The sequence below is a fragment of the Bradyrhizobium sp. 170 genome (assembly GCF_023101085.1).
GTDB lineage: Bacteria > Pseudomonadota > Alphaproteobacteria > Rhizobiales > Xanthobacteraceae > Bradyrhizobium.
The window spans coordinates 8,787,633-8,901,219 of record NZ_CP064703.1 but is presented as its reverse complement, the minus strand read 5'-3'; the positions used below and the strand labels follow the sequence as shown (position 1 = coordinate 8,901,219).

Here is a 113,587-nt window from a genome sequence, read left to right as displayed (position 1 = left end):
GCGCCACGGCAGCGGCCACCATGTCGATGAAGGCGCGGGTGATCTCGTCGACCTCGGGCCCGATGTCGGCGCCGAGGAACGACGTCGCCGCCAGATCGAGCGTGAGCTGCTTCATCGCCGGATACACCAGCATCTCGCCCGGCTGCGCCTTCCACTGCTTGACCCGCGCGGCAATGCCGCGGTCGAGATCGACGAGGTAGGACTTCATCGGCCCCGACTTGAACGCGACCGACAGCGCGCGGCGGTGCAGGCGGTGCTCTTCAAAATCCAGCAGCATCAGCCCGCGCGGAAACAACAGGCCGAGGATCGGTCCCCAGCCATGGGTGGAGGAGAACAGGCGCGCCTGGTCGAACAGCACGAGCTCGTTGGCCTCGGGCCCGAGCATCGTTATGCTGGTCTCGCCGAACAGATGGGTGCGGTAGATCAGACCGTATTTGGCAGCCGACTTCTCAATCTGTCCTTTGGGGTCGGCCAGCACCGCCAGCGTGTTGCCGATAAACGGCCAGCCCTCATTACCGGGAATGTGCCGTAACGCCTTGGGCTTCGGCGGCACCGGGATATTGGCAGGAGAAGCAACACTCTGCATCGACATGGCAATTGCTCCGGGCGATCTGCGAAAATCGCAAATATTATCCACCGTGCCGGCGGCTTTGTCGCGGCTTTAAATATCGGCACGGGCGGCTCGTGTTGGCTGCCCCCGGGGGGAGTAACTCCTTGTTTAGATGCGGCAAAGCGTGCGCTTGGCCGGCGCCATGCCTCGGATGCCCGGATCGCGTCACAAAGCCGCGAGCATGTGCTAGGATGCTCCGAAATCAAATGGGCAGGGGGGTAGACATGCCGCGGATGTTTGGATTGCTCGTGCTTGCGTTGGTCGCGCTGGGCGGAAATTCTTTGGCGCAGGCCCAGACCAAACCGTCGGTCAAAACGCTGGGGCCGGATTTTCCCAAAACCGAGATTTTCATCGGCAACAGCTTTTTCTATTACAACAACAGCATGCACAGCCACGTGCTGGCGATGCAGCGGGCCGCCGACGCCGCCAACAAGCAGGCCTACCGCGCCACCTCGGTGACCATCAGCGGCTCCGGCATCGACTGGCATGATGTCGAAAGCTATTTCCGCCCGAAGGCGGTCGGTTCCTATTCCTTCGACGAGCGGAACAACGTCGTCTTCAACAAGCTCGACAAATTGTTCGACGTCGCCATCATGATGGATTGCAGTCAGTGCCCGATCCATCCGACGCTCAAGTCGGTATTCACCGAGTTTGCCAAAAAGAGCAGCGAGATCGTGCGCGCCAAGGGCACGAGGCCGGTGTTCTTCATGTCGTGGGCCTATGCCGACAAGCCGGAAATGACGGCGCAGCTTGCCGAGGCCTATACGATCGCAGGCAATGCGAACAACGCGCTGGTGATCCCGGCGGGCCTTGCCTTCGCGAAAGCGCTCGACAGGCAGCCCGAGATCAATCTGTACGCCGCCGACAAGCGCCATCCGAGCCTGGCCGGCACTTATCTCGCCTCCTGCGTGGTCTTTGCGGCGCTCACCGGGCGCTCGCCGGTCGGCAACGCCCATCTCGCCGGCCTCGACGGACCAACCGTAGCGTTCCTGCAGAACGTCGCGTGGGACACCGTGCAGGAATATTACGGGAAGTAGGGGCGCTCCCGGTTCGACAATAGGGCAAGGCTGCCAATCCCGTCATTGCGAGGAGCTCGCGACAAAATTGCAAAGCAATTTTGCGCTGAAGCGACGAAGCAATCCATTCATCCGTTATGCCGCACGATGGATTGCTTCGCGGAGCCTGTCATCGGGCGCGCATTCGCGCGACCCGTTGGCTCGCAATGACGGGGAGAGATCTCCGCGCCCCTTGCAAAAGCATCACGCCTTGCGCTTGGCCGCTTCCTTCTGCAAATCCGGCGCGTTGATGGTCGGGATCGCCACGCGGCCCGGGCCGGTGTGCTGCAAAGCGGCAGCCGCCTTTTCGTTCTCCATGATTTTCGCCATCACGGCCTGACCCGCCCGCTCGAACACCGCGCGGTTCTCGATCAGGAATGTCTGCGACTCGCGCAATCCCTTGACGTAGCCGTTGATCTCCGGGATCACGTAGCGCGCGACCATGTCCCAGCTCCGGCGGGTATTTTCCGGGTTGGCCCAGTCGTGCACGAAGCCGATGATGGTGCCGACGCCGCCCGAGACCTGCATCAGGTTCTTGATGGTTTTGACCAGGTCATCCGGCGTGCCGATGGTGGACGCAGCGTTTTCGCCGCCGGCGGTTTTCTCAATCGCGTCCTCCGGCGAGGTGAACGGCTCCAGGCCCGGCCGCTGCAGCGTGCGGACATTATATTCGTTGTGCCAGCGCATCAGACCGGGGCCGGCCTCGCGCTGCGCCTGTTCGCGGGTCTCGGCGATGTGCCAGCTTAGCAGCACGCGCCAGTCGGAACGGCTCACGGTGGTGCCGGCCTTCCTGGCGGCGTCCTCGGCAAACCCCCATTGCGTCGGCAGCGCCATCAGGCCCTGCGTCGACATCGAGCCGAGCGAGATGATGCCGATGCCGTATTTGCCGGCGAGCGTCATGCCCGAGGGCGAGATCTGCGACGCCACCACGCAGGGCATCTCTTCCTGCAGCGGCAGCAATTGCAGCGCGGCGTCGTTCATCGTGAACCAGTCGCTCTTGGCGGTGACGCGTTCGCCTTTGAACAGCCGGCGGATGATCGCGAGCGCTTCGTCCTGTCGGTCGCGCTGCGTCATCGGGTCGATGCCGAGCGTATGCGCGTCGGAGGCAAGCGCCCCTGGACCGGAGCCGAAGATCGCGCGGCCGCCGGTCATCCAGTCGAGCTGCACCATGCGCTGCGCGACGTTATAGGGATGGTGATAGGGCAGCGAGATCACGCCGGTGCCGAGCTTGATCCGCTTGGTGCGTTCGCCGGCAGCCGCCAAAAACATTTCCGGCGAGGCGATCATCTCCCAGCCCGAGGAATGGTGCTCGCCGCACCAGAATTCGTCGAAGCCGAGCGTGTCGATCTGCTCGACGAAATCGAGGTCGCGGCGGAATTGCAGCAGCGGATGTTCGCCGATCGGATGATGCGGGGCGAGAAAGGCTCCGAACTTCAGGCGTGCCATGGGGTTTTCTCTCCGGACTTATTGTTTTTGGAATTGCTCAGCGCCAAACCTACGGGGTGGGGAAGGGCAAGGCAATCCTCGAACCCCGCCGCCAGCGCATGGTTGTCGCGCGGAGTTGGCTGTCTTACCGTCGGCCGGAATTAGTCGATCTCGCTGTCCGAAGGCCGCAATGAACCTCGCCAAACCCCGCATCGACATCGGCTTTGCCACCAACAACGCGTCGGCGGCGCTGGCGTTCTGGCAGAACCAGATCGGCCTGCCGTTCGACTACACGCAGCCGATCCGCCGCGGCTACAAGCAGCACCGCCACGATCTCCGCGGCTCGATCCTGAAGATCAACGAGGTCTACGAGCCGCTGCCCGATAATCCGCCGTCCGGCTATCGCGAGCTGTTGATTGCGCGCGATGATGTTGCTGTGCCGAAGCCGATGATCGATCCGGAAGGCAATCGTGTCGTGCTGGTGCCGAAGGGGATGTTCGGAATCGAACGCATCGGCATCCGTCTTGGCGTTCGCGACGTCGAGGCGCATTGCCGCTTCTACAGCGAGGCGCTTGGATTGCCGCAGGGCGAGCCGGCCGATGGCGCGATGAGCTTCCTTGCAGGCGACACGGTACTGATCGTCGAGCCGGCCGCGGACGCGCCTGACGATGCCGCGTTCGACGGCAAGGGCTGGCGCTACATCACGTTCCAGGTGTTCGAGGTCGACCGCGAGCACGCTTACGTGCTGGCACATGGCGGTCGCGAGGCGCGCGCGCCGGTCACGCTCGGGACCACGGCCAGAATCTCGATGGTGCGTGATCCCGACGGCAACTGGATCGAGCTGTCGCAGCGAGCCTCGCTGACGGGATCGTTGAAGCCGTCGACCGTGTGAGGCCCTCGGCTAAAGGCTGACGCTCCAGATCTCTTTCGTCGACGACAGCGTGATCAGTGTCTCCGTTCGCTCCACGCCGTCCACCGCCTTGACCGTCTCGCTGAGGAATCGTTCGAGGTCGCGCGTGGTGCCGACGCGAACCTTGAGGAGATAATTCCAGGCGCCGGTGATGTGGTGGCACTCCAGCACGTCGGGTGAAGCCTTCACCCTTTCCAGGAAACCCGCCTCGATCTTCGGGTTGCTCCAGCTCACCATGATGAAGGCGAGCAGATCGAGTCCCACGGCTTCCGGCGCGATGCGGGCGTGGAAGCCCGAAATGATGCCGGATCGAATCAGCCGTTTGATGCGGTCGTTGATGGTGGAAACGGCGACGCCGATTTTCTCGCTGAGAACAGCCAGCGGCTGGCGGTCGTCCTCCTGCAGCAGCATCAGGAGTTGGCGGTCAGTATCGTCCAGTTTCGCCATCGCGACCTCTTTAAAAATTTCGCAAGTCTTCCGGAATTTGATCGGCCAGCGCGCCTCTGCAAAGGCCCTTTGGGGCTTTCGTAGCCGAATTACCGATTATTTTGCGGACAGTATCGCAAAAGCCACAAGATCAACGGAAAATCTGGTAAATACCGTAATTTATACGATAGGGAACTTTTGACCAGCTATGATCCCGATTAGGGTGCACCCCAGCGCCCACGTTGCGCCGTCGTCCTTGGGTCATTGGACTTGGGTCATTGGAATTGTAATGAAAAAAAATAGCTTTTGCCGTTTCGGTGCTTGCCGCGAGTGCGGCCGGCGCTTCCGCCGCTGATATGCCCTTGAAAGCAAGCCCGATTGTTGCCGCAGGTCTCGACTGGAGCGGCGTTTATATCGGCGCCCACGCCGGTTACGGCGGTGGCATGAAGGACTGGGAGTCGAACGGGCCGGCGGACTTCGTTGCGCGCGGTCCGCTGGTCGGCGGCCAGGTCGGCATCAACAAGCAACTCGGCAGCGTCGTGTTCGGTCTGGAGCTCGACGGCTCCTGGGCCGACATCAAGGGAACCGGTGTCTCGACCATGGGCGGAGCCGCCTTCGGCACCGTCGAGACCCGCGCGACGTCGAAGATCGATAGTCTCGTGACATTCGCAGGGCGCGCCGGCATCGCGGCCGATCGCTGGTTTGTCTTTGCCAAGGGCGGCATCACGGCGGCGCACGAGAAGCACGATTACCTTGTCAATGTGAACGCGGTTCTCGGCGGCGTGCCCCTCATCCAAAGCGCCAGTCTAAGCGGTTCGGAAACCCGCTACGCACCGATGCTGGGCTTCGGCGCCGAATATGCGCTTGTTGGTCCGTGGTCGATCCTCGCCGAATACAACTACCATCATTTCGGCGCCGGCACCTCGCGGCTGACGGGGCAGGTCACCACAAACGGCGTCACCACGCCGTTTGCCGCCAACAATCGCATCGAGCAGTCCATCCATGTCGCCAGGCTCGGCGTCAATTATCGCTTCGGCGGTATTGCTCCCGATCCGTCCTTTGCCCCTGTGCCGGCGGCGCCGGGCACCAACTGGACCGGCGCCTATATCGGCGCGCAGGGCGGCTATGGCTGGGGCCAGACGCAATGGCCGGATGTTTTCGGCATCGCGCCGGGCACCAGCCTGCCGCGCTTTGACAATTCGAGCTGGCTCGCGGGCGGCACCATCGGCGTCAATGCGCAAGTAGGCCGCTTTGTCTTCGGTGTCGAAGGCGAAATCCTCGCCACCGATATCAAGGGCAACGCTGGCGGCTCCACTGTCGGCGGCTTCCTGGACACGACGTACACCAGCAAGATCGACTGGCTCGCGCTCGCCAGCGCGCGCGCCGGCTTTGTCGTCGGCGACAAATTGATGCTTTACGGCAAGGGCGGCCTCGCAATCGCCGAGGAGCAACACACCGCCGTGGCGACGCAGAGCCTCCTCGCCGTATCGATCAATTACGCCGGCAAGGCCGTTCACACCGGCGCGGTCATCGGCGCCGGTGGCGAATATGCCTTCGCGCCGAACTGGTCGGTCAAGGCCGAATACGATTACATCAAGATGTTCGCGCAACAGGTCCAGTTGCAGGGCACTGCGGTGGGCGGGCCCTTCGGCGCTGGTGTCCAGATCAGCGCAACGGCCACCAAGGTCACCCAGGACCTGCACCTCGTGAAGTTCGGCGTGAACTATCACTTCAACCCGTAGGCGGTCGTCGCCCGACTGTGAGAAACGCTGAACGTGCAGCCGGCCTCACGGCTGCACGTTCAGCGTCCGTACCACGCGAAAGCTGTGGCCGCCGCCGATGATCGCATTCTCGCGATAGCCCGCGCGCACCATGTTGGCTGACCAGTCCCAGGTGCCGCCGCGCAGCATGCGCTTCTGGCAATCGCCTTCCAGCCATGGCGAGCCGTCGACAGGCGTGTCTTCATTGTAGCGCTTGTTGAAGCAATCTTCCGTCCATTCGAACACGTTGCCATGAACTTGATACAGGCCGAACGGATTGGGCGCGTAGGAATCCACCACCGCAGGGCCCTTGCTGTCCAGGCCGCGCGGCCCATTGCCATACGGAATTGACGCCTTGTAGCTGGCGTTCTGCCCGCTGATCGTATTGCCGAACCAGAACGGCGTAATGGTGCCGGCGCGGGTGAAATATTCGCGCTCGGATTCGCTGGGCAGCCGATAGGTGCGGCCGACCTTCTTCGACAGCCAGGCCAGATATAGTTTCGCGGCCTCGAAATTGATGCCCTGCGCCGGCATGCGGCCGCGGCCGAATCCCTTGTCATCGCCCTTGATGCCGCCACAGCCGCCGTCGGCGAGACAGGCGTCCCATTCGTCGAACGAAATGGCGAAGCGGCCGACCGCGAACGGTTTTGCGAAACTGACGCGATGGATCGGGTCTTCGCCCTTGAAGCGGTCGGGTTCGTTGGCCGGCGTGCCCATCATGAACGCGCCTTTCGGCACCACCACCATTTCGGGGCAGACGTCGCACTCCCTGAAGCTGTCCTTGGCTATTAGCGCCTGTTCGAGCTCCGGCGTCAGCGGCTGCACTTTCATTTCGGGAAAGAACTGCCGTGGAGGCCGCGCGGGCGGGGCCTGTTCCTCCACCGCCACTGGCGCGGGGTCCGATGGCAATGGCAACCGCTTCGGTGTGGCCGATGCGCCATCGGCGAGGGAGACGACAAGCGTTCCGGCGAGAACGGCGGGCAGCAACTTCGAAATGGCAGACATGAAGCATCCTTGGGCGGCAGCGATGCCCGTTGGTCGCACCCCGATCAACTCGCGTTCATGCTGCAATTTGAAGCGCTTGACCGCGGCCCTTCCCCGCAAAAGGAGCGCGCGCAGCGAAGGATCGCTTACCTCCGGGGTAATCGCGGACATGATCGGAGCCTGAGATCATCCGGCGCATCGATTTCCGGACAAGGCCCGTGCCCATGCATCAGATCGTTTCAGCCCCCCTCGATACATCGCGCCGCTGGTGGGTGCTTGCGACGGTCGTTGCAGCGCAGTTCATGTTCGGGGTCGACGCCTTCATCGTCAACGTCGCGATCCCGACGATCGCGGCCGAACTGCACGCGAGCGCGGCGCAGATCGAGGCTGTGATCGCGATCTATCTGATCGCCTATGCCACGCTGGTCGTCACCGGCGGCCGGCTCGGCGATATCTACGGCGCGCGCAATGTCTTCATATCGGGCGTCGCGGGCTTCACCGTCACCTCGCTGTGGTGCGCCCTGGCGCAATCCGGCCCTGAACTGATCGCAGCGCGGCTGGCGCAGGGCGCGACCGCGGCGCTGATGGTGCCGCAGGTGCTTGCCACCCTTCATTTGCTGTTTGCGGATGCCTCGCGAGCCCGCGCCTTCGGCATTTACGGCATCGTGCTCGGCCTCGCCGGCGCGGCAGGCTTCCTGCTCGGCGGCATCCTGGTCACGCTTGATCTGGCGGGGCTCGGCTGGCGTGCGGTGTTCTTCGTCAATGTGCCCTTCGGAGCTGTCATCATCGCCGCGGCCTGGAAAATCATGCCGAGCTTTCAGCGCCGGGCCGGCACGCGGCTGGATATTCCGGGTGCGATCGTGCTGTTTTTCGGCCTGCTGTGCCTGATCGGCCCGTTGCTGTTCGGCCACGACCTGCACTGGTCGCCCCTGACGTGGCTGGTGATGGCCGCAGGCGTCGGCATTGTCGCCGCGTTCCTGGGGCTGGAGCGCACGGTTGCCCGCCGCGGCGGCATGCCGCTGATCGATCTCGCGCTGCTATCGGATGCGGCGTTCATGCGCGGGCTTGCGGCGGTGTTCTTTTTCTTCTTCGCCAATCTGTCGTTCTATCTGGTCATGACGATGTACATGCAGAAGGGGCTGCAGATTCCGCCGCTGCAGGCCGGGCTCGTCTTCCTGCCGCTGGCGCTGACCTTCGTGATCGCTTCGCGCCATAGTGGCGCACGCGCCAAACGTCGCGGCATGCGGGTGCTGGTCGAGGGCTGCGCAGTGCAGATTGCCGGCCTTGCGGCGTTGGTGATGGCGATCGAATGGATCGATACGCCGTCCGCGATGGCTCTTGCCCTGGTGCTGACGATCTTCGGCTACGGCCAGGGGCTCGTCATGGCGCCGTTGTCGAGCGGCGTGCTCTCTACTGTGAGGCCCGTCAGCGCCGGCGCAGCCTCCGGCATCTACGGCACGACGGCGCAGATTGCGAACGCCGCGGGCGTTGCGGCGATCGGCGCGGTGTTCTTTGCGGTGGAATCGAATCAACTGAGCCGGCTGGCGCTGCTTGCCGCGTGCACGCTGTTTGCGTTGTCGATTATCGCCTGCGCCGCATTCCTGACATGGATGCGTCGGGTCACGGGATGACAAATTAACGTCATCTGCAAAAATTTGATTGTGGGGAATGACAGTGCACGGCCTTTTTATTTTGCAGTGCAACAACTATCTGTTCTGGGTAACGTTGATCCAAGAACAATCGCCCCAGGAGCCATCTTGTCGCTTGCGAAGAACGTCGAATTCTTGCGCCATTTCCCGAAGCTGAACGGGTTCAATGGCTTGGGAATCTATGGCCGAACCGCTTCGGCGGCGGGGCAGAGTCCGCTCGTCGAAATCTCAGGATTCGGCACCAATCCCGGCGCGCTAAAGATGTTCGCCTATGTGCCGGAGCAGTTGCCGCGCGCGTCCGCGCTCGTCGTCGTCCTGCACGGCTGCGGCCAGACCGCAGCGGGCTATGACTTTGGCGCCGGCTGGTCGACGCTCGCCAAGCGCTATGGCTTTGCGTTGCTGATGCCCGAACAGCAGGGCTCCAATAACGCCAACACCTGTTTCAACTGGTTCAATCCGGGCGACATCGCGTGCGGCCGCGGCGAGGCCGCGTCGATCCGGCAGATGGTCGCGCGGATGGTCACCGATCACAAAATCGATTCCCACCGCATCTATGTGACCGGCCTTTCCGCCGGCGGCGCGATGACGTCGGTGATGCTGGCTGTCTATCCGGAAGTGTTCGCGGGCGGCGCCGTCATCGCCGGGCTCCCCTACGGCATCGCCGGCAATGTTCGGGAAGCGCTCGGCGGCATGATGCAGTCGACGTCGCGCCCCGCCGGCAAATTGGGCGATCTCGTCCGCAAGGCCTCCAAGCACAAGGGCCCGTGGCCGAAAGTGTCGGTGTGGCACGGCAGCGCCGATCGCACGGTGAACCCCGGCAACGCCAACGAAATCGTCAAGCAATGGCTCGACGTTCACGGCCTGCCGTCAGCGCCGATGTCGACCGGCGACGTCGACGGCCATCCGCGCGAGGTCTGGTGGAACGCCGACGGGCAGACCGTCGTCGAGTCCTACACCATCACCGACATGGCCCATGGCACGCCGCTCGGCCTTGCCGGCAATGACGAGCCCTATGGTGCGGAAGGTGCGTTCCTGATCGAGGCAGGAATTTCCTCATCCTATCACATCGCTGATTTCTTCGGCCTCACCGATCGCGTCAGCCCGGCCAGCGATGCGGCCAAGCCGGCGCCGGCATCGAAGGTCATTCCATCCGCTGCCACGGAATCCATGCAGTCGTCCGACGTTGCCGCCACGCTGTGGTCGAGGTCCCACAAGCCGGTTCGTCAACCCAAGCCAGCGCCGCGCGGACCGAAGCGCCGTGGCATCGATGTCGGCGCCGCCATCACCCGCGCGCTGACGGCTGTGGGACTGATGAAATAGCCGCGCCGGGCCTTCAGCCCCTGCGGAATTAAATTCCGATCTCGCCGGTGATGAACGGATTGGTCAGGCGCTCCTGACCGATGCTGGAGCCCGCGCCATGGCCGCAGATGAAGCCGACATCGTCGCCGAGCGGCAGCAGTTTTTCCTTGATCGAACTGATCAGCGTGGCGTGGTTGCCGCCGGGCAGGTCGGTGCGTCCGACCGAGCCGTTGAACAGCACGTCGCCGACATGGGCGAAGCGCAATTCCTTGTTGAAGAACACCACGCTGCCCGGTGAATGGCCGGGGCAGTGCAGGATGTCGAAGGTCAATTCGCCGATCGAGACAGAATCGCCTTCGTCGAGCCAGCGGTCGGGCCCGAAATTGCGCACGCCAGTCATGCCGAAGCGCTCGCCGCTGCTCACGACATTGTCGAGCAGGTATTTGTCGGCGATATGCGGGCCCTCGATCTTCACCTGCAGCGCGTCGCGCAAATCAGCGGCACCGCCGACATGGTCGATATGGCCGTGGGTGAGCCAGATCTTCTCGACCATCACACCGGTCTGCTTGATCGCCTCCATGATCTTGGGAACGTCCCCGCCGGGGTCGATCACCACGGCCTTCTTGGAAGGCTCGTGCCAGATGATGGTGCAGTTCTGCTCGAACAGCGTCACCGGCACGATCATCGCGCCGGCCTTGGCCTGGGTCTCGGTTTTGTCATCCATGGCGGGGCACCATATTCTACCTTGAAAAGGGGTCAACACGGACGGGAACCGGCATGGGGTCCGTTTCAGTCCGTGGTAGGATTTGCACGGAAGGAATATCTAGTGGCGAAAGACGGAAATCGCATCGGCGCGGACCGCGATTTCGGCCGGGATGCGCAGGTCATGAACGTCATGAACCAAGTCTCCAAATCGCCGCTCGGCGGGACCCGAACGACGGCGCGGGCGTTTTTTGTAGCGATCGCCTCAATACGTCGGGCCTCGAGCGCGGCGACGTGCTGGCGACGACACCGCTGGCGTTTCGCGTCAATGAAAACGGCGTCGCGGTTCTCTTTCGCTATGGCGTGGTGGTCCTGATCGGGCTGAATGCGCTGGAAGAGGAGGAATTCCTCCGCGGCCTGGACCACCGCATGACGGGGAAGTTTGCGCGGCGCGACGAGGAAATCGCAATCATCGAGCTGGCCCCGGAAAAGGAGGACCAGATTGCACCCGGCGGCCCGATCTGCCTGCAAAGCCTGTCGCCTGACCGGCTGATCCTGATTTGCGAGGCACTGGCGAAGAGCGTCGTCCTGGCCCGGCATGAACGCGAGGTTGCCAGCGTCTTTGATACGACCGAACCGGTCGCGCGGGAACTGGCGCAGAGCGGGCGTATGCGCGGCAGCCGTCGCTCGATCCTGAAAAACATCGGCGGCGCGCTGCTGGTGCGGCACCGTGTGTCGGGGCCGGTCGAAGTGGAAGAAAAGCCCGACGTGCTCTGGGACAAGCCGCATCTGGAACGACTGTATGCCCGGCTGGAGGACGAGTATGAGCTCAAGGAGCGTGCGGAATCGCTGAACGGCAAGCTCGCCGTGATCGCCGAGAGCGCGCAGGTGCTGACCGATATCATCGACACCCGGCGCTCGCTGCGGCTCGAAGTGATTATCGTGCTCCTGATCCTGTTCGAGGTGATTATTACGATCTATCAGCTCGCCATGGGCCGGCACGCCTGAGCGGATCGGGCGTTCCGGCAACAAACTCTCGTCGTCCCGGCCGAGCGAAGCGCGAGCCGGGACCCATAACCCCGGGCGTGTGTTAGGCGAAGGCTGTAGCTTCAGCCTGGCGTAACAACAAGCACCGGTGGTTATGGGTCCCCGCGTTCGCGGGGACGACTCGTTGAGGGAGTTCGTTACGTCAACAAACTCACCGCTTGATCTGCGCCTTCAGCGTATCCTCGACCACACGGTCGAACGATGACGCTTTCGGCGGCGCCTTGCTGCGCTGGTCGGCGACGTATTTGTCGCGCTTGGCCACCAGCGCCGACAGCTTTTCGTTGAGCGCCTTGCGCTGGCCCATCTGCTTGTTGACCTCGTCCATCCGCTGCTCAGGCTTCAACGCGCGCAGATTGTCGGGCAGCTCTTCCTCCTTGATGGTGGAAAATCTGCTGCGGCCAGCGGTTACGTCGGCGACGAGGTCACCATCGCCGGTGACGGCCTCCGAAGTCACTTTCGAGCGCTTGTTGAGGTAGCTCGCCATCTCCGAGGCCTGCGCCGGCGCGGCGGCGGCGACCTCGGACAATTGCTTGGTCTTGCCCTCGGTGCGCTTCTGCAGGTGTTTCGGTCCGTAAGGGATCACGGTGCCGTTGATCTCCCGCTGCAGGATGATGATCTCCTCGTCGTAAGGCGTTTCGATGATGACGACCTGGCCGCCGTCCTGCGGGATCGGGATGAAGCGGCCGTTGCCGTTCTGGGCGATGTCGCGCCACACCCGCTCGGTATCGCGGGCATCGCCGGCCAGCACCGCGTTGACGATGATGTCCCTCTGCCGCGCCACCGAAAGCGTGCGCGGATACTTGGTGTCCTGCGCGTAATCCATGTGCGGCGGCGCGTCGCCGACCAGGAACACGATCCGCCTGGTGTCGCCGCCGGAGGTCCATTGCAGCTTGTTGACGGCCACATCGAGCGCCTCGTTGACGCTCTCCGGCCAGTCGCCGCCGCCGCGGGCCTTCAGTTCGAGAAGGTTGGCATAGAGATCCTGGATGTCGGTGGTGAGTTCGACCTTTTTCGTGACGTAGTCGTCGCCGATGTCGCGATAGGCGACGAGGCCCATGCGGATGTCGGCGTCGGGGTTGGAATCGACGATCGCGGTCGCGATCGACCAGATCTTGCGCTTGGCGCCTTCGAGCAGGCCGCCCATCGAGCCGGTGGTGTCGAGCACAAAGGCGACTTCGACGGCGGGTTTTGCAAGGGCTGGCGACGGGCCGGCGGACAGCGATAGGGCCGTGAAGGCGAGGGCAAAAGCTGATGTAGCGATGCGCGGCATCGTTGAATCTCCTCCAGTGTTTTGTCCCTCAAAGCCAAGGTTCCCCGGCTTCACGGTGCGCTGAGGTCCAAAAGGGGCGGGCTACGGACAAATTTGTGGCCGGCTTTGCGCCGGACTTGGCATCGCTGCTGGGTGGTCGTCGTGAAATCGGATAGGGTTCACGACCATGGAATCATCAGCGCGCCAGATCAGCCTCGTGCCGCCGCTAGACCGCCGCCAGTCGGAGACGGCGCTCGCAATCGCACGCGGCACCGCGCGGCTGTTGCGATCGCTGGGGTTCTCCTGCATCAGCGAATTGCCGCTGCCGTCCGGGCGTCGCGCCGATCTGGTGGCGCTGAACGACAAGGGCGAAATCTGGATCGTCGAGATCAAGTCATCGGTGGAAGACCTGCGCGCCGATCAGAAATGGCAGGACTACCGGATGCATTGCGACCGACTGTTCTTCGCCTTCACGCAGGACCTGCCTTGCGAGATCTTTCCGCAAGATACCGGCCTGATCATCGCCGATGCCTACGGCGCGCACCTGCATTGCGAGGCCCCGGAGCATCGCCTGCCGGCGGCCACGCGCAAATCGATGACCGTGCGTTTTGCGATGGCGGCAGCGCAGCGGATCAACCGCCTGGTCGATCCGCAGGGGCACGCGGAGTTTTGAGAGACGGTGCCGTAGGGTGGGCAAAGCGAAGCGTGCCCACCATTCAAGACAACGGTCGCGGACAGGTGGTGGGCACGCTGCGCTTTGCCCACCCTACGAAACTACGACGGGATGCTATCGCGGCGCGCGCTTGGCGAGAATCCGCTGCAAGGTACGGCGGTGCATGTTGAGCCGCCGCGCCGTCTCCGAGACGTTGCGATTGCACATCTCGTAGATGCGCTGGATGTGTTCCCAGCGCACGCGATCCGCCGACATCGGATTTGACGGCAGCTCGGATTTCTCGGTGCCGCTGGCGAGCAACGCTGCGACGACGTCGTCGGCGTCGGCGGGCTTCGAGAGATAATCCACCGCGCCCATCTTCACCGCCGTGACGGCGGTTGCGATGTTGCCGTAGCCGGTCAGCACGATGGTGCGCGCGTCGGGGCGCTTGCGCTTCAGCGCCGACACCACATCGAGCCCGTTGCCGTCGCCGAGCCGCAGGTCCACCACCGCGAAGGCCGGCGCGGCCTTGTTGATCTGCGCCAGCCCGTCGGACACGGTGTCGCAGGATGTCACCGCGAAGCCGCGGGTTTCCATCGCGCGCGACAGGCGCTCGAGAAACGGCTTGTCGTCCTCGACGATCAGCAGCGAGCGGTCGGCGAGATCGTTCAGTTCGGCGATGGCGTTCAAAGTCGGGTTCCCCCGGGGTTGCGGATGCAGGGCATCATATAGAGCATATGGCGCGGCAGTTTTGCACTGCCAAGGCCCCACAAAAATCGATCGGCTCGCTTTCGCCTAATCCGCTGGGCCTACAGGACTTTCCTCGGCCTCGAAACGGGCGCGCGGCCAGGCGATCTGCACCACGGCGCCGTGATCGGGAAAGGTCCGGTTGGAGAACGAAACCTTGGCGCCGGTCCGTTCCAGCAGTGTGCGGGCGATGAACACGCCAAGGCCGAGGCCGGCGCGTTCGCCGTGGGCCTCATCGGCGCTGCGGCGCCTTGATAAATAGGGTTCCCCGATCCGTTTCAGCATATCGGGCGCGATGCCGGGGCCGTCGTCGGAAATGACGATTTCGACCGTATCGGCGTTCCACCAGGCGTTCACCTCCACGGTCGTCCGGGCGAAATCGACGGCATTTTCAAGGATGTTGCCGACGCCGTAGAGGATGGCCGGGTTCCGGGCGACGACCGGCTCGCGCGTGGCTGCGACAGCTAGCCGCACCTTGATCGCCACGTCGAAATCGCGATGCGGCGCCACCGCTTCCTCGATCAGCGTCGACAGCGGCATGAGGTCGAACGGCGCGCCGGAGGAGGAAAGCTGGGTGATCTTGGCCAGGATGTCCCGGCAGCGCTGTGCCTGCTCGCGCAGGGTTTTGAGATCCGACGCCAACGAGTCGTTGCCGTCGACCGTCTTTTCCAGCTCCCGCGAAATCAGGAAGATGGTCGAGAGCGGCGTGCCGAGTTCGTGCGCGGCGGCAGCCGCAAGGCCGTCGAGCTGGGTCAGATGCTGCTCGCGCGTCAGCACCAGCTCGGTCGCGGCCAGCGCATCGGAAAGCTTCCGCGCCTCCTCGGTCGCCTGGAACGCATAGAGGCTGGTGACGCCGATCGCGAGCACGATCGAGAGCCAGACCCCGAACAGATAGATCGGCGGCAGCACCAGCGGATCTTCGCTGTCCCACGGGAGTGGCAGGTGGAAGAACACCAGCGCCGAAGCGCAGGCGACCGCGAGCAGGCCGAGCCCGACCGTCATCCGGATCGGCAGCACCGTCGCCGAGATCAGGACCGGGCCGAGGAACAGAAACGAAAACGGATTCTGCAACCCTCCGGTCAGGAACAGCAACGCGGCCAATTCGACGATGTTGAGTGCGAGCAGCGCCGCCGCATAGCCAGGTTCCAGCCGCTGCATCGGATTGAAGGCAACCTGCAGCGCGAGATTGAGCAGCGCCGAGACGCCGACGATGGCGACGCAGGCAATGACGGGAAAGGCGAATTCCAGCCCATGCGCCACGATGAAGATCGCGGTGAGCTGGCCGAGTGCTGCCAGCCAGCGCAGCCGCAGGATCGTATCGAGACGGACATAGCGGTGCGGAAGGCGGAAATCGGAGGCGGCGACGTCGGACATTTCGGGAGTTTAGCCGCGCGGGCGTGCGATCACAAATTCGCGCGGTCAGGTTCGCTTTCTCCGTCATGGCCGGGCATAGCCGTCCGGAGCACAAGCCCGGGCATGACGGCTTCCCTTGCACTATCAGCCATGATGGCCCAATGAACGGGCAGTCATGGACAATAGTGAGACAGCGCCAGCGCAATCGCCCGCGGCCGGGCCGGAAAGCTCCGCCGCGATCGACGTCGCGCATCTCATAAAACTCTACAAGACCACCCGTGCGGTGGATGACGTGTCGTTCCGGATCGCGCGGGGCAGCATCACCGGCCTGCTCGGCGGCAACGGCGCCGGCAAGACCACGACGATCGCGATGATCATGGGGCTGGTGCTGCCGACCTCGGGGCGGGTCCAGGTGCTCGGTCATGCGATGCCGGAGCAAAGCGCCGAGGTGCTCGGCCGGATGAATTTCGAGAGCCCCTATGTCGACATGCCGATGCGGCTCACGGTGCGGCAGAACCTCACCATCTTCGGCCGGCTCTATGCGGTGAAGAATCTCGCCGAGCGCATCGAACAGCTCGCCTCCGACCTCGATCTCAAGGATTTCCTCGATCGCGCCAACGGTAAACTCTCGGCCGGGCAGAAGACCCGCGTCGCGCTGGCGAAGGCGCTGATCAACCAGCCGGAGCTGCTGTTGCTCGACGAGCCGACGGCCTCGCTCGACCCGGATACCGCCGACTGGGTGCGGCAGCATTTGCAGGATTTCCGCAAGACCCATGACGCCACCATCCTGCTGGCGTCGCACAACATGCTGGAAGTGGAGCGGCTGTGCGACCGCGTCATCATCATGAAGCGCGGCCGCATCGAGGATGACGACAGTCCCGACCAGATCATGGCGCGCTACAACCGCAACACGCTGGAAGAAGTGTTCCTCGATGTCGCGCGCGGGCGGGTGGCGGAGGGGACGCCATGAACGACGTCGTCACCCGTCATGGAATTTCCTGGCATCGCATCCAGGCGATGGTGCTGCGTTATTGGTATCTCCTGATGTCGTCGTGGCCGCGGCTCCTGGAACTGATCTACTGGCCGGCGCTGCAGATCATCACCTGGGGCTTTCTGCAGAACTACATTTCGCAGAACGACAATTTCTTTGCGCGTGCCGGCGGCACGCTGATCGGCGCGGTGATCCTGTGGGACATCCTGTTCCGCGGCCAGCTCGGCTTTTCGATCTCGTTCCTCGAGGAGATGTGGGCGCGCAACCTCGGCAACCTGATGATGAGCCCGCTGAAGCCGATCGAATTCCTGATCTCGCTGATGATCATGAGCCTGATCCGGCTTGCGATCGGCGTCATCCCGATGACGCTGCTGGCGCTGTTCTTCTTCGATTTCAATTTCTTCGCGATCGGCCTGCCGCTGATCGCATTCTTCTGCAACCTGATTTTCACGAGCTGGTCGGTCGGAATTTTCGTGTCCGGCCTGGTGCTGCGCAACGGGCTCGGCGCCGAGAGCATCGTCTGGACGCTGATGTTCGGCCTGATGCCGCTCGCCTGCATCTATTATCCGGCCGCGGTGCTACCCGGCTGGCTGCAATATATCGCCTGGACGCTGCCGCCGACCTATGTGTTCGAGGGCATGCGCGCGCTCCTGATCGATCATGTCTTCAGGGCCGACCTGATGGTCTGGTCGCTTGGTATCAACGCGGTGCTGTTCGTTGCCTCCTTTGCGATCTTCTTGGCCCTCTTGCGCAGTGCCAAACATCACGGATCTTTGCTCGGGGGTGGCGAATAAGTCACAGTTTCCCGTGTTTTTCCGGGGTCCCTACGCCTTTTGGCGCGTGGACATAACTAATCGGTCCATTGACGCAATATTACGCATTCTGCACTATGCTGCGGCGCAAACAGAGGTCAGAAATAAAATGCCGATTGGTGAGTTTGGCGGCGCACCGCCCCTGGTGGCCGAAGGCAGTCCGGCGCTTACGACGCCGATGTACTGGATGTACGAATTGGGCCACGCGTCGCTCAATCCGGCACGTGCCGTGACCGACGCCACCAAGATCCTGTTTCAAAACCCGCTTAATCCCTGGTCGCACACGCAGTTCGGCAAATCGATCGCCGCGGCCTGCGAATTGTTCGAACGCACCACCCGCCGTTACGGCAAGCCCGAATGGGGTCTCGACACCACCGAAGTCAACGGCGTCCGTACGCCGGTCGAAGTCCGCTCGATCTGGGAAAAGCCGTTCTGCCGTCTGCTGCATTTCGATCGCAAGCTGACCCGGCCGCTGCGCAGCCCGCATCCGCGCGTGCTGATCGTGGCGCCGATGTCCGGCCATTACGCGACGCTGTTGCGCGGGACGGTCGAGGCGTTCCTGCCGACGCATGAAGTCTACATCACCGACTGGTCCGACGCGCGGATGGTTCCTCTCACCGAGGGCCGCTTCGATCTCGATGACTACGTCGATTACATCATCGAGATGCTGCACGTGCTCGGCGGCAACATGCATGTGATCGCGGTGTGCCAGCCTTCGGTGCCCGTGGTGGCGGCGGTGTCCGTGATGGAAGCCGCGCGCGATCCCTTCGTGCCGCTGTCGATGACGCTGATGGGCGGCCCGATCGATACCCGCCGCAATCCGACCTCGGTGAACAACCTCGCGGCCGAGCGCGGCATCGAATGGTTCCGCAACCATGTCATTACCAAGGTGCCGTTCCCGCATCCCGGCGTGATGCGCGACGTCTATCCGGGCTTTCTGCAGCTCTCGGGCTTCATCACCATGAACCTCGATCGCCATACCGACGCGCACAAGTCGCTGTTCAACAATCTGGTGAAGGGCGACGGCGACATGGTCGACAAGCACCGCGAATTCTATGACGAGTATCTCGCGGTGATGGATCTGACGGCGGAGTATTACCTGCAGACCGTCGACCTCGTTTTCGTCAAGCACGCGCTGCCCAAGGGCGAGATGACCCATCGCGGCAAGCTGGTCGATCCGTCGCAAATCCGGCGCGTGGCGCTGATGACGGTGGAAGGCGAGAAAGACGACATCTCCGGGCTCGGCCAGACCGAAGCGACGCACGCATTGTGCCCGCATATTCCCGATCATCGCCGCGTGCATTACGTGCAAAAGGGCGTTGGACATTACGGTGTGTTCAACGGTTCGCGATTCCGTTCCGAAATCGTGCCGCGCATCTCCGATTTCATGATGTCGTCGGCCAATGCCAAGATTTCAGCGGCTATTACCAAGCCGACATTGGTCCGTGCAGCCGAATAGTGCCCGGCGGCATCGATTCCGAGCCGCCGATAAGTTGCTGAGATGATTCAAGCATTCCAGTTTTCGGCCGAATCAAGGGGTGAGTTCAGACTCACTTCTTGAGGCCGTTTTTGACCCCCGGTTCCAGCCAAAATTTTGGGTTCCAACCCCATCCCCTAGAGGCCATTTGCCGCCAAGCCCCTGTATATTGGGCAAATGATTTGTTTTTGCGCCGAGCAATTTAGATGCGATTTCCCTGGCGGCGGATATGGCAGAATCCGGGCGAACTCCTACTCCCCGGACTCCAAGATATGGCTACTCGCGCCCTCCTTTATCGGCGGCCCGCCGAACCCGCGACTCTTTTGGTCAAGCACGGCTCGCAAGTCTTTGCGATCCGGCTGCGGCGGCACCGCCGCGCGCGGCGTTACACCTTGCGCATTCATCCAACGGACCGCGAAGCCATCCTGACGATGCCGCCGCGCGGCACGATCATGGAAGCCAAGGATTTTGCGCAGCTTCATGGCGGCTGGATCGCCGCCCGTCTCGGCCGTTTGCCGAAGGCCGCGCCGTTTCAGGCCGGCACTGTCATACCGCTGCGCGGTGTGCCGCACCGGATCGTGCATCGCGCAGGCGAGCGCGGCACGGTGTGGACCGAAACCCGCGACAGCGGCGAGAAGGTTTTGTGCGTGGCCGGCGACGTCGACCACATGGACCGGCGCGTCCACGACTTTCTCAAGCGCGAAGCGCGCAAGGATCTGCACAAGGCATCGCTCGCCTACGCGGCGGATCTCGGTGTGCGGGTCAGGCGGGTGTCGATCCGCGACCAGTCGAGCCGCTGGGGATCGTGCACCTCGGCCGGTTCATTGTCGTATTCCTGGCGATTGATCCTCGCGCCTCCCTATGTGCTGGACTATCTCGCCGCCCATGAGGTGGCTCATCTGGTCGAGATGAATCACTCACCCAGATTCTGGCGCGTCGTCGGCCGCATCTGCGACCATGTCGAACGCGCCAAGCGCTGGCTCGACACCTACGGCAACGACCTGCATCGTTACGGGGTCGAGGATTAGGCCTCAATCGTAGCCCGGGTGGAGCGAAGCGAAACCCGGGGACGGTCTCGAATGCAGCTAACCCTGTTCCCGGATTGCGCTTCGCTCCATCCGGGCTACTGGCGCCGCCCTACCTTCCAAACAGCCGATCTACCAGCCAGCCATCGAGCCCTGCTGCGGCTTCCGGCCGCGCCGATGGATTCGGCGGCGGCGCCGAAGTTCTTGCCGGCGGTGGCCGGTATCCGCCGCTCTGTGGGACCGGCGCCGACGGCTGCGGCTCGGCGCTGGTCTGCGACGCGGTCTGGAACAGGTTCGACATGAAGCCGCCGCGCTGCGCGTTCGGCAAACCGGCCACCGGAACGCCCTGATGCGCTGACCGCATGAAGCGGGTCCAGACTTCCACCGGCAGGCCGCCGCCGGTCGCCTTCCTGGTCGGCGAATTGTCGTCATTGCCGAGCCAGACGCCGGTGACGAGGTTGGCCGTATAGCCGATGAACCAGGCGTCGCGGAAATCCTGGCTGGTGCCGGTCTTGCCGGCCGCCATCCAGCCCGGAATCTCCGCCTTGCGCGCGGTGCCGCTTAAGAGCGTTTCCTGCATCATCGTGTTCATCATCGCGACATGGCGCGGCTCGATCACCTGGCCGAGCTGATCGGGCTGCCGCGCATACAGCAGCTTGCCCTCACTGGTGCGGATCTTGGTCACGACATGCGGGGAGACGCCGAGACCGCCATTGGCAAACGGCGCATAGGCCCCAACAAGCTCGATGACGGACACTTCCGAGGTGCCTAGCGCGATCGAGGGATTGGCCTCGAGTTTTGATGAAATGCCGAGCCGGTGCGCGGTCCGCACCACGTTCTTCGGTCCGACTTCGAGGCCGACCCGCACCGCGACCGTGTTGAGCGACATCGCCAGCGCCTGTGTCAGCGTCACCGCGCCGAAATATTCATGGGTGTAGTTCTCCGGCCGCCAGCCCTTGAGGTCGAGCGGCGCGTCCTGGCGGATCGATTCCGGCGTCAGGCCGCCTTCGATCGCCGTCAGATAGATGAACGGCTTGAACGCCGAGCCGGGCTGGCGTTTGGCCGTCACGGCGCGGTTGTACTGGCTGTCGGCATAGTTCCGCCCGCCCACCATCGCGCGCACCGCGCCCTCGGGCGTCATCGCCACCAGCGCGCCCTGCGTGACGTTGAACTTCACGCTCTTGGCGGCGAGCTCGTCGATGATGGCGGCTTCCGCGACACTCTGCAGCTTCGGATCGATCGTGGTTTCGACCACGATGCTCTGGTCGATCTGGCCGACGAGATCGTCGAGCACCTCGCCAATCCAGTCGGCGACGTAATTGACCGTGCCGGCGCCGGCCGGCTTCACTTTGTACGAGGGATGTCCGATCGAGGCCTTGGCCTGCGCGGCGCTGATGAATTTGGACTCCGCCATCGCCGCGAGCACGATCTGAGCGCGCGCTTCCGCGCCTTCGGGGTTGCGGTTCGGCGCCAGCCGCGACGGCGACTTGACGAGGCCCGCCAGCATCGCGGCCTCCGCGACCGTGACGTTCTTGGCGGATTTGCCGAAATAGCGCTGCGAAGCCGCCTCGACGCCATAAGCGCCGGAACCGAAATAGACGCGGTTGAGATAGAGCTCGAGAATTTCGTTCTTGGAGTGCTTGCGCTCCAGCCACAGCGCCAGCTCCACTTCCTGCAGCTTGCGCGCCATCGTGCGTTCCTGGGTCAGGAACAGGTTTTTGGCGAGCTGCTGCGTCAGCGTCGAGCCACCCTGCGACACGCCCCGATGCACGACGTTGGCAACCGCGGCGCGCGCAATGCCGACGGGGTCGATGCCGTAATGCGAATAGAAGCGACGGTCTTCGATGGCGATGAAGGCCTTCGGTAGATAGGGCGGCAGGTCCTTCAGCGCGACATTGGTGCCGGCCATTTCGCCGCGCGAGGCCATCAGGCTGCCGTCAACACCGACAATCTGAATCGTCGGCGGACGCTTTGGAATTTCCAGCGACTGAATCGCGGGCAAATGTGCGCCGACCCAGACCACGACGCCGATGATCGCGATCGCCGCCCACAGGCCAAGCACCGCGCCCCAATAGATCAGCCGGCCGAACCTGAACCGGCCGCGCGATTTCGCACGCCGCCTGGCGCCGCCTCTCGCCGCGCGCGGCTTGCGCTCGCGCGGCGGCGGCTCGTCGTCGTCCTCTTCGTGCTTGCGCTTGGGCACTGACTTCTTTGGTTTTTCTTCGTCGACGGCGGCTGGGATGCGATCCTCCGGTGAAAGCCGCAAGTCCGCGAGCGCTGCCGGAAGCCCAAACAGCGGTTCCCTGCGTCCGCCGCTCTTTTTCCGTCCCCACGCCATGACAAACGCCGTTCACACCCGTCCTGCTGCAGGCTAGCGGGGGCTGTTTAAGGGTCGGTTACGGAAAGGTTAATGCAGGATTAGGAGGTGCGGCGGGGCGTGTTAGGATTGGCGCCTGCGACAGCGTTTTCAGGGAAAAGCCGCATGGGCCATATCGATCCGACCAGGGAAGTGTTCGCGCAATTCAAGGCCAATGACCGGCCGGGCCCCATCCACATGCTCAATCTGGTTCGCTTACGCGCGCAGGCCGCCTATCCCGATGGCCGCAAGGCGACCGGCGCGGAAGCCTACGCGGCCTATGGGCGCGAAAGCGGCCCGGTGTTCGAGCGGCTCGGCGGCCGCATCGTCTGGCAGGGCAGGTTCGAACTGATGCTGATCGGGCCCGAGGCGGAGCGCTGGGATCACTGCTTCATCGCCGAATATCCTGATGTCGCGGCCTTCGCCGAGATGATCCGCGATCCCGTCTACCGCGAAGCTGTCAAGCACCGCCAGGCCGCGGTCGAGGATTCCCGCCTGATCCGGCACGCGGTGCTGCCGGTCGGCAAGACGTTCGGCGAGATACCGAAGTAGCGTTCAAAAAAATCGGCGGCCCCGAGGGGCCGCCGATCGCTTCTTTCCGCCGATCGTTTCGATGGGGTCGCCGGGCCTAGCCCGCAGGACCTGCGTCCTCGAGGATCGGGCCGAACATTTCCCAGCGCTCGCCGTTGAACTTCATCATCTGCAACTGCTTGTTGACGCGATAATCGTCCGGCGTGGTGTTGACCGAGATACCCGGCAGCAGCAGGTCGAGCTGAACGTTCTTCAGGCTGGTGGCCTGTTTCAACACGTTCTCGCGGGTCAGATTGTCGCCGCATGCCTTCAGCACATGGATCAGCAATTGCGTGGTCATGTAGCCGTAGGAGTTGAAGCTCGAATCCTTGTCGCCGTCCGGATAGTACTTCGCCATGAACTCGAAATACTTCTTCATGCCCGGGTCGTCCTTCCAGGTCGGATCGAGTGGATCCTTGCCGTAGTTGACGCTGATCACGCCCTTGGAGGCTTCGAGGCCCGCCGGCTTCATCACGGCGCCGACCGAGGTGGCGTTGATGTCGAGGATGTGCACCGGCTTCCAGTTGAGCTCGTGGATCTTCTTGATCGCCTGCGCCGCCGGCTTCGGCGTCGTCGCCGAGAAGAACAGGTCCGCGCCGGCGTCCTTGATCTTGAGGATTTGCGAATCGATGGTCGGATCGGAGACTTCGTAGGAGGCTTCCGCCACCACCATCTTCGCGGCCTTGTCGCCGAGGCCGGCCTTGATGCCGTTCAGGTAATCCTTTCCGAGGTCGTCGTTCTGATAGAGGATTCCGACCTTGGCGTTCGGATATTCTTTCAGGATGTACTGGCCGTAGATGCGCCCCTCGACGAAGTAGTTGGGGTTGAAGCCCATCGTCCACGGAAAATTCTTCGGGTCGGTGAACTTCGACGCGCCGGTCGCGGCGAACAGCTGCGGCACCTTCTTGACGTTGAGATACTTCTGCACCGCCGCGTTCGAGGGCGTGCCGAGGAGTTGGAAGGTGAGCAGCACCTCGTCGCTCTCGACCAGCTTGCGCACCTGCTCGACCGCCTTGGGCGGCGAATAGGCGTCGTCATACTGGACCAGATTGATCTTGCGGCCGTTCACGCCGCCCTGGTCGTTGATCATCTTGATGTAGGCCGCCTGGGTCTTGCCGATCGTGGCATAGGAGGAGGCGGGGCCGCTGAATGGATTGGTCTGACCGATCTTGATCTCGGTGTCGGTCGCGCCGGTATCGTATTTTTTCTGCGCGGACGCCGTCGAGACCGACAGCGCAAGCGCGAACGCCGTGCCGGTCGCCAGATGGAAAATACCCTTCCTCATAATGCTGCATTCCTCATGTGTTTTATGATTGAGCCGATGATCTTCCCGCGAGCTTCATTTTGCCGGCGGACGTCATCGCTGCCACAATAGTGGCGGAAGCCATGTTGCAATGCAAGGCATCGAAAACCCGGATAATTTCGGGATCGAGTTCCGCCTGCTCAAAAAGAATCCATTGCGTGCGCCAGCCGCAAAATGATGCACGGCCCGCGCGGGCGTTGCGGGGTTCAAAACAAGAGCCGCCGGCATCGCAGGTGATGCCGGCGGCTTCTGTCTTGAATCAGGGCAGGGTGCTAACCGGCCGGGCCGGCATCCTCGATGATCGGGCCGAACAGTTCCCAGCGCTCGCCGTTGAATTTCATCATCTGCATCTGCTTGTTGATGCGGTAGTCGGTAGGCGAAGTATTGATGACCATGCCAGGTAGCGACAGGCTGCCAACAACGTTCTTCAGGCTGGTTGCCTGCTTCATGATGTTTTCGCGGGTGAGATCGTCGCCGCATTGCTGCAGAATATGCACCAACAGCTCCGCGGTCCCATAGCCGTAAATGTTGACCGTGTTTTGCTTGTCGCCTTCAGGATAATATTTGTCCATGAAGGCGAAATAGGCCTTCATGCCGGCATCGTCCTTCCACTGCGGATCGCCCGGATCCTTGCCGTAGTTGGTTGAGATGATGTCCTTTGAAATATCGAGGCCAGCGGGCCTGAGCGTCGCGGAGACCGGGCTCGCATTGATGTCGAGGATGTGGACCGGTTTCCAGCCGAGGTCGGCAACCTTCTTGATGGCCTGGGCGGCAAATTTGGGCGTCGAAGCGTCGTAGAGCAGGTCGGCGCCGGCTGCTTTCAATTTGACGATCTGCGAGTCGATGGTCGGATCGGTCAGCTCATAGGAGGTTTCGGCGACGATCATCGACGCGGCCTTGGCGCCGAGGGCTTCCTTCAGGCCGGTGACATAATCGCGGCCGAGATCGTCGTTCTGATAGAGGATGCCGATCTTGGCGTTGGGGTGGTTCTTCAGAATGTACTGCCCGTAGATACGCCCCTCGGACTGGTAGTTGGGATTGTAGCCCATCGTCCAGGGGAAGTTCTTCGGGTCGGTGAATTTCGATGCACCGGTCGCCGCCAATAGCTGCGGCACCTTCTTCGAATTGAGATATTTCTGGACGGCGGCGTTCGACGGCGTGCCGATAATCTGGAAGGTGAGCAGCACCTCGTCGCCCTCGACCAGCTTGCGAACCTGCTCGACGGCCTTCGGCGGCGAGTAGGCGTCGTCATACTGAATGAGGTTGACCTTGCGGCCGTTGATGCCGCCCTTTTCGTTGATCATCCGCATATAGGCAGCCTGCGTCTTGCCGATGCCGGCATAGGCCGACGCCGGGCCTGAGAATGGAACGGTCTGGCCGATCTTGATCTCGGTGTCGCTCGCGCCGGTATCGTACTTCTTCTGCGCGCTTGCGGATGTCGCCGATAGCGCGATCGCAACCGCCGCGCCTGCAAGCAGATGAAGAATGCCACTTCTCATGTCGCTGCCTCCGTTGTGTTGACCGATGATCGTGTCCGGTCATCGGTTCGGATGGCCAGCCGTCATCGTTGCCAGCGAGTGTGGCGGAACGGATTTGGCAACGCAAGGCAGTGACGGAAAGGTGAACCTCTCAAGCCAGCCAGAGCAGGACCAAAGCGAGCGCCGCGGGCGCGGCCTGCACGTAGAGGATCCGGCGGCTGACGGTCGCCGCGCCATAGGCGCCTGCCACGATCACGCAGAGCAGAAAGAACACCTTGATCTGGAAGGCGAAGCCCGGATTGGGGTGGAGCAGGCCCCAGACGAGGCCCGCGGCGAGGAAGCCGTTATACAGGCCCTGGTTGGCGGCCAGCACCGCAGAATCCCTTGCCTTCTCGATTTCGTTGCGGAAGACCTTCAGGCCCAGCGGCTTGTCCCAGAGAAACATCTCCAGCACGAGAAAGAACACATGCAGCGCGGCAACCACCGCGACCAGAAAATTGGCGATGAAGATCATGTTGCGGCCCCCCAACCGGCAGCGGAATTCGGGTGGACGCTAGCACGGCACGCGTGAAAAGTGCGGGACGCCTGCCGATATTTTTCAGGAATGACGATGCCAGAGAGCTTCAACCTCGACCGCCTGCCAACGCCCATCGGGACGGCGCTATTGGTCAGCGATGCGGACGGCCTGCTCCGCGCGCTGGACTGGGAGGATTATGAGCCACGCATGAAGCAGTTGCTGCGCCTGCATTATGGCGCGGTGAATTTGAAGAACGCTCGGGCGCCGCGCGAGCTGCGTGCCGCATTGACCGGCTATTTCAAGGGCGACCTCGACCGTCTCGCCGCGATCGAATGGCGCGTTGCCGGCACGCCGTTCCAGCAAATGTCTGGAACGCGTTGCCCCGGATTCCCGCAGGCACGACGCTGAGCTATGGGGCGCTCGCCGCGAAGCTCAGGATGCCCAAAGCCGTTCGCGCCGTCGGCCACGCCAACGGCTCCAATCCGATCAGCGTCGTCCTGCCCTGTCACCGCCTGATCGGCGCCAACGGGTCGCTGGTGAAGTACGGCGGTGGGCTGGAGCGCAAGCGCTGGCTGTTGCAGCACGAGGGCGCTCGGATTCAAAAAAGGGACGGGTCGATCAAGCGGCTGGGGGGTGTGCTTGAGGGCCCGTCACAAGTTTAATCGAGACTTCAGCTAATCGAGGCTTCGTGTGTTTCGCATGTCCCGCACGATATAGATGAACACAAGAATTGTGGGTGCCCAGGCCAGTATCGCGCCCACCAGCATCGCATACACTGTCGTCATGATCGCTCCTTGGGCGTCCGCTCCACCCCGTGGCCGGATCAGCTTCTTCCCGTGACCGACGGCTCGGGGCATTTGTAGAGCCATTTCCAATAGGCCCGGTTGCGCTCCAGCTGCCGCCGGTAGATCTCGCGGCACTTCGTCGAGCAGAACTGTTCGAAGTACCAGCTGCGCCGAACCAGCCCGAAGGGGCGCTTGCATTCCGGATTTCCGCAGCAATTGGTCATGACGCGACCTCCGCATTCGTACGTCGTATCCAGCGAATGAAATTCTCGTGACCCTTGTCGAGACAGAAGCGTCCGCAGTAGCGTTCACGTACAGGATCCCGCAGCGAGATGATTTTCGGGGCCTCACTGTCGCAATGAGAGCAGCGCGGTTCTAAAAGCATGGCGACCTCCTTCTGAGGAATTGCCACTTGCCGATCAAAATGTGATGCATTGCTGCCGCCTCGTTCTCTCGAGGAGCGACAATGCGAAGTCTCGCGCCGCCACCCTGTTTATTCAACCTGTCTAGATGTTTGGCGAGATCATCCTTGCGTATAGACGGCTCGCGCAGCGCCGGATCGGCTCATTTGCTCGCTGCCGCGCCGTTCTGAGCCAGCGCGGTTTCGAGGCATTCGATCAGGGTCTCCCCGTCGAATGGTTTGCTCAGGAAGCAGGTTGCTCCCGCCTTCAGGGCCCGGTCGCGATCGCTTTCGACGGAAAAGGCCGTGACGAAAATGAAGGGAAAGGTCCGGCCCTTGGCCAGCAGGTGGGCTTGCAGATCGAGCCCGCTCATCTCCGGCATTCTGACATCGGTTATCACGCACGATGTTTCGTTGAGGTGGGGCGATCGCAGGAAATCTCCGGCCGAGGCAAAAGTATGGACGACGTAGCCAAGCGACCTGACGAGATTCCGGGTGGCGGCGCGAACCGAGTCATCATCGTCGATGATCGATATGACTGATGGATTGGACAAGGAGTTTTTTTCCTGGAGGCGACCAGAGGCTGTCCTTTGCCGTGCCGTCGCGTAACGGGCAGAGTGCGCCGCAAATCACGGTCGGAGAATCATACTTAGGTTTGCGGCCCGCGGGATGCGGGCCCGATCCCGAGCATCTCGGCCATTCTCACCAGATCGGGCAGAGATTTCGCGGTCATTTTTCGCATGATGTGCCCGCGGTGTATCTTCACGGTGATCTCGGCAATGCCGATTTCGGCGGCAATCTGCTTGTTCATGAGGCCGGTCGTGACCAGCGCCATCACCTCCCGTTCCCGCGGGGTCAGGGTCGCGAAACGAGCATGCAGGCCGGAGAGCATCCTGGCTTCGTCGCGGCTAACCCGGTCGCGTTCGATTGCCGTCGTTACGGCATCCAGCATGTCCTGGTCGCGGAATGGTTTGGTCAGGAAGTCGACGGCTCCGGCCTTCATCGCCCTGACCGTCATCGGGATATCGCCGTGACCCGTCATGAAGATGATCGGAATGCGGATATCGGCCTTCGCCAGCTCGGCCTGGAAGTCGAGGCCGCTCAACCGGGGCAGCCTGATGTCGAGGATCAGGCAGCCGGCAACGTTCGGAAGCGTGCTCTGCAGAAACTCGTGAGCCGAACCGAACACTTCGACCCGCAAGCCCACCGACCGGAAAAGATTGCTCAGTGCGTCACGCACCGATGCGTCGTCGTCGATAACGAAGACGACCGGTTCCTCGGCGCCTGCGACGGTGGAAGGCGATGCTGGGCGACCGGTCACGTACTGTCCTCCTGATGCAATGGCAAGGTGAACTGAAACGTCGCGCCGGGGCCGGCATTGCCGGAGGCCGATAGCCGCCCTCCGTGTGCGCTGACGATCGAGCGGCAGATCGACAGGCCCATGCCCATGCCGCTGGATTTGGTGGTGAAGAAGGCTTCGAACAGCCGATCGGCATTCTCAGTGGCCACGCCGACACCACAGTCGCTTACCGTAACCAGAATTTGGCGGGTCTCATCATCCTGTCGCGTCCTGATCACCAGATCGCGCGGCCGGTCCTTGACCGGCTGCATCGCTTCAACCCCGTTGATGACGAGGTTGAGGATGACTTGCTGCAGCTGGATCCGGTCGGCGAGGACCGGGGGGAGGGCGGGGGCAAGTTCCAGCCGCAGCGCCACCCGATGGCTGAACAGCTCATGCTGCACGAAGCTGATGACCTCGTTGACGACGTTATTGATCTGGAGCGGCGCCTTCTGATCGGCCGTCTTGTCCACGAGCGCACGGACGCGCTGGATCACTTCACCCGCCCGATTACCGTCCGCGACGATCGATTGCAGGGTGCTGCGCGCTTCTTTCAGGTTGGCGGGCTCGCGGTCGAGCCAGCGCAGGCATGCGGCGGCATTGGTGACGACGGCGGCGAGCGGCTGGTTCACTTCATGGGCGATCGACGCGGCGAGCTCGCCCAGCGCAGTCACGCGCGTGACATGCGCGAGGTTTGCCTGCGCTTCATGCAGCTCTGTCTCGGCTCGCTTGCGGGAGGTGATGTCCGTCACCGCCCCGACAAATTCGATGTCGCCCGACGCATCTGTCACGGCATGCGCGGCGGCATGGACATGTTTGACCGAGCCATCGGGCATCAGCAATCGATATCCGTGCACGAAGTCTTTGCCGTCGCGGGACGCGCGGTCGATGGTCTGTTGCACGCGCGCACGATCATCCGGATGAATACGCTGCATCACCGTGGCGAGCTTGATAGAGGAGGCCTTGTCGTAGCCAAATATTCTGAATGTTTCCTCCGACCAAATGATTTCGCCGCTGGCGACACGCCAGCCGAAGCTGCCGGTGCGGCTCAATCGCTGGGCTTCGGCCAGATACATTTCACTCTGCCGCAAGGCATTTTCAGCCCCCTTGCGTTCGGTAATGTCCTCGCATGCGATCAGCACGATCAATTGATTGTCCAGCCGCCGTACGGCCTTGGCGTTTTCACGAACCCAGAGCGACGAACCGTCCTTGCGAACCTTGCAGATCTCCCAGCTATGGGTTTGGCCGATATTCTTCAGGCATATGGCAACGTTGCTCTGGGCCACATGTTGCTCTTCGGCAGGAAAGACTTTCAACACGGATTGCCCGAGCAATTCGCTGACGGCGTAGCCAAGTTGTGCGGCGCCGAATGTGTTGACGGACAGGACGGTGCCGGCCGCGTCGACCATGAAATACATTACCGGGTTGTGCTCGAACACCTCCTTCCATTGCGCTTCGCTGTGACGCAGCGCTTCTATCGCGTGTTGTTCGGCTTTTGTCCGGCCGTGGAGCACGGCTTCCATCTGCCTGCGGGCAGTGCCCACCCGGCGCATCATGATCAGTGAGGCGAGAAGCGAGGCGATCAGCAATACGACGGCGGTCAAATAGGCCGGGGCCGCCGGTGCGGGGCCGAGAACGAGCCAGATGAAAGCCGCCGCAGCCAACGCCAGCACCATGCCGCCCAGCAGCCATTGCTCGGCCGAGCGCCAGGATTTCATCGTCTGGTTACGCATCATAGGCAGCACAAAAGGCCTGGCCATCCCGGGCCGGCGCTGCGTCGCTAGGTGATCACCATCATCAGCGGCGACAACGTCGCCCTCCTAACATGCCGCATACTAGCAGCTTTTGGACGTCCGGAAGGGTATAAAGATCCGGGCGGTCCCTGCGTGCGCCGATGCGCCTCTCGGGAGCGTCTACCACCCGCCGCGGCCCGGATCGCGATCCCAAACCTAGGTATGATCCTGCCAACCGAATGTAATGTGTGGATCAACCTCCGTTCAATGGTCCGTTTGGTTTCAATGATGAAGCCTGTCGGGTAACCTGATGGCACAATATTTTCTGGAATTGCCCTGCGGGAAAGGCCTTTACGCGAGACCTTCAACCGGACGTCTCGCCGACCGCAAACATCTCGTTGCAGTTGTCAAACCCGTAACCCGGCGCTCGCCGACCGCAAATTTGGGGATTGATATGCCGAAAGCACGCCTGCATTTGATCTGTTGCTCCGATGACATCGGACCCGAGGCAAGGCGCCGGAGATCGGACCGCAGCTTCCGACCTTCCGTGATCGATGGTGGCAAGCGGGCAATCGCCGTGCCGGCAGGGGACCCATGGCAAGCTTTGCTCGAACTGTTCGATCTGGGTCTTCTGGTTTCCCAGACAAATTATCTTGCCTTCGTGGCGGCGAGCCTGACAGCTCTCGAGCATTACGGTTGGGGCGATCCAAAACAGACCAACTAGATCGCGATAGTGATTTGCCTCGCATGCAAGCGCAATCTCGCTCAAGCGCATGCGACAAAGCAACACGACGGGCAAATCACCAAAAGTCTGTCCAGCCCTCCTTGCAAAAATATTCCGCTTAACTTGCAGGCCAAATCAGCGGCATAACCCCGCCCGTCTCACGGCAGATGAGGGGCGTTGGCCATCGTCACGAACGTGCGGTGAGATGCGATGGACGCGAGAGCTGCGACTGACGTGTGTGGCTCGAGCGTACGGCGAAGTCGTGTGGTCCTGACGCCGCGGTGCTGGCGTTAAGTTGCGTGGGGTCCATTCCCTGCGCAGCGACGGTGGCAAGAAAGCCGTTCACCGGGGAGAGCTCGAAGTAAGCCGTAAAGCCATTGCGCAGGGAAGGCCGGAGTGTTTCCGCTGAACCTGTATGCTCGTGTGCGCGTTCTCTGTGCGCCATTGCACGCGAGACCGCGGGTGCAGCGTGCACCCGGTCTTCCCTGCGCCCTCTGATTGGAGAGGGTGGGAAGTTATCCAGCAAACCTCGGACGCAATGCGTCGCGAGATCGCGAAACTATATCCACGTCAGTGCGAGCGCAGCGAAGCAATCCACCTCTCCACTTGCCGCGCCATGGATTGATTCGCTGCGCTCGCAATGACGATCCAGAGACGTTAGTCGATCGTAGGATGGGTGGAGCGCAGCGATACCCATCGCCACCCGCACCGGCATTGATGGGTATCGCTTCGCTCCACCCATCCTACAGGACTGCGTGTCACGCCGCCGGCTGCGCGACGTTGTCTTCGCTGGAGAGCAGATGAATCAGCGCGCTCTTGATCGCGGCCTGCCGGGTCGGCGCGGTGATCTGGGCGCCGAGCAAATCCGTCACGTAGAACACGTCGCGGGCGCGTTCGCCGAAGGTCGCGACATGGGCGGAGGCAATGTTGAGGTTGAGTTTCGAGATCGCGGTCGTGAGCTGATACAACAGGCCGGGGCGGTCGAGGCCGGAAACCTCGATCACGGTGTAGCGGTCCGACCACTGATTGTTGATGGTGACCTCCGGCTCGACCACGAAGGCGCGCACCTTGCCGCGGTTGGCCGCCTTGCGGGCCACCACTTCGGGCAGCCGCAGCTTGCCTTCCAGCACCTGCTCGATCATCTCGCCGATGCGGGTGGCGCGCCGTCCCTCGTCCTCGTCGCGGTCGTACTCCCTGGAGATCGCGATGGTGTCGAGTGCGCGCCCGTCGGTGGTCGTGTAGATCTGCGCGTCGACGATGTTGGCGCCGGCGGATGCGCAGGCGCCTGCAATGATCGACAGCAGCCACGGATGGTCGGTCGCCAGGATCGTCAGTTCGGTGACACCGCGCGCTTCATCGAAACCGACATTGATCGCGAGCTGGTGGCCGGCCTGTTCGCTGGCGCGGATGAAGCGCGCCTGGCGGATTTTTCGTTGCAGGTCGACCTTGAGCCAGTAGGCGGGATAGTGCCGCCCGATATAGGCGTTGAGCTCAGCTTCCGGCCACTCGTTGAACGCGGCGCGGAATTCGGATTGCGCTACCGCGATGCGCTGGGCGCGGTTCACTTCCGAGAAGCCGCCGGTCAGCGCCGGCTCGGTCTCATAATACAGCGTGCGCAGCAACTGCGCCTTCCAGCCGTTCCACACACCGGGGCCGACGCCCCTGATGTCGGCGGTGGTCAGGATGGTCAAAAGCTTCATCTGCTCGACGGACTGTACGACCGCGGCAAAATTCTCGATCGTCTTGCGGTCCGAGAGGTCGCGCGACTGCGCCACCGTGGACATCGTCAGATGCTCTTCGATCAGCCATGCTACCAGCTCGGTGTCGGCGGTGTTGAAGCCGAGCCGCGGGCACAATCGCCGCGCCACTCTGGCGCCCGCGACCGAATGATCCTCCGGCCGGCCCTTGGCGACGTCGTGCAGCAGCGTGGTGATGTAGATCACCGCGCGATGCTCGGGGCGGATCTTGCGGAACAGGTCGCTTGCGACCGTGAACTCGTCATTGCCGCCGCGCTCGATCTCCTGCAGGAAGCCGACGCATCGTATCAAATGTTCGTCCACCGTATAATGGTGATACATGTTGAACTGCATCATCGACACGATCTTGCCGAAGGCGCGGATGAAGTGACCGAGCACGCCGGTCTCGTTCATGCGCCGCAGCACGATCTCCGCGTTGTCGGAAGTCAGGATATCCATGAACAGCCGGTTGGCTTCCGGATTTTCGCGAAGCTGGGTGTTCACCAGTTTCAGCGAGCGCGTCACCGTGCGCATCGCATCGGGGTGGAAGGCGAGGTTGTTCTTCTGCGCCAGCTGGAAGATCCGGATCAGATTGACCGGGTCGTGCTTGAAGACGTCGGGCGCGGCGAGGTTGATGCGGTTGTTGTCGATGATGAAGTCGTCGCTGTCGGGCACCCGCCGCCGCTTGGTGCCCGGCCGCAGCCGCGCCACCATGCGGCTCAAGACCGGCGCCGGCTTGGCCTGCTCGTCTTCCAGCTTGGCGCACAGGATCGCGGTCAGGTCGCCGACGTCCTTGGCGACCAGGAAGTAGTGCTTCATGAAGCGTTCGACATCCTGCATGCCGGGATGCGAAGTATAGCCGAGCCGGACCGCGATCTCGCGCTGCATGTCGAACGACAGCCGCTCTTCGGCGCGCCCCGAGACGAAATGCAAATTGCAGCGCACCGACCACAGGAAGTCGGCGCAGCGGCGGAAGGTGCGGTACTCCTGCGCGTCGAACACGCCGCGTTCGACCAGCTCGTCGGTCTCGCGCACGCGGTAGACGTATTTGGCGATCCAGAACAGGGTGTGCAGGTCGCGCAATCCGCCCTTGCCGTCCTTGACGTTGGGCTCGACCAGATAGCGCGATTGCCCGGCGCGACGGTGGCGTTCTTCGCGCTCGGCGAGTTTGGCGGTGACGAATTCGGAAGCCGTGCCCTGCACGACGTCCTTGTCGAACCGCGCGACCAGTTCGTCATAGAGCGGCTGGTCGCCGGTCAAAAATCGCGTCTCCAGGATCGCGGTGCGGATCGTCATGTCGCCGCGCGCCTGGCGGATACATTCGTCGACCGAGCGCGTGGCGTGGCCGACCTTCAATCCCAGGTCCCACAGGCAATACAGAATGGCTTCCGCGACCTGCTCGCCCCAGGCGGTCTGCTTGTAGGGCAGGATGAACAGCAGATCGATATCGGATTCCGGCGCCATCAGCCCGCGGCCGTAACCGCCGGTGGCGACCACGGCCATGCGCTCGGCGCCGGAGGGCACATGCGAGCGATAGAGATGCCGTGTGGCAGCCGAGTAGAGGATGCGGATGATTTCGTCCTGCATGAAGCACAGCCGCTCCGCGCAGCGGCGGCCGTGGCGATCCTTCAGCAGCACGGCCTGCGCGGTCGCGCGCGCCGCGATCATCTCGGCTTTCAGGAGTTGCGCCAGCGCCGAGCGAAACACGTCCTCGCGGCCGGCGTGTTTTTCGGCCAGGGCATCGACCGCCGCGGTGATCCGCGCGGTATCGAAACGTTCATCCGCTCCGGAGCGGTCCTCAGTCACGACGCTATCCATGATCTATCCCGATATCGGACGGCGCTGGGGCTGTCACGGGCGATTGTACGGTCAAATCAAAGCTATGCCGCCGGGTGCGCGAATGCCAGCCATAACCTGTTGGAAAAACGTGGATTTCCCATGCCGCATGGGTCGGCCGGCGGGAGACCGTGATGACAGCGCGCCGATAGCCCTTTATATCCGATGCACAAACAAAAGTCGGGAGAACAAAATGGACGCCGCCGAACTCCGCGCGATGCAGGCCCCGATCAAGGAACGCTACAAGTCCGACCCCTCGGCCGCGGTCATTACGTTGAAGGCCAAGGGCTCGATCGACAATGAAGGCATCGCCTGCAAGGTAGAGACCGGCCGCGCGCTGGCGGTAGCCGGCCTGCACCCCGCCACCGGCGGCTCCGGCCTGGAGCTCTGCTCCGGCGACATGCTGCTGGAAGCCCTCGTCGCTTGCGCCGGCGTGACGCTGAAGTCGGTGGCAACCGCCGTCGACGTTCCGCTCAGAAGCGGCACCGTCATCGCCGAAGGCGATCTGGATTTTCGCGGCACGCTCGGCGTCGACAAGGAAGCTCCGGTCGGCTTCGAGGAGATTCGCCTGCGCTTCGAGGTGGGAACCGACGCGCCGCAGGACAAGCTCGACCTGCTGTTGAAACTCACCGAACGCTATTGCGTGGTCTATCAGACCATCAGGAACGGCCCGAAGGTCTCGGTGTCGATGAAGCGGGTGTGAGGCAATCTCGGTGTCGTCCCTGCGAACGCAGGGACCCATAACCACTGACGCCAATGGGTGCGGGAAGTACCAACCCACACCTCCCGAACTCGAGAAGCCTCGGCGTATGGGTCCCTGCTTTCGCAGGGACGACGGATAGACCATGTCCCCCGAACTCACCTTTATCCTCACGCTCGGCCTGCGCATGGCGATCACGGCGGCGTTCGTGGTGACGGCTTCCATCGTCACTGAGCGCTCGGGCCCGGTGATCGGCGCGCTGATCGCGACGCTGCCGATCTCGGCGGGGCCGTCCTACGTATTCCTCGCGCTCGATCATGACGCCGCCTTCATCGCCGAGGGTGCGCTGGCGAGCCTGCCGATCAACGCCGCGACGATCTTCCTTGGCCTCACCTATGTCGTGCTGGCGCAGCGCCACGGCGCGCTGCTCAGTTGCTTCGCGGCGGTAGCCGTGTGGCTGTCGCTCGCTGCGATCATCCGCTCGGTGCAATGGTCGTTGGCCGGCGGGCTGATCGCCAATGTCATCGCTTACGCCATCTGCGTCCCGCTGCTCGCCCGCTATCGCCACGCCAAAATGCCGCCGATCAGGCGCCGCTGGTACGACATTCCGCTGCGCGCATCGCTGGTCGCAACGCTGGTGGCGACGGTCGTCACGACGTCGAGCTGGGTCGGACCCAAGGTAAGCGGCATGATCGCGCTGTTCCCGGTCGTGTTCACCTCCATGATGCTGATCCTGCACCCGCGCATCGGCGGCCCGCCGACCGCGGCCGTGCTCGCCAACAGCGCCTGGGGATTGATCGGCCTCGGCATCGCGATTGCGGTGCTGCATGTCGCCGCGCAGCAGTTCGGTTCGGCGATTGCGTTGAGCCTGGCGCTGGCAACCTGCGTGGGATGGAATCTCAGCCTGTGGTGGCTGGGGCGGAGGAAGGCGGCGCGTTGAAGCGTGTAGCCCGGATGAAGCGAAGCGAAATCCGGGGCCGGCCGATCCGCGGGTGAGATTCCCGGATTGCGCTGCGCTCCATCCGGGCTACGGACTCGTTATCCCTTCGGCAATTTCGCCTTCAGCGCATACAACGCCTCCAGCGCCTCGCGCGGGGACATCTCGTCGGGATGCAGCGCCTTCACGGCTTCCATCATTTGCTCGGCCTCGCTCGGCGGCGCGGCTTCCGCGGCGGCGCGGGAAGGGACGGCGAACAGCGGCAAGTCGTCGGCGAGCGCCCGCGCCGTCTGGCCGCGGTCCTGCGCTTCGAGCTTCGCCAGCACCGACTTGGCGCGGGCGATCACGGCGGGCGGGAGGCCTGCGAGTTTCGCGACCTGGATGCCGTAGGAGCGGTCGGCCGAGCCGGGCAGCACCTCGTGCAGGAATACGACGTCGCCCTGCCATTCCTTGACGCGCACGGTGGCGTTGAACATCCTCGGCAGTTTTGCGGAAAGCGCGGTCAGCTCGTGATAATGCGTGGCGAACAATGCGCGGCAGCGGTTGGCTTCATGCAGATGTTCGATCGCGGCCCAGGCGATCGACAGGCCGTCGAAGGTCGCGGTGCCGCGGCCGATTTCATCGAGGATGACCAGCGAGCGTTCGCTGGCCTGGTTGAGGATCACGGCGGTCTCGACCATCTCGACCATGAAGGTGGAGCGGCCGCGCGCAAGATCGTCCGCCGCGCCGACGCGTGAGAACAGGCGGTCGACGACGCCGATACGCGCGCGTGACGCCGGCACGTAAGAACCGATCTGCGCCATCAGCGCGATCAGCGCGTTCTGGCGCAGGAAGGTCGATTTGCCGGCCATGTTCGGGCCGGTGATCAGCCAGATCTGGCCGGATTTCTGAGCGGGGCTGGGCGACAAGTTGCAGGCATTGGCGATGAACGGCTGGCCGTCGCGCTTCAGCGCCTGTTCGACCACGGGATGCCGGCCGCCTTCGACCGCGAAGCCGAGCGAGCCATCGACCTCGGGCCGTACATAATTGTCGTCGACCGCGAGCTTCGCCAGCGCGGTTGCGACATCGAGCAGCGCAAACGCGTGCGCCGCGGCGCGCAGATCGTCGCTGGCGGTAAGCGCCATTGCGCAGAGCCGCTCGAAGATTTCCAGTTCGAGCCCAAGCGCGCGGTCGCCGGCATTGGCGATTTTGGCCTCGATCTCGCCGAGCTCGGACGTGGTGAAGCGAACCTGGCCCGCGAGCGTCTGGCGGTGGATGAACGTGGCATTCAACGGCGGCGCCATCAGCTTGTCGCCGTGCTGCGCCGTCACCTCGACGAAATAGCCGAGCACGTTGTTGTGCCGGATCTTGAGCGCCTTGATGGAGGTCGCGTCGGCATAGCGCGCCTGCATCGCGGCGACGACGAGGCGGGAGGCATCGCGCAGATTGCGGCTCTCATCGAGTGCGGCCTCATAGCCCTCGCGGATGAAGCCGCCGTCGCGCTTGATCAGCGGCAGTTGCTCGGCGAGCGCGCGTTCGAACTCGCGGGCGAGGTCGCGCGAGGGGCGGCGCAAAGCCTCCATCACCGCAATGATTTCCGGCGGCGGCGCGTCGAGCTGCGCAAGCCGCGCCAGCGCCTGGTCCGCGGCAAGGATGCCGTCGCGCAAGCCGGCAAGGTCGCGCGGACCGCCGCGTCCGACCGATAGCCGCGCCAACGCGCGCGACATATCGGGCGCCGCGCGCAACGTGGCTCTGACGTCGTCACGCGCGGCGCTATCGGCGACAAAGGCGGCAATCGCATCCAGCCGCCGTGAGATTCCCGCGCTGTCGGTGAGGGGCGCGGCGAGGCGTTGAGCCAATAGCCGCGAGCCGGCGGCGGTGACCGTGCAATCGATCGCATCGAGCAGCGATCCGCGCCGTTCGCCTGATAGCGTTCGGGTCAATTCGAGATTGGCTCGGGTGGCGGGGTCGATCGCCATCGTCGTTCCGGCCGCCTCGCGGGAGGGCGGCGACAGCGGCGGACGCTTTCCGACCTGCGTGCGGTCGATATAGGTGACGGCGGCGGCTGCCGCGGTGGCCTCCAGCCGCGACATCGCGGACAGGCCATCCATAGTCGCGACCGCGAAATAGTCGCACAGCCGCCGTTCCGCGGTGGCGCCGTCGAAGACGTCGCGGGTTAGCGGCGTCACCGAGGGCAATTCGCGCAGCAGCGGGCCGAGGTCGGCATCGCCATAGAGCGCGTCGGTGACGATCACCTCATTCGGATTGATCCGCGCCAGCGTCGCCGCCAACTCCGCCGTCGAGCATTCCGTCACCATGAATTCAGACGTCGAAATGTCAATCCAGGCGAGGCCAATCCGGTCGCCGCCGGCGGAGGCGCGGGCGCGCGCGATCGCCAGCAGATAATTGTTGGTGCGGGCGTCGAGCAGCGTGTCTTCCGTCAGCGTGCCCGGCGTCACCAGCCGCACCACGCCGCGGGCCACTACGCTCTTGTTGCCGCGGGCGCGTGCCGCGGCGGGATTCTCGGTCTGCTCGCAGACGGCAACGCGGTGGCCGGCGTTGATCAGGCGGTGCAGATAATCCTCGGAGCGCTCCACCGGGACGCCGCACATCGGGATGTCCATGCCCTGGTGCTTGCCGCGCTTGGTCAGCACGATGCCGAGCGTTTTGGAGGCGATCTCGGCGTCCTCGAAGAACAGCTCGTAGAAATCGCCCATCCGGTAGAACAGCAAGAGCCCGGGATGGGCGGCCTTGATTTCAAGGTACTGTTCCATCATCGGCGTAACGCGCGAATTTGCGTCAGCGGCAGGCGCGGCTTCGGGAAGCGCAGGGGCGGGTATGGATCGCTGGATCGTCATCAGAGCGTTTTCAAGTGAAGTGGGTACCGGTTCGCGCAAAGAAAACGCGTCCAAACGAGAGCTGAAGCCGGCCGAGGTTCTAGGGCCAAGGCTCCGGGGGCCGCAAACTACAAAATTTCGCCGCCCGATCCTATTCCCTTACCTGCGTTGTCAGAGTTTTCCACGCATCACGCCAGCGTTGAGGACATGACGGACCTCCCGCGAAAGCACCACCCGGGAACGGCGCCTCGATTGACCTGCCGCGGGCACGCTCCTAAAACTCGCCAACAGTTCCAGCGGGTCAACGCCTAAAGCACGGCATTCAGGGAGAGATTCTATGCGTGATGTATTCATTTGCGATGCCGTCCGGACCCCGATCGGCCGTTTCGGCGGCTCGCTCGCCAAGGTGCGCGCCGACGATCTGGCGGCCGTCCCGATCAAGGCGCTGATGGCGAAGCATCCCAATCTCGACTGGGCGCAGGTGGATGAGGTGTTTTTCGGCTGCGCCAACCAGGCCGGCGAGGACAACCGCAACGTGGCGCGGATGGCGCTGTTGCTGGCGGGCATTCCGGAATCGGTTCCCGGCCAGACCCTCAACCGCCTCTGCGCGTCCGGCCTCGACGCGGTCGGCGCCGCGGGCCGGGCGATTCGATCAGGCGAAATCGATTTCGCGATTGCCGGCGGCGTCGAGTCGATGACCCGCGCGCCGTTCGTGATGGGCAAGGCGCCGGAAGCGTTCGCGCGCTCGGCCGAGATTTACGACACCACGATCGGCTGGCGGTTCATCAATCCACTGATGAAGGCCCAATATGGTGTCGATGCGATGCCGGAAACCGGCGAGAACGTCGCCGAGGAATTCCAGGTGTCGCGCGCCGACCAGGACGCGATGGCGATCCGCTCGCAGCAGCGCGCAGGCGCGGCGATTGCGGCCGGTTATTTCGCCGAGGAAATCACACCGGTGTCGGTGCCGGGCGGCAAGGCCGGGCCCGTCATCGTCGACAGGGACGAGCATCCGCGCCCCGAGACCACGCTGGAGGGCCTGACGAAATTGAAGCCGATCGTGCGCAATCCCGGCACGGTGACGGCGGGCAATGCGTCCGGCGTCAATGACGGCGCGGCGGCGATGATCCTGGCGTCGGAAGCGGCTGTGAAAAAGCACGGGCTGACGCCGCGGGCACGCATCCTCGGCCTCGCCTCGGCTGCGGTGCCGCCGCGCATCATGGGCATCGGCCCGGTGCCGGCGACGAAAAAGCTGATGGAGCGGCTCGGCATCAAGATCAGCGATTTCGATTTGATCGAGCTCAATGAAGCCTTCGCCTCGCAGGGCATAGCCTGTCTGCGGCAACTGGGCGTCAAGGACGACGCTGATTTCGTCAACCCGCATGGCGGCGCGATTGCGCTCGGCCATCCGCTCGGCATGAGCGGCGCGCGGCTGGCGTTGACGGCGGTGCACGGCATGGAGAAGCGGGGCGGGAAGCTTGCCTTGGCAACCATGTGCGTCGGCGTCGGCCAAGGCGTTGCGGTCGCGGTCGAAAAGATTAATTGAAACAACTATTTGGGAGAGTAAAAAACAGCGCTTTCCCAAATTAGTTATGTCATATAATGATCTGGCGGCGCGGCTCAGCGACAAAATTGCAAAGCAATTTTGCGCCGCGAGCGCGATGCGAGGGAGGAATTCGTCATGACATTGGTCTATCCAGTGCAAAGTCTCGCGGCGCATCCGCCGCGGCTGTCCCCCGGCTACAAGAGCACGGTCAAGCGCTCGCCCTCCAGGCCGCTGATTCCGATGCGGCACACGCTGTCGGAATTGACCGGGCCGGTTTACGGCCACGAGACGGTGCGCGCGAACGATCACGACCTCACCGTTCAAGGCAAGGGCGAGCCGCTTGGCGAGCGCATCATCGTGCACGGCCATGTGCTCGACGAAGACGGCCGCGGCGTCCCGAACGCGCTGGTCGAACTGTGGCAGGCCAACGCCTGCGGTCGCTATGTCCACGTCGTCGATCAACATCCCGCGCCGCTCGATCCGAATTTCACCGGGGCCGGCCGCGCGCAGTCGGACGCCCAAGGCTATTACCGCTTCGTCACCATCAAGCCCGGCGCCTATCCCTGGGGCAATCACCACAACGCGTGGCGCCCGGCCCACATCCATTTCTCGGTGTTCGGCCACGCGTTCGTGTCGCGTCTGGTGACGCAGATGTATTTCCCGGGTGACCCGCTGTTCCCGTTCGATCCGATCTTCAATTCGGTGACCGACGAGAAGGCGCGCGACCGGATGATTTCCGCGTTCGATCTGGAGAACACCATGCCGGATTGGGCGCTGTGCTACCGCTTCAACATTGTGCTGCGCGGGCGGAACGCCACGCCGATGGAGAAAAAGTAAGTGCAACAGACCAAGCCCGACGGCCTCACCCCGTCGCAGACCGTCGGCCCCTATTTCGCCTATGGGCTGACCTCGAACGGCCGATACGACTGGAACGACGCGTTCACCAACAATTTGGTGACGGCGGATACGTCAGGCGAACGCATTCGCATCGAGGGGCAGGTGTTCGACGGTGATGGCGCGGTCGTGTCGGATTGCATGCTGGAGATATGGCAGGCGGATGCGCAGGGACGGTTCTCCGATCCGCAGGACAAGCGGGCGCTGGCGAACTCGACGTTCAAGGGGTTTGGCCGGATCGGCACCGATGCGAAGGGCGGTTATGCCTTCGACACCATTAAGCCGGGCCAGGTCGCCGATCCCGACGGCAAGCCGCAGGCGCCGCATGTCGTGCTCGCCGTGTTCGCGCGCGGCATGCTGCTGCACAATTATTCGCGGATCTATTTCGACGGCGAGGCCGCCAATGCCGCCGATCCCGTGCTTGCGCTGGTGCCGGCCGATCGCCGCACGACGCTGATCGCGACGCGGCAGCCGGGTAACGGCAACGCGGTCTATCGGTTCGACATCCATCTGCAGGGCGACAAAGAGACGGTGTTCTTCGACGTGTAAGTTCCGACGTCGCAGCGTTTTCTCGTCGTGGCCGGGCTTGACCCGGCCATCTATCCACTTTCGAAAAAGGCTTCTTGCGAAGAAACGATGGATACACGGGTCAAGCCCGCGTATGACATTGGGGGATATGCCGGGTTGCGCTGCCTCACTGTGGGTTGTCAATGACACCTGACTCCTTGCCGCCGCCGGCAAATGCCGAACGTCTTACCAACGCGCTTCGTAAGTCCGGCGTTCTGGGGCCGGCGCGGGTTTGCAGCGTCGTGAGGATGACACCTCCGATAAAGAAGTTGCGTTCACACACATTCCGGCTGCGCTTGGATTATGGAGGCCGGGCCGGAGACGCCCCGAACTCCGTCATTCTCAAAATGGGTCATCTCGATGATGCGGGTCGTTCGACCTACACGAATGGCCGGGAGATTTCATTCTATCGCGACATCGCCCCCGCGTTATCGGAACGATTGGTGCCGCGCTGTTTTGAGGCCGTCGAGGCGACGGATACCAGCGCGTGGCATCTGCTGCTGGAAGACCTGACGGACTCGCATTTCGTCGCGACTGCGTGGCCATTGCCACCCACGACTCAGCAATCCGAGCAAATCGTGGAGGCTCTCGCGCGTATCCATGCGGCGTGGTGGGACGACCGACGCCTCGGTCATTCGGTCGGGAGCTGGTACGACGCAGATGCCTGGGACAGGATTCTGCGAGATTTCGGAATTCAGTTCGCGCGGTTCACCGACCGGTACGGAGAGATGATACCAGCCGAGCGGCGGAATCTTTACGAGAGATTGCTGGATCGCGGGCCTGAGCTGCTGGCGCGCTACCATGTGCGACGCAACCTGACCATCATCCATGGTGACGCTCACCCATGGAATTTCTTCCTGCCGCGGCCTGATGGAGGCGATAACCCCAGGTTGCTGGATTGGGAGGGCTGGAGCATCAATACGGCGACCGACGACCTAGCCTATATGATGGCGATGCTTTGGTATCCCGATCGCCGGAGGCGTGTCGAGCAGCCTCTTCTGGCCCGCTACCATGCGGCGTTATCGGTTCACGGAGTGAGCGATTATGATCGCCAGTCGCTGAACGATGATTATCGGCTGTCGGTGCTCTGGCTGATCACAAGACCAGTGGCGCAGGCGATGGCTGGTATTGGCGGCGGGGTCTGGTGGAATAATCTTGAGCGGATTTTTCTCGCAGTCGACGATCTCGGCTGTCGGGAGCTGCTCGACTGATGGCCATATTGATCGTAAGCAAGTTACGTCGCAGGTAAGATTTCCATGATGACGCTTCGCCAGGTCGAGGTGATCCGCGCCGTGATGGTGACCGGCACGATCGGCGGCGCGGCGCGGCTTCTCAACGTGTCGGCGCCGGGCATCAGCCGGCTGGTGAAATACACCGAGAAATCGCTCGGCGTCCGCTTCTTCCAGCGCCAGAACGGGCGCTATTTCCCGACGGCGGAAGCCCGCAACATCTTCGAGCAGATCAACGGCGTCTACGAGAAGATGGATGATCTAACCGAGATCATCTCCAAGATCGGACGCGGCGATCTGTCCGAACTGCGCATCGGCTCGGTGCCGAGCATCTCGCAGGTCATGGTGCCGCGTGCGATCGAGCGGGTGCGGCGCCGTTATCCAGAACTGCGGATCGACATCAACATCCTCAAGATCGAGGAAGCCGTCGATTATCTGCTGCTCGGCCGCGGCGATTGCGTCGCCATGAGTTACCGGCTCGAGCATCCCGGCCTCGACTTTCTGCCGCTGGCGTCGGGCGAATTGTTCTGCATCGTGCCGGCGGGGCATGAACTCGCCGGATGCAAGCAGGTCTCGGCCGCGGAGATCATCCGCTATCCCCTGATCGGCATCGACCCCAACGATCCCTATGGACGGATCATGGCGGAGATATTCGCGCGCAACAAACTCGACTACGACATCACCATCCGCGCGCGCTTCGGCACGACCGTGTGTGCGCTGGTCAAGGCCGGCCTTGGCATTGCCGTGATCGACCAGTTTACTGTCGCCCACGGCGGCTATCCCGGCGTCGAATTGCTTAAAATCGTCGAGCCGACCAGGTTCGACACTTACATTGCGGTGAAACGCGGCGCGCCGCTGTCGCTGCACATCGAGCATTTCATCGAATGTCTGCGCTCGGAAATGCGGGCGGTGGGGCCGGGCAAAGTTATGCCGCGAAAGCCCGATTCCAGGCGGCGCAAGAAATAACATGATGTTATCTATCCAGCTTAAATGGGTAATTGTGTTAGGTCGGCAAAACGCTATCGTCTGGGCGGATCGGGGCGTATCCCGAACCGACGCCGCCAACGCGCATTGGGACCGATAACGAGATCATGAGCCCTGCCGCCCGCCCCCTTGCTCCGGCCGACCGCCGCTTTCTCACCGGCCTGATCGGCGCGCCGATTGCGCATTCGGCATCGCCGGCGATGCATGAGCGGGCCGCCGAAGCGCTGGGCGCACATTGCCATTATCAGCTGATCGAAGTTGCGGGCGCTGACCGCGAAGAATTGCGGCTACTACTCGATGGCGTGCGCCGTCTGGGCTTTGCCGGCGTCAACGTCACCTTTCCGTACAAGGAAGCGGTGGTTTCCCTGCTCGATGAATTGTCGCCGGGGGCGCGTGCGATCGGCGCGGTCAACACGGTCGTGGTCAGGGATGGCCGGCTGATCGGATACAACACCGACACAACAGGGTTTGGCCGGGCGGTCGCCGAACTCATCCGGGATCCCGCGCAGAGCCGCGTCGCCGTGATCGGCGCAGGCGGCGTCGGCAAGGCGATCGCCTTCGCACTGGCGGCGACCGGCGTGAGCGAGATCAGGATTTTCGACACCGATCACGCCAAGGCCGAGCAACTCGCCGCGCAGCTCAAGAGCCACGGCGAAGCAAGGTCTGCCGACAGCGTCGAGGACGCGATGAGCGGCGCCACCGGAATCGTCAACGGCTCGCCGGTCGGCATGTTGCCGAACCGCGGCTCGCCGGTGCCGGATGCTCTGTTGCACAAGGACCTTTGGGTAGCGGATGCGGTCTACACACCGCTCTGGACACCGCTGTTGAACGCCGCAAAGGCAAAAGGCGCGGAGGTCATGACCGGGCGCGAGCTTGCGATCTATCAAGCCGCGGACGCATTCGAACTGTTCACGGGATTGAAGCCATCGGCCGTCGAGATGGGAAATGCATTCGACGCCGTGATGGCCAAACGCTACGCTAAAGTGAACGCAGCCTAGAGCATGATCCGGAAAAGTGGGTACCGGTTTTCCGAAAAAATCATGCTCAAATCAAAGAACGCGGCCGGTCACAAGGCCGCTTGTTTTAACGAGAAGAGGGGATGGAAATGAGATCTGGAATTTTCGCAGGACTCCTGCTTGCCACCGTGTCGGCCGCAGCCGCGTTCGCGCAAGGCGGCCCGATCAAGCTCGCCAACGTCGCCGAACTGTCCGGCGGCGGCGCCACCGTCGGCACCAACTGGAAGAACGGCATCGACCTCGCGATCGAGGAGATCAACGCCAAGGGTGGCGTTCTCGGCCGCAAGCTCGAGGTCACGCATGCGGATTCGCAATCGAACCCCGGCGTTGCGCGCGCGCAGGTGCAGAAGGCGCTCGACAATGAGCCCTACGTCCTGCTTGGGCCCGGCTATTCCGGGTCCGTCAAGGTCACGTCGCCGCTCGCAGCCGAAGCCGGCATCGCGCAGATCATGGGTGGCGAAGCGGCCGAACTGACGCAAGGCGGCAACAAGTTTCTGTTCCGCACCTCGTTCGGCCAGCAATCCTCGATGCCGAAGGTCGCCAAATACATCAACGACGAGCTGAAGGCGAAATCGGTCGCGATCGTCTGGGTCAACAACGATTTCGGCAAGGGCGGCCGCGACGTCATCACCAAGGAATTCGCCAAGTACAGCATCAAGGTCGCCGCGGATATTTCCACCGAAGCAGGGCAGGCCGACTTCGCCGCCGACGTCAGCAAGATCAAGGCTGCGGCGCCCGATGCGGTGTTCGTCTATGTCAACGAGGAAGAAAGCGCGCGGATGCTCAAGGAGCTGAAGCGTCAGGCGATCACCGTGCCGCTGATGGGCGAGACGACGCTGGTCGGCCAGAAGGTCGTCGAACTCGCCGGCGATGCCGCGAACGGCGCGCGCGGCCATGTCGGTCTTACGACCGATGCACCGGTCGATCTGGTCAAGGCGTTCCGGGAGAAGTTCGTCAAGAAGTACAATTACGTCCCCGATCATAACGGGCTGAAGGGCTACCTCGCGATCTACATGATCAAGGCCACCACCGAGAAGATGGGCAAGGTCGACGCCAAGGCGTTCGCCGACAATCTGCACGGCCTCACCATCAAGGCCGCGAGCGAGCCCGGCATCCTGATGGATGTGACCTTCGACGAGAAGGGCGACATCGATCGCCAGGGCTTCCTGGTCGAGATCGTCGACGGCAAGCAGGTCGTCAAGCAGGTGCTGCCGAAACTGAACTGAGCCGCGACGGGGCGTGCGCGCGAACGTGCGCCCCGAGATCAGCATGATGAAACGATTGACGCCGTCCGCATGTGACGGGTGAGGGGAGGAGCATGTCCAATCTGCTCGATCTGCTCGTGGCAGGCCTTGCGACCGGGGCGATCTATGCCCTCGTCGCGGTCGGTTTCACGCTGCTGTGGCAGACATCGCAAACCATCAATTTCGCGCAGGGCGAATTCGTGATGCTGCCGGCGTTCCTGATGCTGGCGGTGATGCATGTGGGGGCGCCGTTCTGGCTCGCGATCATTCTCGGCATCCTGCTGTCGCTGCTGCTGCTCGGGCTCGGCTTCAAGCTGCTGCTGGTCGACCCGATGCTGCGCCACGGTGTGCTGCCGCTGGCGATCGCGACCATGGCGCTGGCGATCGGCATGAAGGAGGCGGTGAAGCAGTTCTTCAGCGCGGAGGCGTCGCCCTTCCCTTCCATCGTGCCGGCCGGTGACGTTTCGATCCTTGGCCGGGTGGTCTCGTTGCAGAGTCTCGGTGTGCTCGCGCTTGCGATTGCGGTGGTGATTGGCCTGACTGCGCTGCTGAACCGCACCTCGATCGGCCATCAGATGCAGGCGACCGCGCAGAACCCGACGGTCGCCCGCATCATCGGCGTGCCGGTCGAACGCATGATCCTGATGACGTTCCTGATCAACGCGTTTCTGGTGGCGCTGGCCTCGCTCCTGATCACGCCGATCTATCTCGCCAAATTCTCCTCCGGCGAAGTGCTCGGGCAGGCGGCGTTCATCGCGGCGATCGTCGGTGGCTTTAACCAGGTGCGCGGCGCCATCGCCGGCGGGCTTTTGATCGGCGTGGTGGACAATCTCGCTGCCGCCTATGTGTCGACGCAGTACCGCGCCGCCGTGCCGCTGATCCTCCTGATTGTCATCATCCTGTTCCGTCCGCAGGGACTGCTCGGCCGGCCCGAGGAGCGCACGGTATGACCGCAACGGGAAAATATCTGCGCATCGCGCTTGGCATCGCCGTCATCGCGGCCCTGATCATCGTGCCGATGAACTTCAACCGCTACGGCCTCTACATCCTGAGCCAGTGGGCAGTGATGACGATCGCGGCGATGGGATTGAACCTGACACTGGGATATGCCGGCCAGGTCTCGCTGGCGCAGGGCGCGTTCGTCGGCATCGGCGCCTATGCGGCGGCGATCATGACCGCGCAGGGCTTGCCGCTGGTTGCCGCATTGGGCGTCGCCATCGTGCTGTGCTTTGCGATCGGCTGGATCCTGGGTTACCCGGCGCTGCGCGTGCAGCATCACTACCTTGCCTTCGTCACGCTGGCATTCTCGACGCTCGCCTTCCTGGTGTTCCGCAACGAGGACTGGCTCACCAAGGGCATCTACGGCATCTCCAACATTCCGCGGCCCAATGTTATGGGCTTCGCCACCAACCGGCCGCTGCCGTTCTATTATTTCTGCCTTGGCTCACTCGCGCTCGTCTCGCTGGCGATGTGGTGGCTGATCCGCTCGCCCTGGGGCCGCGCCTTCGTGGCGCTGCGTGAAAATCCGGTCCGGGCGCTGTCGCTCGGCATCGATACGCGGCGCTACACGCTGATGGCGTTCGCGATCGGATCGGCGCTCGGCGGCGTCGCCGGAACGCTCTATGCGCCGCTGACGCAATATATCGATCCGGTTCCCTTCAACCTCTCGCTCTCGCTCGATCTGTTGATGATGGTGATCGTCGGCGGCTCCGGATTCTTCTTCGGGCCGTTCCTGGGCGCCATGATCGCGGTGCTGCTGCCGGAGTGGCTGCGCTTCACGCAAGGCTATTACCTGATGCTCTACGCGGTCGCCGTGATGCTGCTGCTGATTTACTCGCCAACCGGCATCCTCGGCATTCTCGACCGTTATCTGACCGAGCGCCGCACCAAGACGGCATCGGCGCTGCGCGCGGTCGCCAAATCCCGGCTGGAGACGGCGCCATGACCGCGGTCCTCGAAGTCAGCGACATCAAGAAGAGCTTTGGCGGCATCAAGGCGGTCGATGGCGTCAGCTTCGACGTGCAGGAGGGGGAGATCCTCGGCCTGATCGGCCCGAACGGCTGCGGCAAGTCCACGCTGTTCAACTGCATCCTTGGCCAGCTCACGCCTACCGATGGCGAGGTCAAGGTTGACGGCAAGGTCGTCACTGGATTGCGGCCGTCCGAATTGAATCGTCTCGGTGTCAGCCGCACCTTCCAGCTGCTGCAGGTGTTTCCAAAACTGTCGGTGCGGGAGAACCTGATCCTCGCCGGGCAGGAGCATCAGGGCAACATGGTGTCGCGGCTGTTCGGCCCCTCCGACGCCGGATTATCAGCGGCGGCCGACCAGATGATCGGCTTCTTCAAACTCGATCACCTCGCGACCGAAGCCGCCGGCGGCCTGTCCTATGGCCAGCAAAAACTGCTCGATGCCGCCATGGCGTTCATGGGCGGGCCGCGGCTGGTGCTGCTCGATGAGCCCGCCGGCGGCGTCAACCTCACCATGCTCGGCGATCTCAAGGAGCGGCTGGCGGCGATCAACCGCGAGAAGCGCGCCACCTTCGTCGTCATCGAGCACAACATGGAATTCGTGATGTCGCTGTGCACCCGCGTGATGGTGATGGCGGAAGGCAAGCTGCTGGCGATGGGCACACCGGCCGAAGTGCGCGCCAACCCCGCCGTCATCGAAGCCTATCTCGGCCACTGAGGGATCGATCCATGAGCGATACCATCCTGGATGTTCAAGGCCTCGTCGGCGGCTACGGCAAGATGACGATCCTCAACGGCACCAGCTTTTCGGTGCCGGCAGGCTCCATCACCACCGTGATCGGGCCGAACGGCGCGGGAAAATCCACCGTGTTCAAGGCGATCTTCGGCCTGTTGAAGCTGCGCGAAGGCAGGGTCGTATTCAAGGGACGTGACGTCACCGGGCAAAGCCAGCGCGAGTTGCTGACATCAGGCATCTGCTATGTGCCGCAGGGCCGCAATATTTTCCCTGAGCTGTCGGTGCGCGATAACATCCAGCTCGGCGCTGTCGTGGCGGGACGGGACATCACCGACCTGCCTGAGCGGATCGAGGCGGCGCTCGACAAATTCCCGGTGCTGCGCACGAAGGCGACGCAGCAGGCGTCGACGCTGTCGGGCGGCGAGCAGAAGCAGCTCGAAGTCGCCCGCGGCCTGCTGCTCAATCCGCAACTGGTGCTGATCGATGAGCCTTCAATCGGGCTTTCGCCGCTGATGGTGCAGCAGACCTTCAACATTCTGAAAGATCTTCGCGACCGCGGCGTATCGATTCTGATGATCGAACAGAACGCCCGCTCCGCGCTGGAGATTTCCGATTACGGCATCGTGCTCGAACTCGGCCAGACCCGACTCGTCGACACCGCGCAGCGCGTGCTGAACGATCCCCGCATCGGGCAATTGTTCCTGGGCGGTGCCATGACGGAGACGGCCGCATGAACAAGCGCTCGATCGCCACGGTTTCGCTGAGCGGCGCGCTCGATGAAAAGCTGCGCGCGATCGCCGCGGCCGGCTTCGATGCCGTCGAGATTTTTGAGAACGACCTGCTTTCGTTCAGCGGCAGCCCGCGCGACGTCGGTCAGATGTGCCGGGATCTCGGGCTCTCGATCTGCGCGTTCCAGCCATTCCGTGACTTCGAAGGCATGCCGGAGCCGCAGCGTACCCGCAATTTTGCGCGCGCCGAACGCAAGTTTGACCTGATGCAGGAATTGCAGACCGATCTGATGCTGATCTGCAGCAATATTTCGCCGGCCTCGCTCGGCGGCATCGACCGCGCGGCTGCCGATTTCCGCGAACTGGGTGACCGGGCCGCCGCGCGCGGATTGCGCGTCGGCTATGAGGCGCTCGCCTGGGGGCGTCACGTCAACGATTATCGCGATGCCTGGGAAATCGTACGGCGCGCCGATCACAAGTCGATCGGCATCATTCTCGACAGTTTTCATGCGCTGGCGCCATCGTTTCCGACGCTGCCGATCCAATCGATCCCGGCCGACAAGATATTTCTGCTGCAACTGGCCGACGCGCCGAAACTCGGCCTCGACGTGCTGTCCTGGAGCCGGCATTTCCGCTGCTTCCCGGGCCAGGGCGACCTGCCGGTCGCGCAGTTCGTGGAAGCCGTGCTCGCCACCGGCTATGCGGGGCCGCTGTCGCTGGAAATATTCAACGACCAGTTTCGCGCCGGCTCTGCAGTCCGTACGGCGACCGACGGGCTGCGCTCCCTGATTCTGCTCGAGGATGACGTCCGCGGCGCCGCGTCCGGAGCTCCTGCGATGCCGCTGCAGCCGAAGGCTCGCAGCCGCGGCGTCGGCTTCATCGAGTTCGCCGTCAGTGAAGAGAAGGCCAGCGACCTCGCCGCGCTGTTCGGCCAACTCGGCTTTCGCAAGACCGGCGCTCATCGCAGCAAGGATGTCGAACGCTGGTCGCAGGGCCATATTGATCTCGTGATCAATTGCGAGCCTGATGGCTTCGCGCATTCGCACTTTGTCGCGCACGGCCCCGGCGTCTGCGCCATCGCCATTGATGTGGATGACGCCGGCAGGACCATGGCGCGGGCGGAGGCGCTTCAGGCGCGGACCTTCTACCAGCCGGTCGGGCCAGGCGAACTCGAGATTCCGGCAATCCGCGGCGTCGGCGGCAGCCTGCTGTATTTCCTGGAACAGGCCGGCAAGAACTGGGACCTCGATTTCGATCTGCTGCGCAGCGATGCGGCGACCGATCGGCTCGATGCCGTTGATCACATCTCGCAGTCGATGCCTTATGATGAGATGCTGTCGTGGCTGTTGTTCTATACCGGCATTCTCGATCTGGAGCGCCTGCCGCAGATGGAGATCGCGGACCCGGTTGGCCTCGTGCAGAGCCAGGCGCTGATCAATGGCAATCAGAGCCTGCGCGTGGTGCTCAACGGTTCGTCGGCCACCCGCACGCTGTCGGCCCGTTTCATCCACGAATTCTTCGGCTCCGGCGTGCAGCACGTCGCGTTCTCCTGCCGCGATATCTTCGCTGCGGTTGCCGACATGCGCGCGCGCGGCGCGGACTTCCTGAAGATCCCCGACAATTACTACGACGACATCGAAGCCAAATACGGCCTCGACGCCGCGACCATGACCGCGCTTCGCGACAACCAGATTCTCTACGACCGCGAAGGCGACGGCGAGTTCTTCCAGGTCTACACCCACGCCTTCGACGAGCGGTTCTTCTTCGAGATCGTCGAACGGCGCAACTATCACGGCTTCGGCGCCGCCAACGCCGCGATCAGGCTCGCGGCCCAAACCCGGGAATCGCGGCCGCTGACCATGCCCAGGGCCTGACTTGCACAACAAGAAAACCAAAAGGGAAGTGAAACGATGTCGATCACGCGAGGAACGAATATCTCCGCGGCGCTGCTGTTGGCCGCCTGCTGCCATCTGACGCCGGCGTTAGCCGATACGCTTTCCTGCGATGACGGCATCAAGACGGCCTTTCGCCCGGATGCCGATACGTCGGTCGTCGCGGTTCGGCTGGTGAAGAAGGGTGAGGAATTGAAGGCGATCGATGCGCCACAGCCGGTGACGGCGGCGGCCGATCTGTGTCTGGTGAAGCTGCTGGTCGGCCCCGGCGCCACGGCGGAAAAGGACAAGAATGCGCGCTCCTATTCCGAAGGTATCGGCATCGAGGTCTGGCTGCCGACGCACGCCAACTGGAACGAGCGCATCCGCAACTATGGCGGCGGCGGATGGGTCGGCGGCGGCCATCGTTATGCGGACAAGATCGGCAGCAAGGTGCCGGCCATCGTCAACGCCAATATCGGCTACGCGTCCGGCACCACGGACGCGGGCCAGCCCTGGTACCAGGATGGCTCGTTCGCGTTTCTGTCCGACGGCAAGGTCAACGTGGAATCGCTGCGTGATTTCTCGGTGCGAGCCATGGTCGAGCAGGCCGTCAAGACCAAAGCGCTGGTCAACCTCTATTACGGCAAGGCGCCGAAATATGCCTACTATGACGGCCATTCGCAGGGCGGCCGGCAGGGCATGAAGCTCGTGCAGGAATATCCGGAGCTCTACGACGGCTACATGATCGCGCAGCCGGCGCTGAGCATCGCGAAATTCGGAACGGCCGGACTCTATCCGCAGATCGTGATGAAGACCGAACTCGGCTTCACCTCGGCGAACAAGGCGGAGGCCACAGCCTTCGCCGCCAAGGTCGCCGCCGCCAACAAGCGCGCGGTTGCCGCCTGCGACAAGGCGGGGCTTGGTTTCCTGCTCGATCCCTTTGCCTGCGACTACAATCCCGCGCGTGACGCCGACATGCTGTGCGCCGGCGTTGCCGGCGAGGGTGTGACCGGAAGCAATGCCGACGCCGCGGTCTGCATGAGCCTCAAGGAGGCGAACGCGCTGAACAGGATCTGGTACGGCGCCACCAGCGATGGAAGTTTCGACGTTGCCCAAAGCGCCGACGCGCGGTCCGGCAAATCGCTTGGCAAGAACCAGCTCTGGTGGACCTTCACCAAGAGCACCGCCATCGGTACCCTGATCACCAGTGCTTCCGCCTACGGTGTGGCGTTGGCGCTGCAGGATGTCAGCTACGCGCCCGACGCCAGCACCTCATCAGGCGCGCCGATCACGAACGCATCGACCAATGTGCGCAACAAATGGCTGGAGCTGGATTACGCCGGGCTCGCCGACGCCGTGAACAAGGGCGTCGCGTTGCAGCCGACGCTGTTCAGCGACCTCATCACGGACAAGGCCGATCTCGGGAAGCTGCGCGAGCTCGGCCGCAAGGTCGTCGTCTATACCGGTCTGGTCGACGACGCGATCCCGCCTGCCGGCAACATCAATTATCACGAGCGCGTGGTGGCGGCGATGGGCGGACACGCCGAGGTGCAGAAGTTCATGCGGATGTACCTGCTGCCGGGTTCGGCGCACTCTTCGCAGGGCCGGGCCTACACGGTCGGTGGCAAGAACGACACCGTGCCGCTGCCGAAACTGCCCGGCAATGCCAACCAGACGCCGACGCGCGAGCAGGACCAGTTCTTCACCGCACTGGTGGACTGGGTCGAGGAAGGCACGGCGCCGGGTGAAATCCTGCTGACGTCGCGCGACAACAGCGTCAGCTATCCCGTCTGCGTCTATCCGCTGCGGACGACGTGGAGCGGCAACGGGGATGCAAAGCAGGCTTCAAGCTTTAGCTGCCGGTAGCTGTCCTTGCGCCGCCGTGGATTGTCCGAGGTCTCGCCCGGTTACGACGTCGTCGTAATCGGCGCCGGAGCGGCCGGCATGTCGGCTGCGCTTTTTTCCGCCATTCGAGGCGCGAAAACGCTGCTGGTCGAGAAGACCGGGTTCGTCGGCGGTACCTCCGCGCTGTCGGCGGGATCGATCTGGATCCCCAATACGCGCCATGCGTCGGCGCTCGGTGCGACCGATAGCGCAGCGAACGTCGAAAAATATCTGCAGCAGATCGTTGGAAACCATGCCGACGTTGCGCTGCGCGCAGCCTTCCTGAAGGCAGGTCCCGCGGCAGTCGAGGTTCTGGAAAATCATTCCGAAGTGAAATTGCGGGCCTATGCGCGTCATCCCGACTATCGCTCGGAGCTTGCCGGTGCTGCGCTCGCCGGGCGCGCGCTGGAGCCGTACCCATTCGACGGGCGGTTGCTTGGCGAGGCGTTCAAGCTGGTTCGTCCGCCATTGCCGGAGTTCACGCTGCTTGGCGGAATGATGGTCGACAGGGCTGATATCGGTCACCTGTTGTCGTCGACGAAATCGATCGGATCATTGCTGCATTCCACACGGCTGGTTGCGCGTTATGCGCGCGACAGAGTAAGCCATGGCAGAGGCACACGGCTCGTGATGGGCAATGCCCTGATCGGCCGGCTGCTGTATTCCTTGATGCGTCACGACGTGGATATCCTGACGGGCGCGTCGCTCGCGAAGATCATCCGGGAATCCGACGGTGCCGTTACTGCCGCAAGTTTGACTTCGGAGGGAGTATCGCGGGAGATCGGCGTCAATGCCGCGCTGATCTTGGCGGGAGGTGGGTTCAACCGCCATGCCGAGCGGCGTCTCGCGGCGCTTGGAACCGAGGCCGGCTGGTCGTCCGTTGCGCCGGGCTCGAGCGGTGATGCGCAGGACAAGGCCCTCGAGATCGGTGCGCGGCTCAGCGTGCGGGATGTCAGCGCTGCGTTCTGGGCGCCCGCATCGATCCGGCGGCGGCGCGACGGATCACAAGCGGTCTTTCCGCACTTCGTGCTCGACCGTGCCAAACCGGGCACCCTGGTTGTCGACAGCAACGGGCGTCGGTTCGTCAATGAGGCGATCTCCTATCACCAGTTTGCGCTGGAGATGTTGGCGAAGGGAAAATCGGCCATCCCGGCCTTTCTGATCGCGGATGCGGTTTCAGTCCGGAAATATGGTCTTGGCATGGTGCGGCCCGGTGGCTGGGGCGTGAGAGGCGCTGTCGCCGACGGCTATCTCTCTGCCGCCGACACCATCGAGCAGCTTGAGCTGCAATTGAACATCGATCCCGGTCAATTGCGCGAGACGGTCGACAGGATGAACTTCTATGCGCAAACTGGCCGTGATCCCGAATTCGGCAGGGGAAGCACGGTGTATCAACATCACAACGGCGATGCGTCTGCGGGTGGGGCCAATCCCAACCTTGGCCCTATCGCGACGGCCCCCTTCTACGCGGTGCGGCTTTATCCTTCCGATATCGGCACCTCGTCCGGACTTGTCACGGACGAGGCTGCCCGCGTTCTCGATGTCGGCAATCGGCCCATTGCCGGCCTCTACGCTTGCGGAAATGACATGCAGTCGATCATGGGCGGAACCTACCCCGGACCGGGAATCACGCTCGGACCGGCGATCGCGTTTGCCTATATCGCCGTGTCCGATGCGCTCGATGTCCGCATCGGGAGTGTCGAATGATGCCGTCGTTCTCCTTTGCCGCGCTTACCGCGCTCGAACTTGCACCGCTCGAATTGATCGACGTCGCCGCCATCCCGTCTGCGTCTATCCGCTGCGGACGACGTGGAACGGCAATGGGGATGCAAAGCAGGCTTCGAGCTATAGCTGCCGGTAAGCTGGCGGGTTAGGCTCCTGTTCGTCGCCAGAGACGCCAGCACCGGATTGAACATGATCGAACCCAAGGAAGCCGCCAGCAGGGCACGCGAAGTGCTGGGCCTGCTCGGCTTTCTGCTGGTGGCAACCGCGCAGGTCTCCAACATGATTCTGGCGCGCGGCGTTGCCGGGAGCGTTCCGCCGTTCTCGATCGCCTTCTTTCGCTGGAGCATTGTGGCGCTCGGCCTGCTGCCGGCTGTCGTGATGGCGCTGCGCGAAAAGCCCGGCGTGTTGAACGGGCAGACGCCCGGCATCATCGTGGCTGGTTTCCTCGGCATGTTCGTCTGCGGCGGCCCGGTCTATGTCGCCGGTGTCACGACCTCAGCGATCAACCTGGCGCTGATCATGTCACTCGCGCCGCTCGTGGTACTGCTGTTTTCTTTCGTGTCGGGCCAGGAACCCATCCATCGACGCCAGATCATCGGCGTGCTGCTGTCGCTGGCGGGCGCCGCGTTGATCATTACCAGGGGGCAAGCCGCCGTCGGGGCCGGCGTGGCGCCCGGCGATCTGCTCGCACTGATGGCGATGCTGGGTTGGGCGGGGTACACCCTGCTGCAGAACCGTGTGGGCAGCGGCGTGAGCTTTCTGGCGCGGATCGGCCTGTTCGCGGCCGCAGGCGCGCTGTTCTCGCTGCCGTTCGCCGTCCACGAAATGTGGTCTGTGCCTGCCGCCGCGTTCAGCGGGCGTGCGGCGCTGGTCTATCTCTTCGCTGGGCTCGTCCCCGGCCTTTTTGCCTATTCGGCCTATGCTTATCTCGGCTCGAAATTCGGCGCGGTGTCGACCTCCCTCAGCCTCTATCTCGGGCCGATCGTCAGCGCCGTGCTGTCAATGCTCTTTCTTGGCGAGGCGCCGACCATGATCCATCTGATCGGCGGCGTGCTGTCGCTTGGCGGCATGTGGTTGAGCCTGCAGGCCAAGCAGAGCATATCGCCACCATAACGCAACGCCGGCGCGATTGCCGTGACTGGAAATGCATTCGACGCGATCACGGCCAAGCGCTACGCTGATGTGCAGCGGGGTAGAACCCGCCCGATAACAGAGGGCAGGCGATGCGCGGAGCAGGTTTTCTGGCCATCTGGAGCGACGTTGAGCGAAAAGACCTGACCGATTATCGCCATTGGCTGACGCGCGGGCACACGACGAAGCGCGTAACCGCCAGCGGGTTTCTTGCGACACGCGTATTCCAGGCGCGGCGCACCTTCGCGCTTGATGGCCGCATTACGAGTGTCGAATGATGCCGTCGTTCTCCCTTGCCGCGCTTACCGCGCTCGAACTTGCACCACTCGAATTGATCGACGTCGCCACCGCCTGCGGCTACGACCACGTCGGACTCCGTCTTCTGCCGGCGATGCCTGGAGGCGTTGCCTATCCGCTGATGGAAGATGACGCGGCCATGCGGGAAACCATCGCGCGGTTGGATGCGACCGGCGTGACCGTCGCGGACCTGGAGGTGGTCGCCATCCGGCCTGAAACGGAGATCGCTGCCTTCTCCGCGTTTTTCGAAGCGGGTGCGCGTCTCCGCGCAAAGCATATTCTGGTCGCGGCATACGATCCCGATCTGGACCGGTTTGCGGATCGCTTTGCCGGATTTTGCGAGGCTGCTGCGCCCTATGGATTGACGGCGGATCTCGAGTTCATGCCATGGACGACCGTGCCTGATCTGGAGACTGCCAGACGAATCGTCGAACGGGTTGCGCAAGCAAATGCCGGGGTTCTCGTCGATGCCCTGCATTTCGACCGGTCGCAAAGCTCGGTCGTCGACATCGCAAGGATCCCCGCCGGCAAGCTTCACTATTGGCAATTATGCGACGCCCCGGCCGAACGGCCGGCGACACCAGAGGAAATGATCCACGCCGCTCGCAACGAGCGGATGTTTCCCGGAGAGGGCGGCCTCGATCTTGTTTCGCTGGCGCGCTCCATGCCGCCGGATATCGCCATCAGCATCGAGGTCCCGACCGCGACGCTCGCGCGGACGGTGGGTGCTGAGGCGCGGGCCCGGCGCGCACTCGAAGGGGCGAAGCGCATCGTCGCGGCGGCAAGGTAATCGCTCGGAATCTCGGGTTGACAATCGTTATCAGTTATATAATAAGTTAGTTATATAACTGATACGAGATATACGATGTCGAACCTGGACGCTGCCTTTTCCGCACTGGCTGACCCAACGCGTCGGGCGATCCTGGCGCGTCTCGCGTTGGGCGAGGCAACCGTCATGGAACTGGCCCAGCCGTTCGAGATGACGCAACCCGCCATCTCCCGACACCTCAAGGTGCTCGAAGGCGCAGGTCTCATCCTCCGGCGTGTCGAAGGCACGAAGCGGCCGTGCCGGCTGGCGCCGACGGCCGTTGCCGAGATCGACGAATGGCTCGGGATGCTGCGACAGACCCTGACGGCGAACTACAACCGGTTGGACGACGTTCTGGCCGCCATGAAAACCGAAGAGTGAAAGGCAGTCCGATGAGCAAGTTGACGTTGAAGACCGAAGGCGACACCAACGTCGTTGTAACCAGGCAGTTCGCCGCCGCGCCAGAGGCTGTGTATCGCGCGCATACCGAACCCGCGCTGATCCAGAAGTGGCTGCTCGGTCCGGAGGGCTGGACGATGCCGGTCTGCATCAACGAGGCGCGCCCCGGCGGCAAGATCCGGTACGAATGGAGCGACGGCAAGGGTGGCGGCTTCTACCTGACCGGAGAGTTTATTGAGACGGTGCCGTTCAGCCGGCTCGTTCACGTCGAACGGATGCATCTGCCTGACCCGACACCGGACAATCATGTCGAAACAAATTTTGCACCCGACGGCACCGGCACGCTGATGACCATGCGGATGACGTTGCCTGATGCAGCGACGCGCGCCACGATGCTGGCGACCGGCATGGAGGATGGAATGGAAGCGAGCTACGCGCGGCTTGAGACAACTCTCAAATCATAAGCAGCGCCCCATCAGCGACGCATGCACCGCGCTCTACGTCCGCCGAGTGAAACGCGCGAGAACGCTCGTTTCACTCTACCATCTCAAATCCGGAGACCAGCCGTGATCGAACCGCTTCGCGTCCTTCAAACCAAGCCGCAACTCACGGCCTTGATTCCGATCAAGGTTCCGCGCGAAGACATTCGCAAGGTCATGGGACCCGGCCTTGCTGAACTAAAGGCCGCCGTCGCCGCGCAGAACGTTGCGATCGTCGGCCCTTGGTTCACTCACCACCTTCGCAATCCCGGTGAGATTTTCGATTTCGAGATATGCCTGCCCGTCGCCGCACCCGTCGCGCCGGCAAATCGCGTGAAGCCAGGACAGTGGTCTGCCATGAATATCGTCCAGACCACCTATCATGGCGGCTACGAAAGCCTCGGTGGTGCGTGGGGCGAATTCATCGGCATGATCAAGGCCGCGGGACACCGAACCGTGGATGGTCTTTATGAATCCTACGACGTCGGTCCGGAGGCGAGCACGGATCCGAGCGAGTGGCGGACGGTGCTCAGCAAGGAACTGGTGGAGGAATAAACTAGCTTCGAAGCGGAGAAAATTCGCGGCGAAAAGTTCTACTCCATCACCGCATGATCCGGCGCGGCCGACTGTTCGCGCAGCGTCGCCTTGGTCGAGCCGATCATGATGGCAAGCGGAATCGCGCAGGCGGTGAAGATCATCACCATCTGGTAGTCGTACGAGAACGCGATGATCTGCGCCTGCACCTTGACCATCATATCAGCCATGGCGCGGCCCTTGTCGGTGGCGAGATCGATCAGGCCGCGCACCTCGGGCATCTGCAGGGCGTGATTGAACGGATTGATGTGCTCCGACAGGACCGCGTAGCTGTAGCGCGTGCCCTGCGTCAGTTGCGAGATCACGAGCGAGATCCCGATCGAGCTCGCGACGTTGCGCATCAGGGTCAGCATCGAGGTGCCGTCGGTGCGCAGATGATCGGGCAGCGTCAGGAACGCCACCGTGGAGAGCGGCACGAACACCAGGCCGAAACCAAAGCCCTGGACCACGCTGATGATCACGATCTCTGTCACGCCGGTCTGGTCGGTCCAGCCGGTCATGTAGAACAGCGACAGGCAGGTGATGCCGAGGCCTGCGATGATCAGCGTTCGTGCCTCGATATGGTTCATCATGCGGCCGACCAGCATCATCGCCACGAACGTGCCGCAACCGCGGCTCGCCAGCAGAAGGCCTGCCGTGATGATGGGATAGCCGATCACGTTCTGCAGGAACGGCGAGGAAAGGGCCATGGTGGAAAATAGCACCAGCCCCATCACGGCCATGAACACGCAGCCGGCGACGAAATTCTTGTCCTTGAACAGTGCGAACTGGATGAACGGCTGCGGCGTCGTCAGCGAATGCGCGAGGAAATAGTAGAAGCCGATGCCGGCGATGATGAATTCTGCGATGATCTCGTTGGATTCCAGCCAGCCGAGCTGCTCGCCGCGGTCGAGCGCCAGCTGCAGCGAGCCGATGGCGATTGCGAGCGCGGTGAAGCCGAACCAGTCGAAGCGCAGCTCGAGGGCCTTCTTCGTCTCGTCCATGAAGATAATGAGGCCGAGCACGGTAAAGACGCCGAACGGCAGGTTGACGAAGAACACCCAGTGCCAGGAATAGGTCTCGGTGAGCCAGGCGCCCAGCGACGGGCCCATGATCGGCCCCATCATCACGCCCATACCCCAGATCGCCATCGCCTTGGCGCGCTCATGCAGCGCGTAGGAGTCGAGCATCACCGCCTGCGACAGCGGCACCAGCGCTGCCCCGAAGACGCCCTGCAACAACCGAAACACCACCATCTGGCCGATGTCCTGCGCCAGCCCGCACATCACGGAAGCAATGGTGAAGCCGGCCGAGCAGATGATGAAGATGCGCTTGCGGCCGAAGCGGTTGGCGATCCATCCCACAGGCGCGGTCATGATCGCGGCGGCGACGATGTAGGAGGTCAGGACCCAGTTGATCTGGTCCTGAGAGGCCGACAGCGTGCCCTGCATGTACGGCAGGGCGACGTTGGCAATGGTGGTGTCCAGCGCCTGCATGATGGTCGCCGTCATGGCGCAGATCGTCACCATGTTCCGGCGGAGACCCGGAACGGCAGCCGATGGTGCGCCCGGCGTCGCCATGGCGCTAATCGTGGTCCTGGTTCGCCACCGCCGGCGACAGGCCGAGCAGGGCGGGCAGCGAGCGGCGATGGTTGGTGTCGATCGTGGCGTAGACGCTCATGCCGGCCTTCAGCTTGCGGACGAACTTGTCGTTCTTGTCGAAATAGATCCGCACCGGAACGCGCTGAACCACCTTGACGAAATTGCCCGACGCGTTCTGCGGCGGCAGGATCGCGAATTGCGCGCCGGTGCCGGGCGACAGCGAGCCGACCGTACCCTTGAACGGGTGGTTCGGGAACGCATCGACCTCGAGCGTGACGGACTGGCCGACTGCGACATGGGTGAAATCGGATTCCTTCGGATTGGCGTCGACCCATGGATTCGAGGTGTCGATGATGCTGAACACCGGCGCGCCCGCCATCACGAAGCGGCCGAGCTGAATCTGCTCCACCTGCGTGGCAATGCCCGCCATCGGCGCGCGCATCACCGTGTGGTCGAGATTGCGCTGGGCCTGGTCGAGCGCCGCCTTGGCCTGGGCATAGGGCGGGAATTCGCCGAGCGGCAGCTCGGGATTGCCGAGCAGTTGCGCTTTTGCGGTGGCAATCTTCTGCTGCAGCAACTGGAACTGCGCGCTCGCGGTGACGAGAGCGGTGGAAGCGTTGTCGAGGTCGAGCTGTGAACCGAAATTGTTCTTCACCAGTGAAGACTTGCGTTCGACGTCACGCCGCTTCAGGTCCATGCCCTGCTGCGAAAGCTCGCTCATCTGGCCGTAGATCCTGAGGTCGGCGATCAAATTGTCATAGGTGACCTTGGCCTGCGCGAGATTGGCCTTGGCCTGCGCCACAGCGAGGCGGAACGGGACGGGATCGATCTCGAACAGCACATCGCCCGGACCGACCTGCTGGCCCTCTTTCACCACGACCTTCTCGATCTTGCCTGATATGTCGGGCGTGATCAGAACCTTCTGCGCGCCGACATAGGCGTCGTCGGTGGTCACGTAGCGGCCGCCATTGAGATAGAACGTCACGCCAGCCACCAGCGCGACCAGTGGCAACACCACCAGCAGCAGGAAACGGCGGTAGCGGCGCATGCCGGCCATCAGCCGGCGGCGCGGCTCGGCCGCGAGTTTCGGCCGCGGCGTCGCAGGATTGCCCTTCTGTTCGGGCGGGAATTTGAGCACGGGATCAGCCATAGCGCTGCTCCTTTCGCGGAGGCTCGTTCGCCGGATTCTGGATCGCGTTGCGAACGTTTTCCTTGATCAGGTCGAGTTGGTCGAGCAGGCGGTGGGCGTCGGCGGGGTTGATGCCGTCGAGCGCGGTCGCCGTCAGTTCGGAGCGCAGCCCGGCGAGCTTGCCGAGCAGCGGGCGCGCGGCCTTGCGCAGATAAAGGCGGTTGACGCGGCGGTCGTTCTCGTCGCCGCGGCGTTCGATCCAGCCATTGCCGCAGAGCTTGTCGATCAGCCGCGTCAGCGTGATCGGCTGCATCTCCATCTGTTCGGCGAGTTCCGATTGCTTCAGGCCTTCAGTTCGCTCGACCTTGGCCAGAACGGCCCATTGCGCGCGGGTGATGCCGTAGCGCGCCGCCTGCCGGTCGGCATAGGCGCGCACCATCCGCTGCACCTCGCCGAGCGTAAACAGGAAGTTCATATCCACGGAACCGCGCATGATCCTCGCCTCCATAAGCTTGCGATATAATAAGCTTGCTTATGAATTCTGCATGGCGAGTTAACAATGGCCTGATCCGCTTCCAGCACATGGCTGGGAACCAAGGAGCTTTGGGATTGGCCCTCGAACTGATACAAAAGCCCGACATGACCCTGACGAAGCCGACATTCCCCGCGCCTGACCACGATCACGGCCGCTGCACTGCGGAAGCGATCGCGCATGCCGAACAGGTTTGCGCGCGGCGGGCGCAGAAATTCACGCCGATCCGGCGCCAGGTGCTGCAGGCGCTGCTGTCGAGCCACCGCCCGCTCGGCGCCTATGAGGTGATCGACGAACTCGCCAAATCGATGCCTCGGCCGGCGCCGATCACGGTCTATCGCGCGCTCGATTTTTTGATGGAAAACGGCCTCGTCCACCGGATCGAAAGCCGCAACGCTTTCCTCGCCTGCGCGCATGACCATGACGAGACCTCGATGGTGGCGTTCCTGATCTGCGATCATTGCGGCTCCGTCGGCGAAATTCCCGCGGCCCCCGTGGCGCAAAGCCTCAATGCCGCGGCGCGTGCGTCGGGTTTCGCGCCAAAGCTCTCCGTCGTCGAGATCGCCGGCACCTGCGCGCACTGTCAAAAATAACAAGAACACGGCGGCCAGGCCGGCCACGAGGATAGATGTCGTCGAACAAAGTGATTTCTGCGGCCGGGCGTGCGCTCACCCCGGGCGCCATCGCATTGATGCTGATGCTGTGCCTGAGCTGGGGGTTCAACCAGATTGCGGTGAAGCTGGTGTTGCCGGACGTTCCGCCGATGCTGCAGGCATTGGCCCGCTCCATCGGCGCGTTGCCGGTGCTGCTCGTGATTGGCTGGTTTCGCGGCGTTAAATTCTTCGAGCGTGATGGCACGCTGTGGCCCGGCGTGATCGCGGGCGTCATCTTCGGTATTGAATTCGTGTTGATCTATCGCGGCTTGCTGCTGACGTCGGCGTCGCGTGCGGTGGTGTTTCTGTATGTGGCGCCATTCTTCGTCGCGCTCGGCTCGTATGTCTTTCTCCGCGAACGGCTGCGGGCGCCGCAGTGGGGTGGCCTGGCCCTGAGTTTCGTCGGCGTCGCGCTGGCCATCGGGGTCCCCCAGACCAATGTCGATGCGACGGTTTTGCTGGGCGACCTCCTGATCGTCGCCGGCGGCGCGCTCTGGGCGGCCACGACGCTGATCGTCAAGACGACGGCGCTGATCAAGGCTCCGGCGGAAAAGGGGCTCGGCTATCAGGTGGCGATATCGATCCCGATTCTCGCGCTTGCCGCGTGGATATCGGGCGAAACCATCACCCATGTTCCCGGGCCGCTGTCGCTGTCGCTGCTGGCCTATCAGGCGTTCTGGGTGGTGGGCCTGACGTTCCTGTTGTGGTTCGCTTTGGTCAAAACCTATTCGGCCAGCAAACTGTCAGCGTTCACCTTCGTCACGCCGCTGTTCGGCGTCGCCGCCAGCTATTTCATCCTGCACGATACGCTGACCATCGCCTTCGGTGCCGCGGCGCTGCTGGTCATTGCCGGGCTCTATCTCGTGAACAAGCCGGATCCGAAGGTCGTGCCGGATCCTAACGTGCCGGCGTGACTCTCCGTCATTGCGAGCGAAGCGAAGCAATCCATCTCACCGCGCGCGCTGAAAGATGGATTGCTTCGTCGCTATCGCTCCCTTGCGCAAACGCTTCGCGTTTGTCGCAGGCAATGACGCGGCGAGAGCCTAACCCGTCTCGATCGGCAGCGACGTATCCTTGGCCCATTCGCCCATCGAGCCATCGTAAAGGGTAAGGTTGTCGTAACCGAGCCGATGCAGCAGGAACAAGTCGACCGTCGCGGAAATGCCGCCGCCGCAATAGGCGACCACACGCTTGTCTTTCGTAATGCCCTGCGCCTTGAATTTGGCTTCTGCCTCGCCAAGCGGGACGAAGGCCTTGGTCCGGGGATCAAGCAATGTCGCCGCCGACACGTTGCAACTGCCGGGCACTCGGCCGGGCCGGCCGTAGCGGCTCGGCTCGAGGCCCTTGTGAAACTGCGGTCCGAGCGCGTTGACCACGACAGTGCCTCGATCGGACGAGGCAGCGAGCGTTTCGTGCTTGTCGACGAAAAATCCCGGCTTCGGCTTGGCCATGAACGTTGCCGGCTTATATCCCTTCGCCGGCCCGGTTTCGAGCGGGCGGCCTTCGAGCTTCCATTTGTCGAGGCCGCCGTCGAGCACCGCGACGTTCTCGAAGCCGAGCGATGTGAGCATCCACCAGAACCGCGTCGCCCACATCGGCGTGCCGATGCTGTACAGAACCACCCGGCTTCCGTTGGATACGCCGTGGCGGCCGAACGCAGCTTCGAGATACGCAACATCCGGCATCATGAAGCGAAGCTCGGTGTTGGGATTGGAGAACTCGCCCTGCAGATCGAGAAAATCCGCGCCGGGAATATGCCCGGCTTCGAACGTGTGACGTCCGGGGACCGCGAGATAGGGCTGACTGCTGCCTTCGGGCGCGGGTTCGAGGTAGGTGGTGCAGTCGAACAGGCGCAGGTCGGCCTGGCCCAGAATATCAGCGAGTTCCGCCGTGGAGATGAGCCCGTTATGCCCCGACATTTGTTGGCCTCCCGTTATTTTAGCCCGATGCTAAGATCCGCATCGGGCTATGAAAAGGCGGCCGGGACGTGCGGGCGCCCTTTCAATTCGGCGATTCCTGTCCAATATAGCGGTTAACGGAAGTTGCGGTATTCCGGCCTGCTTCCGGCCGCCGTCATCGGCCTAAACTGTTGAATATACAACGTAAAAATCCCTGTGTGACGGGGCGCACAGCGCTTTCGCCGCCCCCTTGGTGAATGTCACCAAAACCTGATATTCGAGGCCCCATGAACAAGCCCGAAATAATTCCGCAAGACGACGTCGCTGGTCCCCGCGCCCGGCATAAAACCACCCAGGTCATGGTCGGCAATGTGGCCGTCGGCGGGGGTGCGCCGATCGTCGTGCAGTCGATGACCAATACCGACACTGCCGATGTCGATGGCACGATCGCGCAAGTCGCGGCGCTGTCGCGCGCCGGATCGGAAATGGTGCGCATCACGGTCGACCGCGACGAGGCCGCTGCCGCCGTTCCGCATATCCGCGACGGCCTGCGCAAGCGCGGCATCACCACGCCCCTGATCGGCGACTTCCACTATATCGGCCACAAGCTGCTCGCCGAATATCCTGATTGCGCCGAGGCGCTCGACAAGTATCGCATCAATCCCGGCAATGTCGGCTTCAAGAACAAGCGCGACACCCAATTCGCCGACATCATCGAGATCGCCAACAAGAACAACAAGGCGGTCCGCATCGGCGCCAACTGGGGTTCGCTCGATCAGGAACTGCTGACCAAGCTGATGGACGAGAACACGGCTTCAGCGAACCCGCGCGATGCACGCGCGGTGACCCGCGAAGCCATGGTGCAGTCGGCGCTGTTGTCGGCGGCGCGGGCGCAAGAGCTCGGCATGCCCAAGAACAAGATGATTCTTTCGGCGAAGGTTTCCGCCGTGCAGGACCTGATCGCGGTCTATCAGACGCTCGCCTCGCGCTCGGATTACGCGATCCACCTCGGCCTCACCGAAGCCGGCATGGGATCAAAGGGCATCGTCGCCTCTTCGGCCGCGCTCGGCATCCTGCTGCAGGACGGCATCGGCGACACCATCCGCATTTCGCTGACGCCCGAACCCGGCGGCGACCGCACGCTGGAAGTTCAGGTTGCGCAGGAATTGCTGCAGACCATGGGCTTCCGCACCTTCGTGCCGCTGGTTGCGGCATGCCCGGGCTGCGGCCGCACCACCTCGACCACCTTCCAGGAACTGGCGCGCTCGATCCAGGATTTCATCCGCGAGGAAATGCCGGGCTGGAAGACGCAATATCCCGGCGTCGAAACGCTCAACGTCGCGGTCATGGGCTGCATCGTCAACGGCCCCGGCGAATCCAAGCACGCCAATATCGGCATCTCCTTGCCCGGCACCGGCGAAGCGCCGGCCGCGCCCGTATTTGTTGACGGCAAGAAATTCCGCACCCTGCGCGGCCCGAGCATTGCGGCCGACTTCAAGGCGCTGGTGATCGATTATATTGATCAGCGGTATGGGGCGGGCGCCAAGGCGCCGGAGACGACAGCCGCGGAGTAAACTCTTTCCGTCGTCCCCGCCTAGTGCGCAATTGCGCACGGGGCGCGGGAACCCATAACCACAGAATTTTGTGGTTATGCCGGGCTGTAGCTACAGCTTTTCTCCGCCACCAACTCCTGTGGTTATGGGTCCCTGCGTTCGCAGGGACGACGAACCACATGCATTGCACTTCGTATCGCCTGAGCTACGATGCGCCCCAATCAAGAACGATTGGGAGAGCGCCCATGTCTTCGCTGTCCGGCAAGCAAGGTCCTCGTTACAGGCACACCGCCGGCGAATCCGACCCGTACGAAACCATCAGCGTCGAAAAACTCACCCCGATCATCGGCGCGGAAATCTCCGGCGTCGATATCGGCAAGCTCGTCTCGGACGATGCGCGCTCTAATCGGCAGATGGACGAGATCCACCGTGCGCTCGCCGAAAATCTCGTGATCTTCTTCCGCGACCAGCACATCAACTCCGACCAACACCTCGCCTTCGGCCGCAAGTTCGGCGAATTGCATGTGCATCCGGCGGCGCCCAACGAGGGCGACCCGGCGCTGATGAAGATCTATGCCGACAAGGATTCGCCGCGCGCCAATGGCGAGGGCTGGCACACCGACGTCTCCTGCGACGTCGAGCCGCCGATGGGCTCGATCCTCTACATCAAGCAGTGCCCGCCGCGCGGCGGCGACACGCTGTTCGCCAACATGTACGCCGCTTATGAGGCGCTGTCGGATCGGATGAAGGCCTATCTTGACGGGCTCACCGCGCTGCACGACGGCGAGCAGACCTACCGCGGGCTCTACGCCAATTACGGCGTCGCCGACCGGGTGGAATATCCGCGTGCCGAACATCCGGTGATCCGCACGCATCCCGTGACGGGCAGGAAGGCGCTCTACGTCAACCGCGGCTTCACCCGCTTTATCGTCGGCATCCCGCGCGACGAGAGCGACGCCATGCTGGCCTATCTCTACCAGCACGCGGAGAACCCGCTGTTCCAGTGCCGCTTCCGCTGGACGGAAAACGCCATCGCCTTCTGGGACAACCGCTGCGCCCAGCACCGCGCGATGTGGGACTACTGGCCCCACACCCGATCAGGCACGCGGGTGACGGTGAAGGGCGAGCGGCCGGTGTAAATTTCGTAGGGCGGATTTGCGAAGCGTAATCCGTCAATCATCGCAAAGGCGGCGGGTTACGCTACGCTAACCCGCCCTACGGCGTTGCATTACGGCTATTGCGCATTCGCGTTGACGTATCGCGCCTCCTGCGCCAAGCTTGGCCAAAAGCAATAACAATCGGAGGTCGCCCATGCTCCGCGCCGAAGACAACAAATTCCTCACCGAAAGCGGTGCAGGCACCGGAATGGGCGAACTGCTGCGCCGCTTCTGGATCCCGGTGCTGCTGTCGGAGGAATTGCCCGAGGCCGACGGGCCACCGAAGAAGATCGTCGTGATGGGCGAGGAGCTGCTCGCCTTCCGCGACACCCGCGGTGTGGTCGGTGTTATCGATCAGTACTGCCCGCACCGCGGCGCCAATCTCTGGCTCGGCCGCAACGAGGAATGCGGGATCCGCTGCGTCTATCACGGCTGGAAGTTCGATACCGACGGGCGCTGCGTCGACATGCCGACATCCTATCCCGATCTCAACGCCAAGGATCTGATCCGCATCAAGTCCTATCCGGTTCGCGAGTGGGGCGACATGATTTGGGCCTATATGGGCCCGGCGGAGCAGGTGCCCGAATTGCCTGATCTGGAAATGGCGCTGGTGCCGGCCTCGCATCGCTATGTCTCGAAGAAATGGCAGGACTGCAATTGGGTGCAGGCGCTGGAAGGCTCGATCGACACCGCGCATTTCACGTTCGCGCATCTCTCTTTCGAAAAAGAAGAGAACGAGATCCTCGACATCAAGAAACACTTTGTGAATCCGCTGACGCGGGTCGCGACCGATCACATGCGCTGGATTGCCGAAGACCCGCGCCCCGTGATCAAGATCAATCCGCACGAGGCCGGCCTGACGGTCGCGGGCGGGCGGTTGACCGGCTCCGACAATATCTACTGGCGCATCGCCCAGTTCCTGATGCCGGTGCATGCCTATGCGCCGAGCTCGATGCCGGGTGAGAATATTTTCGGTCAGAGCTTCATTCCGGTGACCGATACCAGCTGCTGGATCTTCACCTATGCCTGGAATCCGGAGCGCCCGCTGACGCAGGCCGAGCGCGATGGGTACGACCGCGGCAACGGCGTGATGTCGGAGGTTGACGAGAATTATATTCCGCTGCGCAACAAGTCGAACGATTACCTGATCGATCGCAAACTGCAGAAGACCAACAGCTACACCGGCATCAAGGGCGTTTCCGAACAGGACGCCGCCGTGCAGGACAGCCAGGGGCCGATCGCCGACCGTACCCGCGAACATCTCGGTCCGACCGATCTCGGCATCATGCATTTCCGGAAACTGGTGATGGATGCCGCCCGCGCGCTGCAGAAGGGCGAGGCGCCGCCACACCTCAAGCATCAGGATCGCTATGCGGTGCGCTCCGGCGCCTGCGTCACCAGCAAGGCCAAGGACCTCACAACAGTCATGATCGAGCGGTTCGGCGATGCGGCCGGCTATGTCGGCCGTCCCGGCAGGAATGCGGCGGCGGAGTAGCTGCGCTCTCTCGGCGAGTCGTCCCCGCGAACGCGGGGACCCATAACCACAGGCTTGCGTTGTGGAAGAAAGGCGTCGACCGACGTGCCTGATAATTACCGCCGCGGCGTATGGGTCCCGGCTCGCGCTGCGCTTGGCCGGGACGACAACTATAGCGCGATCCTTCGGTACTCCCGATTGCTCAGGCTTGCTTCCTCCAGATCGAGGTCGCGTTCGATCCGCCGCCGCGTTTCGTCGGTGATCTTGCCGTCGCGCAGCAGGACGTGGATGAATTTCCGCTCGGCCGCGATCAATTCCCGTGTCAGGGCGGTGCCGGCCGCCGAAACGTCGTGGGTTTCGGGATCGAGCGAATCCGGGAGCTGATTGCTGCGGATCTCGTGGCGTGCCCTGAGTAGCTTCACGACTTCATCGGAGAGTTCGCGGTCGTCGGTGATGGCGTCGAGCGACTTGAGCGCGGCATCAAGCGCCTCGCGCCGGGCCGTGATCTCGGCCTCATGTTCCGTGACATGCTCGCTGCGGCCGTCCTTGGCGATCCCGAGCCATCGCACCACCGCCGGCAATCCAAGCCCCAATCCCACCAGGGTGATGAAGATGACGCCGAAGGCGACGAACAGGATCATGTCGCGGTGGGGAAAGCCCTCACCGCCGGGCAGTGCCAATGGCAACGCCAGCGCCGCTGCGAGCGACACCGCGCCGCGCACACCGGTGAAGGCCACCACAAACACGGTCTGCCAGGATGGCGGCGGATCACGTTCACGGATTCGTCTGCTGATCAGACGCGGCAGATAGGTTGCGGGGTAGACCCAGGCAAAGCGGGCCAGGATGACGATGATTGCGACCAGCGCGGTGGCGAACAGGATATCCTGCAGCGGAAACGCCTTCGATTTCTCGAACAGCAGCCGCATCTGGAATCCCGTCAGCAGGAACAGCGAGCCCTCGACCAGATAGATCACGAGGTCCCAGAAGAAGATGCCCTGCAGGCGCGTCGCCGATGAAATCAAAAGCGGTCCGTTCCAGCTTATGTAGAGCCCGCAGGCTACCGTTGCGATCACGCCGGAACCGCCGAGATGTTCGGGGATCCAGAAGGCGAGGTAGGGGGTGATCAGCGACAGCGTGATCTCGACCTGAGGGTCCCGCGCACGATGGCGTGCGCGCAACGAGAGCCATCCGACTGCGACACCGAACAGGATTTCGCCGACCACGATGACGGCAAAGGTGCCGGTGGCCTTCGGCAGCGAGAACAGCCCGGTCGAAATCGCCGCCACCGCGAACCGGTAGAGGATCAATGCGGTGGCGTCGTTGGCTAGCCCCTCGCCCTCGAGCACGACGAGGATGCGGCGGGGCATGCCGAGCTTGCGCGCAATCGCCAGCGGCGCCACCACGTCCGGCGGTGCGACGATGGCCCCCAGCAGGAAGCCGACGCCCCAGGGCAGCCCGATCAGATAATGCGTCGCGGTCGCGACCGCGAAGGCGGTGAAGATCACGCAGCCGACCGACAGCAGGATGATCGGGCGGAGATTGGATTTGAATTCGCGCCAGCTCATGGCGACGCTCGCCGAATAGATCAGCGGCGGCAGGAATACGAGCAGCACCAATTCGGGCGGCAATTCCACCGTCGGCATGCCGGGCACGAAGGCGAGCGCGATGCCGGCGAGCAGCAGCAGGATGGCCGGCGCGACATTGATCCGCCGCGCCAGCAGCGCGGTCCCTGCCAGCACCGCGAGCAGGATCAAAAAGATCTGAAACTTGGCTTCCATGATCGCCCCCATTCGCAGGGAAAAACCGCAAGGTCAATGCGCAAGGCGCGCGCGTTCACGGGCGAAGGGCGAAGCGGTTTCAGGCCGTCACGATGCAAGGCTGGCGACCGCCTTTCTTGAGGTCGCCTATCTGGAGGCGCCGCCGACGCGGCTGCTGCAACCGGCCGTCGTGATGTGCGTAATCCGGGGCAATTTGGGCCGCCGCAGCGGCGGTACGGAAGCTGCGCCGGCGGGTGCCCAAGCCTGAGTGGATATTACTCGCGCAGATCGTAGCGGTAAGACTTCGAGACGATCTTCCAGCCGTCGCTCAGTTTCATCGCCACCAGATAGTCGGTGAAATAACGCGGCGGCAACTGGCAGCGCACCTTGATGAAGGCGGTCTGATCGTCGGAGCGGTCGATCATGACGATAAAATCCTCGCGCGGCTTGCCTTCCGCTTTCGCCGACGGCCGCTTCCTCATCCAGTTCAGCCAGGCAGGCAAGTGAAGAACCTGCAGTTCGCCTTTTTCCAGCGAACGCAGGTCGGCGGAGGGATGGAAGATCGCGCCCAGCTTGTCGGCGTCCCCCTCGTACACGGCATCAAAATAGTGTTGGACGACCGCCTCGACGGTAGAACGATCAAGAGCCACGATTTGTCCTCCCGCAGGTTGGTTCTACTCGGTTCACAGAGCCTTACTCGCGCAGATCGTAGCGGTAGGATTTGGAGACGATCTTCCAGCCGTCGCGCAGTTTCATTGCCACCAGATAGTCGGTGAAATAGCGCGGCGGCAACTGGCAGCGTACCTTGATGAAGGCGGTCTGATCGTCGGAGCGGTCGATGGTGACGATGAAATCCTCGCGCGGCTTGCCCTCGGCCTTGCCGGACGGGCGCTTGCGCACGCGATCGAGCCAGTCCGGCACGGTCAGCACTTGCAACTCGCCCTTCTCCAGCCAGCGCAAATCGGCGGTGGCATCGAAGATCGCGCCGAGCTTGTCGGCATCACCTTCATACAGGCCATCGAAATAATTCTTGACCACGGCTTCCACGGTCGATCGGTCGTGACTCACGGCAGTTCCTCCCGGCGAAAAGAAATTTGTTCGAGCTGAATTAAGCCACGAACCGCTTCATTGCGCTAGGCTGACTTCATCACGGTTGCGAGGAGTTGCAGGTGGCGGGTTCAGCAAAATCGAATGCTCGCATTCTTGCCGGAGAATGCTTTTGCCGCGCGGTCAGCTACGCGGTGGCTGACGAGTTCGGCTACGCCTTGAATTGCCATTGTTCGAATTGCCGGCGCACTACCGGTGCGGCATTCAAGCCGTTCGCCGGCATCGCGCGCGACAAATTCAGCGTCACCAAAGGCGAGGACGATCTCATGATCTATGGCGACGAGGCCGGCCACGACGCGCATTGCCGAAAATGCGGCTCGTTGCTCTATTCGGTGGTGCGTGAAGGCGCTTTCGTCCATGTCGCCATGGGCACGCTGGTCGACGATCCCTCGATCCGCCCGACCGCTCACATCTTTGTCGGCTCCAAGGCATCGTGGTTCGCGATCACGGACGACCTGCCGCAATACCGGGAGCATGTCGTGCCGGGTTGAGCGGCTTATGCTGCTCGGGGAATACATGCTCGTCGCCGGAGGTTTATATCTGGACGGGAACCCGGCGGAAAAGGTGATAGGCCATGGCGAACCGACGGGGGCGCTGGCCCGACTAAGGATAAGGCGATGGCGCGATTTCACATCAGCGTGGTTCGTGACTTAACTCACAAAGCCGGACCCTGGCTTCTGATAGGCAGGCCGGTGTGGTAAAAAAGTACAGGACTCCGGAGGAGTCACGATGATGTCTGGATCGCAAAAGTTGTGCCGATGGGCACTTGCAGCCGCCGCTTTCCTGCTGGTGAGCGAGCCGGCGTTTGCCGAAAAGCGCGTGGCGCTGGTGCTCGGCAATTCCAACTACCAGAATGTCGCACCGCTGGCCAATCCGGTGAACGACAGCGCCAGGATCGCGGCGACGCTAAAGGACGCCGGCTTCGACGTCGTTGACTCCCGCAGGGATCTCTCCGCCGCCGACACAAGGCGCGCGCTACGCGACTTTGCCGACCGCTCCCGCGATGCCGATATCGCCGTCGTCTATTACGCCGGCCACGGCATCGAGGTGGACGGCGGAAATTACCTCATCCCGGTGGATGCACGGCTGGAACGCGACACAGACGTCTATGACGAAGCGCTGTCGCTTGACCGCATCCTGGTCGCGATCGAGCCGGCCAAGAAACTGCGGCTCGTGATCCTCGACGCCTGCCGCGACAATCCGTTTTCCAGGACCATGAAGCGGACGGTGGCTTCGCGCGCGATCGGCCAGGGCCTGGCCAAGGTCGAGCCGACCAGCCCGAACGTCCTGATTGCCTATTCGGCCAAGGCCGGCTCCACGGCCGCCGATGGCGACGGCAAGAACAGCCCGTTCACATCAGCGCTGTCGCACCATCTCACGAAGCCCGGACTCGACGTGCGCCGGGCCTTCGGCTTTGTCCGCGACGAGGTGCTCAAGACCACGGGCAACAGGCAGGAACCTTTTGTGTACGGTTCGCTGGGTGGCGAAGACGTGCCACTGGTACCGGCGCCCCGTGCAGCGCCCGCGGTGGCCCCTGCGCCAGCCCCCAGCGCGCAGGCCGAAGCCCGCCGCGATTACGAACTCGCGCTGCAGATCGGCAACAAGAGCGCGCTCAACGCTTTCCTCGCGCAATATCCCGATGGTTTCTACGCCAGCCTTGCCAAGCTTCAGCTCGACAAGATCGCCGCCGAGGAAACGCGTGTCGCGGCGACCGAAAAAGCGCGGCAGGCCGAACAGGAGCGGGCGCGGCTCGCCGCTGAGGGTGCCCAGAAGTCGCAACAGGCCAAGGCCGAGGCGGATGTCAAAGCCGCCGAGCGGGCGCGCGTCGCGGCTGAAAAGGCCAAGCAGGTGGCGCAGGACCAGGCGGCCGCAGCCGAACAGAAGCGCGTCGCCGCCGAAAGCGCCCCCGCTGACAAGGACAAGGCGGTGAACGTGGCCACGCTCGCCGCGGGGCCGCCGCAAGCCGATGTCACCAAGTCGGTGCAGGCCGAATTGCGGCGTGTCGGCTGCCTGACCGGCAACGCCGATGGCAACTGGAACAACGCCTCGCAGCGCTCGCTGACGCAGTTCAACCGTTACGCCGGAACCAGGCTCGACACCAAGGTCGCCAGCGTCGATACGCTCGATACGATCAAGCTGAAATCGTCACGGGTGTGCCCGCTGGTCTGCGAACACGGCTTCCAGGCCGATGGCGACCGCTGCACCAAAATCACCTGCGCCGAGGGCTCGTTCCTCAACGACGATAATGAATGCGAGAAGCGTCGCGCCAAAAAGCCGGTGGCAACGCGCGAAAGGCCGGAATCACGACGCGTTTACGAAGCAAGGCCGGTTCCGCAAGCAACCAAGAGAGTCTTTATCACGCGTTCCCAAACACCGGGTGGTCCAGGGATGTCATCTACGGGCCAGCCGCTTACCGGCGATCAACGTCTGTTGGGTTGTAACTCGCGGGAAGCCATAATGTCGGGAAAGTGCCCCTAACCGATCCAAACAGCATCGTCCCCGCCAAAAGCGGGGACGATGGCTTTCAGATCGCACTCCCGGCAATATTCACCATCAACGCGATCAGCGCGGTGTTGAACACGAACGAGATGACGCCGTGCACGGTCGCGGTGCGGCGGATGACCCGGTCGGTGATGCCGACGTCGGAAACCTGCGCGGTCATGCCGATCACGAACGAGAAGTAGACGAAGTCCCAGTAATCGGCCTCGGCATGGGCGTCGCCGCTCGGAAACTGCAAGCCGCCGGGCTTGCCGCCGCGATAGAACTCGTGCGCGTAGTGCAGCGAGAAGGCCGTGTGAACGGTCGCCCATGACAGCACGATCGTCACCGTGGCCAGGATCAGCCCGGACGAGCTTCCCTTCGAGGCGCCGAGCTCGAGCACGATCGCGGCGAGGCTCGCGAAGGCGCCGAGCGCGGTCAACAGCAGCAGCAGGAAACGCCCGTCGTCCTGCAGCACCGCGCTGCGGCGGATATGGGCGACGTCACAGCGCAGCATCATGATGTAGGCGAGCACGAGGTACAGCGCGGTGAATGCGTCCCAGCCGACGACAAGCCGCGTCGGCAGCCGCAGCGTGCCGGGCAGCAGCAGGAACGCGATGACGCCGACCGCGAGCGCGATGAAAGTGCGGGGCCTGCCGTAGACCACGCGGACCGGCAGCGGCAGATTGCGGAACCGAACAAGGTGCTCTTCGAATTCCTTGCTCATCCGATGCCTTCGATTCGCGCTAGTTTTTGCGCTCGGCGACGAAGCGTGCGGCTGCCCGCAATGTGTCGCCCTTCGCCCCGAAGATCGACAGCGCGGAATCGGCCCGCGCCAGCAGATCGCGCACGCGCTGCTTGGCGCCGTCGATGCCGAGCTGGGTGACGAAGGTGGTCTTGCCGAGCGCCGCATCCTGGCCGGTTTGCTTGCCGAGCGCCGCGGCGTCGCCTTCGACGTCGAGCAGGTCGTCGGCAATCTGGAAGGCCTCGCCGAGCGCGCGGCCGTAATCGTCTAGAGCCTGATACTCGCTCGGAGTGGACTGGCCGAGGATCGCGCCTGCGATGCAGCCATAGCGCAACAGCGCGCCGGTCTTCATCTGCTGCAGCCGCGCCACGTCGACCGGTTCCCGGTCGCCGAAGCGGCCTTCGCCGGCGAGGTCGAGGATCTGGCCGCCGACCATGCCGCCGATGCCGGAGGCGCGCGCCAGCGCCCGCGTCAGCAACAGGCGCACATTGGCGTCCTTGTGGATCTCGTCGCGGGTGACGATGTCGAACGCCAGCGTCAGCAAGCCATCGCCGGCGAGGATCGCGGTGGCGTCATCGGTCCTCTTGTGCAACGTCGGCCGGCCGCGGCGCAGGTCGCTGTTGTCCATCGCCGGCAAATCGTCATGGATCAGGGAATAGCAATGGATGCATTCCAGAGCCGCGCCGACCAGCAGGGCAGCGTCCCGCGGAACCCCGAACACGGCCGAACTTTCGACCACCAGAAAAGGGCGCAGTCGCTTGCCGCCGTTGAGGCTGGAATAGCGCATCGCGTCCATCAGCCGTTTCGGCCGGACGATCTCGTCCGGCACGAGCGTGTCGGAGAGCAGCTTTGCCAGCAGCGCTTCGGTATCGTCCGCGGTCTGGTCCAGGCGTTTGGTAAAATCGGCAGTGGCGGTGGTCATTAAGAATAGCTCCAGATCAATTTGGCCGGACAATCGTTGATGGCAACGGCTTCGTCAATTCCATGACCCCGGTCACAAAAGCGCTGGAAAACGCACGAAATATCATGGAGATGTCACATGGGTGGGGCCAATTCGTCGGCCCCGGGCCGGCCTGGGCTGAACCGGAAGCGTCCAATTTGCGCATTGTCCGAATTTTGCTGCTGATCCTGCTCGCGGTGCTGTTGCTGCCTTATCTGGTGACGCCGTTCTACCGAACCGGCCATCCGGTGTCGGCGCTGATGGCCTTGCGCTGGCTCAAGGGCGCGCCGGTATCCCGGCAATGGGTCGATTTCAACGCGATTTCGCCTTACCTGCCGCGCTCGGTGGTGGGCTCCGAAGACGCCAAATTCTGCAGCCATCGCGGGGTCGATTGGGGCGCGTTGCAGGATGCGATCGACGATGCCGAGGACGGTGAGCCCGCCCGCGGCGGTTCGACCATCACCCAGCAGGTGGCCAAGAACCTGTTCCTGTGGCCGGGCCGCAGCGTGGTCCGCAAGGCGCTGGAACTGCCCTTGGCGATGTGGATCGATCTGGTGCTGCCCAAGCAGCGGATTCTGGAAATCTATCTCAACATCGCTGAACTCGGCCCATCCGGGCAGTTCGGGGCTGAGGCCGCTTCGATGTATGCGTTCGGCCGTTCGGCCGCGACGCTTTCGGCGCGCGAGGCGGCCTTGCTGGCGGCGATCCTGCCCAATCCCGTCAGGCGCAGCGCCCGCAATCCCGGGCCCGGGGTACGCCGTCTGGCCGGGACCTATATGGCGCGGGCCAACGCGGCGGCACTGCAGCGCTGCTGGAGCGAAAATCGTGCTTTTTGAGCCAATTTTCGGTCCCTTTAACCGCAAGCCGGCCTAGCTTTACGCCATCCCATCCTCTATAAGCGCGGCCTTATCGGCATCGCAGCCCGCGCGCGCAGCGCTGGGCCGTCCGGTTTCGGACGATGCCTCCGACAACACCCCTAGAGGACCGTTATGGCCGTTCCCAGAAGAAAAACATCGCCCTCGCGGCGTGGCATGCGCCGCTCGGCGGATGCGCTGAAGAAGCCGACCTATGCCGAGGACAAGGATTCCGGCGAACTGCGCCGTCCGCATCACCTCGACCTGAAGACCGGCATGTACAAGGGCCGGCAGGTGCTGAAAAAGAAGGAATCCTGATCGGATTCGGGGATAAGGCGCCGCTTCTGGCGGCGTCTGCCCGAATTTGGCCAACGAGTGGGCCAACGGTTCCACGGGGCGGAGCGATGCTTCGCCCGGGGACATTCCGGTTTTCCTAGGAAGGCGCGATACCCATGGTCGGTTTTCCGCTGCTTCTGATTCCGCTCGCGATCTACAACATCATCGTCTTCCTGATGCCCGGCGTATCCTTCACCGATCCGCTGGTGAAGCTGACCTTGGTGTCGGGCGCGGAACTGGCCGTGACGCTGAGCGACGTGCTGCTCACGCTTGGCATCCTGCTGCTGCTTGCCGAAGTCATCAAAGGCGCGCGCCCCGGCGCGAAGTATCTCACCGACCATCTGCTGTCGCTGATCGTGTTCGGCGCGGCCGCGGCCGAATTCGTGCTGTGGCCGAAGTTCGGCACCTCGACCTATTTCCTTCTGACGGCACTCGCGCTGGTGGATTTCCTCTCCGGCCTCGCATTGCGAACGCGGCGCCGTGCCGTTGCGGTAGCGCCTGCGCCTGCGCCTGCGCCAAAAGCCGCCGAACCACCGCCAAAGGCCGCCGAAAAAGTCGAGGCACCGGCGGCCGAGCCCCATATCGACCCCGCGCCGGCCGCCGCACCTGCGCCTCTTGCGCCGGTGCCGCCGGCAGTCTCTGTTGCCGAATCCGTGTTGAAGGATCTCGCCGAGCCGAAACCGGCGCAGACCGAGCTGAAACCGGTGCAGCCCGAGCCAAAACCGGTGCAGCCCGCCGTCGTGCCCGAGGCGGTCCCGCCGAAAACGCCGTCTCCGGAAGTCCATTCGCCGGAAGTCCCGTCGCCCGAGGTCCAGTCACCGGAGGTCCCGTCACCGGGACTGCAGCCGGGCCCAGGCTTTCCGCCATCGCCGGATAAGCCGGATAAGCCGGACACGCCTCAGCGCTGACTCATAGCGTTTTCGGATCGAAGCATGCCCTCGGACTTGATCCGGGGTGGATCCCGGTTCGCGTAAAGAAAACGCGTCAAAACAAGAAGCTAGATGGTTTGCCGCGTCCGGAAGCCGGTGCCGCAACGGCGGATCTGGCTGGCGCCATAGGCCGTCTGTGCATCCGCCAGCGAAGCCCGCCGCAGGCTCCGGGTTTGCGGCGCCCGGTCGGCGGTCGCGATCAACTGCGCGACGAAGGTTGGATCGGGCCTCGGCGCGGGCCTCGGCGACCAGTGCACGGACTGGGTCACCGGCACCAGCTCGGTGCTGGCCGGCTCGTCGAGGTTGACGAACTCGCCGTCCAAGATTTCGTCTGATCGATCGATATCCAGCATCGCACACCGTAACCGGCTAACTGTCACGTTTTGGGACGTTACGCCCCCACTGCGATCTGACCTCGCAAGGCCTATGCCGCTTCCTCCCGTTTCGTTCCCGCCGGGTCAGGGAAGTCCGTGAAACATGGTTTCCGGATTATTTATGAACTTGGCCTAGCCTCGTGTTCAAGAGAGCCACTATCCTTAGCGGTGGGAATCACCCCGGCGGTGTCCCGAATCGAGGCGTCCCGATGCCCCCTGTCCCGCAAGCCTCAAGCATCCTTGCCTCGCTAGGTCAGGCGGCCTTCCTGTGGGACCTGACGGCGGACACCATCGACTGGAGCGACAATGCCGGCGCGGTCTTCACCGACATTCCGGCGGAGGCGCTGGTCAGCGGCTCCGCCTTCGCCCGGTTGATCGAACCCTCCCGTTCGATCCGCAACGAGGCGCTCGCTCAATCTGCACCCGCGCGGACCGGCGAAGAAGGCGTCGCCTACCGGATCGAATATGGCGTTCGCGCCGCGGCCTCGGCGCCCATGATCTGGATCGAGGAGACCGGTTGCTGGTTTGGAGGGCCCGACGGCAAGCCGGTGCGCGCGCAAGGCATCGTCCGTGTCAACAACGAGCGCCACGCCCGCGACGAACAGCTCATGCGGCTTTCGAGGCACGATCCGCTGACCGGTGAACTCAATCGCACGCATCTCGTCGCCGCGCTGGCGGAAACGATCGAAGAAACCATGCGTTTCCGATCGTCCTGCGCCTTCATGCTGATCGGCATCGATCATCTGGCGCGCGTCAACGACGCCTTTGGCTTCGACGTGGCGGACGCCGTGATCGCCGAGGTCGGAAAACGCATCCGCGCCAAGCTGCGTGGGGGCGACGTGCTCGGCCGGTTCTCCGGCAACAAGTTCGGGCTGATCTTGAGGAACTGTACGGTCGACGACACCAATACTGCGGCCGAACGCTTCCTGGCAGGAATCCGCGACGAGGTGATCCCGACCAAATCCGGCCCGGTCTCGGTGACGGCCTCGATCGGCGCGGTCACCATCCCGCGTTACGCCCGCAATGCCGATGAGGCCATCAACCGCGCCCAGGAAACACTCGACGGCGCCAAGCGCCGCCGTGCCGGATCGTTCTCGCTGTGGCGTCCGAATGTCGAACGCGATGCCCAGCGCCGCGTCAACATCCGCGTCACCGACGAGATAGTCACCGCGCTCAACGAGCGCCGCATCGTCGCGGCGTTCGAGCCGGTGGTTGAAGCGCGCTCGCGACAGCCGGCGTTCTATGAGTGCCTGGTGCGGATGGAGCAGGAGGACGGGCAGGCGCTGCTGGCGCCCGATATCGTTCCGGTCGCGGAGCGATTGGGCCTGATCCGGCTGGTCGATCACCGCGTGCTCGAACTTGCGATCGCCGAACTCGCGGCGTCGCCGAACGTGCGGCTCAGCCTCAACATCTCGCCCGACACCACGATGGACCCGGACTGGTGGACTTCGATCGAATCGCTGATGCAGGCGCATCCCGGCGCCGGCGAGCGGCTGATCGTCGAAATCACCGAAACGGTCGCGATCCAGGATATCGACGATGTCCGCGGCTTCGTGACCCGTCTGAAGAACTTCGGCAGTCAGATCGCGATCGACGATTTCGGCGCCGGCTACACTTCATTCCGAAATTTGCGCAAGCTCGGCGTCGATATCGTGAAGATCGACGGCGCCTTCGTGCAGAACATCGCACGCTCGGCGGACGATCGCGCCTTCGTGCATACGCTGATCGATCTGGCGAACCGCCTGCAGATCAAGACGGTGGCGGAATGGGTGCAGGACGAGGAAGCCGCCGTGATGCTGCGCGAATGGGGCTGCGATTACATCCAGGGTCGCCTGATCGGGCTGGCCTCGCCGGAACGGCCGTGGAGCACGGCGGCAGAGACGGTGCTGCCGGCGGCGGGTTAGACTGTCTTCTCGTACTGAAAAATCTCTTCGTCGTCCCCGCGTTCGCGGGGACGACGAGGGGAGTGAACCCTGTTACTCTTCCTTCTTCGGCTCTTTCGACATGCGCTCGAGGCGATCCTGCATGTCTTTCATTTGGCGGCGAAGGTCGTCGATATTGTCTTCGTCAGCCGCCGGCTCCGGCACTTTCTCCGGCTCTGACGACGTCGATCCGTTGCGCGGCGGCACGAACGGCTTGAACATCGAGAACGTCTGCTGAAACAATTCCATGTTGCGGCGGACATGTTCTTCGAGCGGCGCAAACGGCGTTCCGCTGAACGTGTTGGTGAGCTGCTTGCGGAATTTTTCCTGTTCGCGCGTCAGCGTGTCGATCGACTGCTCCAGATATTTCGGCACCACCATCTGCATGCTGTCGCCGTAGAACCGGATCAACTGCCGCAGGAAGGTGGTCGGCAACAAATTCTGGCCGGCCTTGTTTTCCTGTTCGAAGATGATCTGCGCCAGCACCGAGCGGGTAATGTCGTCGCCGGTCTTGGCGTCGTAGACGAGAAAATCCTCGCCGTCCTTCACCATCGCCGCGAGATCCTCGAGCGTCACATAGGTGCTGGTGCCGGTATTATAGAGCCGCCGGTTGGCGTATTTCTTGATGGTCGTAGGTTGGTCTGACTTTGCCATAAGCTCACACATCAACACCGAGAGCGGGGAACCCGACGGCATTGCCGACGGGCAGACGAGCAACGCAACGCAGCAAAGTAAGCATTTTCAATGCGGTTCGGCTACCGTTTTGTGCGGCACGGTTAATTCCAAGGCATGGACGCTGCTATGGAAACCCTCACGGGGATCAATTTGAATGCGCCGCGGAAGGAATTTGGGCCCTGGCCAATTGACATGGGTCAACGGGGTTAACAGGATGAGGTGAGAGACAGGCACGCCATCCGGCAGCCCGCCGTCGAAGAAAACCTCAAGCCAAGAAACCCTAATAGGAGATGTCCATGTCAGACGATGTCGTCATCGTCAGCGCCGCCCGCACCCCGGTCGGCAGCTTCAACGGCGCGTTCGCCACCACCCCGGCGCATGACCTCGGCGCCGTCGCCATCAAGGCTGCGCTGGAGCGGGCCGGCATCGAGCCGGGCCGCGTCTCCGAAGTCATCATGGGGCAGATCCTGACCGCTGCCCAAGGCCAGAACCCGGCTCGCCAGGCCTCGATCGCCGCCGGTATTCCGGTGGAAAGCCCGGCCTGGGGCGTTAACCAGCTCTGCGGAAGCGGCCTGCGCACGGTGGCACTCGGCTACCAGGCGCTGCTCAACGGCGATTCCGAAATCGTCGTCGCCGGCGGCCAGGAATCCATGAGCATGGCCCCGCACGCGCAGTATCTGCGCGGCGGCGTCAAGATGGGCGGCCTCGAGCTGGTCGACACCATGATCAAGGACGGCCTGTGGGACGCCTTCAACGGCTACCACATGGGCAACACCGCCGAGAACGTCGCGCGCCAGTACCAGATCACCCGCGCGCAGCAGGATGAGTTCGCGGTTTTCTCGCAGAACAAGGCCGAGGCGGCGCAGAAGGCCGGCAAGTTCAAGGACGAGATCGTTCCCGTCACCATCAAGACCCGCAAGGGCGACATCATCGTCAGCGACGACGAATATCCGCGCCATGGCGCCACCATCGATTCGATGGCGAAGCTGAAGCCCGCCTTCGAAAAGGACGGCACCGTCACCGCCGGCAGCGCATCCGGCATCAATGACGGCGCCGCCGCCGTGGTGCTGATGACCGCCAAGCAGGCCGCCAAGGAAGGCAAGAAAGTGCTTGGCCGCATCGTGTCGTGGGGCCAGGCCGGTGTCGATCCCAAGATCATGGGCACCGGGCCGATCCCGGCTTCCCGCGCCGCGCTGAAGAAGGCCGGCTGGAACATCGGCGACCTCGACCTGATCGAGGCCAACGAGGCGTTCGCCGCGCAGGCCTGCGCAGTCAACAAGGACCTCGGCTGGGATACCGGCAAGGTCAACGTCAATGGCGGCGCGATCGCGATCGGTCACCCGGTCGGCGCCTCCGGCGCGCGCGTGCTGGTGACGCTGCTGCACGAGATGCAGAAGCGCGACGCCAAGAAGGGCCTCGCCACGCTGTGCATCGGCGGCGGCATGGGCATCGCCATGTGCATCGCACGCGACTGAACTAAAGGCAGAGTGACTGGTTGAATGATGAAAAGATCATCTGTCAACCGCGGCTCGAATTGGTAAGGATGAAATGCCCGGTCTCGCGCCGGGCATTTTCATCTTACGCAAGCGTTTTCAACAACGCTTCAAACCAAAGGCTGAGCTTCGTCAAAAGACCGGGACAATTCCGGCATAGAAAGAAGGCCACCAAGGAGGACTACGATATGGCACGTGTTGCATTGGTTACGGGGGGTACAAGGGGCATTGGCGCGGCGATCAGCAAGGCGCTGAAGGCTGCGGGCTATACGGTCGCGGCGAGCTACGCCGGCAACGACGCCGCAGCCGAAAAATTCAAATCGGAGACCGGCATTCCGGTCTACAAATGGGACGTCAGCTCGTTCGACGACTGCGCTGCCGGCGTCAAGAAGGTCGAAGCCGACCTCGGCCCGGTCGACGTGCTGATCAACAATGCCGGCATCACCAAGGACGGCGCCTTCCACAAGATGACGCTCGATCAGTGGAACGCGGTCATCAACACCAATCTCGGCTCGCTGTTCAACATGACGCGCCAGGTGATCGAAGGCATGCGCGCCCGCAAGTTCGGTCGCGTCATCAACATCTCCTCGATCAACGGCCAGAAGGGACAGTTCGGTCAGGTCAACTATTCCGCGGCCAAAGCCGGCGACATCGGCTTCACCAAGGCGCTCGCGCTGGAGAATGCCAAGGGCGGCATCACCGTGAATGCGATCTGCCCCGGCTACATCAACACCGAAATGGTGCAGGCGGTGCCGAAGGACGTGCTGGAGAAAAGCATTCTGCCGCTGATCCCGGTCAATCGCCTCGGCGAGCCCGAGGAAATCGCCCGCGCCGTGGTGTTCCTCGCCGCCGACGAGGCCGGAGGCATCACCGGCTCGACGATGACGGTCAACGGCGGGCAGTACATGGTGTGATGGCGTCTCGTCATCGCATGGCTGTTGCATGTCGCAACGGCTCATAAAAAGTCGTCATGCCCGGGCTTGTCCCGGGCATCCACGTCTTTACAACCAGCGGCAAGAAAGACGTGGATGGCCGGGACAAACCCGGCCATGACGGAAAGTGTTCTGCCAATGACTCCCCGTGCCGCCACACTGATCGGACTGACTGCGATCCTGATGTGGTCGCTGCTGTCGGTGTTGACGGTTGCGACCGGAAAGATCCCCGCGTTCCAGCTCGCCGCGATGACATTTGCGATCGGCGCGGCAGTGGCGTTCGTGAGCTTCCTGTTCCGGCCGTCCGCCTTCAACGCGCTGAAGCAGCCGCCGGTCGCCTGGGTCGTCGGCGTCGGCGGCCTGTTCGGCTACCACGCGCTCTATTTCCTCGCGCTGCGTTTCGCACCGCCGGCGGAAGCCGGCCTGTTGAACTATCTCTGGCCCCTCCTGATCGTGCTGTTCTCCTCGCTGCTGCCGGGCGAGCGGCTGGCGCCGCATCACATCGTCGGCGCCGTGGTGGGATTGGCCGGAACGGTGCTGCTGTTCGCCGGCAACACTGGCGGCTTTACGCCGGGTCAGATACCGGGCCTGGCCGCAGCCTTCGTCGCCGCCTTTGTGTGGGCGGCCTATTCGGTGATGTCGCGCAAGCTGAAAGCCGTGCCAACCGATGCGGTCGCAGGCTTTTGTCTCGTTACCGCGCTGCTTGCTACCCTCGTCCACGGCATGGTTGAGACCACGGTGTGGCCGGAAACAATCGGGCAGTGGCTGGCGATCATTGCGCTCGGCATTGGCCCCGTGGGGGCCGCGTTCTTTGTCTGGGACATCGGCATGAAACGCGGCGATATCCGCGTGCTCGGTGCCGCCTCTTACGCGACGCCATTGCTGTCGACATTGTTCCTGATACTGGCCGGCTTTGCGCAGCCGACCGCCACGATCGCCTTCGCCGCGATCCTGATCGCCGGCGGCGGCCTGATTGCAGCGAAAGATATGGTGTGGAGGAAGTATTAAACTGCCGGCTTCCAGCCGGGCGGCTTGTACATGGCTTCCGGAATCTGCCCGAGTTCGGAGCGCTGCAGTTTCTCCGGCGTCAGGCCGTAAAATTGCTGGAAGCTCATGATCAGCGGCCGCCATTTGTCGGGATCGACGCGGTTGGGCTGTCCTTCCATCATGATTCCCGGATGTGCATGGACGCGCGTGATCCGCACCTCGATCGCCGTGATGTTGCCGCGCCAGACACTATCCTCCTGCGCCATTTTATGGACCTGCGCGACCTTGGCTTCGATCTGCACCGGACATTCCAGCGCGCGCGGTGCCGCGACGGTTTCGCCTGGCATCGCCGTCAGGCCGCACAGGCCGAACTTGTCGCGCGTGTGTCGATAGCCGCGCATGATCTTGCCCGGCGGCACCGGGTCCGAACCAGTGGTGCGCGCCAGTCGATCGACAGCGCCGACGAGCGCAGCCGACGGCAGGTTGAGCACGCATTCGCCCGACCTGATCATGTTCTCGGTGGTCTTTGAGTTGGTTGCCAACCCCAGCATGCAGCGCCACCCGACCCACCATGCCGACGACATCGGCGCGAGGTTGAACGAACTGTCTTCGTTGGTTGATCCGATCAGAACCACCGGCGTGCCGAAATAGAGAATCGCCGGCTCGATCTGATTTGAAACGCTGAATGTCCCGTGCACTTTTCCGCTCCTCTTGCTGCGAGGCCAGAAACTATGTGCGCGGGCGTGTGAAACCCACCCGATTTCCGATCGGCTGTTTCAGCGCGGAGGAGTCCAATCCTTTGGCGCGAGTTCGAATTTCGCAAATTCGAATCCGGGTGCAACAGTGCAGCCGACTAACGTCCAGTCGCCGGTGCTTTCGGCTGCCTGCCACGCATGCGCGGGCACGACCGCCTGCGGGGTTTCGCCGGCCGTGAGATTGGTGCCGAGTTTGATGCTGCGTTCGCCGTTCTCGTCCGCGATTCGCAGCGTCAGGGCGCTGCCCGCATAGTAGTGCCAGGTCTCCACGGCGTCGATGCGATGCCAGTGCGAGTGTTCGCCACGCGCCAGCAGGAAATAGATCGCGGTCGATCGCGAGCGTCCATCGGCGTCCACGCTGATATCGCGAAACGTCTCGCGATAATGGCCGCCTTCCGGATGCGGCTTCAGCTCGAGCCGCGCGATGATGTCGGCGGCTTTCTTCGGCAGCGCCATCAGGACTTGTTCTTGCGTTCGCGGAGTTCGCCGAATACCTCGGCCGCGCTGGCGCCCTTCATGTGCAGCTTCGCCGCCACCGACGGCTCGTCGGCGCGCAGGAAGACGTTGGTCTTCTTCTCCTCACCCAGCAGCACCGGGATCGTCGGCTTGTTCTCCGCACGCAGCCGCGTCACTTCCTCGGCGCGCGCCTTCAGTGCGGGATTGTCGGTATCGACTGTCAGCGCGAACTTGACGTTAGATGCCGTATACTCGTGACCGCAATAGAGTTTGAAATCGTCCGGCAGCGCGCGGAGCTTCAGCAGCGAATCCCACATCATGGGATAGGTGCCCTCGAACACCCGGCCGCAGCCGATCGAGAACAGCGTGTCGGCGGCAAACAGCGCCTTATCGGTATCGAACACGTAGGAGATATGATCGAGCGTATGGCCGGGCGTTTCCAGCACCCGCGCCAGCAGGCTGCCCACCTTGATCACGTCGCCATGGGCCGCGCGCAGGTCGACATTGGCGATCTTGGTGGACTTGTCGTTGGGGGCAACGACTCGGCAATTATATTTCTGCTTCAGTTCGGCGACGCCGCCGACATGGTCGTGATGGTGGTGGGTGACGAGAATATCGGTCAGCGTCCAGCCCTCGCGCTCCAGCGCCTTGATGATCGGGGCGGCTTCCGGCGCGTCGATCGATGCGGTGGCCTTGGTTGCGGGATCGTGGATCAAATAGCCGAAATTGTCGTTGAGACAGGTGAAGGTGCGAATTTCCGCGGCCATGATAGCTCCGTGGTTAAGGCTTTCGGCCCCATTAATTCCAAAGAAATATGGCGTTAACGCTTGCGCGGCAATGCCATTTTCGGCGCGCCGCAACGAAACGCCCTGTGGTAGATTGATGCCATGACCATCGACGTCATCGACCTCCGCGATTTCTATTCGCGACGCCTCGGCATCGTGGCGCGCCAGCTGATCAACCGCGGCATCCGGGCGCGCTGGCCCGATGCGGCGGGGCAGCGCGTGCTCGGGCTCGGTTACCCGACGCCCTATCTCGGCCTGTTTCGCGAGGATTCCGAACGCTGCATCGCCTTCATGCCGGCGGCGCAGGGCGTGTTGAAATGGCCGACCGCGCGGCCTGCGCTGGCGACCCTGATCGATGAATTTTCGATGCCGCTGCCGGACGCCGCGGTGGATCGGATCCTGCTGGTCCACGCGCTGGAAATGTCTGACGATCCGGAGCGCTTGCTGCGCGAGGTGTGGCGGGTGCTGGCGCCGTCCGGCCGGCTGATCGCGGTGATCCCGAACCGGCGCGGCGTATGGACGCGCACCGACAATACGCCGTTCGGTCACGGCCGGCCCTATTCGCGTGCGCAGATCACGCAATTGCTGCGGCAGACCTGGTTCACGCCGGCTTCGTGGGGCGAGGCGCTGTTCCTGCCGCCGGTCGGCAATAGCTGGTTTTTGCGCTCGGCGATGGCGTGGGAGCGCGTTGGAGCAGCACTGTCGCTGCCGTTCGCTGGCGTCCATATCGTGGAAGCGACCAAACAGGTCTATCGCGCGATCCCCGCGGGCCGCGAACGCACGCGGTTGATTCCATCGCTGGAGCCGGTGCTGGTGCCGTCATCGACGGCGACGAGGGATAAGGTGTAATCTCAGAATCGTAGGGTGGGCAAAGGCGCGCATGCGCCGTGCCCACCAGCTTATTCGGGATATTTGCGAGAAAGTTGGTGGGCACGCTTACGCTTTGCCCACCCTACGAAACCTGTCCGAAGCTACTCATTCCCCGGATTGAAATCTTCGCTGGGCGCGGCAGGCGCGGCCATGCCGTCGGGACGCGGACCATGCGGCCGGCGGCGCCGGCGCGGGAAACGCTCGCCGCCACGGCCCTCTTCATACCCGCCGGGCGTGCCGTTCACCTGCGGCTGCGGGCCGGTGATGAAGGAGGGCAGGCGATCGACGCCGCCGGTATCGGCAATCACCGGCTGCGGCTGGGGTTGCGGCTGATATTGCGGCTGCGGACGATGCTCGCGTTGCTCGCGTTCGCGGTGATGCTCGCGCGGCTGCTGGTCGCGCTGGTAGGACTGACCTTCGCCGCGCTGTTCACGCGGATTGTTGTCGCGGATGTAGGGCTGCGGCTGCTGCGGGACGAAGCCCGGCTCCTGGCCGAAATGCGAGAAGCTCTCGCCCTCGTCGTCGCCATCTTCCGTCGCCGGCGCCTCGTTGTCGACGCGCGGCTGCGGCTGGTTCTGCCGGAACTGCTCCTGGGCGGCTGCGATCAGGCGGAAATAGTGTTCGGCGTGCTGGTAGTAGTTCTCGGCCGCGACCGGGTCGCCGGAAGAGCGCGCGTCACGCGCCAGCTGAACGTATTTTTCGGCGACGTGCGAGGCGGTGCCGCGGATCTTGATATCGGGCCCGTTCGATTCGAACACCCGGGTCATAGGGTTTTGACCGCGCCGGTTATTATTGTTGCTGTTATTGTTGTTATTATTCCGGTTACGCATCCGCTTGTTGTTCTGACCGTTTCTCATGTCTCGCCTTTATTCCAGCCCTGAAGTTATGCAGTTGCCGTCGTAGCCTGATCCGACCCGGCGCGCTCAGGCGCACCGAATCACGATGCCGTTCGAATTCATGTCGTCGATTTCGCCAACCATCGCGTTCAACAAAGACGCGTTCCCCAACCGGCCGCGTTCACCGCGCGCCGGACCAAATCATTCAGCCTGCCAAAACCAGCCTAATCGTCTTGCGTGACGGCTTCGCGTGAGTGGCTGTTGCGTAAGTCTTCAAGCGCAATATCAGGCTTTCGTTCGCTTTGCGGTCGAGAGCAGCACAGCTCCAGCTATTGCGCTCAATTCGACCTGCGTTTTGGAACCTTTCATCCGGCGGGCTCTCGTTTCGAGAACTCTGGCCTCACCCGTGTAAACTTACGGGGCCAGCGACCCTGGACCGATGTTGTAAGCGGAACGTAGTCGCTCCCGGGGAATATTCCAAGGGGTTTTTTTGCGTTCCAAAAGGACTTTATCGGGCCATTTTGTGGCCCGCGACGGCCCTCGGAATGCCTGCCAGATCGGCTTTGGGGGCGATCACAGGCATTAACCCTGCGGCAGCCATCAAAGCCTGGATAGGGCCGCTTTGGCCTTGTCCGGCTTCCACAACGAGGGGGGCGCCTGCTGCCAGAAGGCGCGCCGCCTGAGGGATCAGCGCGCGGTAGGCGTCCAGCCCGTCGGGGCCGCCATCGAGTGCGGCCAGGGGATCGTGATTCCGCACCTCCGCCGCCAGACCATCGATGTCCGCCGAGCGGATATAGGGCGGATTCGAAACGATCAGGTCAAACGGGCCGGTTAGTCCGTTCGCATAGTCGCACGCGATGAACGTCGCGCGATCCGACAGCCCCGCGCGAACTGCATTGGTCCCGGCGGTTTGCAAGGCGGCTTGCGAAATGTCGGTCCCGAATCCTCGCGCCGCCGGCAGCTCGGACAAAAGCGCCAGCAGGATTGCGCCGGAGCCGGTGCCGAGATCGGCGATGCGCAATCGGCGATCGAGGTTCCCGCCGGCGCGCAACAGTTCCAGCGCCAGTTCGACCACCGTCTCGGTATCGGGCCGCGGCACCAGCGTCGCGGGCGAGAGTTGCAGCGGCAGACCCCAGAACTCCTTCTCGCCGAGAATGCGGGCGACCGGTTCACCGGCGAGGCGACGGCGGGCGAATGCTTCGATGCTCGCCGATTCGTCCGGCGTGAGTTGGCGCTGTGCGGCCGTGATCAAGCCGGTCAAGTCGAGGCCGAGTGCGTGACCGATCAGAAGCCGCGCGTCGAGCTCGGCGGATTCGATGGCGGCGGATTTGAACTGCGCGGCGAGGACACGCCGGGCGGTCTCGATGGTCTGGTGGGCGAAATCGTTCATGTGGCGGGCCACAATCTCGACGTCGTCCCTGCGAATGCAGGAACCCATAACCACAAGCATTTATTGTTACGGGAGGTGTCGACCACCGCCCATATTGAGAGGCCGCGGCGTATGGGTCCCCGCTTTCGCGGGGACGACGAGGAGGCGGTCCTCACGCCGCCGCGCCCTGTGCCGCAAGCTGGGCGGCCTGGTGCTCGGTCGTCAGCGCGTCGATCAGTTCACCCAGCGCTTCGCCCGAAATCACCTGCGGCAATTTGTAGAGCGTCAGGTTGATGCGGTGGTCGGTGACGCGGCCTTGCGGGAAATTATAGGTGCGGATGCGCTCGCTTCGGTCGCCGGAGCCGACCTTCTCCTTGCGGTCCGCGGAGCGCGCCGCGTCGACGCGCTGGCGCTCGGCGTCGTAGATGCGCGAGCGCAGGATGTTCATCGCGGAGGCGCGGTTTTTGTGCTGCGAGCGGCTGTCCTGCATCATGACCACGATGCCGGTCGGGATGTGGGTGATCCGGATCGCTGATTCGGTCTTGTTGACGTGCTGACCGCCGGCGCCCTGCGCGCGCATGGTCTCGATCCGCAAATCGTCGTTCTTGATGTCGACGTCGACGTCCTCGACCTCGGGCAGCACGGCGACGGTCGCGGCGGAGGTGTGAATGCGCCCCTGCGTCTCGGTATCAGGTACACGCTGCACGCGGTGCACGCCGGATTCGAATTTCAGCTTGGCGAACGCGCCGCGGCCCTGCACCTCGGCGATGATTTCCTTGAAGCCGCCCATGGTGCCCTCGGAGGCCGAGATCACCTCGACCTTCCAGCCCTGCAAGGCGGCAAACCGCTCATACATCCGGAACAGGTCGCCGGCGAACAATGATGCTTCGTCACCGCCGGTGCCGGCGCGGATTTCCAGCATCACGTTGCGGTCGTCCATGGCGTCTTTCGGCAATAGCGCCACGCGAATCTTCTGCTCCAGTTCGGCCACGCGCGCCTGCAGCGTTTCGAGCTCGGCTTCGGCCATGCTGCGCATTTCCGGATCGGTGGCGGAATCCGCCAGCAGCTGTTCGGCGCCCGCAATCTCGGCCCGTGCCGCGCGATAATCTTTCGCCGCGTCGATCAGCGGGTTGAGCTCGGCAAGTTCGCGCGTGATCTGGACGTATTTCTCGGAATTCAACTGACCCAGCAGCTCAGCTTCCAGCGAGGCGTGGTGGGCGAGCAAGATATCGAGTTTGGCTTCGGGTAGCATGGCATGGTTCTCACGGGGCGAAAGGGAAGGTGGCGTTGTCGGGACCGAGCCTCGCTACAACGACAGCCCCTCGGCTTCCGCGAATTCCGTCAGTTTCTTCCGGATCGAGACGCTGCCGGCCGGCGCGTCGAGCAGCGGCATGATGACAGCCTCGGCCTTCTTGGCGTCGAGGTCGAGGATCATGGCCTTCACCGGACCGTGCCCGGTGGCGGACAGCGACAGCGAGCGGTAACCCAGCGCAATCAGGGCCAGCGCGCCGAGCGGCTTTGAGGCCATCTCGCCGCAGAGCGACGCCGTCTTCTTCGCCGCATCGGCCTTGCGCACGATGTCGCGCAGCGCACGCATGATCGGCGCCGACATGGTGTCGAACCGTTCGGAAACCTTGGCGTTGCCGCGATCGACCGCGAACATGAACTGGAACAGGTCGTTCGATCCGACGGAGACGAAATCGACCTTCTTCAAGAGTTCGTCGAGCTGATAGAGCAGCGCCGGCACTTCCACCATGGTGCCGACGTCGATCCGTTCCGGCAGCGCATGGCCGTGCTGGCGCAAATAGGTCAGCTCGCGCTCGACAATCGCCTTGGCCTGGTCGAATTCGGCGACATCGGAAATCATCGGGAACATGATCTTCAGCGCGCGGCCGCCGCCGGCCCGCAGCAACGCGCGGATCTGGCCGCGCAATAGCCCTGGCCGGTCCAGCCCGAGCCGGATCGCCCGCCAGCCGAGCGCGGGATTTTCCTCGACCACGGTCTCCATATAGGGCAGCGCCTTGTCGCCGCCGATATCGAGGGTGCGGAACGTCACCGGCTTGGAGCCCGCGGCATCCAGCACGGTGCGATAGAGCGCCAACTGGTCCGAGCTGCGCGGCAGGCTCTGGCCGACCATGAACTGCAACTCGGTGCGGAACAGCCCAATGCCGGCGCTACCGGTGTCGTCGATATGCGGCAGGTCGATCACGAGACCCGCATTGATCATCAGCTCGACCTTTTGGCCGTCCTTGGTCACGCAGGGCATGTCGCGCAGCGCGGCATATTGCGCCTGGCGGCGGGCGCGGAACCGCACCCGCTCGGCATAGGCCGATTCGATCTCGGCCGACGGGCGGACATAGATCGAGCCCGAGGTGCCGTCGACGATGATGGCGTCGCCGGGATCGGCGATGCCGGGGGCGTTCGGCACTTCGCCGACGGCGGGAATGCCGAGCGCGCGCGCCACGATCGAGACGTGGGAGTTTGCGGTGCCTTCCTCCAGCACCAGTCCGCGCAGGCGTTTGCGGTCATAGTCGAGCAGCGCCGCCGGTCCCATCGCGCGCGCGATCAGGATGGCGTTCTCGGGAAGCTGTTCACGCGACGGCGCATGATCCTGTCCCACCAATTGCCGCATCAGGCGATGGCCGAGGTCTTCCAGATCGTGCAGGCGGTCGCGCAGGTAAGGATCAGTCGAGCGCAGCATGCGGGCGCGGGTGTCCGACTGCACGCGCTCGACGGCGGCTTCCGCGGTAAGGCCGGTCGCGACCGCCTCATGCAGCTTGTGCGACCAGCCGTGGTCGTTGGCGAACATCCGGTAGGCTTCCAGCACATCGCGGTGCTCGCCGCTGTCGGCGACATCGCCGCGCTCCAGCATGCGGTCGAGGTCGGCGCGCAGCTTGGTCAGCGCCGCGTCGAGCTTCTTGATTTCCTTCGGCAGGTCCTCGGCGATGTAGTTGGTGATGACGACGCGCGGCTCGTGCAGCACGACGTGGCCGAGCGCGATGCCGTCGGAGAGGATCGCGCCTGTTTTGTGCAGGGAATGCCGCGCCGCCGGTTCCGCGCCGGGCTGCGCCAGCGCCGCCAGTTCGCCGGAGGCGATCATTTCCGCCAGCACCATGGCGGTGGTCTGCAGCGCCTCGACCTCTTCCTCGACATAGGTGCGCTTGGCGCGGTTCTGGACGACCAGCACGCCGAGCGTATTGCCGGCCCGCAGGATCGGCACGCCGAGGAACGAATGGTAGATTTCTTCGCCGGTTTCAGGCCGGAACGAGAACGCCGGGTGGTTTTGCGCATCCGAGAGGTTGAGCGGGCTCGCCTCACTGGCGACCAGGCCGACCAGGCCCTCATGCGCGTTCAGCACCGTCCGGTGCACCGCGTCGCGGTTTAGACCTTCGGTGGCATAAAGTTCGAGCGTATTATCGATGCGCAGCACGTAACAGGAGCAGACCTCGGCCACCATGTTGGCCGCGATCAGCACCACGATCTTGTCCAGGCGTTCCTGGGCCGAGACCTGCTCCGCCATGGTTTCGCGGAGCCGTCTCAACAAGACGCGGGGGCCTCCCGAAGCGCTCCGCATGTGCTGGTATCCTCCCCCGCGAGTCCAGGCCGCCGGGTCGCCGGCGGCTGGCGTGAAACGCACGAAAAACAACAATTTTATTCATTCGGCGCGGCCGCAAGCACCTGATCCCGGCCGAATCGGGATCGCCAAAACCGCGGTGCAGTTTGCGGCAACCCACCTCACAGGCCGTATAGCCAATCGAGGCTTGCTTTGCCAAGCAAAACGCCTGCCAGAAGCAATAACGTGTGTGTCAGAGCCAATGCTGCGCCAGCGAAGCGCAGGGGCTGCCAAAACGCCACCGGTTCGGCGATCAGATCATGCGCTTAATTTGAGAGAAAATCGTCCTAGGCCTGGTCGAGCCCGTAGAGCGTGTGCAGCGTGCGCACCGCAAGTTCGGTGTAGGCGGCGTCGATCAGCACCGAAAACTTGATCTCGGAGGTGGTAATGGCGCGGATGTTGATATTGCGTTCGGACAACGCCTTGAACGCCTTCGCCGCGACGCCGGCATGGCTGCGCATGCCGCTGCCGATCACCGAGACCTTGGAGACGTCGGTGGCGCTGTCGAGCCTGATATAGCCGATCTTGCCCTTCGACGCGGTGATGGTGTCGCGGGCGCGGTTATAGTCGGAGGCCGGAACGGTGAAGGTAAGATCGGTGGTCTTGCCGTCCTCGGAGACGTTCTGGACGATCATGTCGACATTGATGTTGGCATCCGCCAGCGGCCCGAAGATGGCGGCCGCAACGCCGGGCTTGTCCTCGATCTGGCGCAGGGAAATCTGGGCTTCGTCTTTGGTGAAGGCGATGCCGGTGACGACGTGGCTTTCCATGATTTCCTCCTCGCTGCAGATCAGCGTGCCCGGCGGCGTGCCGTGCGGGTCGATATCCTCGGGCTTGTCGAAGCTGGAACGGACGAACACGGGCATGTTGTGCACCATGCCGAGTTCCACCGAGCGCACCTGCAGGACCTTGGCGCCCAGCGACGCCAGTTCCAGCATATCCTCGAAGGCGATCTTGTCGAGCCGCCGCGCCTTGGGAACCACCCGCGGATCGGTGGTGTAGACGCCGTCCACGTCGGTATAGATGTCGCAGCGGTCGGCGCGGATCGCGGCCGCAATGGCCACCGCCGAGGTGTCCGAGCCGCCGCGCCCGAGCGTGGTGATTCGGTTGGTCTGTGGATTGATGCCCTGAAAGCCGGCAATAACGGCGACTTCCTTGCGATCCTTGAAACGGGCACTGATCTCGGTGCCGTCGATCTCCAGAATCCGCGCCGAGGCGTGGGCGTCGGAGGTCAGAATCGGGATCTGCCAGCCCTGCCAGGACCGGGCCTGGATGCCCATGCCCTGCAGCGTGATCGCGAGCAGGCCCGAGGTCACTTGTTCACCGGACGCCACCACGGCGTCATATTCGCGCGCATCATGCATCGGTGAGGCGTCGCGGCACCACTCCACCAGCTCGTTGGTCTTGCCGGCCATGGCCGACACGACGACAGCGACATCGTGCCCGGCGTCGACTTCGCGCTTGACGTGACGCGCGACGTTGCGGATTCGGTCGATATTGGCGACGGACGTACCGCCGAATTTCATCACGAGGCGGCCCATGACGACGCGTGCATTCCCTGTGAGGATAAGTTAGGTGACCCGCACGGAAAGTGGAGCGCCCGGGCCGAAAGCGGCGTATACATAGCGGCGCGGTCCGGAGCAAGCAACCAGCTTCGTTTTCGGCCCAAAATGGCGCAAATGGCTGTGGTAGCGGGTTAATTCAAGGCAGGCGTATGGGCCGTTATATCGATGATATCCTGCAGCCCGGCGAGAAGGTGCTGTATTCGACCAACGCGCACTGGATATTTTTCCTGTCTGCGATCGTGGGCTGGGTCGTGGCGATCGCGTTTCTGGTGCTCTCCCGCCTGGTCACGGCCGACACGCCGATGTTGCTGTGCCTGTCGATGGCCGCGATAGCCGCGATTTTCGCGCTGTACAAAACGGCCATCGCCTGGTTCCACCGCTGGACCACCGAGACTGACGTTACGAATATGCGCGTGGTCCACAAGACCGGCTTTATCAAGCGGCAAACGTTCGAGATGAGCCTCGACAAGGTCGAGAGCGTCGACGTCAACCAGAGCATTCTCGGCCGCATCCTCAATTACGGCGATGTGTCGATCTTCGGAGTCGGCGAGGGCAACAAGACTATCGACACCATTGCGTCGCCGCTGGCGTTTCGCAATGCCATCACGACGCGACCGGTCGGCACCTGAACCATGGCCATGCAGCAAAATTCCTCCCCGGGTTTCTCGGGTTCCTCGGTCGACCCCGCCGAAGTCGCAAAGTTCTCAAAATTGTCGGACGAGTGGTGGGACCCCAAAGGCAAGATGGCCCCGCTGCACAAGATCAATCCGCTGCGGCTTGCCTATATCCGCGACGCCGCATGCCGCAAGTTCGACCGCAACGCCAGGAGCCTGAGTTGCCTGTCGGGCCTGCGCATCCTCGATATCGGTTGCGGCGCGGGTCTGTTGTGCGAGCCGTTCACGCGGCTGGGCGCGCAGGTGATCGGGATCGATCCTTCGGCGACCAACATCGCCGCAGCCAGGCTGCATGCCGACAAGGGCCATCTGTCGATCGACTATCGCTGCACCACCGTCGAGACGATGGACGTGCGCGAGCGGTTCGACGTCGTGCTGGCGATGGAAGTGATCGAGCATGTCACCGATGTCGGCGCGTTCCTCGCCCGCTGCGCGGCGATGGTCAAGCCGGGCGGTTTGATGGTGGTCTCGACGCTGAACCGCAACTGGAAGAGCTTTGCGCTCGCGATCGTCGGCGCGGAATATGTGCTGCGCTGGCTGCCGCGCGGCACCCATCAGTGGGACAAGTTCGTCACCCCCGACGAACTCGCCCAGCATCTCGCCCACAATCGCCTCACCATCACCGAACAGGCCGGCGTGGTCTATAACCCGCTTGCCGACCGATGGAGCATCTCGTCCGACATGGACGTGAACTACATGGTGGTGGCCGAGGGGGCGTAGTTAGCCTCAGATCCATCGTCGTCCCTGCGAACGCAGGGACCCATACCGCGTTGTCCTATCGATAAAAGCGAGATGGCTGACCTCTTCCAAAACAATTGGTGCCGCGGCGTATGGTCCCTGCGTCCGCAGGGACGACTGTTTGCGGTGCGCGCGCAATACTGTCATGACGGCGGTTCTGTTGACCTGACGCATCCCGCCCGGCACGGTGCGGCAGCTTCCTGCCGGTACCCCCCATGCTCTCCGTCGTCACGCTCTGGATTCCCTTCACTATCATCGCTGCGCTGGGCCAGGTCGCCCGCAATGCGATGCAGCGCTCGTTGACGGGGCCGCTCGGGACCTGGGGCGCGACCAATATCCGCTTCCTGTTCGGCTTCCCCTTCTCGATCATCTTCTTCGCGGTCGTGGTGGCGGTGACCGGCGACCCCATACCGTTGCCGACGGCCGCGTTCTGGCCTTGGCTGCTGCTGGGCGCGCTCAGTCAGATCGTGGCCACCGGTCTGATGCTGGTCGCGATGAACGATCGCTCGTTCGTCGTGACCACGGCGTATATCAAGACCGAGGCGATCCAGACCGCGATCTTCGGATTCATCTTTCTCGGCGATCATTTGACGCTGCTGAAAGTGATCGCGATCGTGATCGCCACTATCGGCGTGGTCATCACGGCGCTCCGGCCGGGCGGCGAAAAGGGCTTTGCGGAGTTGAAGCCGACCATCATCGGCCTGGTCGCCGCGGCGGGCTTTGCGCTGTCGGCCGTCGGCTTTCGCGGCGCGGTCATCGTGGTGCCCGGCGTCTCCTTTGTGACGGCGGCGTCCTACACGCTGGTGTTTGGCCTGTTCGTGCAGACACTGGTGTTGACGATTTATCTGCTCGTCCGCGCGCCTGATGTGCTGATGAAGATTCTCGGACTATGGCGGCCCTCGATGCTCGCGGGCTTCATGGGCGCGTTCGCTTCGCAATTCTGGTTTCTGGCCTTGGCGCTGACGGTGGCTGCGAACGTGCGCACGCTGGCGCTGGTCGAGGTGCTGTTCGCGCAGGCGGTGGCGTATTATTCGTTCAAGCAGCAGCTGTCGGCGCGTGAACTGTCCGGCATCGCGCTGATCGTGGTGGGCGTGGCGCTGCTGGTGGCGGTTTGATGGGAAAATCGTAGGGTGGGCAAAGGCGCGTTTGCGCCGTGTCCACCATCTTTAGCCCCGAAGTATCACCGTGAGATGGTGGGCACGCTTCGCTTTGCCCACCCTACGGAATCGCGGTTTGTATCAATTCCGGTCGTCCGGCAGCACCGGCAGCGGGGAGACTTCGACGCCTTCGTCGATCAACGAGCGCGCTTCATCCGGCGAGGCCTCGCCGTAGATCGGGCGATGCTCGATATCGCCGTAGTGCATCTTGCGCGCTTCGCTGGGGAAGCGCTCGCCGACATTGTCGGCATTCTTCACGATGTGATCGCGCAATTCCTTCAGCTTGGCGCGCAGCTCGCGCTCCTGCGCCATCAACAGCGGCGTCGATTCCGATGACGCCGTTACTTCCGCGGGCGCGGTCGGCGCAGACGGGGCGGCCTCGCGGCCCTTCTTGCTCACGATCTGCGGAGCCATGATGGCGCGCTCGACCTTGACCGAGCCGCAGGCAGGGCAGCTCACCAGCCTGCGTTTCTCCTGGCTCTCATAAGCCGTGGAGCTTTGAAACCAGCTTTCGAACGCATGGCCCTTCTCGCAGCGAAGGTTGTACCGGATCATGCCGAACCCCGGACGAGATGCAGATGCTCCGGCCCAGCCTTGGGATCGGCGATGCCGAAGCGCCGTCCGTGCTGGAGCGATGGCACGGCCTTGCGTGCGGTTTCAACCTTCGCGGGGTCGATCTGCGCAAGGAACACGCCAGGCTCGACGCCGCCCTCGGCAAGAATCTCGCCCCAGGGGGCGATGATCAGCGAATGCCCGAAGGTCTCACGCTTGTTCTCGTGCATGCCGCATTGCGCCGCCGCGAAGACGAAGCAACCGGTTTCGATGGCGCGGGCGCGGAGCAGCGTGTGCCAATGCGCCTCGCCGGTCTTTCTGGTGAAGGCTGACGGCACCGTGAGGAACGACGCGCCGGCTTCAGCCAATGCGCGATAGAGCGCGGGAAAACGCACGTCGTAGCAGATCGTCAGCCCGATCCGGCCCCACGGCAGATCCGAGATCACGGCCGTCTCGCCCGGCTGGTAATTGGCTGACTCGCGATAGCTCTCGCCGCCGGGCAGATCGATATCGAACATGTGGATCTTGTCGTAGCTGGCGAGCAAATTGCCGTCGGGCCCGAGCAGGAAGGACCTGTTGACCGCGCGCTCCGGCGAATAGCGCAGCGCCAGCGAGCCGATATGGAGATGGATCTTCAATTCCGCGGCGAGCGCGCGATAGGCTTTCAGCGAGAGATCGTCTTCCTCTGACGCGAGATGCTCGAACAGCGCCTTGCGGTTCAGCTGCATCATGTTGCTCACCTCGGGCGTGAGCACGTAATCGGCGCCTTGCGCTGCGGCCTCGCGGATCAGCTTGATGCCCTGCTCAAGGCTCGGCTCGGGCAACAGCCCGGTACGCATCTGCACCATGGCAGCGGTAAAAATGGAGCCAGCGCTCATGAGGAGGCCTCTTCTCCCGCCAGCATGGCGTCGAGCTTGCCCGCGCGATCCAGCGCGTAGAGCTCGTCGCAGCCGCCGACATGGGTTGTGCCGATGAAGATCTGAGGAAAGGTCGAGCCGTGGCCCGCGCGGTCGTACATCTGGTCGCGATAGGCCGGGTCGGTTGCCACGTTCAATTCGGAGAACGCGGCGTTCTTGCGCGTCAGTAGCGATTTGGCGGCGGTGCAATAGCCGCAGCCCGGGCGGGTATAGATTTCAATGGCAGTCATGGCGCGCTCTGATTTGACAAGTGCTTGAATTATATGGGAGCCCGGTGGCTGTCCACAACCCGCGCGAATACCAGCACATCGACCTGCGCGGCTTTGGCGCGCAGCAGGGCGCGGGCGCAGGCGTCGGTCGTGGCGCCTGACGTCAGCACATCGTCGATCAGGACGATGCGGCGGCCCTGGATATCAGCCATGCGATCGGGAGCGACCTTGAAGGCGCCCTGCACATTGCTGGCGCGCTGCGGCCGGGACAGGCCGATTTGCTGCTCGGTCGCGCGAATGCGGCGAAGCGCCTCAGAGGCCAGTTTGACGCCGGTTTGCTGCGAAATCACCCGCGCCAGCGCGCCGGACTGGTTGTAGCGGCGGCTCCAGCCGCGCCGCCAGTGCAGGGGAACCGGCACCAGCACGTCGGCCTCATCGAGCAATTCCTGGCCCGCGCGCGCCATCCAGCGGCCCATCGCGGGCGCCAGATCCGTGCGGTCCTGGTATTTCAGCGAATGAACCAGCGTGCGGGCAATGTCGTCATAGCGCACCGCGGCCCGGGCGCGCTGGTAGGTTGGTGGGCTGGCGATCGCCTCCATCGACAGCAATTCCGGACCGGGATCATACACAAAAGGGATGCCGAGCCGCGGACAGAACGGCTGAGCGATGAACGACAGCTTCGCCCAGCACGCCGCGCAGACGCCCTCGCCATCGACCGGCTCGCGGCAGGAAACGCATAAGCTCGGCAGCGCGACGTCGAGCGCGAGCCGCGGAAGATGCGCGAATGCGTCGCGGCAGGCGCTCAACGCGCCGCGCAGTTGGCTGGAGATGGAGCGTGATGGTGATGCCTCGGCGTCCATGGGGCGAGGCTAGCGCCAATGGGCAGCGTGCTCAAGCGCAGGATTGCCAGAGACAGGGCAGCCAGCGTACCAACCGGCATGGCTTCGAACCCGACCGCCGCACCGATCCTGTTCGACCGCGCACTGTTGCGCGCGCGGATGGAACGCGCGCGGCGTGCCGGGCCGGTGACGTTCCTGCTTGATCGCGTCAGGGAAGACATGGAGGAGCGGCTGCAGGCGGTGATGCGGAATTTTGCCGATGTCGCCGATATCTGGACGCCGGGCGAATTGCTGCGAAAGCCCATCGCCGATCGTTTCCAATCGATCGCCCGCATCGATCTCGATCCATCGGAAATTCTGCCGCTGCAACCGCAATCGCTCGACCTAGCCGTTTCCGCGCTGGCGTTCCAGTTCGTCGACGATCTCCCCGGCGTGCTGGCGCAGATCCGCCGCGCGCTCAAGCCGGACGGACTGTTGCTGGCGGCGATGATCGGCGGCGATACGCTGACGGAGCTCAGGCAATCCTTTGCCGCGGCGGAAGCCGAGTGCGAGGGTGGGGTATCGCCGCGCGTCGCGCCGTTTGCGGATTTGCGCGATGTTGGCAGCCTGTTGCAGCGTGCGGGCCTGGCGCTGCCGGTCACCGACGTCGATCGCGTCGTAGTGCGCTACGACAGCGCGTTCGCGCTGATGCAGGATCTAAGGCGCATGGGTGCTGCCAATATCCTGATAGAGCGGCGGCGCACGCCGACCCGCCGCTCCACCATGTTGCGGATGGCGGAGATTTACGGCGAGCGCTTTGCCGATGCCGACGGCCGCATTCGCGCGACCTTCGACGTGATCTGGCTGTCCGGCTGGGCGCCGCATGAAAGCCAGCAGCAGCCGTTGCGGCCAGGTTCGGCGAAGGCGAGTTTGGAAGCGGCGGTGAAGAAAACTGCTCCCAAATAGACAACCTAAAGCGGGATTAGGCCGTGTACCGATAACCCGTTGGCGTGACGCGACGAAGGCTATGTCCACTTTGCCTAGTTTGCGACCGGGCTCGTGCAGCGGCGCAATTTGTCGCGAAGGGCCAATAGCAGAAGTGATGCTTACCGTCGTAGAACCAAGCCGCTGGCAGTGTAGCAGCCTATATCGGAGCTTGCGAAAACTAACAGGCGGACGTGATTCGCTCGCGCACGCATTGCAGTGGATGCTTATGCTGGCATGCCAGGTCAAGTACCTCTGTCACCTTCGCGTCAGCGACGTGGAGGGGATAGACACCGCACGCACCGACACCCTCGTTATGGATCTCAAGCATGATCCGAGTGGCGGTCTCGCGGTCCTTACCGAATACCCACTCCAATACGTAAGCCACGAACTCCATCGGAGTGTAGTCGTCATTCAGGAGCCGTACTTCGCTCAATAGTCCCGAGGCTAGGTCCGAGATGCTGTGACGTTCGGTTTCTTTCGTCTCCATCCGTTTCGGCGCGGCGCGGTCGCCATTCTGGTGCAGTACAAGTCCATCCACCGCGCCCTCGGGATTGCGCTTAAAGGTCATGCTGATTCCGGCGACCCTGGCGAAAAACTCGTTGGGCGCGGACGGGAAAATGGGGATCGCATCTTGTCCGATCGCCTGGGTATATAGCCTGTCGTTCATCCGGAACACCTTCAGCGGGAAATTGTCGGCAAGCTTGTAGATTCCCACATATTCATCAAGCAACGCACTGGGCAGAACCGTCGCCTTATATGCAGGCGCAAGCGGCGCATCCGCGTCGAGCGTGGCGAAACCCAGATCATCAGGGTCCGCGGACGTGTTAGTCAGGATGATAACGCCTCGTTCCCGATTAGCTGTGAAACCGAGAAAGCTTCTGTACCCGCCAGTCCCGCCGTTGTGCCAGACGATCCCTTTATCGGTCGTCACCCAGGCCAGGCCGACGCGTATAGTTTTTGCCATGTCGCTGCGCGGCTGTTGCGCGAAGTTCATCGCGGCGGCCAATGGCGACTGACCGATGCCCATGTTGGCCTTCAGATAGCGCAGCATGTCATTAGCCGTGGATCGGAGGGCGCCCGCGCCTGCTAATGCGTCGAGGTCCCAATTCTTCGCCGCTTTGCCTGTGTCGTCGTGACCGGGAGCGAGATGGGCGCGCATTGCGTCGGTGAACGCCGTACCGCTCATCGTCATGCCGAGCGGCTTCAGAATTTCCTCGTTGGTTAGGGTGCCATAGGTCGTGGGTACAAATTGCGCAAGCGCATGGCCCAAGAGCCCGAACCCCAAATTGGAGTATTCGTAGGAGGCCCCTGGATCGCGCGGTAGTTGGTATCCCGCAAGAAACACCTTCAGCTTCGCCGCATCGTAGTCGGCATAGGGATTGGCTGGGTCCTTCGGCGTGAAGTTAGACGGCATCCGCGGCAAGCCGGAGTGATGCGTGGCAAGATCGCCGAGCGTAATTTCCTTGTCACCGCCGGACGGGATTTTGAAGTCCGCCAGAAGTTGTGCCACCGGCGTGTCGAGCATCAAGCGCCCTGAGAGCACTGCCTGTGCCAAGAGTGTGGCTGTGAAGGTCTTTGTTATCGAACCAATTTCATAAACCGTCTCGCCATCGGGCGCCTTGCCATCATGGAGCTTGCCGAAGGCCACAACCTCGCTCTTGTCACCATCCACGACGCCGAACACCAGCGTCGGGTAGGTGCCCGCCGCAATCCGTTCCTGCGCGGCCTTTTCGACGCGATCGGGTAGAGGTCCTGCGTTCGCCGACGTGCTCGTGCTCGTCATGAAGCATAATCCAGAAAACATACCGCGATCCGGCAATGAAGGCACGCGCCATAGAGAAACACAAGTTTCATGGCCGATGAATATAGCGAAGAAAAACGAGTCATAATGCCTGGCACGTCCGAAGCTGCCCGCTCATTGTTCCGGCGAGGAAGAACTTCCAGATGCAAAAAGCTGGCGCTATCGCAGAGCGACCAGTCTATGTCCGCTTTGGAGCGCATCCCGGCCTCAGCGCCGTGCTTTTTTTTGCTCAAACGGGGCATGTCGCTTCAGGTCAAAAGCGCCGTTCTAGTCGCCGCTAGTCACTTCCGGTCTGCTCCGATTGACGGACGATTGGGGGCCCGCCCATGCGCAATCGCGCGAGGTTGATCCCCGGGGCGGTCCAATCGCGTACCACCCAATTTTCATGTGTGCTACCTAGTTCGGCAGCAAGATGGTCAGGAGAAGCCGATCATGACTGACGATCAGGTCAATCTCGTCGTTCAGCACCTTTGCGAGCAATTGCACTTGGCGCTCCGATTGAAGGACAGCGAGGCACATCCACCAAACGCCAAGGATATTGGATTTGATCCTGCCTCTGTAAGAACTGTATTGCTGACCGGGTTGCGTTCGGCGGGTGTCACGACCCACCACGAGGCAGCCGCCGGGGCGAGCGAAGAGCCGCCGCGGTCCTAAACGCAAAACGCGGGACAGAAGCCCCGCGCCGATGTCGACGGATCATCTTTCTTCTCGTGCCCCGGACGCAAGCAGCACGGGAGCGGCGAGCCGGCCCCATTCTACTTTGCATGGGGTTGTTTTCGCGATTTTGTGTCTGGGCTCTGCGTGCCGCCGAAGAGGCGCTGCGCTGGAAGACTCTTTGAGTTGATGGATGCCCGGATCAAGTCCGGGCATGACAGTGATATGCGTCCCCTCACATCAACAAATCGATCAAATGCGGGATCAGCGGAATGTCCGCGGGCGGCATCGGGTAGTCGCGCAGCTTGTTGGCGCGGACCCAGGCCAGTTGCTGGCCCTCGCGGGCGATCACCAAGCCTTCCCAGCGCCGGCAGATATAGAGCGGCATCAGCAGATGGAAGCTGTCATAGGCGTGGCTCGCAAAGGTCAGCGGCGCCAGGCATGGCTCGCTGACGTCGATCCCGATCTCTTCATGCAGTTCGCGGATCAGCGTCTGCTCTGGCCGTTCGCCGGGCTCGACCTTGCCGCCGGGAAATTCCCAGAGCCCCGCGAGCGCCTTGCCTTCCGGGCGCTGCGCGAGCAGCACGCGCTTGTCGGCATCGACGAGGGCGCAGGCGACGACGAGGGTGAGCTTGATGTCAGCCATGCGCCGCTGTCTCGCTCATGACCGGTAGTCGCCGTTGATCGCGACATATTCCTTGGTGAGGTCGCAGGTCAGCACGCGATCGCGGCCCTTGCCGAGGCCGAGCGCGACTTTGATCTGGATCTTCGGATTTTTCATCACTTCGGAAACTTCCGCCTCGTTGTAGGATGGATCGCGCGCGCCGCTTTTCGCGACGCGAATGCCGTTGAACGAGATCGAAAGCTTGTCGCGGTTGGCGGGCTCGCCGGCTTTGCCGACCGCCATCACCACGCGGCCCCAATTGGCATCCTCACCGGCGATCGCCGTCTTCACCAGCGGCGAGTTCGCGATCGACATGGCGATCTTGCGCGCCGAGGCCTTGGTGGTCGCGCCTTCGACGATCACCTCGACCAGCTTGCGCGCGCCTTCGCCGTCGCGGGCCACCTGTTCGGCGAGGTTGGCCAGCACCCCGTAAAAGGCCTTGGCGAACGCCTTCAGCCTGGGATCGCTGGCGCGGCTGATCTTCGGCGCGCCGTCGGCCGTGGCCGCGCCAGTGGCGAAAGCCAGCAGCGTATCGGAAGTCGAAGTGTCGCTGTCGATGGTGACGGCATTGAAGGTGTCCTCGACGCCGCTCTTGAGCAGCGACTGCAGCACCGCCGGCGACAGCGGCGCGTCGGTGAACACGAATGACAGCATGGTCGCCATATCTGGCATGATCATCCCCGCACCCTTGGCCATGCCGTTGATGGTCACCTTGGCCTTGCCGAGCTTGACGGTGGCGGTTGCGACCTTCGGGAAGGTATCGGTGGTCATGATGGCCTTGGCAGCGGCCATCCAGTGGTCGGGCGTGGCGGCCTCGGCCAGCGTCGTCAGCACGCCGTCGAATTTGGTGGCGTCGAGCGGCTCGCCGATCACGCCGGTGGAGGCGAGGAACACGTCGCCGATGGTGCAGCCGACTGCCTTCGCTGCGGTTTGCGCGGTCAGCGCCGTCGACTGCTTGCCGGTCTTGCCGGTGAATGCGTTGGCGTTACCGGAATTCACCACCAGCGCGCGGGCCTGCCCCCGGCCGAGCTTGGCGCGGCACCATTCAACGGGAGCGGACGGGCATTTCGATTTGGTGAACACGCCGGCGACCGTGGTGCCCTTGTCCATGACGGCGAGCAGCACGTCGGTACGCCCCTTGTAGCGGATGCCGGCGGCGGCGGTCGCGAGCTTCACGCCCGCAATCGCGGGCATCTCGGGGACATCGGTCGGGGCGAGGGGGGAGATGGTGGTGGACATGCGGGCACCTTCTTCGACCAGATTCAATCGTAGCCGGACCTGGCCCGGCCATCCACGCCTTGAGAGCCGGTCGCCAAGGTCCCCAGACATGGAACGGCCGGGCGCTTCGGCCCGGCCATGACGACGGTAGATACTATCGGTCTGAAAGAAGTAACAGCGATTTTTTACTTCTTCGCCGGCGGCGCCATCTTGGAATCCGCGGGCTTGGCGGCGTCCGGCTTGGCGGCTTCGGCCGGCTTGTCCATGCGCTCGACCTTGGCGGCTTCACGCAGCTTGGCGACGTATTCGGCCTGGGCCTTGCGCGTCACATAGGTCTCGATCTGGGCCTTTACCTGCTCGAAGTCCGGCGCCTTGCGGCTGCGCTTTTCCTCGACCTTGATGATGTGCCAGCCGAATTGCGACTTCACGGGATCCGAGACCTTGCCGGGTTCGAGCGTGAAGGCGACGGCGGAGAATTCCGGCACCATCTGTTCCTTGGTGAAGAAGCCGAGATCGCCACCATCGGAGGCGCCGGGGTCCTTGGACTTCTTCTTCGCCAGTTCGGCGAAGTCGCCGCCCTTCTTCAGCTCTTCCGCGATCGCCTTGGCCTCGTCCTCGGTCTCGACCAGAATGTGCCGGGCGTGAACTTCCATTTCGCCAGTGATTTGCTTGGAGGCCTCCTCATAGACCTTCTTCATGGCGTCGTCGGTGGTCGCCGCCTTGCCTTCGGTGGCGAGCAGGCTGTCCATCAGCAGGCGGCTGCGGGTGAAGGCCAGGCGCTTCTTGAAGTCCTCGGAATTCTCGACCTTCTTGTCCTCGGCGGCCTTGGCGACGATTTTCAGGTCGATCAGGAAGGCCAGCACGTTGTCCTTCTTGGTCGCCGGGTCCATCTGCGCGAGGCTGGGGCCGAGTTCCTCTTCCGCGAGCGCCACATCGCTCTGGCGGATCTCAACACCGTTAACCTTGGCGAGAACGGGGTTGTCCTGGGCACGAACCGGCAGGCTGGCGGCCAGAATCGCAGCCAGGCAGGCCGTTGCGGCCAGGGAGGCGAGGCCGAAGCGCAGGCCGGTTTTCGTTTCCGGGAACGAGGTGGTCATGGAAAATCCTTGTCTTGAAGAAGGGGGCGGCAAAGGCGGCGGGACACTCGCCCAATCATGCGGCCTTGGCAACGCGAAAAGTCTGTCAAAATGATGAATTCCTTGACAGATGGACCCACGTTGACAAGGGCCCAACCCAGCCATATCTGTGCCCGATCGTACGGCGGCGATAGCGCTTATTTTGCTGCGTTTTTTGCCGTTGAACCTAGGATTGCTTAATTCCCACTCATTAGGCGGATGATGCCCCGGAACGGGGGTATTTGCCGCGATGCGTCACGGTGAGTTGATAAGCAACTTGGTGGACCACGTCACGGCTTGCAACGCAAGTAACGGCAAAGGCAGGAATTGGCATGATCGGCGCGCTCGCCCGCAAGTTTTTCGGCTCCGCCAACGACCGGCGGGTGAAGGGATATCAGTCCCGCGTCAACGACATCAACGCGCTTGAGCCCGAGCTCGCCGCGCTGTCGGACGAGGCGCTGAAAGCCCGCACCGCCGAATTCCGCCAGCAGCTTGCCGACGGCAAGACGCTCGACGACATCCTGGTTCCGGCCTTCGCCACCGTGCGCGAGGCCGCCAAGCGCACCCTCGGCCAACGGCATTTCGACGTTCAGCTGATCGGCGGCATGGTGCTGCATGAGGGCGACATCGCCGAGATGAAGACCGGCGAAGGCAAGACGCTGGTGGCAACGCTAGCGGTCTATCTCAACGCGCTCGCCAGCAAAGGCGTCCATGTCGTTACCGTCAACGACTACCTCGCCCGCCGCGATAGCGAATGGATGGGCCAGATCTATAATTTCCTCGGGCTGACCGTCGGCGTCATCGTCCACGGCCTCGACGATGCCGAGCGCAAGGAAGCCTATTCGCGCGACATCACCTACGGCACCAACAACGAATACGGTTTCGACTATCTGCGCGACAACATGAAGTACCGGCTCGAGGACATGGTCCAGCGCAGCCACTTCTACGCCATCGTCGACGAAGTCGACTCGATCCTGATCGACGAGGCGCGCACGCCGCTGATCATCTCCGGCCCGCTCGACGACCGCTCGGATTTCTACAACACCATCGACACCTTCTTCCCCAAGCTCGACAAGACGGATTACGAGGTCGACGAGAAGCAGCGCACGGTGACGCTGACCGAAGGCGGCATGGAGAAGCTCGAAAACCTGCTTCGCGATGCCGGCCAGCTCAAGGGCGAGTCGCTCTACGACGTCGAAAACGTCTCCGTGGTCCACCACGTCAACCAGGCCCTGCGGGCGCATACGCTGTTCAACCGCGACAAGGACTACATCGTCCGCGACGGCGAAGTCATCATCATCGACGAATTCACCGGCCGCATGATGCAGGGCCGCCGCTATTCCGAAGGCTTGCACCAGGCGCTGGAAGCCAAGGAGCACGTCCAGGTCCAGCCGGAAAACCAGACGCTGGCCTCGATCACGTTCCAGAACTATTTCCGGATGTACCAAAAGCTCGCCGGCATGACCGGTACGGCGCTGACCGAAGCCGACGAATTGTTCGACATCTACAAGCTCGAGGTCGTGGAAATCCCGACCAACGTTCAGGTGGCGCGTCTCGACGAGGACGATGAGGTCTACCGCACCCAGAATGAGAAATACGCCGCGATCCTGGCCGAGATTGAACGCGCCAACAAGCGGCTGCAGCCGGTGCTGGTCGGCACCGCCTCGATCGAGAAGTCGGAAGTGTTGGCCGATTATCTGAAGAAGCACGGCTACAAGCAGATCGATTTCGGCGCGGAATCCGGGATGGAGAAGCTCTACGCCGCGGCGCGTGCGGGCAAGCCTGCAAAACTGTTTGCTGTGCTGAACGCGCGCTTCCACGAACAGGAAGCTTATATCGTCGCCGAAGCCGGCGTCCCCGGCGCGATCACGATCGCCACCAACATGGCCGGCCGCGGTACCGACATCAAGCTCGGCGGTTCGCTCGATATGCGGATCCAGCAGGAGACCGCCAACATTACCGACGAGGCCGAGAAGGCCAAAAAGATCGAGCAGATCAAGGCCGACATCGAACGTTTCCGCGAGATCGTGCTGAAGGCCGAGGACGTGGTCGAGGTCGAGCCCGCCAAGGGCAACAAGCCGGCCAAGACCATCAGCAAGCCGGGTGGGCTCTACATCATGGGCTCGGAGCGGCATGAATCCCGTCGTATCGACAACCAGTTGCGCGGCCGTTCCGGCCGTCAGGGCGACCCCGGCCGCTCAAAATTCTTCCTGTCGCTGGAAGACGATCTGATGCGGATCTTCGGGTCCGACCGGCTCGACAGCATGCTGCAGCGGCTCGGCCTGAAAGAGGGCGAGGCCATCATCCATCCCTGGATCAACAAGGCGCTGGAAAAGGCGCAGCAGAAGGTCGAAGCCCGCAACTTCGACATCCGCAAGAACCTGCTCAAGTTCGACAACGTCCAGAACGACCAGCGCAAGGTGATCTTCGACCAGCGCATCGAGCTGATGAAGAGCGACAGCGTGGCCGAAATGGTCGCGGACATGCGTCATGATTTCATCGACGACATCGTCGTCAAGCATGTGCCGGAACACGCCTATGCCGAGCAGTGGGATGTCGCGGGCCTCAAGGAAGAGCTGAAGCGCGTGCTCGACGTCGACCTGCCGGTCGACGAGTGGGCGAAGGAAGAGGGCATCGCCGACGAGGAGTTGCTGACGCGGATCGAACAGCGCGTCGACGAGCACATGGCGGCCAAGGTGGCGCAGTGGGGCCCCGACGTGATGCGCTACGTCGAGAAGACCATCCTGCTGCAGACGCTGGATCACCTCTGGCGCGAGCACCTGATCATGCTCGATCATCTGCGTCAGGTGATCGGCTTGCGCGGCTATGGCCAGCGCGATCCGTTGCAGGAGTACAAGTCGGAAGCCTTCGGCCTGTATGAGGCGATGACCGCGCATCTGCGCGAAGCGGTGACCGCGCAATTGATGCGCGTCGAGATCGTGCCGCCGGAAGAGCAGCAACCGTTGCCGGCGATGGAAGCGCACAAGTTCGATCCGAATACCGGCGAAGACGAGATGGCCTTCGCCAACGTCTCGCTGGTGCCGGAAGCCGTCGCCGTCGATCGCGATCCGAAGAATCCCGCAAGCTGGGGCAAGGTCGGCCGCAACGAGGATTGCCCCTGCGGAAGCGGCAAGAAGTACAAGCACTGCCACGGCAAATACGGGTGATTTCTTCGGTGATGGCGCGCTGACGCCATCACGCGCCGCTGTCGGCTGTCGTCCTCCGCGAAAGCGGATGATCCAGTACGCCGCACCGCTTCGGTTCTTCCAATACGCGTTAAGGAACACCCGCTTTCGCGGGGCGTGACGGCCATTGTGCTGTTGTGCAGTCCGGGGAGCCGCGTCGCGCTTCTTACTTCACCGCTCCGAAGCGGCTGTCGAACGAGTTCGTCGACACGATCGGCGCGGAGCCCGAGACCTGATTGTCCTTGGCGGCGGGGGCGGCCGGCGCATCCGACACGGAGGCTCTCAGCGGCGGGCGGGCGGTGGCCTGTTTGACGTCATGCTTTGGCGTCGTGCTCTTCGGCGCCGACGCCTCGGGACGAGGCGCGGTTTGCTTGGCCTCGGCCGCCTTCGGCTTCGAGGGCGGCGTGCTGGCGGTAGCGTCGGCCGCGCCGCCGATACCGACCTTGCGGGCGAGGTTGGAGAAGAACCCGTCATTCTGGGCCGGCGGCGCCGCATTGGCGACGCGCGTCGGTGCCGCTGCAGGGGTGGGCGCTGGGGCTGCGGCAAGCTTCGGCGGTTCCGGCGCACCCATCAGCAGATTATCGGAGGGCGCCTTGGGCGGATTGACGTGGGAGGGAACGGTGCCGGGGGCGCGCGCCATCAGCGACAGGCTCGAGCCGTCACCGGGTTCCGAAAGACCAGTGCTGGCCTCAGGCACGCGGGCGGCAAACACCCGGTGCATGCCGCCGTCGATGCCGGTGTTGGTCCGGGCGACCGGCGTTCCCTTTGCAATCAGGCGGGCGGTTTCGGCGAGATCGGTGGCCTGCTTTTCGCGGACGGCGTCGGCGACCTCGTCGGGAATCACATAGGCCGGGCACTTCGCCGAAGCATCGAATACCAGGTCACGCGTGGCGTTCGGCGGCTTGGCGGCATCGAACACGTATTTCTTCTCGCAGAAATCGACCTTCGGCTCCTGCTTCGTCACCTCGAAATGATCATTGCCTTCCTTGATCATCTTCCAGAACGGCATGTTCGGGTTGTTGCGGTGCTTGGCCATGTTGGCCGCCGTCATCTTGAACGGATAGGCCTGCAGCTGGAACGATTTCTGGCCGCCGAAGAAGGATTCGCGGCCCAGCGAATAGATTTCCGCGATCTGCTCGTCGGTCATTGCGTAGCAGCCGCGCGATGAGCAGTCGCCATGCACCATCAGCTGCGAGCCGGTACGCCCCAGCGCCTTGTCGAAGGCGTTCGGATAGCCGGTGTTGAAGGAGAGATAATAGGCCGACTGCGGGTTCATCTGCGCCGGCGAAATCGCATAGAAGCCTTCCGGCGCCTGGCGGTCGCCCTCGCGGACCTTGGGCCCGAGATCGCCCGACCAGCGGCAGATCGGATAGGTTTTCAGGAGCGCGAAACGGCCGGAGCGGTCCTGCTTCCAGATCTCCAGTTCGGCTTCCTGTTTGAACAGGCGAACCAGGATTGGCGACTGCAGATCCATGTCTTTCGCCGTCATGTCGGCGATCAGTTTTGGCGGGACCGGCTGGTTGGCCTTGGCGTTGTTGGCGAGCGAGATGTCGTCGCCATTGCAACTGGCCAACAGCGCGCCTGCGCCCGCGAGAGCAGCCGACGTGACGAGCGCGCGAACCAGCGAACGGTTAATCAAAGGCTAAGCTCCACACCCACTGGGCATTTTCGCACCCCAAATCACAGCGAACATGCCCTGAAGCCAATGCATAAAATAGTACCCTTTGACCTTCCGCGCCGCAACCCGAACGCGATGCGCCGGCCGCTTCCACGGCAGGCATGGTCAATAGAGTTTAAAGACCGGGTCTGGGCCTAATTAGGGCCGAATCAAGTGATCCGACGAAATAAAGCACCTTTAAGGCAGCGCTAACCAATGCACGGCCGGGGCCGGCCGGCCGATCAAGGGGAAAGGAAAGGACAAGGGTCGATCAGCCGAGCTTGCGGCCGATATCGAGAAATTTCTGCCGTCGCTGCCGGCGGACGCCGTCCGCGTCCAGATTGCGGAAGTCGTTGAAGGCCTCGGCAATCGCATCGCCCGTGGCCGAGATCATGGCGGCGGAATCGCGGTGGGCGCCGCCGGAGGGTTCTCTCAGGATCTGGTCGATCACGCCGAAGCGCAGCATGTCCTGGGCCGTGATCTTCATGCCGTTGGCGACTTCCTGGGCCTTGGTGCCGTCGCGCCACAGGATCGAGGAGGCCGCCTCCGGCGAGATCACGCTGTAGATCGCGTGTTCCAGCATCAGCACCCGGTTGGCGGTTGTAATGGCGATGGCGCCGCCCGACATACCCTCGCCGGTGATGATCGCGACATTGGGGACGCCGAGCGAGAGGCATGTGTCGGTCGAGCGTGCGATGGCTTCCGCCACGCCGCGCTCCTCGGCGCCGATGCCGGGATAGGCGCCGGCGGAATCGACGATCGACAGCACGGGAATGCCAAAACGGTCGGCCATTTCCATCAGCCGCACCGCCTTGCGATAGCCCTCGGGCCGCGCCATGCCGAAATTGTGCTTGATACGGCTGTCGGTGGTGGCGCCCTTTTCCTGGCCCATCACGCAGATCGCCTCGCCGCGGAAGCGGCCGAAGCCGCCCATCAGCGCCTCGTCCTCGGCGAATTTGCGGTCGCCCGCCATCGGGGTGAATTCAGTGATCAGCGCGTTGACGAAATCGCTGAAGTGCGGGCGCTGCGGATGGCGCGCCACCAGCGTTTTCTGCCACGGCGTCAAATTGGCATAGAGGTCGATCAGCGCCTGGGACGCCTTGTCCTCTATGCGCGCGATCTCGTCGCCGATGTCGCTGCCCGACGCCGCCAGCGCGCGCAGTTCATCGACCTTGGCCTCTAGTTCGGCAACTGGTTTTTCAAAGTCGAGATAACTGCGCATCTGATCCGGCATCGAGACAATATAGGTAACAACGTGCTTTGAGGCGAAGCGGTTTCGATTCGCTTAAGGAAAGCACGCATCTTCAATGATTTAGCGCGCATCTCGGTCCGGATGACCCGGTTTGCCGAAAGCGCGCCAAACAAGGCCGCGGGGGCGGGAGACGGCTGTTTCGGGGGAGATCGCTCGGAAGTCAAGGCGGCAGGCTCAGCTCTCCGCGAACAAATCCATTCTCGTAGCCCGGATGGAGCGAAGCGCAATCCGGGACTCGGGCTGCTTGTGGGAAGAACCCCGGATTTCGCTTCGCTGCATCCGGGCTACGTCGACTTATTTTTCCGCCAGCGGATGCAGGTCGCGCACCAGGCTTTTCAGCCGCTCCTCGACCACATGGGTATAGATCTGCGTAGTCGAGATGTCGGTATGGCCGAGCAGCGTCTGCACGATGCGCAGGTCGGCGCCGTTATGCAGCAGGTGGCTGGCAAAGGCGTGGCGCAGCACGTGCGGCGAGACCAGCCGCGGCGCGAGGCCCGATGCCGCCGCCAGCTCCTTCAGGTCGCGGGCAAAATGCTGCCGCGTCAGATGGCCGCTCTCGCCGAAGGAGGGAAACAGCCATTTCGAGGGGCTGGCGTTCTTCTTCTTCTCGGGCTTGAGCGCTTCCATCGCCGCGAGGTAATCGGCCATCGCCTGCCGCGACGCTTCGTTGAGCGGCACCAGCCGTTCCTTGTTGCCCTTGCCACGCACCACGATCATGCGGGCGTCGCGC

Annotated in this window: 103 protein-coding genes and 2 pseudogenes (2 of these 105 only partly in view); 57 read left to right on the top strand and 48 right to left on the bottom strand. The window is 63.2% G+C overall.

All coding sequences use genetic code 11. The features are described from left to right. Window positions 1-592: the 5' end (the start) of a cytochrome P450 gene (locus tag IVB05_RS42015; protein WP_247782044.1), read on the bottom strand. Its footprint begins 785 nt before the window's first position; the window shows 592 of its 1,377 coding nt (coding positions 1-592); its start codon is at window positions 590-592; its stop codon lies off the left edge, out of view. Window positions 593-834: 242 nt separating this feature from the next. Here IVB05_RS42015 and IVB05_RS42010 point away from each other — a divergent pair, with 242 nt between their 5' ends. Then, a complete protein-coding gene (locus IVB05_RS42010) occupies window positions 835-1,647 on the top strand; it encodes a hypothetical protein (protein ID WP_247782043.1) in 813 nt (270 codons plus the stop codon). 222 nt (window positions 1,648-1,869) lie between these two features. Here IVB05_RS42010 and IVB05_RS42005 read toward each other — a convergent pair whose 3' ends face one another. Next, complete coding sequence (locus IVB05_RS42005; protein WP_247782042.1) at window positions 1,870-3,111, bottom strand: LLM class flavin-dependent oxidoreductase; 1,242 nt, start codon at window positions 3,109-3,111, stop codon at window positions 1,870-1,872. Between the two features lie 169 nt (window positions 3,112-3,280). Between IVB05_RS42005 and IVB05_RS42000 the strand changes: the two genes are divergently transcribed. Next, entirely contained in the window at window positions 3,281-3,982 is a 702-nt protein-coding gene (locus tag IVB05_RS42000; RefSeq protein ID WP_247782041.1) for a VOC family protein, read from the top strand. 9 nt (window positions 3,983-3,991) lie between these two features. On the opposite strand, the gene IVB05_RS41995 is transcribed toward IVB05_RS42000, so the two are convergent. Beyond that, window positions 3,992-4,447 carry an Lrp/AsnC family transcriptional regulator gene (locus IVB05_RS41995; protein ID WP_247782040.1) on the bottom strand — a complete coding sequence of 152 codons (456 nt, stop codon included), beginning with the start codon at window positions 4,445-4,447 and terminating at the stop codon, window positions 3,992-3,994. Window positions 4,448-4,743: 296 nt separating this feature from the next. Between IVB05_RS41995 and IVB05_RS41990 the strand changes: the two genes are divergently transcribed. After that, window positions 4,744-6,168, top strand: coding sequence for an outer membrane beta-barrel protein (locus tag IVB05_RS41990; protein ID WP_256473119.1), 1,425 nt, complete (start codon window positions 4,744-4,746; stop codon window positions 6,166-6,168). Between the two features lie 45 nt (window positions 6,169-6,213). On the opposite strand, the gene IVB05_RS41985 is transcribed toward IVB05_RS41990, so the two are convergent. Beyond that, window positions 6,214-7,191: a formylglycine-generating enzyme family protein gene (locus IVB05_RS41985; protein WP_247782038.1), complete on the bottom strand. Its 978-nt coding sequence runs from the start codon at window positions 7,189-7,191 to the stop codon at window positions 6,214-6,216. A gap of 203 nt (window positions 7,192-7,394) precedes the next feature. Between IVB05_RS41985 and IVB05_RS41980 the strand changes: the two genes are divergently transcribed. Continuing rightward, window positions 7,395-8,801, top strand: coding sequence for an MFS transporter (locus IVB05_RS41980; protein ID WP_247787379.1), 1,407 nt, complete (start codon window positions 7,395-7,397; stop codon window positions 8,799-8,801). 126 nt (window positions 8,802-8,927) lie between these two features. After that, window positions 8,928-10,139 carry a PHB depolymerase family esterase gene (locus tag IVB05_RS41975; protein ID WP_247782037.1) on the top strand — a complete coding sequence of 404 codons (1,212 nt, stop codon included), beginning with the start codon at window positions 8,928-8,930 and terminating at the stop codon, window positions 10,137-10,139. A gap of 28 nt (window positions 10,140-10,167) precedes the next feature. Here the strand turns inward: IVB05_RS41975 and IVB05_RS41970 are convergent, their stop codons facing one another. After that, on the bottom strand, window positions 10,168-10,842 hold the full coding sequence (locus IVB05_RS41970; protein ID WP_247782036.1) for an MBL fold metallo-hydrolase: 675 nt from the start codon (window positions 10,840-10,842) through the stop codon (window positions 10,168-10,170). 341 nt (window positions 10,843-11,183) lie between these two features. On the opposite strand from IVB05_RS41970, the gene IVB05_RS41965 reads away from it, so the two are divergent. Then, window positions 11,184-11,828 (top strand): RMD1 family protein, encoded by a 645-nt coding sequence (locus IVB05_RS41965; RefSeq protein ID WP_346771813.1) that lies wholly within the window; start codon window positions 11,184-11,186, stop codon window positions 11,826-11,828. Window positions 11,829-12,018: 190 nt separating this feature from the next. Here the strand turns inward: IVB05_RS41965 and IVB05_RS41960 are convergent, their stop codons facing one another. Then, window positions 12,019-13,137 (bottom strand): vWA domain-containing protein, encoded by a 1,119-nt coding sequence (locus tag IVB05_RS41960; protein WP_247782035.1) that lies wholly within the window; start codon window positions 13,135-13,137, stop codon window positions 12,019-12,021. Window positions 13,138-13,303: 166 nt separating this feature from the next. Between IVB05_RS41960 and IVB05_RS41955 the strand changes: the two genes are divergently transcribed. Then, window positions 13,304-13,789, top strand: coding sequence for an MmcB family DNA repair protein (locus IVB05_RS41955; RefSeq protein WP_247782034.1), 486 nt, complete (start codon window positions 13,304-13,306; stop codon window positions 13,787-13,789). Between the two features lie 114 nt (window positions 13,790-13,903). On the opposite strand, the gene IVB05_RS41950 is transcribed toward IVB05_RS41955, so the two are convergent. Both IVB05_RS41950 and IVB05_RS41945 read right to left on the bottom strand, forming a co-directional pair. Further along, entirely contained in the window at window positions 13,904-14,458 is a 555-nt protein-coding gene (locus IVB05_RS41950; RefSeq protein ID WP_057852373.1) for an ActR/PrrA/RegA family redox response regulator transcription factor, read from the bottom strand. Between the two features lie 105 nt (window positions 14,459-14,563). Beyond that, entirely contained in the window at window positions 14,564-15,889 is a 1,326-nt protein-coding gene (locus IVB05_RS41945) for an ActS/PrrB/RegB family redox-sensitive histidine kinase (RefSeq protein ID WP_247782033.1), read from the bottom strand. A gap of 154 nt (window positions 15,890-16,043) precedes the next feature. Here IVB05_RS41945 and IVB05_RS41940 point away from each other — a divergent pair, with 154 nt between their 5' ends. The 4 genes and pseudogenes from IVB05_RS41940 (at window position 16,044) to IVB05_RS41925 (ending at window position 20,176) form a co-directional block, all read left to right on the top strand. Then, entirely contained in the window at window positions 16,044-16,838 is a 795-nt protein-coding gene (locus IVB05_RS41940; RefSeq protein ID WP_247782032.1) for an ABC transporter ATP-binding protein, read from the top strand. After that, complete coding sequence (locus IVB05_RS41935; protein WP_247782031.1) at window positions 16,835-17,653, top strand: ABC transporter permease; 819 nt, start codon at window positions 16,835-16,837, stop codon at window positions 17,651-17,653. The genes IVB05_RS41940 and IVB05_RS41935 overlap by 4 nt, the downstream gene beginning before the upstream one ends. 127 nt (window positions 17,654-17,780) lie before the next feature. Next, complete coding sequence (gene phaZ, locus IVB05_RS41930; RefSeq protein WP_247782030.1) at window positions 17,781-19,130, top strand: polyhydroxyalkanoate depolymerase; 1,350 nt, start codon at window positions 17,781-17,783, stop codon at window positions 19,128-19,130. 195 nt (window positions 19,131-19,325) lie between these two features. Further along, window positions 19,326-20,176 (top strand): annotated as a pseudogene (locus tag IVB05_RS41925) (SprT family zinc-dependent metalloprotease). A 109-nt stretch (window positions 20,177-20,285) separates the two neighbouring features. Here the strand turns inward: IVB05_RS41925 and IVB05_RS41920 are convergent. Then, window positions 20,286-22,511, bottom strand: a complete 2,226-nt coding sequence (locus tag IVB05_RS41920) for a penicillin-binding protein 1A (RefSeq protein ID WP_247782029.1) — start codon at window positions 22,509-22,511, stop codon at window positions 20,286-20,288. A gap of 144 nt (window positions 22,512-22,655) precedes the next feature. Between IVB05_RS41920 and IVB05_RS41915 the strand changes: the two genes are divergently transcribed. After that, a complete protein-coding gene (locus IVB05_RS41915; protein WP_247782028.1) occupies window positions 22,656-23,081 on the top strand; it encodes a DUF1330 domain-containing protein in 426 nt (141 codons plus the stop codon). 76 nt (window positions 23,082-23,157) lie between these two features. On the opposite strand, the gene IVB05_RS41910 is transcribed toward IVB05_RS41915, so the two are convergent. The 3 genes from IVB05_RS41910 to IVB05_RS41900 form a co-directional block, all read right to left on the bottom strand. Beyond that, window positions 23,158-24,384 carry an ABC transporter substrate-binding protein gene (locus tag IVB05_RS41910; protein ID WP_247782027.1) on the bottom strand — a complete coding sequence of 409 codons (1,227 nt, stop codon included), beginning with the start codon at window positions 24,382-24,384 and terminating at the stop codon, window positions 23,158-23,160. Between the two features lie 290 nt (window positions 24,385-24,674). After that, on the bottom strand, window positions 24,675-25,901 hold the full coding sequence (locus IVB05_RS41905; protein WP_247782026.1) for an ABC transporter substrate-binding protein: 1,227 nt from the start codon (window positions 25,899-25,901) through the stop codon (window positions 24,675-24,677). Between the two features lie 130 nt (window positions 25,902-26,031). Next, window positions 26,032-26,394 (bottom strand): DUF1304 domain-containing protein, encoded by a 363-nt coding sequence (locus IVB05_RS41900; protein ID WP_247782025.1) that lies wholly within the window; start codon window positions 26,392-26,394, stop codon window positions 26,032-26,034. Window positions 26,395-26,484: 90 nt separating this feature from the next. On the opposite strand from IVB05_RS41900, the pseudogene IVB05_RS41895 reads away from it, so the two are divergent. Beyond that, window positions 26,485-27,059, top strand: a pseudogene (locus IVB05_RS41895) (methylated-DNA--[protein]-cysteine S-methyltransferase). A gap of 161 nt (window positions 27,060-27,220) precedes the next feature. On the opposite strand, the gene IVB05_RS41890 reads toward IVB05_RS41895, so the two are convergent. From IVB05_RS41890 to IVB05_RS41875, 4 genes are all read right to left on the bottom strand, one after another. Further along, entirely contained in the window at window positions 27,221-27,406 is a 186-nt protein-coding gene (locus IVB05_RS41890) for a hypothetical protein (RefSeq protein ID WP_247782024.1), read from the bottom strand. Window positions 27,407-27,746: 340 nt separating this feature from the next. After that, window positions 27,747-28,136, bottom strand: coding sequence for a response regulator (locus tag IVB05_RS41885; RefSeq protein WP_247782023.1), 390 nt, complete (start codon window positions 28,134-28,136; stop codon window positions 27,747-27,749). Window positions 28,137-28,231: 95 nt separating this feature from the next. Continuing rightward, complete coding sequence (locus IVB05_RS41880) at window positions 28,232-28,903, bottom strand: response regulator transcription factor (RefSeq protein ID WP_247782022.1); 672 nt, start codon at window positions 28,901-28,903, stop codon at window positions 28,232-28,234. Beyond that, window positions 28,900-30,657 (bottom strand): PAS domain S-box protein, encoded by a 1,758-nt coding sequence (locus tag IVB05_RS41875; protein ID WP_247782021.1) that lies wholly within the window; start codon window positions 30,655-30,657, stop codon window positions 28,900-28,902. The genes IVB05_RS41880 and IVB05_RS41875 overlap by 4 nt, the downstream gene beginning before the upstream one ends. 307 nt (window positions 30,658-30,964) lie before the next feature. On the opposite strand from IVB05_RS41875, the gene IVB05_RS41870 reads away from it, so the two are divergent. Then, window positions 30,965-31,378, top strand: coding sequence for a hypothetical protein (locus IVB05_RS41870; RefSeq protein ID WP_247782020.1), 414 nt, complete (start codon window positions 30,965-30,967; stop codon window positions 31,376-31,378). Window positions 31,379-32,136: 758 nt separating this feature from the next. Here IVB05_RS41870 and IVB05_RS41865 read toward each other — a convergent pair. Beyond that, entirely contained in the window at window positions 32,137-34,932 is a 2,796-nt protein-coding gene (locus IVB05_RS41865; RefSeq protein ID WP_247782019.1) for a [protein-PII] uridylyltransferase, read from the bottom strand. Window positions 34,933-35,143: 211 nt separating this feature from the next. On the opposite strand from IVB05_RS41865, the gene IVB05_RS41860 reads away from it, so the two are divergent. Beyond that, on the top strand, window positions 35,144-35,653 hold the full coding sequence (locus tag IVB05_RS41860) for an OsmC family protein (RefSeq protein ID WP_247782018.1): 510 nt from the start codon (window positions 35,144-35,146) through the stop codon (window positions 35,651-35,653). Window positions 35,654-35,795: 142 nt separating this feature from the next. Beyond that, window positions 35,796-36,590 carry a hypothetical protein gene (locus IVB05_RS41855; protein ID WP_247782017.1) on the top strand — a complete coding sequence of 265 codons (795 nt, stop codon included), beginning with the start codon at window positions 35,796-35,798 and terminating at the stop codon, window positions 36,588-36,590. A 98-nt stretch (window positions 36,591-36,688) separates the two neighbouring features. Here the strand turns inward: IVB05_RS41855 and mutS are convergent, their stop codons facing one another. Further along, entirely contained in the window at window positions 36,689-39,424 is a 2,736-nt protein-coding gene (mutS, locus tag IVB05_RS41850) for a DNA mismatch repair protein MutS (RefSeq protein WP_247782016.1), read from the bottom strand. Between the two features lie 316 nt (window positions 39,425-39,740). Here mutS and pcaF point away from each other — a divergent pair, with 316 nt between their 5' ends. The 20 genes from pcaF (at window position 39,741) to IVB05_RS41750 (ending at window position 59,466) form a co-directional block, all read left to right on the top strand. Then, window positions 39,741-40,949 carry a 3-oxoadipyl-CoA thiolase gene (gene pcaF / locus IVB05_RS41845; protein WP_247782015.1) on the top strand — a complete coding sequence of 403 codons (1,209 nt, stop codon included), beginning with the start codon at window positions 39,741-39,743 and terminating at the stop codon, window positions 40,947-40,949. A gap of 135 nt (window positions 40,950-41,084) precedes the next feature. After that, window positions 41,085-41,786, top strand: a complete 702-nt coding sequence (gene pcaH, locus IVB05_RS41840) for a protocatechuate 3,4-dioxygenase subunit beta (RefSeq protein WP_247782014.1) — start codon at window positions 41,085-41,087, stop codon at window positions 41,784-41,786. Then, window positions 41,787-42,392 carry a protocatechuate 3,4-dioxygenase subunit alpha gene (gene pcaG, locus IVB05_RS41835; protein WP_247782013.1) on the top strand — a complete coding sequence of 202 codons (606 nt, stop codon included), beginning with the start codon at window positions 41,787-41,789 and terminating at the stop codon, window positions 42,390-42,392. A 266-nt stretch (window positions 42,393-42,658) separates the two neighbouring features. Beyond that, entirely contained in the window at window positions 42,659-43,621 is a 963-nt protein-coding gene (locus tag IVB05_RS41830; RefSeq protein WP_247782012.1) for an ecdysteroid 22-kinase family protein, read from the top strand. A gap of 45 nt (window positions 43,622-43,666) precedes the next feature. Next, on the top strand, window positions 43,667-44,605 hold the full coding sequence (locus IVB05_RS41825) for a LysR family transcriptional regulator (RefSeq protein WP_247782011.1): 939 nt from the start codon (window positions 43,667-43,669) through the stop codon (window positions 44,603-44,605). A 125-nt stretch (window positions 44,606-44,730) separates the two neighbouring features. Beyond that, a complete protein-coding gene (locus tag IVB05_RS41820; RefSeq protein WP_247782010.1) occupies window positions 44,731-45,621 on the top strand; it encodes a shikimate dehydrogenase in 891 nt (296 codons plus the stop codon). 107 nt (window positions 45,622-45,728) lie between these two features. Beyond that, window positions 45,729-46,865, top strand: a complete 1,137-nt coding sequence (locus IVB05_RS41815; RefSeq protein ID WP_247782009.1) for an ABC transporter substrate-binding protein — start codon at window positions 45,729-45,731, stop codon at window positions 46,863-46,865. A 92-nt stretch (window positions 46,866-46,957) separates the two neighbouring features. Beyond that, entirely contained in the window at window positions 46,958-47,833 is an 876-nt protein-coding gene (locus IVB05_RS41810; RefSeq protein WP_247782008.1) for a branched-chain amino acid ABC transporter permease, read from the top strand. After that, on the top strand, window positions 47,830-48,828 hold the full coding sequence (locus IVB05_RS41805; RefSeq protein ID WP_247782007.1) for a branched-chain amino acid ABC transporter permease: 999 nt from the start codon (window positions 47,830-47,832) through the stop codon (window positions 48,826-48,828). Before IVB05_RS41810 ends, IVB05_RS41805 begins: the two co-directional genes overlap by 4 nt. After that, on the top strand, window positions 48,825-49,568 hold the full coding sequence (locus IVB05_RS41800; RefSeq protein ID WP_247782006.1) for an ABC transporter ATP-binding protein: 744 nt from the start codon (window positions 48,825-48,827) through the stop codon (window positions 49,566-49,568). Before IVB05_RS41805 ends, IVB05_RS41800 begins: the two co-directional genes overlap by 4 nt. A gap of 11 nt (window positions 49,569-49,579) precedes the next feature. After that, window positions 49,580-50,320, top strand: a complete 741-nt coding sequence (locus IVB05_RS41795; protein ID WP_247782005.1) for an ABC transporter ATP-binding protein — start codon at window positions 49,580-49,582, stop codon at window positions 50,318-50,320. Next, on the top strand, window positions 50,317-52,188 hold the full coding sequence (locus IVB05_RS41790) for a sugar phosphate isomerase/epimerase and 4-hydroxyphenylpyruvate domain-containing protein (RefSeq protein WP_247782004.1): 1,872 nt from the start codon (window positions 50,317-50,319) through the stop codon (window positions 52,186-52,188). The genes IVB05_RS41795 and IVB05_RS41790 overlap by 4 nt, the downstream gene beginning before the upstream one ends. A gap of 36 nt (window positions 52,189-52,224) precedes the next feature. Further along, window positions 52,225-54,054, top strand: coding sequence for a tannase/feruloyl esterase family alpha/beta hydrolase (locus tag IVB05_RS41785; protein ID WP_247782003.1), 1,830 nt, complete (start codon window positions 52,225-52,227; stop codon window positions 54,052-54,054). Window positions 54,055-54,060: 6 nt separating this feature from the next. Next, entirely contained in the window at window positions 54,061-55,779 is a 1,719-nt protein-coding gene (locus IVB05_RS41780) for an FAD-dependent oxidoreductase (RefSeq protein ID WP_346771812.1), read from the top strand. Window positions 55,780-55,986: 207 nt separating this feature from the next. After that, complete coding sequence (locus IVB05_RS41775; protein ID WP_247782001.1) at window positions 55,987-56,910, top strand: DMT family transporter; 924 nt, start codon at window positions 55,987-55,989, stop codon at window positions 56,908-56,910. A gap of 110 nt (window positions 56,911-57,020) precedes the next feature. Next, window positions 57,021-57,206, top strand: coding sequence for a hypothetical protein (locus IVB05_RS41770; protein WP_247782000.1), 186 nt, complete (start codon window positions 57,021-57,023; stop codon window positions 57,204-57,206). Further along, window positions 57,203-58,015 carry a TIM barrel protein gene (locus IVB05_RS41765; protein WP_247781999.1) on the top strand — a complete coding sequence of 271 codons (813 nt, stop codon included), beginning with the start codon at window positions 57,203-57,205 and terminating at the stop codon, window positions 58,013-58,015. The genes IVB05_RS41770 and IVB05_RS41765 overlap by 4 nt, the downstream gene beginning before the upstream one ends. Before the next feature lie 75 nt (window positions 58,016-58,090). Then, the gene (locus IVB05_RS41760; RefSeq protein ID WP_247781998.1) at window positions 58,091-58,414 is read left to right on the top strand and encodes a metalloregulator ArsR/SmtB family transcription factor; all 324 of its coding nucleotides are present in this window, start codon (window positions 58,091-58,093) and stop codon (window positions 58,412-58,414) included. A gap of 11 nt (window positions 58,415-58,425) precedes the next feature. Beyond that, a complete protein-coding gene (locus IVB05_RS41755) occupies window positions 58,426-58,896 on the top strand; it encodes an SRPBCC domain-containing protein (RefSeq protein WP_247781997.1) in 471 nt (156 codons plus the stop codon). A gap of 102 nt (window positions 58,897-58,998) precedes the next feature. After that, window positions 58,999-59,466, top strand: coding sequence for a GyrI-like domain-containing protein (locus IVB05_RS41750; protein WP_247781996.1), 468 nt, complete (start codon window positions 58,999-59,001; stop codon window positions 59,464-59,466). Window positions 59,467-59,504: 38 nt separating this feature from the next. Here the strand turns inward: IVB05_RS41750 and IVB05_RS41745 are convergent, their stop codons facing one another. The 3 genes from IVB05_RS41745 to IVB05_RS41735 are packed head-to-tail and all read right to left on the bottom strand — an operon-like array spanning window position 59,505 to window position 62,710. Beyond that, entirely contained in the window at window positions 59,505-61,064 is a 1,560-nt protein-coding gene (locus IVB05_RS41745) for an MDR family MFS transporter (protein WP_247781995.1), read from the bottom strand. Between the two features lie 4 nt (window positions 61,065-61,068). After that, window positions 61,069-62,235 carry an HlyD family secretion protein gene (locus IVB05_RS41740; protein ID WP_247781994.1) on the bottom strand — a complete coding sequence of 389 codons (1,167 nt, stop codon included), beginning with the start codon at window positions 62,233-62,235 and terminating at the stop codon, window positions 61,069-61,071. Continuing rightward, entirely contained in the window at window positions 62,228-62,710 is a 483-nt protein-coding gene (locus IVB05_RS41735) for a MarR family transcriptional regulator (RefSeq protein WP_247787376.1), read from the bottom strand. Before IVB05_RS41735 ends, IVB05_RS41740 begins: the two co-directional genes overlap by 8 nt. A 143-nt stretch (window positions 62,711-62,853) precedes the next feature. Between IVB05_RS41735 and IVB05_RS41730 the strand changes: the two genes are divergently transcribed. Both IVB05_RS41730 and IVB05_RS41725 read left to right on the top strand, forming a co-directional pair. Then, complete coding sequence (locus tag IVB05_RS41730) at window positions 62,854-63,339, top strand: transcriptional repressor (protein WP_214488869.1); 486 nt, start codon at window positions 62,854-62,856, stop codon at window positions 63,337-63,339. A 35-nt stretch (window positions 63,340-63,374) separates the two neighbouring features. Beyond that, entirely contained in the window at window positions 63,375-64,313 is a 939-nt protein-coding gene (locus IVB05_RS41725) for a DMT family transporter (RefSeq protein ID WP_247781993.1), read from the top strand. A 129-nt stretch (window positions 64,314-64,442) separates the two neighbouring features. Here IVB05_RS41725 and IVB05_RS41720 read toward each other — a convergent pair whose 3' ends face one another. Beyond that, window positions 64,443-65,318, bottom strand: coding sequence for a sulfurtransferase (locus tag IVB05_RS41720; RefSeq protein ID WP_247781992.1), 876 nt, complete (start codon window positions 65,316-65,318; stop codon window positions 64,443-64,445). Window positions 65,319-65,584: 266 nt separating this feature from the next. On the opposite strand from IVB05_RS41720, the gene ispG reads away from it, so the two are divergent. From ispG to IVB05_RS41705, 3 genes are all read left to right on the top strand, one after another. Then, the gene (gene ispG, locus IVB05_RS41715) at window positions 65,585-66,871 is read left to right on the top strand and encodes a flavodoxin-dependent (E)-4-hydroxy-3-methylbut-2-enyl-diphosphate synthase (RefSeq protein ID WP_247781991.1); all 1,287 of its coding nucleotides are present in this window, start codon (window positions 65,585-65,587) and stop codon (window positions 66,869-66,871) included. Window positions 66,872-67,095: 224 nt separating this feature from the next. Then, window positions 67,096-67,989: a TauD/TfdA family dioxygenase gene (locus IVB05_RS41710; protein ID WP_247781990.1), complete on the top strand. Its 894-nt coding sequence runs from the start codon at window positions 67,096-67,098 to the stop codon at window positions 67,987-67,989. A 172-nt stretch (window positions 67,990-68,161) separates the two neighbouring features. Beyond that, on the top strand, window positions 68,162-69,502 hold the full coding sequence (locus IVB05_RS41705; RefSeq protein WP_247781989.1) for a Rieske 2Fe-2S domain-containing protein: 1,341 nt from the start codon (window positions 68,162-68,164) through the stop codon (window positions 69,500-69,502). A 149-nt stretch (window positions 69,503-69,651) separates the two neighbouring features. Here the strand turns inward: IVB05_RS41705 and IVB05_RS41700 are convergent, their stop codons facing one another. The 3 genes from IVB05_RS41700 to IVB05_RS41690 all read right to left on the bottom strand — a co-directional run bounded on the left by IVB05_RS41700 (window position 69,652) and on the right by IVB05_RS41690 (window position 72,306). Beyond that, window positions 69,652-71,259, bottom strand: a complete 1,608-nt coding sequence (locus IVB05_RS41700; protein ID WP_247781988.1) for a Na+/H+ antiporter — start codon at window positions 71,257-71,259, stop codon at window positions 69,652-69,654. Window positions 71,260-71,513: 254 nt separating this feature from the next. Beyond that, complete coding sequence (locus IVB05_RS41695; RefSeq protein WP_247781987.1) at window positions 71,514-71,888, bottom strand: nuclear transport factor 2 family protein; 375 nt, start codon at window positions 71,886-71,888, stop codon at window positions 71,514-71,516. A 43-nt stretch (window positions 71,889-71,931) separates the two neighbouring features. Next, the gene (locus IVB05_RS41690; RefSeq protein ID WP_247781986.1) at window positions 71,932-72,306 is read right to left on the bottom strand and encodes a nuclear transport factor 2 family protein; all 375 of its coding nucleotides are present in this window, start codon (window positions 72,304-72,306) and stop codon (window positions 71,932-71,934) included. A gap of 101 nt (window positions 72,307-72,407) precedes the next feature. Between IVB05_RS41690 and IVB05_RS41685 the strand changes: the two genes are divergently transcribed. Both IVB05_RS41685 and IVB05_RS41680 read left to right on the top strand, forming a co-directional pair. Continuing rightward, window positions 72,408-72,836: a GFA family protein gene (locus IVB05_RS41685; RefSeq protein WP_247781985.1), complete on the top strand. Its 429-nt coding sequence runs from the start codon at window positions 72,408-72,410 to the stop codon at window positions 72,834-72,836. A gap of 241 nt (window positions 72,837-73,077) precedes the next feature. After that, window positions 73,078-74,823, top strand: a complete 1,746-nt coding sequence (locus tag IVB05_RS41680) for a caspase family protein (RefSeq protein WP_247781984.1) — start codon at window positions 73,078-73,080, stop codon at window positions 74,821-74,823. A gap of 46 nt (window positions 74,824-74,869) precedes the next feature. Here IVB05_RS41680 and IVB05_RS41675 read toward each other — a convergent pair whose 3' ends face one another. Continuing rightward, the gene (locus IVB05_RS41675; protein ID WP_247781983.1) at window positions 74,870-75,550 is read right to left on the bottom strand and encodes a DUF1345 domain-containing protein; all 681 of its coding nucleotides are present in this window, start codon (window positions 75,548-75,550) and stop codon (window positions 74,870-74,872) included. 19 nt (window positions 75,551-75,569) lie between these two features. Further along, window positions 75,570-76,490, bottom strand: a complete 921-nt coding sequence (locus tag IVB05_RS41670; protein WP_247781982.1) for a polyprenyl synthetase family protein — start codon at window positions 76,488-76,490, stop codon at window positions 75,570-75,572. 176 nt (window positions 76,491-76,666) lie between these two features. Here IVB05_RS41670 and mtgA point away from each other — a divergent pair, with 176 nt between their 5' ends. From mtgA to IVB05_RS41655, 3 genes are all read left to right on the top strand, one after another. Then, window positions 76,667-77,344 (top strand): monofunctional biosynthetic peptidoglycan transglycosylase, encoded by a 678-nt coding sequence (gene mtgA / locus IVB05_RS41665; RefSeq protein ID WP_247787374.1) that lies wholly within the window; start codon window positions 76,667-76,669, stop codon window positions 77,342-77,344. A gap of 153 nt (window positions 77,345-77,497) precedes the next feature. Beyond that, entirely contained in the window at window positions 77,498-77,680 is a 183-nt protein-coding gene (rpmF, locus tag IVB05_RS41660) for a 50S ribosomal protein L32 (RefSeq protein ID WP_028347701.1), read from the top strand. A gap of 134 nt (window positions 77,681-77,814) precedes the next feature. Beyond that, a complete protein-coding gene (locus tag IVB05_RS41655) occupies window positions 77,815-78,606 on the top strand; it encodes a hypothetical protein (RefSeq protein ID WP_247781981.1) in 792 nt (263 codons plus the stop codon). A gap of 89 nt (window positions 78,607-78,695) precedes the next feature. Here IVB05_RS41655 and IVB05_RS41650 read toward each other — a convergent pair whose 3' ends face one another. Beyond that, complete coding sequence (locus IVB05_RS41650; RefSeq protein WP_247781980.1) at window positions 78,696-78,980, bottom strand: hypothetical protein; 285 nt, start codon at window positions 78,978-78,980, stop codon at window positions 78,696-78,698. 230 nt (window positions 78,981-79,210) lie between these two features. Between IVB05_RS41650 and IVB05_RS41645 the strand changes: the two genes are divergently transcribed. Next, window positions 79,211-80,905, top strand: coding sequence for a bifunctional diguanylate cyclase/phosphodiesterase (locus IVB05_RS41645; protein WP_247781979.1), 1,695 nt, complete (start codon window positions 79,211-79,213; stop codon window positions 80,903-80,905). A gap of 72 nt (window positions 80,906-80,977) precedes the next feature. On the opposite strand, the gene phaR is transcribed toward IVB05_RS41645, so the two are convergent. Continuing rightward, window positions 80,978-81,577 (bottom strand): polyhydroxyalkanoate synthesis repressor PhaR, encoded by a 600-nt coding sequence (phaR, locus tag IVB05_RS41640; protein WP_247781978.1) that lies wholly within the window; start codon window positions 81,575-81,577, stop codon window positions 80,978-80,980. A 317-nt stretch (window positions 81,578-81,894) separates the two neighbouring features. Here phaR and IVB05_RS41635 point away from each other — a divergent pair, with 317 nt between their 5' ends. The 3 genes from IVB05_RS41635 (at window position 81,895) to IVB05_RS41625 (ending at window position 85,031) form a co-directional block, all read left to right on the top strand. After that, complete coding sequence (locus IVB05_RS41635; RefSeq protein ID WP_247521924.1) at window positions 81,895-83,073, top strand: acetyl-CoA C-acetyltransferase; 1,179 nt, start codon at window positions 81,895-81,897, stop codon at window positions 83,071-83,073. A 206-nt stretch (window positions 83,074-83,279) separates the two neighbouring features. Then, window positions 83,280-84,005, top strand: a complete 726-nt coding sequence (gene phbB / locus IVB05_RS41630) for an acetoacetyl-CoA reductase (RefSeq protein WP_247781977.1) — start codon at window positions 83,280-83,282, stop codon at window positions 84,003-84,005. A gap of 156 nt (window positions 84,006-84,161) precedes the next feature. Beyond that, window positions 84,162-85,031 carry an EamA family transporter gene (locus IVB05_RS41625; protein WP_247781976.1) on the top strand — a complete coding sequence of 290 codons (870 nt, stop codon included), beginning with the start codon at window positions 84,162-84,164 and terminating at the stop codon, window positions 85,029-85,031. Here the strand turns inward: IVB05_RS41625 and IVB05_RS41620 are convergent. The 3 genes from IVB05_RS41620 to gloB form a co-directional block, all read right to left on the bottom strand. Further along, window positions 85,028-85,708 carry a flavin reductase family protein gene (locus tag IVB05_RS41620; protein WP_247781975.1) on the bottom strand — a complete coding sequence of 227 codons (681 nt, stop codon included), beginning with the start codon at window positions 85,706-85,708 and terminating at the stop codon, window positions 85,028-85,030. The two genes, IVB05_RS41625 and IVB05_RS41620, sit on opposite strands and share 4 nt — an antisense overlap. Window positions 85,709-85,786: 78 nt before the next feature. Then, the gene (locus IVB05_RS41615; RefSeq protein ID WP_247787372.1) at window positions 85,787-86,215 is read right to left on the bottom strand and encodes a cupin domain-containing protein; all 429 of its coding nucleotides are present in this window, start codon (window positions 86,213-86,215) and stop codon (window positions 85,787-85,789) included. 5 nt (window positions 86,216-86,220) lie between these two features. Continuing rightward, entirely contained in the window at window positions 86,221-86,988 is a 768-nt protein-coding gene (gene gloB / locus IVB05_RS41610; protein WP_247781974.1) for a hydroxyacylglutathione hydrolase, read from the bottom strand. A gap of 120 nt (window positions 86,989-87,108) precedes the next feature. Here gloB and IVB05_RS41605 point away from each other — a divergent pair, with 120 nt between their 5' ends. After that, window positions 87,109-87,855, top strand: a complete 747-nt coding sequence (locus tag IVB05_RS41605; RefSeq protein ID WP_247781973.1) for a methyltransferase domain-containing protein — start codon at window positions 87,109-87,111, stop codon at window positions 87,853-87,855. Window positions 87,856-87,977: 122 nt separating this feature from the next. Here the strand turns inward: IVB05_RS41605 and IVB05_RS41600 are convergent, their stop codons facing one another. The 5 genes from IVB05_RS41600 to IVB05_RS41580 all read right to left on the bottom strand — a co-directional run bounded on the left by IVB05_RS41600 (window position 87,978) and on the right by IVB05_RS41580 (window position 95,235). Then, the gene (locus IVB05_RS41600) at window positions 87,978-88,733 is read right to left on the bottom strand and encodes a DUF4167 domain-containing protein (protein WP_247781971.1); all 756 of its coding nucleotides are present in this window, start codon (window positions 88,731-88,733) and stop codon (window positions 87,978-87,980) included. A 487-nt stretch (window positions 88,734-89,220) separates the two neighbouring features. Beyond that, window positions 89,221-90,102, bottom strand: a complete 882-nt coding sequence (gene prmC / locus IVB05_RS41595) for a peptide chain release factor N(5)-glutamine methyltransferase (protein ID WP_247781969.1) — start codon at window positions 90,100-90,102, stop codon at window positions 89,221-89,223. Window positions 90,103-90,253: 151 nt separating this feature from the next. Next, window positions 90,254-91,333, bottom strand: a complete 1,080-nt coding sequence (gene prfA / locus IVB05_RS41590; protein ID WP_247781967.1) for a peptide chain release factor 1 — start codon at window positions 91,331-91,333, stop codon at window positions 90,254-90,256. A 54-nt stretch (window positions 91,334-91,387) separates the two neighbouring features. Next, on the bottom strand, window positions 91,388-93,655 hold the full coding sequence (gene ptsP / locus IVB05_RS41585; RefSeq protein ID WP_247781965.1) for a phosphoenolpyruvate--protein phosphotransferase: 2,268 nt from the start codon (window positions 93,653-93,655) through the stop codon (window positions 91,388-91,390). 326 nt (window positions 93,656-93,981) lie between these two features. Continuing rightward, the gene (locus tag IVB05_RS41580; protein ID WP_247781963.1) at window positions 93,982-95,235 is read right to left on the bottom strand and encodes an aspartate kinase; all 1,254 of its coding nucleotides are present in this window, start codon (window positions 95,233-95,235) and stop codon (window positions 93,982-93,984) included. A gap of 173 nt (window positions 95,236-95,408) precedes the next feature. Between IVB05_RS41580 and IVB05_RS41575 the strand changes: the two genes are divergently transcribed. The 3 genes from IVB05_RS41575 (at window position 95,409) to IVB05_RS41565 (ending at window position 97,786) form a co-directional block, all read left to right on the top strand. Beyond that, on the top strand, window positions 95,409-95,888 hold the full coding sequence (locus IVB05_RS41575) for a PH domain-containing protein (RefSeq protein ID WP_247781961.1): 480 nt from the start codon (window positions 95,409-95,411) through the stop codon (window positions 95,886-95,888). Window positions 95,889-95,891: 3 nt separating this feature from the next. Further along, window positions 95,892-96,653 carry a bifunctional 2-polyprenyl-6-hydroxyphenol methylase/3-demethylubiquinol 3-O-methyltransferase UbiG gene (gene ubiG / locus IVB05_RS41570; protein ID WP_247781959.1) on the top strand — a complete coding sequence of 254 codons (762 nt, stop codon included), beginning with the start codon at window positions 95,892-95,894 and terminating at the stop codon, window positions 96,651-96,653. Between the two features lie 233 nt (window positions 96,654-96,886). After that, the gene (locus tag IVB05_RS41565) at window positions 96,887-97,786 is read left to right on the top strand and encodes a DMT family transporter (protein WP_247781957.1); all 900 of its coding nucleotides are present in this window, start codon (window positions 96,887-96,889) and stop codon (window positions 97,784-97,786) included. Window positions 97,787-97,909: 123 nt separating this feature from the next. On the opposite strand, the gene IVB05_RS41560 is transcribed toward IVB05_RS41565, so the two are convergent. Genes IVB05_RS41560 through IVB05_RS41545 form a run of 4 tightly spaced genes read right to left on the bottom strand, consistent with a single transcriptional unit; the run spans window position 97,910 to window position 100,366 of the window. Beyond that, a complete protein-coding gene (locus IVB05_RS41560) occupies window positions 97,910-98,383 on the bottom strand; it encodes a DUF1178 family protein (protein WP_247781955.1) in 474 nt (157 codons plus the stop codon). Next, complete coding sequence (locus IVB05_RS41555; RefSeq protein ID WP_247781953.1) at window positions 98,380-99,258, bottom strand: carbon-nitrogen hydrolase family protein; 879 nt, start codon at window positions 99,256-99,258, stop codon at window positions 98,380-98,382. The genes IVB05_RS41560 and IVB05_RS41555 overlap by 4 nt, the downstream gene beginning before the upstream one ends. Further along, window positions 99,255-99,527 carry a glutaredoxin 3 gene (gene grxC, locus IVB05_RS41550; protein WP_247781951.1) on the bottom strand — a complete coding sequence of 91 codons (273 nt, stop codon included), beginning with the start codon at window positions 99,525-99,527 and terminating at the stop codon, window positions 99,255-99,257. The genes IVB05_RS41555 and grxC overlap by 4 nt, the downstream gene beginning before the upstream one ends. Window positions 99,528-99,556: 29 nt before the next feature. Further along, window positions 99,557-100,366: a ComF family protein gene (locus tag IVB05_RS41545; protein ID WP_247781948.1), complete on the bottom strand. Its 810-nt coding sequence runs from the start codon at window positions 100,364-100,366 to the stop codon at window positions 99,557-99,559. Between the two features lie 18 nt (window positions 100,367-100,384). On the opposite strand from IVB05_RS41545, the gene IVB05_RS41540 reads away from it, so the two are divergent. After that, a complete protein-coding gene (locus tag IVB05_RS41540) occupies window positions 100,385-101,290 on the top strand; it encodes a methyltransferase domain-containing protein (RefSeq protein WP_247781947.1) in 906 nt (301 codons plus the stop codon). Between the two features lie 199 nt (window positions 101,291-101,489). Here IVB05_RS41540 and IVB05_RS41530 read toward each other — a convergent pair whose 3' ends face one another. After that, entirely contained in the window at window positions 101,490-103,094 is a 1,605-nt protein-coding gene (locus IVB05_RS41530) for an ATP-dependent Clp protease adaptor ClpS (RefSeq protein ID WP_346771811.1), read from the bottom strand. A 450-nt stretch (window positions 103,095-103,544) separates the two neighbouring features. On the opposite strand from IVB05_RS41530, the gene IVB05_RS41525 reads away from it, so the two are divergent. Then, the gene (locus IVB05_RS41525; protein ID WP_247781945.1) at window positions 103,545-103,766 is read left to right on the top strand and encodes a hypothetical protein; all 222 of its coding nucleotides are present in this window, start codon (window positions 103,545-103,547) and stop codon (window positions 103,764-103,766) included. 235 nt (window positions 103,767-104,001) lie between these two features. Here IVB05_RS41525 and IVB05_RS41520 read toward each other — a convergent pair whose 3' ends face one another. From IVB05_RS41520 to IVB05_RS41510, 3 genes are all read right to left on the bottom strand, one after another. Next, on the bottom strand, window positions 104,002-104,412 hold the full coding sequence (locus IVB05_RS41520; RefSeq protein WP_247781944.1) for a (deoxy)nucleoside triphosphate pyrophosphohydrolase: 411 nt from the start codon (window positions 104,410-104,412) through the stop codon (window positions 104,002-104,004). A 15-nt stretch (window positions 104,413-104,427) separates the two neighbouring features. Then, window positions 104,428-105,669, bottom strand: coding sequence for a bifunctional glutamate N-acetyltransferase/amino-acid acetyltransferase ArgJ (gene argJ, locus IVB05_RS41515; RefSeq protein ID WP_247781942.1), 1,242 nt, complete (start codon window positions 105,667-105,669; stop codon window positions 104,428-104,430). Between the two features lie 164 nt (window positions 105,670-105,833). Then, window positions 105,834-106,745, bottom strand: coding sequence for a peptidylprolyl isomerase (locus IVB05_RS41510; protein ID WP_247781941.1), 912 nt, complete (start codon window positions 106,743-106,745; stop codon window positions 105,834-105,836). A gap of 350 nt (window positions 106,746-107,095) precedes the next feature. On the opposite strand from IVB05_RS41510, the gene secA reads away from it, so the two are divergent. After that, window positions 107,096-109,930 carry a preprotein translocase subunit SecA gene (gene secA, locus IVB05_RS41505; RefSeq protein ID WP_247781939.1) on the top strand — a complete coding sequence of 945 codons (2,835 nt, stop codon included), beginning with the start codon at window positions 107,096-107,098 and terminating at the stop codon, window positions 109,928-109,930. Window positions 109,931-110,114: 184 nt separating this feature from the next. On the opposite strand, the gene IVB05_RS41500 is transcribed toward secA, so the two are convergent. From IVB05_RS41500 to xerD, 3 genes are all read right to left on the bottom strand, one after another. Continuing rightward, window positions 110,115-111,587: a murein L,D-transpeptidase family protein gene (locus tag IVB05_RS41500; RefSeq protein WP_247781937.1), complete on the bottom strand. Its 1,473-nt coding sequence runs from the start codon at window positions 111,585-111,587 to the stop codon at window positions 110,115-110,117. A gap of 289 nt (window positions 111,588-111,876) precedes the next feature. Continuing rightward, entirely contained in the window at window positions 111,877-112,839 is a 963-nt protein-coding gene (locus IVB05_RS41495) for an acetyl-CoA carboxylase carboxyltransferase subunit alpha (protein ID WP_247781935.1), read from the bottom strand. Window positions 112,840-113,151: 312 nt separating this feature from the next. After that, window positions 113,152-113,587, bottom strand: the 3' end of a protein-coding gene (gene xerD, locus IVB05_RS41490; protein WP_247781934.1) for a site-specific tyrosine recombinase XerD. It continues 521 nt past the right edge of the window; only the last 436 of its 957 coding nucleotides appear in the window; its start codon lies beyond the right edge, outside the window; it ends in the stop codon at window positions 113,152-113,154.

Coding starts and splice junctions, on each gene's coding strand:
- IVB05_RS41530 (WP_346771811.1), bottom strand. CDS start 103,094: ATGACGAGCACGAGCACGTCGGCGAACGCAGGACCTCTACCCGATCGC.
- IVB05_RS41790 (WP_247782004.1), top strand. CDS start 50,317: ATGAACAAGCGCTCGATCGCCACGGTTTCGCTGAGCGGCGCGCTCGAT.
- IVB05_RS41745 (WP_247781995.1), bottom strand. CDS start 61,064: ATGGCGACGCCGGGCGCACCATCGGCTGCCGTTCCGGGTCTCCGCCGG.
- IVB05_RS41960 (WP_247782035.1), bottom strand. CDS start 13,137: ATGCCGCGCATCGCTACATCAGCTTTTGCCCTCGCCTTCACGGCCCTA.
- IVB05_RS41625 (WP_247781976.1), top strand. CDS start 84,162: ATGACTCCCCGTGCCGCCACACTGATCGGACTGACTGCGATCCTGATG.
- IVB05_RS41920 (WP_247782029.1), bottom strand. CDS start 22,511: ATGGCGTGGGGACGGAAAAAGAGCGGCGGACGCAGGGAACCGCTGTTT.
- ispG (WP_247781991.1), top strand. CDS start 65,585: ATGAACAAGCCCGAAATAATTCCGCAAGACGACGTCGCTGGTCCCCGC.
- pcaF (WP_247782015.1), top strand. CDS start 39,741: ATGCGTGATGTATTCATTTGCGATGCCGTCCGGACCCCGATCGGCCGT.
- mutS (WP_247782016.1), bottom strand. CDS start 39,424: ATGACGATCCAGCGATCCATACCCGCCCCTGCGCTTCCCGAAGCCGCG.
- IVB05_RS41510 (WP_247781941.1), bottom strand. CDS start 106,745: ATGACCACCTCGTTCCCGGAAACGAAAACCGGCCTGCGCTTCGGCCTC.
- IVB05_RS41650 (WP_247781980.1), bottom strand. CDS start 78,980: ATGCTGGATATCGATCGATCAGACGAAATCTTGGACGGCGAGTTCGTC.
- IVB05_RS41760 (WP_247781998.1), top strand. CDS start 58,091: ATGTCGAACCTGGACGCTGCCTTTTCCGCACTGGCTGACCCAACGCGT.
- IVB05_RS41545 (WP_247781948.1), bottom strand. CDS start 100,366: ATGGACGCCGAGGCATCACCATCACGCTCCATCTCCAGCCAACTGCGC.
- IVB05_RS41720 (WP_247781992.1), bottom strand. CDS start 65,318: ATGTCGGGGCATAACGGGCTCATCTCCACGGCGGAACTCGCTGATATT.
- IVB05_RS41980 (WP_247787379.1), top strand. CDS start 7,395: ATGCATCAGATCGTTTCAGCCCCCCTCGATACATCGCGCCGCTGGTGG.
- phbB (WP_247781977.1), top strand. CDS start 83,280: ATGGCACGTGTTGCATTGGTTACGGGGGGTACAAGGGGCATTGGCGCG.
- ptsP (WP_247781965.1), bottom strand. CDS start 93,655: ATGCGGAGCGCTTCGGGAGGCCCCCGCGTCTTGTTGAGACGGCTCCGC.
- IVB05_RS41805 (WP_247782007.1), top strand. CDS start 47,830: ATGACCGCAACGGGAAAATATCTGCGCATCGCGCTTGGCATCGCCGTC.
- IVB05_RS41905 (WP_247782026.1), bottom strand. CDS start 25,901: ATGAGAAGTGGCATTCTTCATCTGCTTGCAGGCGCGGCGGTTGCGATC.
- prmC (WP_247781969.1), bottom strand. CDS start 90,102: ATGAACGATTTCGCCCACCAGACCATCGAGACCGCCCGGCGTGTCCTC.
- IVB05_RS41755 (WP_247781997.1), top strand. CDS start 58,426: ATGAGCAAGTTGACGTTGAAGACCGAAGGCGACACCAACGTCGTTGTA.
- grxC (WP_247781951.1), bottom strand. CDS start 99,527: ATGACTGCCATTGAAATCTATACCCGCCCGGGCTGCGGCTATTGCACC.
- IVB05_RS41970 (WP_247782036.1), bottom strand. CDS start 10,842: ATGGATGACAAAACCGAGACCCAGGCCAAGGCCGGCGCGATGATCGTG.
- secA (WP_247781939.1), top strand. CDS start 107,096: ATGATCGGCGCGCTCGCCCGCAAGTTTTTCGGCTCCGCCAACGACCGG.
- IVB05_RS41700 (WP_247781988.1), bottom strand. CDS start 71,259: ATGGAAGCCAAGTTTCAGATCTTTTTGATCCTGCTCGCGGTGCTGGCA.
- IVB05_RS41890 (WP_247782024.1), bottom strand. CDS start 27,406: ATGACCAATTGCTGCGGAAATCCGGAATGCAAGCGCCCCTTCGGGCTG.
- IVB05_RS41495 (WP_247781935.1), bottom strand. CDS start 112,839: ATGCCGGATCAGATGCGCAGTTATCTCGACTTTGAAAAACCAGTTGCC.
- IVB05_RS41525 (WP_247781945.1), top strand. CDS start 103,545: ATGACTGACGATCAGGTCAATCTCGTCGTTCAGCACCTTTGCGAGCAA.
- IVB05_RS41945 (WP_247782033.1), bottom strand. CDS start 15,889: ATGTCCGACGTCGCCGCCTCCGATTTCCGCCTTCCGCACCGCTATGTC.
- IVB05_RS41875 (WP_247782021.1), bottom strand. CDS start 30,657: ATGATGCGTAACCAGACGATGAAATCCTGGCGCTCGGCCGAGCAATGG.
- IVB05_RS41710 (WP_247781990.1), top strand. CDS start 67,096: ATGTCTTCGCTGTCCGGCAAGCAAGGTCCTCGTTACAGGCACACCGCC.
- argJ (WP_247781942.1), bottom strand. CDS start 105,669: ATGTCCACCACCATCTCCCCCCTCGCCCCGACCGATGTCCCCGAGATG.
- IVB05_RS41770 (WP_247782000.1), top strand. CDS start 57,021: ATGCGCGGAGCAGGTTTTCTGGCCATCTGGAGCGACGTTGAGCGAAAA.
- IVB05_RS41815 (WP_247782009.1), top strand. CDS start 45,729: ATGAGATCTGGAATTTTCGCAGGACTCCTGCTTGCCACCGTGTCGGCC.
- phaR (WP_247781978.1), bottom strand. CDS start 81,577: ATGGCAAAGTCAGACCAACCTACGACCATCAAGAAATACGCCAACCGG.
- IVB05_RS41820 (WP_247782010.1), top strand. CDS start 44,731: ATGAGCCCTGCCGCCCGCCCCCTTGCTCCGGCCGACCGCCGCTTTCTC.
- IVB05_RS41730 (WP_214488869.1), top strand. CDS start 62,854: ATGACCCTGACGAAGCCGACATTCCCCGCGCCTGACCACGATCACGGC.
- IVB05_RS41600 (WP_247781971.1), bottom strand. CDS start 88,733: ATGAGAAACGGTCAGAACAACAAGCGGATGCGTAACCGGAATAATAAC.
- IVB05_RS41580 (WP_247781963.1), bottom strand. CDS start 95,235: ATGGGCCGCCTCGTGATGAAATTCGGCGGTACGTCCGTCGCCAATATC.
- IVB05_RS41645 (WP_247781979.1), top strand. CDS start 79,211: ATGCCCCCTGTCCCGCAAGCCTCAAGCATCCTTGCCTCGCTAGGTCAG.
- IVB05_RS41605 (WP_247781973.1), top strand. CDS start 87,109: ATGACCATCGACGTCATCGACCTCCGCGATTTCTATTCGCGACGCCTC.
- IVB05_RS41795 (WP_247782005.1), top strand. CDS start 49,580: ATGAGCGATACCATCCTGGATGTTCAAGGCCTCGTCGGCGGCTACGGC.
- IVB05_RS41555 (WP_247781953.1), bottom strand. CDS start 99,258: ATGAGCGCTGGCTCCATTTTTACCGCTGCCATGGTGCAGATGCGTACC.
- IVB05_RS42010 (WP_247782043.1), top strand. CDS start 835: ATGCCGCGGATGTTTGGATTGCTCGTGCTTGCGTTGGTCGCGCTGGGC.
- IVB05_RS41995 (WP_247782040.1), bottom strand. CDS start 4,447: ATGGCGAAACTGGACGATACTGACCGCCAACTCCTGATGCTGCTGCAG.
- IVB05_RS41655 (WP_247781981.1), top strand. CDS start 77,815: ATGGTCGGTTTTCCGCTGCTTCTGATTCCGCTCGCGATCTACAACATC.
- IVB05_RS41725 (WP_247781993.1), top strand. CDS start 63,375: ATGTCGTCGAACAAAGTGATTTCTGCGGCCGGGCGTGCGCTCACCCCG.
- IVB05_RS41900 (WP_247782025.1), bottom strand. CDS start 26,394: ATGATCTTCATCGCCAATTTTCTGGTCGCGGTGGTTGCCGCGCTGCAT.
- IVB05_RS41830 (WP_247782012.1), top strand. CDS start 42,659: ATGACACCTCCGATAAAGAAGTTGCGTTCACACACATTCCGGCTGCGC.
- IVB05_RS41865 (WP_247782019.1), bottom strand. CDS start 34,932: ATGGATAGCGTCGTGACTGAGGACCGCTCCGGAGCGGATGAACGTTTC.
- IVB05_RS41955 (WP_247782034.1), top strand. CDS start 13,304: ATGGAATCATCAGCGCGCCAGATCAGCCTCGTGCCGCCGCTAGACCGC.
- IVB05_RS41560 (WP_247781955.1), bottom strand. CDS start 98,383: ATGATCCGGTACAACCTTCGCTGCGAGAAGGGCCATGCGTTCGAAAGC.
- IVB05_RS41520 (WP_247781944.1), bottom strand. CDS start 104,412: ATGGCTGACATCAAGCTCACCCTCGTCGTCGCCTGCGCCCTCGTCGAT.
- IVB05_RS41800 (WP_247782006.1), top strand. CDS start 48,825: ATGACCGCGGTCCTCGAAGTCAGCGACATCAAGAAGAGCTTTGGCGGC.
- IVB05_RS41810 (WP_247782008.1), top strand. CDS start 46,958: ATGTCCAATCTGCTCGATCTGCTCGTGGCAGGCCTTGCGACCGGGGCG.
- IVB05_RS41575 (WP_247781961.1), top strand. CDS start 95,409: ATGGGCCGTTATATCGATGATATCCTGCAGCCCGGCGAGAAGGTGCTG.
- IVB05_RS41860 (WP_247782018.1), top strand. CDS start 35,144: ATGGACGCCGCCGAACTCCGCGCGATGCAGGCCCCGATCAAGGAACGC.
- IVB05_RS41935 (WP_247782031.1), top strand. CDS start 16,835: ATGAACGACGTCGTCACCCGTCATGGAATTTCCTGGCATCGCATCCAG.
- IVB05_RS41985 (WP_247782038.1), bottom strand. CDS start 7,191: ATGTCTGCCATTTCGAAGTTGCTGCCCGCCGTTCTCGCCGGAACGCTT.
- phaZ (WP_247782030.1), top strand. CDS start 17,781: ATGCCGATTGGTGAGTTTGGCGGCGCACCGCCCCTGGTGGCCGAAGGC.
- IVB05_RS41765 (WP_247781999.1), top strand. CDS start 57,203: ATGATGCCGTCGTTCTCCCTTGCCGCGCTTACCGCGCTCGAACTTGCA.
- ubiG (WP_247781959.1), top strand. CDS start 95,892: ATGGCCATGCAGCAAAATTCCTCCCCGGGTTTCTCGGGTTCCTCGGTC.
- IVB05_RS41705 (WP_247781989.1), top strand. CDS start 68,162: ATGCTCCGCGCCGAAGACAACAAATTCCTCACCGAAAGCGGTGCAGGC.
- IVB05_RS41740 (WP_247781994.1), bottom strand. CDS start 62,235: ATGGCTGATCCCGTGCTCAAATTCCCGCCCGAACAGAAGGGCAATCCT.
- IVB05_RS41540 (WP_247781947.1), top strand. CDS start 100,385: ATGGGCAGCGTGCTCAAGCGCAGGATTGCCAGAGACAGGGCAGCCAGC.
- IVB05_RS42000 (WP_247782041.1), top strand. CDS start 3,281: ATGAACCTCGCCAAACCCCGCATCGACATCGGCTTTGCCACCAACAAC.
- IVB05_RS41785 (WP_247782003.1), top strand. CDS start 52,225: ATGTCGATCACGCGAGGAACGAATATCTCCGCGGCGCTGCTGTTGGCC.
- pcaH (WP_247782014.1), top strand. CDS start 41,085: ATGACATTGGTCTATCCAGTGCAAAGTCTCGCGGCGCATCCGCCGCGG.
- IVB05_RS41565 (WP_247781957.1), top strand. CDS start 96,887: ATGCTCTCCGTCGTCACGCTCTGGATTCCCTTCACTATCATCGCTGCG.
- IVB05_RS41635 (WP_247521924.1), top strand. CDS start 81,895: ATGTCAGACGATGTCGTCATCGTCAGCGCCGCCCGCACCCCGGTCGGC.
- IVB05_RS41870 (WP_247782020.1), top strand. CDS start 30,965: ATGGCACAATATTTTCTGGAATTGCCCTGCGGGAAAGGCCTTTACGCG.
- prfA (WP_247781967.1), bottom strand. CDS start 91,333: ATGCTACCCGAAGCCAAACTCGATATCTTGCTCGCCCACCACGCCTCG.
- IVB05_RS41940 (WP_247782032.1), top strand. CDS start 16,044: ATGGACAATAGTGAGACAGCGCCAGCGCAATCGCCCGCGGCCGGGCCG.
- IVB05_RS42005 (WP_247782042.1), bottom strand. CDS start 3,111: ATGGCACGCCTGAAGTTCGGAGCCTTTCTCGCCCCGCATCATCCGATC.
- IVB05_RS41910 (WP_247782027.1), bottom strand. CDS start 24,384: ATGAGGAAGGGTATTTTCCATCTGGCGACCGGCACGGCGTTCGCGCTT.
- IVB05_RS41775 (WP_247782001.1), top strand. CDS start 55,987: ATGATCGAACCCAAGGAAGCCGCCAGCAGGGCACGCGAAGTGCTGGGC.
- IVB05_RS41670 (WP_247781982.1), bottom strand. CDS start 76,490: ATGACCACCGCCACTGCCGATTTTACCAAACGCCTGGACCAGACCGCG.
- IVB05_RS41825 (WP_247782011.1), top strand. CDS start 43,667: ATGATGACGCTTCGCCAGGTCGAGGTGATCCGCGCCGTGATGGTGACC.
- IVB05_RS41680 (WP_247781984.1), top strand. CDS start 73,078: ATGTCTGGATCGCAAAAGTTGTGCCGATGGGCACTTGCAGCCGCCGCT.
- gloB (WP_247781974.1), bottom strand. CDS start 86,988: ATGGCCGCGGAAATTCGCACCTTCACCTGTCTCAACGACAATTTCGGC.
- IVB05_RS41855 (WP_247782017.1), top strand. CDS start 35,796: ATGTCCCCCGAACTCACCTTTATCCTCACGCTCGGCCTGCGCATGGCG.
- IVB05_RS41915 (WP_247782028.1), top strand. CDS start 22,656: ATGGGCCATATCGATCCGACCAGGGAAGTGTTCGCGCAATTCAAGGCC.
- rpmF (WP_028347701.1), top strand. CDS start 77,498: ATGGCCGTTCCCAGAAGAAAAACATCGCCCTCGCGGCGTGGCATGCGC.
- IVB05_RS41675 (WP_247781983.1), bottom strand. CDS start 75,550: ATGAGCAAGGAATTCGAAGAGCACCTTGTTCGGTTCCGCAATCTGCCG.